Source organism: Nocardia sp. NPDC023852 (assembly GCF_040639505.1).
Taxonomy (GTDB): Bacteria; Actinomycetota; Actinomycetes; order Mycobacteriales; family Mycobacteriaceae; genus Nocardia.
Window position 1 is genome coordinate 242390 of record NZ_JBFAAB010000004.1, and the last position, 115343, is coordinate 357732.

Annotated in this window: 104 protein-coding genes, 2 tRNA genes, 2 pseudogenes and 1 riboswitch (2 of these 109 running past the window's edge); of the genes and pseudogenes, 69 read left to right on the forward strand and 39 right to left on the reverse strand. The window is 67.5% G+C overall.

All coding sequences use genetic code 11. The features are described 5' to 3' along the window. Positions 1–414 carry the 3' end of a DoxX family protein gene (locus AB0H00_RS10530; protein ID WP_357264062.1) on the forward strand. Its footprint begins 456 nt before the window's first position, so the window shows 414 of its 870 coding nt (coding positions 457–870); its start codon lies off the left edge, out of view; the stop codon is at positions 412–414. 13 nt (positions 415–427) lie between these two features. Further along, positions 428–602: pseudogene (locus AB0H00_RS10535) on the forward strand (ATP-binding protein); the annotation flags it as partial. Here AB0H00_RS10535 and AB0H00_RS10540 read toward each other — a convergent pair. The 3 genes from AB0H00_RS10540 to AB0H00_RS10550 all read right to left on the reverse strand — a co-directional run bounded on the left by AB0H00_RS10540 (position 603) and on the right by AB0H00_RS10550 (position 4631). After that, complete coding sequence (locus AB0H00_RS10540; protein ID WP_357264065.1) at positions 603–1445, reverse strand: alpha/beta hydrolase; 843 nt, start codon at positions 1443–1445, stop codon at positions 603–605. A 303-nt stretch (positions 1446–1748) separates the two neighbouring features. Continuing rightward, entirely contained in the window at positions 1749–3590 is a 1842-nt protein-coding gene (gene ilvD / locus AB0H00_RS10545) for a dihydroxy-acid dehydratase (protein ID WP_357264068.1), read from the reverse strand. A gap of 465 nt (positions 3591–4055) precedes the next feature. Beyond that, positions 4056–4631 (reverse strand): PH domain-containing protein, encoded by a 576-nt coding sequence (locus tag AB0H00_RS10550; protein ID WP_357264071.1) that lies wholly within the window; start codon positions 4629–4631, stop codon positions 4056–4058. A 458-nt stretch (positions 4632–5089) separates the two neighbouring features. Here AB0H00_RS10550 and AB0H00_RS10555 point away from each other — a divergent pair, with 458 nt between their 5' ends. From AB0H00_RS10555 to AB0H00_RS10575, 5 genes are all read left to right on the forward strand, one after another. Next, on the forward strand, positions 5090–7009 hold the full coding sequence (locus tag AB0H00_RS10555; RefSeq protein ID WP_357264074.1) for an acetolactate synthase large subunit: 1920 nt from the start codon (positions 5090–5092) through the stop codon (positions 7007–7009). 8 nt (positions 7010–7017) lie between these two features. Beyond that, positions 7018–7521: an acetolactate synthase small subunit gene (ilvN, locus tag AB0H00_RS10560; protein ID WP_357264076.1), complete on the forward strand. Its 504-nt coding sequence runs from the start codon at positions 7018–7020 to the stop codon at positions 7519–7521. A gap of 212 nt (positions 7522–7733) precedes the next feature. Beyond that, a complete protein-coding gene (ilvC, locus tag AB0H00_RS10565; RefSeq protein ID WP_357264383.1) occupies positions 7734–8735 on the forward strand; it encodes a ketol-acid reductoisomerase in 1002 nt (333 codons plus the stop codon). A 109-nt stretch (positions 8736–8844) separates the two neighbouring features. Further along, positions 8845–9051, forward strand: coding sequence for a hypothetical protein (locus AB0H00_RS10570; protein WP_357264079.1), 207 nt, complete (start codon positions 8845–8847; stop codon positions 9049–9051). After that, the gene (locus AB0H00_RS10575; RefSeq protein WP_357264082.1) at positions 9048–9635 is read left to right on the forward strand and encodes a nucleotidyl transferase AbiEii/AbiGii toxin family protein; all 588 of its coding nucleotides are present in this window, start codon (positions 9048–9050) and stop codon (positions 9633–9635) included. Before AB0H00_RS10570 ends, AB0H00_RS10575 begins: the two co-directional genes overlap by 4 nt. A gap of 212 nt (positions 9636–9847) precedes the next feature. Here the strand turns inward: AB0H00_RS10575 and AB0H00_RS10580 are convergent, their stop codons facing one another. Next, positions 9848–10213, reverse strand: a complete 366-nt coding sequence (locus AB0H00_RS10580; RefSeq protein ID WP_357264084.1) for a hypothetical protein — start codon at positions 10211–10213, stop codon at positions 9848–9850. A gap of 363 nt (positions 10214–10576) precedes the next feature. On the opposite strand from AB0H00_RS10580, the gene AB0H00_RS10585 reads away from it, so the two are divergent. The 4 genes from AB0H00_RS10585 (at position 10577) to AB0H00_RS10600 (ending at position 13485) form a co-directional block, all read left to right on the forward strand. Further along, a complete protein-coding gene (locus tag AB0H00_RS10585; protein ID WP_357264087.1) occupies positions 10577–10903 on the forward strand; it encodes a hypothetical protein in 327 nt (108 codons plus the stop codon). Continuing rightward, entirely contained in the window at positions 10881–11417 is a 537-nt protein-coding gene (locus AB0H00_RS10590) for a DUF6879 family protein (protein ID WP_357264090.1), read from the forward strand. Before AB0H00_RS10585 ends, AB0H00_RS10590 begins: the two co-directional genes overlap by 23 nt. Beyond that, on the forward strand, positions 11414–12265 hold the full coding sequence (locus tag AB0H00_RS10595) for a helix-turn-helix transcriptional regulator (RefSeq protein WP_357264093.1): 852 nt from the start codon (positions 11414–11416) through the stop codon (positions 12263–12265). The genes AB0H00_RS10590 and AB0H00_RS10595 overlap by 4 nt, the downstream gene beginning before the upstream one ends. A 170-nt stretch (positions 12266–12435) precedes the next feature. Continuing rightward, positions 12436–13485, forward strand: a complete 1050-nt coding sequence (locus AB0H00_RS10600) for a hotdog domain-containing protein (protein ID WP_357264096.1) — start codon at positions 12436–12438, stop codon at positions 13483–13485. Positions 13486–13567: 82 nt separating this feature from the next. Here AB0H00_RS10600 and AB0H00_RS10605 read toward each other — a convergent pair whose 3' ends face one another. Continuing rightward, positions 13568–14464, reverse strand: a complete 897-nt coding sequence (locus AB0H00_RS10605; RefSeq protein WP_357264099.1) for an HNH endonuclease — start codon at positions 14462–14464, stop codon at positions 13568–13570. Between the two features lie 171 nt (positions 14465–14635). Between AB0H00_RS10605 and AB0H00_RS10610 the strand changes: the two genes are divergently transcribed. Then, entirely contained in the window at positions 14636–15037 is a 402-nt protein-coding gene (locus AB0H00_RS10610) for a hypothetical protein (protein WP_357264102.1), read from the forward strand. A 185-nt stretch (positions 15038–15222) separates the two neighbouring features. Next, complete coding sequence (locus tag AB0H00_RS10615; protein ID WP_357264104.1) at positions 15223–15801, forward strand: hypothetical protein; 579 nt, start codon at positions 15223–15225, stop codon at positions 15799–15801. 39 nt (positions 15802–15840) lie between these two features. On the opposite strand, the gene AB0H00_RS10620 is transcribed toward AB0H00_RS10615, so the two are convergent. After that, the gene (locus AB0H00_RS10620; protein WP_357264107.1) at positions 15841–16026 is read right to left on the reverse strand and encodes a hypothetical protein; all 186 of its coding nucleotides are present in this window, start codon (positions 16024–16026) and stop codon (positions 15841–15843) included. Between the two features lie 14 nt (positions 16027–16040). Here AB0H00_RS10620 and AB0H00_RS10625 point away from each other — a divergent pair, with 14 nt between their 5' ends. Beyond that, complete coding sequence (locus tag AB0H00_RS10625) at positions 16041–16442, forward strand: zinc-binding dehydrogenase (protein ID WP_357264110.1); 402 nt, start codon at positions 16041–16043, stop codon at positions 16440–16442. 225 nt (positions 16443–16667) lie between these two features. Here AB0H00_RS10625 and AB0H00_RS10630 read toward each other — a convergent pair whose 3' ends face one another. Both AB0H00_RS10630 and AB0H00_RS10635 read right to left on the reverse strand, forming a co-directional pair. Further along, on the reverse strand, positions 16668–17684 hold the full coding sequence (locus AB0H00_RS10630) for a Gfo/Idh/MocA family oxidoreductase (RefSeq protein WP_357264113.1): 1017 nt from the start codon (positions 17682–17684) through the stop codon (positions 16668–16670). 60 nt (positions 17685–17744) lie between these two features. Beyond that, positions 17745–18749, reverse strand: coding sequence for a LacI family DNA-binding transcriptional regulator (locus AB0H00_RS10635; protein WP_357264116.1), 1005 nt, complete (start codon positions 18747–18749; stop codon positions 17745–17747). Between the two features lie 253 nt (positions 18750–19002). On the opposite strand from AB0H00_RS10635, the gene AB0H00_RS10640 reads away from it, so the two are divergent. From AB0H00_RS10640 to AB0H00_RS10680, 9 genes are all read left to right on the forward strand, one after another. Then, positions 19003–19899 (forward strand): TIM barrel protein, encoded by an 897-nt coding sequence (locus AB0H00_RS10640; protein WP_357264119.1) that lies wholly within the window; start codon positions 19003–19005, stop codon positions 19897–19899. Between the two features lie 19 nt (positions 19900–19918). Then, positions 19919–20926, forward strand: coding sequence for a sugar ABC transporter substrate-binding protein (locus AB0H00_RS10645; protein WP_357264122.1), 1008 nt, complete (start codon positions 19919–19921; stop codon positions 20924–20926). Between the two features lie 10 nt (positions 20927–20936). Beyond that, positions 20937–21986, forward strand: a complete 1050-nt coding sequence (locus AB0H00_RS10650) for an ABC transporter permease (RefSeq protein WP_357264125.1) — start codon at positions 20937–20939, stop codon at positions 21984–21986. Then, positions 21983–22765, forward strand: coding sequence for an ATP-binding cassette domain-containing protein (locus tag AB0H00_RS10655; protein ID WP_357264128.1), 783 nt, complete (start codon positions 21983–21985; stop codon positions 22763–22765). Before AB0H00_RS10650 ends, AB0H00_RS10655 begins: the two co-directional genes overlap by 4 nt. Before the next feature lie 25 nt (positions 22766–22790). Continuing rightward, positions 22791–23729 (forward strand): 5-dehydro-2-deoxygluconokinase, encoded by a 939-nt coding sequence (gene iolC, locus AB0H00_RS10660; protein ID WP_357264130.1) that lies wholly within the window; start codon positions 22791–22793, stop codon positions 23727–23729. A gap of 37 nt (positions 23730–23766) precedes the next feature. Next, complete coding sequence (locus AB0H00_RS10665; RefSeq protein ID WP_357264133.1) at positions 23767–24654, forward strand: aldolase; 888 nt, start codon at positions 23767–23769, stop codon at positions 24652–24654. A 43-nt stretch (positions 24655–24697) separates the two neighbouring features. After that, entirely contained in the window at positions 24698–25585 is an 888-nt protein-coding gene (gene iolB / locus AB0H00_RS10670; RefSeq protein WP_357264136.1) for a 5-deoxy-glucuronate isomerase, read from the forward strand. Continuing rightward, complete coding sequence (gene iolD / locus AB0H00_RS10675; RefSeq protein ID WP_357264138.1) at positions 25582–27423, forward strand: 3D-(3,5/4)-trihydroxycyclohexane-1,2-dione acylhydrolase (decyclizing); 1842 nt, start codon at positions 25582–25584, stop codon at positions 27421–27423. Before iolB ends, iolD begins: the two co-directional genes overlap by 4 nt. 432 nt (positions 27424–27855) lie before the next feature. Next, positions 27856–28059 carry a cold-shock protein gene (locus tag AB0H00_RS10680; protein WP_054814460.1) on the forward strand — a complete coding sequence of 68 codons (204 nt, stop codon included), beginning with the start codon at positions 27856–27858 and terminating at the stop codon, positions 28057–28059. A 446-nt stretch (positions 28060–28505) separates the two neighbouring features. Here the strand turns inward: AB0H00_RS10680 and AB0H00_RS10685 are convergent, their stop codons facing one another. From AB0H00_RS10685 to AB0H00_RS10695, 3 genes are all read right to left on the reverse strand, one after another. Continuing rightward, positions 28506–29366, reverse strand: coding sequence for a nucleotidyltransferase domain-containing protein (locus AB0H00_RS10685; protein WP_357264141.1), 861 nt, complete (start codon positions 29364–29366; stop codon positions 28506–28508). Between the two features lie 356 nt (positions 29367–29722). Then, a complete protein-coding gene (locus AB0H00_RS10690) occupies positions 29723–31429 on the reverse strand; it encodes an alpha/beta fold hydrolase (protein WP_357264144.1) in 1707 nt (568 codons plus the stop codon). A 72-nt stretch (positions 31430–31501) separates the two neighbouring features. Further along, positions 31502–32056 (reverse strand): TetR/AcrR family transcriptional regulator, encoded by a 555-nt coding sequence (locus AB0H00_RS10695; RefSeq protein ID WP_357264147.1) that lies wholly within the window; start codon positions 32054–32056, stop codon positions 31502–31504. Positions 32057–32203: 147 nt separating this feature from the next. Between AB0H00_RS10695 and serA the strand changes: the two genes are divergently transcribed. Together serA and AB0H00_RS10705 are read left to right on the forward strand one after the other, a co-directional pair. Beyond that, entirely contained in the window at positions 32204–33802 is a 1599-nt protein-coding gene (gene serA, locus AB0H00_RS10700) for a phosphoglycerate dehydrogenase (protein ID WP_357264150.1), read from the forward strand. A gap of 295 nt (positions 33803–34097) precedes the next feature. Further along, positions 34098–35105, forward strand: coding sequence for a 3-isopropylmalate dehydrogenase (locus tag AB0H00_RS10705; RefSeq protein ID WP_357264153.1), 1008 nt, complete (start codon positions 34098–34100; stop codon positions 35103–35105). A gap of 368 nt (positions 35106–35473) precedes the next feature. Here AB0H00_RS10705 and AB0H00_RS10710 read toward each other — a convergent pair whose 3' ends face one another. Next, the gene (locus tag AB0H00_RS10710) at positions 35474–36655 is read right to left on the reverse strand and encodes an MFS transporter (RefSeq protein ID WP_357264156.1); all 1182 of its coding nucleotides are present in this window, start codon (positions 36653–36655) and stop codon (positions 35474–35476) included. A gap of 220 nt (positions 36656–36875) precedes the next feature. On the opposite strand from AB0H00_RS10710, the gene AB0H00_RS10715 reads away from it, so the two are divergent. From AB0H00_RS10715 to AB0H00_RS10730, 4 genes are all read left to right on the forward strand, one after another. Continuing rightward, positions 36876–37676: a fumarylacetoacetate hydrolase family protein gene (locus tag AB0H00_RS10715; protein WP_357264158.1), complete on the forward strand. Its 801-nt coding sequence runs from the start codon at positions 36876–36878 to the stop codon at positions 37674–37676. 13 nt (positions 37677–37689) lie between these two features. Next, the gene (gltX, locus tag AB0H00_RS10720; protein ID WP_357264161.1) at positions 37690–39162 is read left to right on the forward strand and encodes a glutamate--tRNA ligase; all 1473 of its coding nucleotides are present in this window, start codon (positions 37690–37692) and stop codon (positions 39160–39162) included. Between the two features lie 133 nt (positions 39163–39295). Next, positions 39296–39367, forward strand: a tRNA-Gln gene (locus AB0H00_RS10725). A gap of 146 nt (positions 39368–39513) precedes the next feature. Beyond that, a tRNA-Glu gene (locus AB0H00_RS10730) sits at positions 39514–39586 on the forward strand. Positions 39587–40249: 663 nt separating this feature from the next. Here the strand turns inward: AB0H00_RS10730 and AB0H00_RS10735 are convergent. The 3 genes from AB0H00_RS10735 to AB0H00_RS10745 all read right to left on the reverse strand — a co-directional run bounded on the left by AB0H00_RS10735 (position 40250) and on the right by AB0H00_RS10745 (position 41816). After that, positions 40250–40432 (reverse strand): DUF5302 domain-containing protein, encoded by a 183-nt coding sequence (locus AB0H00_RS10735; protein ID WP_357264164.1) that lies wholly within the window; start codon positions 40430–40432, stop codon positions 40250–40252. Positions 40433–40581: 149 nt separating this feature from the next. Continuing rightward, entirely contained in the window at positions 40582–41082 is a 501-nt protein-coding gene (locus AB0H00_RS10740; protein WP_357264166.1) for a PPOX class F420-dependent oxidoreductase, read from the reverse strand. A gap of 32 nt (positions 41083–41114) precedes the next feature. Beyond that, entirely contained in the window at positions 41115–41816 is a 702-nt protein-coding gene (locus AB0H00_RS10745) for an IclR family transcriptional regulator (RefSeq protein WP_357264168.1), read from the reverse strand. A gap of 167 nt (positions 41817–41983) precedes the next feature. On the opposite strand from AB0H00_RS10745, the gene leuC reads away from it, so the two are divergent. The 3 genes from leuC (at position 41984) to AB0H00_RS10760 (ending at position 44872) form a co-directional block, all read left to right on the forward strand. Continuing rightward, a complete protein-coding gene (gene leuC / locus AB0H00_RS10750; RefSeq protein WP_357264171.1) occupies positions 41984–43405 on the forward strand; it encodes a 3-isopropylmalate dehydratase large subunit in 1422 nt (473 codons plus the stop codon). Positions 43406–43444: 39 nt separating this feature from the next. Continuing rightward, complete coding sequence (gene leuD / locus AB0H00_RS10755) at positions 43445–44053, forward strand: 3-isopropylmalate dehydratase small subunit (RefSeq protein WP_357264174.1); 609 nt, start codon at positions 43445–43447, stop codon at positions 44051–44053. 156 nt (positions 44054–44209) lie between these two features. Further along, positions 44210–44872: an HU family DNA-binding protein gene (locus AB0H00_RS10760; RefSeq protein ID WP_357264177.1), complete on the forward strand. Its 663-nt coding sequence runs from the start codon at positions 44210–44212 to the stop codon at positions 44870–44872. A 197-nt stretch (positions 44873–45069) separates the two neighbouring features. Here the strand turns inward: AB0H00_RS10760 and AB0H00_RS10765 are convergent, their stop codons facing one another. The 3 genes from AB0H00_RS10765 to cofC form a co-directional block, all read right to left on the reverse strand. Beyond that, entirely contained in the window at positions 45070–46008 is a 939-nt protein-coding gene (locus AB0H00_RS10765; protein WP_357264386.1) for a bifunctional NUDIX hydrolase/histidine phosphatase family protein, read from the reverse strand. 20 nt (positions 46009–46028) lie between these two features. Then, the gene (locus tag AB0H00_RS10770; RefSeq protein WP_357264180.1) at positions 46029–48188 is read right to left on the reverse strand and encodes an RNA degradosome polyphosphate kinase; all 2160 of its coding nucleotides are present in this window, start codon (positions 48186–48188) and stop codon (positions 46029–46031) included. 69 nt (positions 48189–48257) lie between these two features. Continuing rightward, positions 48258–48941 (reverse strand): 2-phospho-L-lactate guanylyltransferase, encoded by a 684-nt coding sequence (gene cofC / locus AB0H00_RS10775; protein ID WP_357264183.1) that lies wholly within the window; start codon positions 48939–48941, stop codon positions 48258–48260. A 31-nt stretch (positions 48942–48972) separates the two neighbouring features. Here cofC and AB0H00_RS10780 point away from each other — a divergent pair, with 31 nt between their 5' ends. After that, positions 48973–49968: an NAD(P)H-dependent glycerol-3-phosphate dehydrogenase gene (locus AB0H00_RS10780; RefSeq protein ID WP_357264186.1), complete on the forward strand. Its 996-nt coding sequence runs from the start codon at positions 48973–48975 to the stop codon at positions 49966–49968. A gap of 87 nt (positions 49969–50055) precedes the next feature. Further along, complete coding sequence (locus AB0H00_RS10785) at positions 50056–51159, forward strand: D-alanine--D-alanine ligase family protein (RefSeq protein WP_357264189.1); 1104 nt, start codon at positions 50056–50058, stop codon at positions 51157–51159. Positions 51160–51200: 41 nt separating this feature from the next. On the opposite strand, the pseudogene AB0H00_RS10790 reads toward AB0H00_RS10785, so the two are convergent. Further along, positions 51201–51779: pseudogene (locus tag AB0H00_RS10790) on the reverse strand (DUF3515 domain-containing protein); the annotation flags it as partial. A 493-nt stretch (positions 51780–52272) separates the two neighbouring features. On the opposite strand from AB0H00_RS10790, the gene thiL reads away from it, so the two are divergent. Genes thiL through AB0H00_RS10810 form a run of 4 tightly spaced genes read left to right on the forward strand, consistent with a single transcriptional unit; the run spans position 52273 to position 55230 of the window. Next, entirely contained in the window at positions 52273–53310 is a 1038-nt protein-coding gene (gene thiL / locus AB0H00_RS10795) for a thiamine-phosphate kinase (RefSeq protein ID WP_357264191.1), read from the forward strand. Between the two features lie 26 nt (positions 53311–53336). Next, positions 53337–54020: a uracil-DNA glycosylase gene (locus tag AB0H00_RS10800; protein ID WP_357264194.1), complete on the forward strand. Its 684-nt coding sequence runs from the start codon at positions 53337–53339 to the stop codon at positions 54018–54020. 49 nt (positions 54021–54069) lie between these two features. Next, positions 54070–54309 carry a hypothetical protein gene (locus AB0H00_RS10805; RefSeq protein WP_357264197.1) on the forward strand — a complete coding sequence of 80 codons (240 nt, stop codon included), beginning with the start codon at positions 54070–54072 and terminating at the stop codon, positions 54307–54309. Between the two features lie 57 nt (positions 54310–54366). Beyond that, positions 54367–55230, forward strand: a complete 864-nt coding sequence (locus tag AB0H00_RS10810) for an alpha/beta hydrolase (protein ID WP_357264201.1) — start codon at positions 54367–54369, stop codon at positions 55228–55230. 7 nt (positions 55231–55237) lie between these two features. On the opposite strand, the gene AB0H00_RS10815 is transcribed toward AB0H00_RS10810, so the two are convergent. The 3 genes from AB0H00_RS10815 to rpmB form a co-directional block, all read right to left on the reverse strand. Further along, entirely contained in the window at positions 55238–56026 is a 789-nt protein-coding gene (locus tag AB0H00_RS10815; protein WP_357264204.1) for an enoyl-CoA hydratase-related protein, read from the reverse strand. A gap of 10 nt (positions 56027–56036) precedes the next feature. Further along, on the reverse strand, positions 56037–56579 hold the full coding sequence (locus AB0H00_RS10820; RefSeq protein WP_357264207.1) for a GNAT family N-acetyltransferase: 543 nt from the start codon (positions 56577–56579) through the stop codon (positions 56037–56039). Positions 56580–56673: 94 nt separating this feature from the next. Beyond that, positions 56674–56865 carry a 50S ribosomal protein L28 gene (gene rpmB / locus AB0H00_RS10825; protein ID WP_011210730.1) on the reverse strand — a complete coding sequence of 64 codons (192 nt, stop codon included), beginning with the start codon at positions 56863–56865 and terminating at the stop codon, positions 56674–56676. A 331-nt stretch (positions 56866–57196) separates the two neighbouring features. Here rpmB and AB0H00_RS10830 point away from each other — a divergent pair, with 331 nt between their 5' ends. Next, the gene (locus AB0H00_RS10830) at positions 57197–58981 is read left to right on the forward strand and encodes a DAK2 domain-containing protein (RefSeq protein ID WP_357264389.1); all 1785 of its coding nucleotides are present in this window, start codon (positions 57197–57199) and stop codon (positions 58979–58981) included. 2 nt (positions 58982–58983) lie between these two features. After that, on the forward strand, positions 58984–61263 hold the full coding sequence (gene recG, locus AB0H00_RS10835) for an ATP-dependent DNA helicase RecG (RefSeq protein ID WP_357264210.1): 2280 nt from the start codon (positions 58984–58986) through the stop codon (positions 61261–61263). A gap of 138 nt (positions 61264–61401) precedes the next feature. Here recG and AB0H00_RS10840 read toward each other — a convergent pair whose 3' ends face one another. Continuing rightward, positions 61402–62868: a DHA2 family efflux MFS transporter permease subunit gene (locus tag AB0H00_RS10840; protein WP_357264213.1), complete on the reverse strand. Its 1467-nt coding sequence runs from the start codon at positions 62866–62868 to the stop codon at positions 61402–61404. A 175-nt stretch (positions 62869–63043) separates the two neighbouring features. On the opposite strand from AB0H00_RS10840, the gene sigJ reads away from it, so the two are divergent. Then, entirely contained in the window at positions 63044–63958 is a 915-nt protein-coding gene (gene sigJ, locus AB0H00_RS10845; protein ID WP_357264216.1) for an RNA polymerase sigma factor SigJ, read from the forward strand. On the opposite strand, the gene AB0H00_RS10850 is transcribed toward sigJ, so the two are convergent. Both AB0H00_RS10850 and AB0H00_RS10855 read right to left on the reverse strand, forming a co-directional pair. Further along, complete coding sequence (locus AB0H00_RS10850) at positions 63959–65380, reverse strand: short-chain fatty acyl-CoA regulator family protein (RefSeq protein ID WP_357264219.1); 1422 nt, start codon at positions 65378–65380, stop codon at positions 63959–63961. It lies immediately after the preceding gene. A 382-nt stretch (positions 65381–65762) separates the two neighbouring features. Further along, complete coding sequence (locus tag AB0H00_RS10855) at positions 65763–65939, reverse strand: DUF1737 domain-containing protein (protein WP_357264222.1); 177 nt, start codon at positions 65937–65939, stop codon at positions 65763–65765. Positions 65940–66079: 140 nt separating this feature from the next. Between AB0H00_RS10855 and AB0H00_RS10860 the strand changes: the two genes are divergently transcribed. After that, positions 66080–66451 carry a limonene-1,2-epoxide hydrolase family protein gene (locus AB0H00_RS10860; RefSeq protein WP_357264225.1) on the forward strand — a complete coding sequence of 124 codons (372 nt, stop codon included), beginning with the start codon at positions 66080–66082 and terminating at the stop codon, positions 66449–66451. Between the two features lie 485 nt (positions 66452–66936). Here AB0H00_RS10860 and metE read toward each other — a convergent pair whose 3' ends face one another. After that, positions 66937–69237 carry a 5-methyltetrahydropteroyltriglutamate--homocysteine S-methyltransferase gene (metE, locus tag AB0H00_RS10865; RefSeq protein ID WP_357264228.1) on the reverse strand — a complete coding sequence of 767 codons (2301 nt, stop codon included), beginning with the start codon at positions 69235–69237 and terminating at the stop codon, positions 66937–66939. A 141-nt stretch (positions 69238–69378) separates the two neighbouring features. After that, positions 69379–69566: riboswitch (cobalamin riboswitch) on the reverse strand. 398 nt (positions 69567–69964) lie between these two features. Here metE and AB0H00_RS10870 point away from each other — a divergent pair. The 3 genes from AB0H00_RS10870 to coaD are packed head-to-tail and all read left to right on the forward strand — an operon-like array spanning position 69965 to position 74466. Continuing rightward, the gene (locus tag AB0H00_RS10870) at positions 69965–73369 is read left to right on the forward strand and encodes a pyruvate carboxylase (protein WP_357264231.1); all 3405 of its coding nucleotides are present in this window, start codon (positions 69965–69967) and stop codon (positions 73367–73369) included. After that, positions 73366–73971, forward strand: coding sequence for a 16S rRNA (guanine(966)-N(2))-methyltransferase RsmD (gene rsmD / locus AB0H00_RS10875; RefSeq protein ID WP_357264234.1), 606 nt, complete (start codon positions 73366–73368; stop codon positions 73969–73971). The genes AB0H00_RS10870 and rsmD overlap by 4 nt, the downstream gene beginning before the upstream one ends. Positions 73972–73980: 9 nt before the next feature. Then, positions 73981–74466, forward strand: coding sequence for a pantetheine-phosphate adenylyltransferase (gene coaD, locus AB0H00_RS10880; RefSeq protein ID WP_357264236.1), 486 nt, complete (start codon positions 73981–73983; stop codon positions 74464–74466). Positions 74467–74694: 228 nt separating this feature from the next. Here the strand turns inward: coaD and AB0H00_RS10885 are convergent, their stop codons facing one another. Next, positions 74695–75213, reverse strand: a complete 519-nt coding sequence (locus AB0H00_RS10885; protein ID WP_357264239.1) for a GtrA family protein — start codon at positions 75211–75213, stop codon at positions 74695–74697. A gap of 220 nt (positions 75214–75433) precedes the next feature. On the opposite strand from AB0H00_RS10885, the gene AB0H00_RS10890 reads away from it, so the two are divergent. From AB0H00_RS10890 to AB0H00_RS10940, 11 genes are all read left to right on the forward strand, one after another. Continuing rightward, the gene (locus tag AB0H00_RS10890) at positions 75434–76180 is read left to right on the forward strand and encodes a DivIVA domain-containing protein (RefSeq protein WP_357264392.1); all 747 of its coding nucleotides are present in this window, start codon (positions 75434–75436) and stop codon (positions 76178–76180) included. Between the two features lie 98 nt (positions 76181–76278). Continuing rightward, complete coding sequence (locus AB0H00_RS10895; protein ID WP_357264395.1) at positions 76279–76908, forward strand: DUF177 domain-containing protein; 630 nt, start codon at positions 76279–76281, stop codon at positions 76906–76908. A gap of 51 nt (positions 76909–76959) precedes the next feature. Next, positions 76960–77142, forward strand: a complete 183-nt coding sequence (gene rpmF / locus AB0H00_RS10900) for a 50S ribosomal protein L32 (protein WP_014987105.1) — start codon at positions 76960–76962, stop codon at positions 77140–77142. A 22-nt stretch (positions 77143–77164) separates the two neighbouring features. Continuing rightward, the gene (gene rnc / locus AB0H00_RS10905) at positions 77165–77878 is read left to right on the forward strand and encodes a ribonuclease III (protein WP_357264241.1); all 714 of its coding nucleotides are present in this window, start codon (positions 77165–77167) and stop codon (positions 77876–77878) included. 1 nt (position 77879) lies between these two features. Continuing rightward, the gene (gene mutM / locus AB0H00_RS10910) at positions 77880–78740 is read left to right on the forward strand and encodes a bifunctional DNA-formamidopyrimidine glycosylase/DNA-(apurinic or apyrimidinic site) lyase (protein WP_357264244.1); all 861 of its coding nucleotides are present in this window, start codon (positions 77880–77882) and stop codon (positions 78738–78740) included. Between the two features lie 63 nt (positions 78741–78803). Next, positions 78804–79385, forward strand: a complete 582-nt coding sequence (locus tag AB0H00_RS10915) for a dihydrofolate reductase family protein (RefSeq protein ID WP_357264247.1) — start codon at positions 78804–78806, stop codon at positions 79383–79385. 4 nt (positions 79386–79389) lie between these two features. Beyond that, positions 79390–80454: a PHP domain-containing protein gene (locus tag AB0H00_RS10920; protein WP_357264250.1), complete on the forward strand. Its 1065-nt coding sequence runs from the start codon at positions 79390–79392 to the stop codon at positions 80452–80454. Between the two features lie 15 nt (positions 80455–80469). After that, positions 80470–82086 carry a substrate-binding domain-containing protein gene (locus AB0H00_RS10925; protein ID WP_357264253.1) on the forward strand — a complete coding sequence of 539 codons (1617 nt, stop codon included), beginning with the start codon at positions 80470–80472 and terminating at the stop codon, positions 82084–82086. A gap of 252 nt (positions 82087–82338) precedes the next feature. Continuing rightward, positions 82339–83427, forward strand: coding sequence for a winged helix DNA-binding domain-containing protein (locus AB0H00_RS10930; protein ID WP_357264255.1), 1089 nt, complete (start codon positions 82339–82341; stop codon positions 83425–83427). Between the two features lie 343 nt (positions 83428–83770). After that, positions 83771–84937: a glycosyltransferase family 4 protein gene (locus AB0H00_RS10935; protein ID WP_357264398.1), complete on the forward strand. Its 1167-nt coding sequence runs from the start codon at positions 83771–83773 to the stop codon at positions 84935–84937. A 14-nt stretch (positions 84938–84951) separates the two neighbouring features. Next, complete coding sequence (locus AB0H00_RS10940; protein WP_357264401.1) at positions 84952–87063, forward strand: glycogen debranching N-terminal domain-containing protein; 2112 nt, start codon at positions 84952–84954, stop codon at positions 87061–87063. A 514-nt stretch (positions 87064–87577) separates the two neighbouring features. Here the strand turns inward: AB0H00_RS10940 and AB0H00_RS10945 are convergent. The 9 genes from AB0H00_RS10945 to AB0H00_RS10985 form a co-directional block, all read right to left on the reverse strand. Continuing rightward, on the reverse strand, positions 87578–88819 hold the full coding sequence (locus tag AB0H00_RS10945) for a DUF4241 domain-containing protein (protein ID WP_357264258.1): 1242 nt from the start codon (positions 88817–88819) through the stop codon (positions 87578–87580). A gap of 261 nt (positions 88820–89080) precedes the next feature. After that, entirely contained in the window at positions 89081–89536 is a 456-nt protein-coding gene (locus AB0H00_RS10950; RefSeq protein WP_357264261.1) for a DUF350 domain-containing protein, read from the reverse strand. Between the two features lie 46 nt (positions 89537–89582). Then, a complete protein-coding gene (locus AB0H00_RS10955) occupies positions 89583–90749 on the reverse strand; it encodes a glutathionylspermidine synthase family protein (protein ID WP_357264264.1) in 1167 nt (388 codons plus the stop codon). After that, positions 90750–91634 carry a hypothetical protein gene (locus AB0H00_RS10960; RefSeq protein ID WP_357264267.1) on the reverse strand — a complete coding sequence of 295 codons (885 nt, stop codon included), beginning with the start codon at positions 91632–91634 and terminating at the stop codon, positions 90750–90752. Between the two features lie 30 nt (positions 91635–91664). Next, positions 91665–91943, reverse strand: a complete 279-nt coding sequence (locus AB0H00_RS10965) for an acylphosphatase (protein ID WP_357264270.1) — start codon at positions 91941–91943, stop codon at positions 91665–91667. Continuing rightward, positions 91943–92404, reverse strand: coding sequence for an OsmC family protein (locus tag AB0H00_RS10970; RefSeq protein WP_357264273.1), 462 nt, complete (start codon positions 92402–92404; stop codon positions 91943–91945). Before AB0H00_RS10970 ends, AB0H00_RS10965 begins: the two co-directional genes overlap by 1 nt. Positions 92405–92504: 100 nt before the next feature. Further along, a complete protein-coding gene (locus AB0H00_RS10975; RefSeq protein WP_357264404.1) occupies positions 92505–93212 on the reverse strand; it encodes a response regulator in 708 nt (235 codons plus the stop codon). Between the two features lie 25 nt (positions 93213–93237). Further along, positions 93238–95787: a sensor histidine kinase KdpD gene (locus tag AB0H00_RS10980; RefSeq protein WP_357264276.1), complete on the reverse strand. Its 2550-nt coding sequence runs from the start codon at positions 95785–95787 to the stop codon at positions 93238–93240. A gap of 69 nt (positions 95788–95856) precedes the next feature. Next, positions 95857–96021 (reverse strand): hypothetical protein, encoded by a 165-nt coding sequence (locus tag AB0H00_RS10985; RefSeq protein ID WP_357264279.1) that lies wholly within the window; start codon positions 96019–96021, stop codon positions 95857–95859. Between the two features lie 423 nt (positions 96022–96444). Here AB0H00_RS10985 and kdpF point away from each other — a divergent pair, with 423 nt between their 5' ends. From kdpF to AB0H00_RS11010, 5 genes are all read left to right on the forward strand, one after another. Next, positions 96445–96531 carry a K(+)-transporting ATPase subunit F gene (gene kdpF, locus AB0H00_RS10990; RefSeq protein ID WP_357264407.1) on the forward strand — a complete coding sequence of 29 codons (87 nt, stop codon included), beginning with the start codon at positions 96445–96447 and terminating at the stop codon, positions 96529–96531. Then, positions 96532–98202: a potassium-transporting ATPase subunit KdpA gene (kdpA, locus tag AB0H00_RS10995; protein ID WP_357264281.1), complete on the forward strand. Its 1671-nt coding sequence runs from the start codon at positions 96532–96534 to the stop codon at positions 98200–98202. It abuts the gene before it with no gap. A 1-nt stretch (position 98203) separates the two neighbouring features. Further along, positions 98204–100360 (forward strand): potassium-transporting ATPase subunit KdpB, encoded by a 2157-nt coding sequence (kdpB, locus tag AB0H00_RS11000; RefSeq protein ID WP_357264284.1) that lies wholly within the window; start codon positions 98204–98206, stop codon positions 100358–100360. A gap of 1 nt (position 100361) precedes the next feature. After that, complete coding sequence (locus AB0H00_RS11005; RefSeq protein ID WP_357264287.1) at positions 100362–101231, forward strand: potassium-transporting ATPase subunit C; 870 nt, start codon at positions 100362–100364, stop codon at positions 101229–101231. Positions 101232–101408: 177 nt separating this feature from the next. Beyond that, positions 101409–101825, forward strand: coding sequence for a DUF1707 domain-containing protein (locus AB0H00_RS11010; RefSeq protein WP_357264290.1), 417 nt, complete (start codon positions 101409–101411; stop codon positions 101823–101825). A 63-nt stretch (positions 101826–101888) separates the two neighbouring features. On the opposite strand, the gene AB0H00_RS11015 is transcribed toward AB0H00_RS11010, so the two are convergent. Continuing rightward, positions 101889–103268 carry a hypothetical protein gene (locus tag AB0H00_RS11015; RefSeq protein WP_357264293.1) on the reverse strand — a complete coding sequence of 460 codons (1380 nt, stop codon included), beginning with the start codon at positions 103266–103268 and terminating at the stop codon, positions 101889–101891. Positions 103269–103843: 575 nt separating this feature from the next. Here AB0H00_RS11015 and smc point away from each other — a divergent pair. The 3 genes from smc to AB0H00_RS11030 all read left to right on the forward strand — a co-directional run bounded on the left by smc (position 103844) and on the right by AB0H00_RS11030 (position 108377). Beyond that, positions 103844–107464 (forward strand): chromosome segregation protein SMC, encoded by a 3621-nt coding sequence (smc, locus tag AB0H00_RS11020; protein WP_357264296.1) that lies wholly within the window; start codon positions 103844–103846, stop codon positions 107462–107464. Between the two features lie 314 nt (positions 107465–107778). Continuing rightward, positions 107779–108219: an NUDIX domain-containing protein gene (locus AB0H00_RS11025; protein ID WP_357264299.1), complete on the forward strand. Its 441-nt coding sequence runs from the start codon at positions 107779–107781 to the stop codon at positions 108217–108219. Positions 108220–108233: 14 nt separating this feature from the next. After that, positions 108234–108377, forward strand: a complete 144-nt coding sequence (locus AB0H00_RS11030; protein ID WP_357264302.1) for a hypothetical protein — start codon at positions 108234–108236, stop codon at positions 108375–108377. 394 nt (positions 108378–108771) lie between these two features. Here AB0H00_RS11030 and AB0H00_RS11035 read toward each other — a convergent pair whose 3' ends face one another. Then, positions 108772–109689, reverse strand: coding sequence for an NmrA family NAD(P)-binding protein (locus AB0H00_RS11035; RefSeq protein ID WP_357264305.1), 918 nt, complete (start codon positions 109687–109689; stop codon positions 108772–108774). 104 nt (positions 109690–109793) lie between these two features. On the opposite strand from AB0H00_RS11035, the gene AB0H00_RS11040 reads away from it, so the two are divergent. Next, a complete protein-coding gene (locus AB0H00_RS11040) occupies positions 109794–110567 on the forward strand; it encodes a TetR family transcriptional regulator (protein WP_357264308.1) in 774 nt (257 codons plus the stop codon). A gap of 228 nt (positions 110568–110795) precedes the next feature. On the opposite strand, the gene AB0H00_RS11045 is transcribed toward AB0H00_RS11040, so the two are convergent. Continuing rightward, the gene (locus AB0H00_RS11045) at positions 110796–111185 is read right to left on the reverse strand and encodes a DUF2237 domain-containing protein (protein ID WP_019048221.1); all 390 of its coding nucleotides are present in this window, start codon (positions 111183–111185) and stop codon (positions 110796–110798) included. 202 nt (positions 111186–111387) lie between these two features. Here AB0H00_RS11045 and ftsY point away from each other — a divergent pair, with 202 nt between their 5' ends. From ftsY to AB0H00_RS11065, 4 genes are all read left to right on the forward strand, one after another. Beyond that, complete coding sequence (gene ftsY / locus AB0H00_RS11050) at positions 111388–113103, forward strand: signal recognition particle-docking protein FtsY (protein WP_357264311.1); 1716 nt, start codon at positions 111388–111390, stop codon at positions 113101–113103. 354 nt (positions 113104–113457) lie between these two features. Beyond that, positions 113458–114837 (forward strand): ammonium transporter, encoded by a 1380-nt coding sequence (locus AB0H00_RS11055; RefSeq protein ID WP_357264314.1) that lies wholly within the window; start codon positions 113458–113460, stop codon positions 114835–114837. A gap of 5 nt (positions 114838–114842) precedes the next feature. Continuing rightward, entirely contained in the window at positions 114843–115181 is a 339-nt protein-coding gene (locus AB0H00_RS11060) for a P-II family nitrogen regulator (protein ID WP_040780799.1), read from the forward strand. Between the two features lie 121 nt (positions 115182–115302). Then, positions 115303–115343, forward strand: partial view of a [protein-PII] uridylyltransferase gene (locus AB0H00_RS11065; RefSeq protein WP_357264317.1) — the start only. 2398 nt of this gene lie beyond the right edge of the window; 41 of the gene's 2439 nt are visible here — the first part of the coding sequence; its start codon is at positions 115303–115305; its stop codon lies off the right edge, out of view.

Here is a 115343-nt window from a genome sequence, read left to right on the forward strand (position 1 = left end):
GACATGATGGAGTTCAGCGGGTGGGACCGACCGACGGTGTCGACCATCCTGGTCACGGCCGGCGAGGTCGGCGGCGGCGCGCTGCTTGTCCTCGGCCTGGCGACGCCGCTGGCCGCGGGCGCGGTCCTCGCGGTGATCCTGGACGCATGGGGCTCGAAGCAGGGCATGGCCTCCGGATTCCAGTACAAAGCGGGCCCCGGCTCGGTCGAACTGGAGAGCATCCTCGCGGGCATCTCCGCCGTCATCATTCTGACCGGCCCCGGCCGCTGGTCCTTCGACCGCAACCGCGGCTGGGCCACCCGCCCCTCCGCGGGCTCCTTCGTCGTCCTCCTGCTCGCTATAGCCGCCGCGGTAGGCACCTTCTGGTACCTACACGGCGGCAACCCGCTCATCGGCATCAAGCCCTTCGACTGAGTGCTCCCGCCTCGAGGAGAAGGCCGGCGTCGCGATCGCCTCGAACGAGAGCTTCTCATCGTGGCCGAAGACGTTCACCGACCCCAGGCTCTGCGCCGCAATCGTCGATCGCTTGACCTTCGGGCGGCAACATCATCGAGACCGGCACCGACTCCTACCGGCTCACCCATACCCGCAGCCAGAAATAGTCAGCTGCGTGATGGGCGCGACATCGACTGGGCGGTCACTGCGGCGGCGATATGCCGGGCCAGGACATCTGGTGCCTGAGCGTGAGCAAGGTGTCCCTGGCCGGGTATGCGGACGATTTCGGCTTGCGGTAACGCCGCGGCAATAGGCGCGAACGCTGTTCCGTAGGGCGGGGTGTCTTCGTTGAGTTCACCGAGTAGGAGCGTGACCGGCATGGTCAGGTGTCGGTATTTCGCCAGGCGTGGCCGGTAGTCGTTGATGGCCGCCAGTTCCTCGGCAAGAGGAGCGGCCAGTGGGCGCAGAACCGGCCACGCCGGGCTGTTGCGCAGATCGGCTAAGTATTCCGCCGAAAAGCCCGAGACGTCGGTGTTGACGATCTCGACAGCGCGGTCCAGGTCGTTGTGCTCGATGGCATCTCGTAGCGGTGCGACCGCCTCTGGGGCGAACGGGCTTGTGACCGGTTCATAGGTGATGAGTGAGCGGATCCCTTGTCGTTCGGTTGCCGTCTCCAGAGCGATGAGTCCCCCATAGCTCCACCCGAACAGGTCCACCTCGCCCTCGATTTCATCCAGTATCCGGTGCAGGTCATCGATCTCGACGCGTATCGAGTAGCGGTCGCCGAGCGGTCCGCTAGGAATGCGTCCGCGCCGATTGATCGTCACGACGGGATTGGGCAGGTCGATGTGATCGACGACGGCCAGCCACGTCGCCGCGTCGGCCATGACACCGGGCAGCAGAACAAGAGGTTCGCCGTCGCCGTCGCGGATCGCCGCTGTGAGTTCGGTCCCGCCGCGTTCGAACCGGAGTAATCGGATCTGCTGATTGGCGGATACCTTCTCGGGCAAGAGTTTCTCCTCGGTATCGAGTCCGTCGGCGGGTATTGCGCTCGCTCGCAGTCAACATGAGGCCGGGCACGGGCATTCCCACGCCCGCGCGAACTACCACGAGCCATGCCTGGCAGCACATCGGCAAAAGACTGGTTGCCGTCCGATCGACGCACACCGCTAACCGTGCGGACGTGGCTGGAAAGGGGCCTGCCGTGGCTCGAAGTAGCGGTGCCCTTCCCGCACGGCCACTCTTCGTTGGCGGACGGCTTCCTCATACCAGGCATGAGGAGGCCGTCCGTGTCGGCGGAGCTATTTTTCGCGTTACGGTATGCGGCGGACGGCACCCTTGTCGGCCGAGGTCGCCAACGCGGCGTAGGCGCGGAGGGCGGTGGTGACCGGACGATCGCGGTTGACCGGCTGCCAAGGGCGTTCGGAGGTGTCCATTTTCGCGCGGCGCTCGGCGAGGACGGCGTCGTCGACGAGGACCTCGAGCGTCCGTGTGGTGACGTCGATGCGGATCTGGTCGCCGTTCTCCACCAGGCCGATGACGCCGCCGCTCGCCGCCTCGGGGGAGATGTGGCCGATCGACAGGCCCGAGGTGCCGCCGGAGAAACGGCCGTCGGTGATCAGCGCGCACTGCTTGCCGAGCCCCGAGCCCTTCAGGAAAGCGGTGGGGTGCAACATCTCCTGCATGCCGGGGCCGCCCGAGGGACCCTCGTAGCGGACGACGATCACGTCGCCGGGCTGGATCTTCTTGCCGAGGATGACCGACACGGCCTCTTCCTGCGACTCCACGACGACCGCGGGGCCCTGGAAGGAGAACAGCTCCTCATCGATGCCCGCGGTCTTCAGCACCGCGCCGTCGGGAGCGACGTTGCCACGCAAAATGACAAGACCGCCCTCCTTCGTGTAGGCGTGCTCCAGGTCGCGAATGCAGCCGCCTTCGGCATCGGTGTCCAGTGACGACCAGCGATTCTCGGTGGAGAATGGCTCGGTGGTGCGCACACCGCCCGGCGCGGCGTGGAACAGCTCGAGGGCTTCCTCGGAGGCCTTGCCGGAGCGGATGTCCCAGGTGTCGAGCCACTCGTCGAAGCTCTTGGTGTGCACCGTGGTGACGTCGGTTTCCAGCAGACCGGCCCGACGTAGCTCGCCCAGGATGGCGGGGATGCCGCCGGCCCGGTGCACATCCTCCATGTGATAGTCGGAGTTGGGCGACACCTTCGACAGGGTGGGCACCCGGCGGCTGGTCTCCTCGATGGTATGCAGATCGAAGTCGATCTCACCTTCCTGCGCGGCGGCCAGCGTGTGCAGCACGGTGTTGGTCGAGCCGCCCATCGCGACGTCCAGCGCCATCGCGTTTCGGAAAGCCTTGGCATTTGCCACGTTTCGCGGCAGCACCGAGGCATCGTCCGCGCGGTACCAGCGATTGGCGATGTCCACCACGACAGTGCCCGCCTTCTCGAACAATGCCCGGCGGGCGGCGTGCGTCGCCAGCGTGGAGCCGTTGCCGGGCAGTGCGAGGCCCAGCGCCTCGGTGAGGCAGTTCATGGAGTTCGCGGTGAACATGCCCGAACACGAGCCGCAGGTCGGACACGCGGAACGCTCGACCTCGCTCAAACCCTCTTCGGACACCGCCGGATTCGCGCTCGCGGAGATCGCGGTGATCAGGTCGGTCGGCGCCTGCGCGACACCGCCCACGACCACGGCTTTGCCCGCCTCCATCGGCCCGCCGGAGACGAACACCGTCGGAATGTTCAGGCGCATGGCGGCATTCAACATGCCCGGCGTGATCTTGTCACAGTTCGAGATGCACACCAGAGCGTCGGCGGTGTGCGCGTTCACCATGTATTCCACCGAGTCGGCGATGATCTCGCGCGAGGGCAGCGAGTAGAGCATGCCGCCGTGGCCCATGGCGATGCCGTCGTCGACGGCGATGGTGTGGAACTCGCGCGGTACCCCACCGGCGGCGCGCACCGCGTCGGCCACGATCTCGCCGACGTTCTTCAGGTGCACATGGCCGGGCACGAACTGGGTGTAGGAGTTCGCGATCGCGACGATCGGCTTGCCGAAGTCGGAGTCGGTCATACCGGTGGCCCGCCAAAGCGCGCGGGCACCCGCGGCATTGCGGCCGATGGTCGTGGTTCGGGAACGAAGCGGTGGCATTTCGATGGTCCTCGGGTCGCGGGGGCTGTTGTGCGGTGGCCGGACGTCCGTCCGTCCAAGCGCTCTTTGCGGTGGCCGGACGTCCGGCCAAGCGCTTTGTTCGGTGGCCGGAAGACGTGCGTCCAAGCGCTCATTGCGACTGCGCAGAGTTTGCTCGGCGGCGCTCCCACGTTACTCCGCGGGTGGGTGCGTCTCCCTGCCGGTCGCGTCGCCCGTGCGGCAGCCATGCGGTAGGTCTCTCGGTGTCAGCCCGGGTTTCGATGAGTCGCCGATGGGGGTGTGGTCGGCGCTGACGGTGGTGCCGGAGGTGCCGGACCGTCGACGGGCGATGGGTGAGAACGAGGATCGGTGCTCCCGACGAGATCATCCCATCACCTGACCGCAACTCGCTACCGTCGGAAGATGTTCCGCCATGTGACGCTGCTGACGGTCGCGATGCTCCGCGCCCTGGCGGCCCGTACGGCCTTATGGGTTCTTATCGCCGCCCGGGGTCTCGGCGTTCTCGGTTTCGGAAGTCTTCGCGACCCCGTTGGTCCTCGGTTCGTCCTCCGCGACCACGGCCGTGGTCGCAGCGGACTCGGCCGCTTCCTCGGCTGCGGGCTCGACGGTGGAGCCGGCCTCCTCAGGCTCGTCAGCCTCCTCCGGCCCTGCGAACGGATTCGGAATCCGCCCGTTGGACGCCGCCACCAGATCGCGCAACCGGTCGAAGCTCACCGCGGGCAACTTCACTTCGGTGCCGTCGGTCAGATCGGCGAGCACGTATCCACGCTTCGGGATCCGCACACCCTTGACCTGTGCCCAATCCAGATGGCGGGATCCCGACAGCGTCCGTAGGTCCAGTCCCGCGTCCGATATGGAGGTCTGTGTCCGCAGCACCCATACCAGCACGACCACGGGGATCAGCAACAGCCACCAGAGCCCGGCCGGCCAGCCGACGAACGGGAAGAATACGCACATCAGCAGGATGAATACGCCGAGGAAGGCAAGTCGTGGGATGCGGATCACACGAGTGGTCGGGGCGCTACCCGTCTCCGCTCCCACGGCGGGCGTATGGGACGATTCAGTAGGTGGCACGGACTGATGCGGTGATGACACACCACCATCCTCGCATCCTGGTGAACGGACACAAGCAACCGCACTGTCCCACATAATGGGACGCCATAGGTCATCTGTTTGACTCTTGGGTTCACGCCCGCTTAACGTCGTGCGCGTGAACCGAAACGAGTTGCTCGTAATCGGCCGGCGCGTCCAGCGTTGAGCCTGACACTCTGAGTCGAATACGTCAGCTCGCGTTGCGACGCGCCACCCTCGTTCAGCCCTGTGCTGACGGGGGCTTTTTTATGTTCGGATAATTGTTCGACATGGCGAGGCGCAAGACACGCGTTTGCGCTGGCCGGACGGCCGTCCAGGCGCTCTTTACGAGGGCTGGATGTCGTCCGTCCCGCGCCGCGAGGCACAAAATCCGGGGTCATAACGACTACCAGTAAGGAACGAAGACGGTGAGCGCACCTACCGCACGGCCCGGGCCTTCAGCCCGCAGGCCAGCGCCTTCGGCGAATCAGCAGGCATCGCCCGCTGCCAACGCGACGTCCGCGGCCCACCGCCGCCAGGCCCCGCCCGAGCGGGTCACCGGTGCGCAGTCGGTCGTCCGGTCGCTCGAGGAGCTCGGCGTCGACACAGTATTCGGCATTCCAGGCGGTGCGATCCTCCCGCTGTACGACCCGCTGTTCGACTCCAAGGTGCGGCATGTCCTCGTCCGGCATGAGCAGGGCGCCGGCCACGCGGCAACCGGTTACGCGCAGGCCACCGGCAAGGTCGGTGTGTGCATGGCCACCTCCGGTCCCGGCGCGACCAACCTGGTCACCCCGATCGCCGACGCGCAGATGGACTCGGTCCCGATCGTGGCCATCACCGGCCAGGTCGGCCGCAGCCTGATCGGCACGGACGCGTTCCAGGAAGCCGACATCTCCGGCATCACCATGCCGATCACCAAGCACAACTTCCTGATCACCGAGGCCGTCGACATCCCGAGAATCATCGCGGAGGCGTTCTATATCGCCGCGTCCGGCCGCCCCGGCGCCGTGCTCGTCGACATTCCCAAGGATGTGCTGCAGGCGCAGACCACCTTCAGCTGGCCGCCGGAGATGCGGCTCCCCGGCTACCGTCCGGTCACCAAACCACACGGCAAGCAGGTGCGCGAGGCCGCGCGGATGATCATGGGATCCAAGGCGCCGGTGCTGTACGTCGGCGGCGGCGTGATCAAGGCCGACGCCTCGTCCGAGCTGCTGGAGCTGGCCGAACTGACCGGCATCCCGGTGGTCACCACGCTGATGGCGCGCGGCGCCTTTCCGGACAGCCACCGGCTGAACATGGGCATGCCAGGCATGCACGGTACCGTGGGCGCGGTTGGGGCACTGCAGAAGTCGGATCTGCTGATCACCCTCGGCGCCCGCTTCGACGACCGCGTCACCGGCCAGCTGGATTCCTTCGCCCCCGGCGCCAAGGTCATCCACGCCGATATCGACCCGGCCGAGATCGGCAAGAACCGGCACGCCGACGTCCCGATCGTCGGCGACTGCCGCGAGGTGATCGTCGAGCTGATCGAGACGCTGAAGGCCGATCCGGCGTTGGGCGACGCGCCGCTGCTGTCGCTGGACGAGTGGTGGACCTACCTCGATGGCATCCGCGCCGCGTACCCGCTGGGCTGGACCCCGCCCGCCGATGGGTCGCTGTCGCCGGAGTTCGTCATCGAGGCGTTGGGCCGCCTGGCCGGTCCCGACGCGATCTACTGCGCGGGTGTCGGCCAGCACCAGATGTGGGCCGCCCAGTTCATCAAGTACGAGAAGCCGCGCACCTGGCTGAACTCCGGCGGTCTCGGCACCATGGGCTACGCCGTCCCGGCCGCCATGGGCGCCAAGATGGGTATGCCGAATTCCGAGGTGTGGGCGGTCGACGGTGACGGCTGTTTCCAGATGACCAACCAGGAGTTGGCCACCTGCGCGGTCGAGGGCGTCCCGATCAAGGTCGCGCTGATCAACAATGGCAACCTCGGCATGGTCCGGCAGTGGCAGACGCTGTTCTACCAGGAGCGCTACTCCAACACCGACTTGGGCACGCACACCCTGCGCATCCCCGACTTCGTGAAGCTCGCGGAAGCCCTCGGCTGCCATGGCATCCGGGTCGAGCGCGAAGAGGACGTAGAGTCCGCCATCCGGGAGGCCCAGTCCATCACCGACCGCCCCGTGGTGATCGACTTCATCGTCGGCAAGGACGCGCAGGTGTGGCCGATGGTCGCCGCGGGCACCAGCAACGACGAGATCATGGCCGCTCGCGGCATCCGCCCGTTGTTCGACGAGGACGAGGAGGCCGTCGAGCCCGCCGTCATCGACGCGGCGATGGCGCACGAGAAGAACAGGTGAACGGACGGATGAGTACCACCCACACCCTCAGCGTTCTCGTCGAGGACAAGCCGGGCGTGCTGGCGCGCGTCGCTGCCCTGTTCTCCCGGCGCGGCTTCAACATCGAGTCGCTGGCGGTCGGCGGCACCGAGCTGCCCGAGGTCTCGCGCATGACCATCGTCGTCACCGTCGAGGACTTGCCGCTCGAACAGGTCACCAAGCAGCTCAACAAGCTGGTGAACGTCATCAAGATCGTGGAGCAGGACGCCGACAGCTCGGTGGCTCGCGAACTGATCCTGGTGAAGGTGCGCGCCGACGCCAGCGTGCGGACGCAGGTGATCGAGGCCGTCACGCTGTTCCGCGCCAAGGTGATCGACGTGTCCCCGGACGCGCTCACCGTCGAGGCGACCGGCACACGGTCCAAGCTCGACGCGCTGCTGCGCATGCTCGAACCGTACGGCGTGCGAGAGATCGTGCAGTCCGGCGTGGTGGCCGTCGGCCGCGGTCCGAAGTCGATCACGGCGACGCGCTAGGTCGCACGGTCCCCGGACACGAGGACCCGCTACCACGGCGACGCGCTAGTCTGGCTTCGATCTACGGTCGGCGTACGGCGCTCCCCGCGTACGCGCGGGGGATCCGATTGATCCGAAACAGTACAAACCCATCACCTGCGTCAAGCACGGTGTGCCCCCGCTCCCGCGGGGACGATCCTCCAGAAGGGAAACCAACCACAGTGGCAGTCGAGATGTTCTATGACGACGACGCCGACCTGTCGATCATCCAGGGCCGCAAGGTCGCTGTCATCGGCTACGGCAGCCAAGGCCACGCGCACTCGCTGAGCCTGCGCGACTCCGGCGTCGAGGTCCGGGTCGGCCTCGCGGAGGGTTCGAAGTCGCGTCCGAAGGCCGAAGAGGCGGGCCTGACCGTCGGCACTCCGGCCGAGGTCTCCGAGTGGGCAGACGTCATCATGGTGCTCGCGCCCGACACCGCGCAGGCGTCGATCTTCACCAATGACATCGAGCCGAACCTGAAGGACGGCGACGCACTGTTCTTCGGCCACGGCCTCAACATCCACTTCGGACTGATCAAGCCGCCGGCCAACGTCACCATCGGCATGGTCGCGCCGAAGGGCCCCGGCCACCTCGTGCGCCGCCAGTTCGTCGACGGCAAGGGCGTTCCCGCCCTGATCGCCATCGACCAGGACCCGAAGGGCGAGGGCCAAGCGCTTGCGCTGTCCTACGCCAAAGGCATCGGCGGCACGCGCGCGGGCGTCATCAAGACCACCTTCAAGGAAGAGACCGAGACCGACCTGTTCGGTGAGCAGGCCGTGCTCTGCGGTGGTACCGAGGAACTCGTCAAGACCGGTTTCGAGGTCATGGTCGAAGCCGGTTACGCGCCGGAGATGGCCTACTTCGAGGTGCTGCACGAGCTCAAGCTGATCGTCGACCTGATGTACGAGGGCGGCATCGCGCGTATGAACTACTCGGTGTCCGACACCGCCGAGTTCGGTGGCTACCTGTCGGGCCCCCGCGTCATCGACGCCGACACCAAGAAGCGCATGCAGGACATCCTGAAGGACATCCAGGACGGCAGCTTCGTCAAGCGCCTCGTCGCCAATGTCGAGGGCGGTAACAAGGAGCTCGAGGCGCTGCGCAAGCAGAACGCCGAGCACCCGATCGAGGTTACCGGCGCCAAGCTGCGCGGACTGATGAGCTGGGTGGATCGTCCGATCACCGAAACCGCCTGAGGTTTCACCTTCGCGCTTGCGGCGCACACGTCTGGAAGGCCCGTTCCCGAGAAGGAACGGGCCTTCCTGGCCTTCCCGTGGCCACGGTGGAAGGCGGTAGGCTGGGGTCGTGCCGGAAGAAACGCCAGGTCAGCGGTTGCGCCTTGCCTTCGAGATGTATGACTTCGGCGTGCGCATGCAGCGTATGCGAATCCGCAGAGAGCATGCTGACGCAACGGAGGCGGAAATCGAGGAAGCCGTTCATGACTGGCTTCTCTCTCGCCCAGGTGCACCGCTCGGCGACGCGGTGGGGCACCCCTCGTCGCGGTTCGCATGAACCAACTCGAAGCGGCGCTTCGGCGCGCCACGGCGGATCTCGGCCGCCTCGGCTATGGTTGGGCGCTGGTCGGGGGATTCGCCGTTTCAGCGCGATCCGCACCGCGGTTCACTCACGATATCGATCTCGCAGTAGCGGTCGAAGATGATCGCGCCGCTGAGGATTTGGTTCGCCGGCTTATCTCCGAGGGCTATGGCTTCTATGCATCGGTAGAGCACGACAACGGAAGGCTGGCCACCATCCGACTTAAGCGGAACACGGATGGCGTACCGGTCCTGGTCGATCTTTTGTTCGCCAGTTCAGGAATTGAGCCGGAGATCGTGCGCGCAGCCGAGAACCTGGAGATCGTGCCCGGCCTTACGTTGCGGGTTGCGACCACCGGTCACCTGATCGCGCTCAAATTGCTCGCTCGAGACGATATTTCACGCCCCCAGGACCTTGCCGATCTGCGTGGACTGCTGGAGGCAGCCTCGGACGGCGATGTAGAGCAAGCTGAGGCTGCGGTTCTCCTGATCACCGAGCGCGGTTTCAATCGTGACCGCGACCTCCTCGGGGCGCTGCATGAGATGGCATCTGCTCGTTGAGTGGTCGTACGAGAACGTGCGATCGCCCGATCCTGAGCTGCCTGATTCTCAGGCTGTCCACGCACGGTAGCCCGCTCCGGAATCGGAGTGTTCGAGGGCGTCACATGACTACGGCCCGGCACCTGTGAGGTACCGGGCCAGTCATGCCGAATGGCTGCTAGCTACTGCCGAACAGGCCGGTTCTGGTGGAACTGGTCGAACAGGCGCGGCGACTACAGGTCGACCGGGATGGCCTGGCCGCTGGAGCGTTCGCGAGTCCACAGCCGTTCAGGGTGCACGGTAAGCAGGTCGGCGACCTGGCAGATGGTGGCAGGTCGTTTGTCGACGTGCTCCAGGTCGGGGGTGATGACCAGGACGCTCGGCTTCGGCCGACCTCTCGCGGCCGCGGCGGCGTGCAGGCAATCGATGGCATCCAGCAGGCGCCCGATCGGCCGGTCCATGCGGGGGCCGATCACGACGGTGCGCACCAACTGGAAGCCGTGCTTGCAGGCCACGGATCGGATGCGTTGCTCGGCGTAGCTTTGCCGCGCGGGGGTGGCGTGGGCCAGCATGTAGCCGACCGCGATCCGGCGGGTCATCGCTTATCCCGGCCGGTTGTCGCCACGTCGGTGCGGCCGAGGGCGGTACACCAGCCGACGATGCCTCCGAGCAGCACGCCCAGCGTGATCACGAGCAGCAGGTCCAGCACGGCCACGCTCCCTCCGTCGACGGGTGGCGACCCGGGGCCGGGCTTTCGCCGGACCTGTCGCGTCCGCCTCGTGGACGCGACACCGTGCCCGTACACGCAACCGGTCCGGGGTGCCTGTCGGACCGTACGGGGCGACCCCGACCGGAGGCCAGCCGAGTGCGTGAAAGTGCGCGCACCGGTGACATCGGCCTATGCTCCCGCCACGATGAGTGCGATATCCATGCACACAACGCGCTATAAGGGAGCCCTTATCATGCAGGTTCGATTCCTCGGCGGTCCGTCCGGCGGGCAAGGCTCACCGCGGCTATATGCCACCGACCGCGACACTTTCGCCGTCCAGGGGTGGAAGACCGACCGCAGCGATCAGGTCGAGATCCCGCACCGGCTGTTGGTCCACACCGAGCCGGGCACGGCTGTGGCCGGGCTCGTCGACACAGGGCACGGCACGTTCCTGCTTACCGGCGCGCCGGTCATCGACCCGGAAGCACTAGCGACGATGAAGATCCCCGGGCATGAGGCGGCGGTGGAAGTGCCGATCGCGCGAGAGGTGACCCCGGATGATCCGCATCGAGCCGGGTGAACGCTTCGATCAGCTGCTCGGCCGCGCCGAGCAGCTGGCGTTCCATCTCGAAACCGCAGACGACTACGACGCGGAGACCGAGACCGAGTCTTTCGCCGCCTGGCGAGACAACGAAGCCCGCGACCCCGGCGGCGACTGGTTCACCCCTTGGACGCGGCAGGTGCGGGCGATGACCGGGCGTGGCGTCGCAGTGCGCCGAGCCCGCATCGTCACCGTCCCGCACACCACCTACACCCGCTACCTCCTTGCCCTTGGCCGCTACAACGTCGATGCCGGTGAAGATTTGCGCTACCTCACGCGCGCCCGGGCAGACCCGGATGACGCTGTCGCCGAGGACTTCTGGCTGCTGGATACTCACACTGTCGCCTACAGCCTGTTCGACGAGCGCGGCCGCTGGATCGGCGCGGCCACCACCAGCGAGCCGCGCCAGCTGCGCGCCGCGATCGCGATCCGTGACCGCGTGTGGGCGGCGGCAATCCCCTACGAGGACTACCTCCTCGGCAGGTTCCCATGACCGCGACCGGGGTTGATCGTGCCCGCCAAGCTCTCGGCGCCCGACTGCGCGAACTACGCCGCGCCAAGGGCTTGGACGGACGCGCATTCTCCACCGCCGCCGGATGGCACTGGTCGAAAACGTCCCGCGTCGAGCTCGGCAAACAACGCCCCAGTCGCGACGATCTCGAGGTGTGGTGCCGGCTGTGCGACGCCGAACTCGCGCTACCCGACCTCGTCGCGGCCCTCCAGAACGTTGATGCCCAATGGCAGGAATGGCGGCGGATCACCGCCGGAGGGCACGCCCGCCGTCAGCGTCGCGGCGCAGACCTCGAGGGGCGCGCCCGCTCGCTGCGCACCTACAGCATGGTGCTCATCCCCGGCCTGCTGCAGACCGAGCCTTACGCGAAAGCCGTTCTCGCCCAGTGTATTCGGTTCCTCGGCACGCACGACGACCTCGACGAAGCCGTAGCCGCGCGCCTGGCCCGCCAGCGCGTGCTGCGCCGAGGCGACCACCGACTCGTGCAGCTCGTCGACCAGTCCGCCCTCCACACCCACGTCGGCGACACCACCGTCATGACCGACCAACTCCAGCATCTGCTCGACACCGGATTCGGCAACCCCCGCCTCATCCTCGGCGTCGTCCCGGCCGGCACCGGATTCATCTACACCACTACCTCATTCGATCTGCTCGACCGCCGTACCGCCCTCGTCGAAACGATCAGCGCCGAACTCACCATCACCACCCCCTCCGAACTAACGCTCTACGAAAAAGCCTGGACCGGACTCTACGACCACGCCGTCTTCGGCGATCAGGCCCGCGCCCTCATCACCACCGCACAGCAGCAGATCACTACCCGAAGCTCATAACGGCGCCGGATCCGGACGAAGCCGCGAATTCGAAGAATCGCAGAAGGCCGCACAGTGGGTCGCGGTGGGCGCCTGCTCGTTACTCGCTCGTAGTGGCGCGGGGGCCTAAGGTTCTTCGAGACAACGGGGTCAGGTATACGAAGATTCTCTGCCCGAACGGATTGTGAACCTTGCCCAACTCGACGAATCTCGACCCCACCACAACCGTCCCGAGTCCGGCCTCGGCTGGTCGGCGTCCCGAGGCGATCCACCGCTTTCTCGTCAAACCTGCCGACGCCGGCATCGTGGGATCCGTCGACGGTGGCAAACTTCTCGAATGGATCGACAAGGTCGCCTACGCGGCGGCGGCCCAGTGGAGTGGCTGCTACTGCGTCACGGCCTATGTCGGCAACATACATCTCGACCGGCCGATCGCGGTCGGTGAGCTGGTCGAATTGCATGCGAATCTGGTCCACACCGGTCGCACCAGCATGCATATCCTCGTCACCGTCTATTCCACCGATCCCACGCGGGTGAAGCCGGTGCAGTCGGCCCAATGTCTCACGATCTTCGTCGCGGTCGATGACGATCGGCGCACCGTCGAAGTGCCGCAATGGAATCCGACAACAATCCTCGAGCTGCAGCGGCATCGGCAAGCGCAGGCAAGGATTTCGGTGCGCAAACACATCGAGGAGGCGATGGCCGCGCAGCGCTACACAGCCGCCGGCACCGCGCCGAGCGCCACGCTGCGGTTCCTGGCAGCGCCCTCGGACATCAACTGGGGCGGCAAGGTTCATGGTGGCCGGACGATGCGGTGGATCGACGAGGCCGCCTACGTGTGCGGCGCCGATTGGTCCGGACAACGCGTCATCACGTCCTACTTCGGCGGAATCCGCTTCTACCGGCCGATCGTCATCGGCCACGTCGTCGAGGTCACCGCCCGGCTGATCCATACCGGCCCGCGCAGCATGCACATGAGTGTGCACGTGACCTCCACCGACACCTATTCCGACGAACCCGCGCTGGCCGCACATGGTCTCGCCGTGGTTGTCGCGGTGGACAACGACGGAAAAGCGCTGGCCGCGCGGCAATGGACGCCGGCCTCCGAGGAAGATCAAGCGCTCGACGCACACGCCCGGCATCTTGTCGAATTGCGTTCGCTGGTCGAGCCGTTCACCCCGGCGAGTGCCGTGCCAGCCGATGCGGAACCCAGTCATTTCCGGGTACCGGCGGCGAATTAGGGTCAGGTTCGGCGTCTGAACAAGTTTTCGAGGCTGGTCCGGTGTGGAGCAGTAGAATTCCGGTTATCTGATAGCCGGATGATCAGCCGGCTGCTTGGAATTCGGTGAATCGTTCCTCGAGCCGTTCTGCTGAGGGATGGTCCTTCCGCCGTTGCGGTAGGACCAGGTGCTTGCCGTTAATCTCCTGCAGTCCATGCCGCAGCATCGCTCCTTCGCGCCTATCTTGCATCAGCTTTGCGCCAACGCGGATCTCGTATTCGGGAGAGATGCCGATCAGGTTCGTGTCGTAAGCGGAATGGTGGATCTTGCAGAGGCTCAGGCCATTGTCGACATCAGCCGCACCATGCTCCTTGCTGTCCCCGATGATGTGAGCGGCGTCGAGTAGCTGTGCATGGCCAACCTCGCACACCGCACAGCGATGGTCGTACGCAAGGAGAACCCGGCCTCTGAACTCCGGCTGGTGCAGTCGTTGCTTGGTGAGGCGTTGCGCGTATGCTCGCTCGATCGGCTTCAGGTTCAGCGGATCGGCTACGTCTCGGAGGCTTTCGTCCAGCGCGAGGATGAATCGTTGGCGCTTCTCGTCGTCCGCAATCACGTAGACAGGAAACACCGGTACGTACCGAATGGCCGCACCGATGCTGATCCATCTCAGCAGGATGATGGGCAGCTTCAATTCGTAGGCGCGCCGCAGCTTTGTGTTGTCGCCTTGGACGTTGCCGTCCCGATAGGCATAGGCGTAGAGAGACTTACCCACTTCCTTATCGTCGTAAGGACTGTCGGGCTTGGAGAGGATTGACAATGTCGCCGCGAATCGGGTGGGGTTCCAAATCCCTTTGTTGCGGTCGATCAGCCGGTAGGTCTCGGCACCGACTGTGAAGTCGGTTAGCTCATCTCGGGTGAGCGACCCCTTCTCTTCGACCTTGCGCGTCAGCTGATCGAAGATCATCTGACGCAGCTCCAGCTCTGCCCCGCTCTCCACAAAAGGAGTGTGTCATGGTCCCCGGATCTCGGCTGATCTTTCGGTTTCGAGCGGCGAAGCGCGTAGCTGCGGGCTCACGGGTTTACGATTTGGGGGCAGAGCGTGTGTGTCCCCATAGCGCCATGCCCACGAATCACGTTGGCGTACAACAGCAACCCATTGCCTTCCGCTATGACCAACGATCACGGATGGCACTGCTGGGCGTACCCCGAGGAACGAGTCCGCTTCGCAGAGAGCTTCGTCTACTCACACCTCGGCGACAGCCGCCGGGCGGAGCAAGCGCAGTTGGCGGCGCTCGATCTGTACCCGCCGCACAGTCGGCGCGGGCCCGTGCAAATCGAGCTTCAACGTGCTCTGTGCCTGGTACGCAGCGGAGACCCTAGCCAGGGCACCCGATACGCGACAATGACCTTGGACGGCTTGCCGACCGAGCATCGGACTCGGTTCGTCATGGGGCTAGGAGAGCAAGTGCTTGCGGCGGTGCGATCTGATCAGCGCCGCACACCAGCCGTCCGGGAACTCCATGAACTTCTTCGGGACGATGCCCTGTGCGCTCAGCGGGCGATCGAGTGATGACTACAGTCCCACTCTAGCTCGCGCGCTACGGAGCACCTTGGATGTGGGCGGTTCTGTGATGGGCGCACGCAATTGCGAAATCCCATTGGCGAGACACCGCGCTGGATCATAGGGCGCCATAGAGCAGCGTCGAACATCGGCGTCTGGGCTCAATCTTCCTGTGCGGTAGGCAGAATGGGGTCGTGAGCCCAATAGTGCAACAGCTTCTCACGCTTGTCGGGGTGGTCCTCGGTGCGGGCGCGACGTTCACCGCGACCACGTTCACCGAGCGTGCGAAGTGGCGGCGGAGCCACGACACACGTTGGGACGACAAGCGGTTGACCGCGTACATCGAATATGCGAGTGCTCTCAAAAGCTACGTGCAGGTGGCATACCGGCTGGCAGCAGCACGGGGGTACGCAACGAACTCCGAGCCGATCGACCTCGATGTCGGTGGTCGAGCGCTGGCGGAGGCGTCCACCGAACGCACGGTCAAGTGGGAAGTAGTGCTCTTACTGGGGTCTCCGGCAGCTGTCAGCGCTGCACGAAGGTGGCATGAGGCTGCCTGGAAGTTCAGTTCGGCGACTGGAGGAGACGAGGTCGATCAGGACGCCTACGACCGTTACTACAAGGAGCTGGCGCTGCGACGCGATGATTTCTACGCATGCGCGCGTGCCGACCTCGAGGTTCGTAGCGGTGCGCTCCCGGCAAGCTACCGAGATTGGCTTCCCTCTGTCGTCAGCGGCGAGGTGGATCTCCCCGCTGGCGGACAGGAGAGCTGACACGCTGGTGGACACGGCTTTCCTCAGCGTGTGCCTGGGTTACCGGCTGGCGTGTGTGGGGGGTGTCTGCTCGGCGAGGGTGGCGGTGGCACGGTCGAGGAACTCGCAGAACAGTGCGTGCTCGTCGGGGGCGAAGCGGTGGGTGAGGGCACGTTCGAGCACGACGACTTCCTGGTAGGCGCGGTCGAGCAGGTCGCGGCCGGTGGCGGTGAGGGTGGTGATCATGACTTTCGCGTGCAGTGCTGACTTGCGACGAGTTCCCCGCCGCCCTGGGTGAGGAGTCCTTCGACGTGATCCTGGATCCGATCGGCGGTCAGGCCCGCATCGCGAACCTGGCGCGGCTGGCGGCGCACGGACGGATCGTGGTCTACGGCAACATCGCCACCTTCGAACCGGTTACCGTGTCCGCCAACGACCTGCTGATGCGCGGGCAATCCCTGCTCACCTATAACAGCAACCTGGCAAGCCAGACCCGTCCGCAGCGGCTGGCAGACAGCGCTGCCCGCGCCCTGGCCCTGGTCGCCGACGGGTCGGTGCGCATCGACATCACCGCCGAATACGAGTTGTCCGACGTCGAGACCGCGATCGCGGATCTGGCCGGCGGACAGACCCGCGGCAAGAGCATCATCCGCGTCGGCTGAGCCGGGCCTTCCGGTCCGACGGACACGCCGCGGGACGGGAAGGGTGGCGTGGTTGCTCAGCGACGAAAACCGACGTGGAGATCATGGCCGCCTACGATCAGCCCCGCCGGTAGAAGCTGACGGCCGGGCGGCTGCCGGTTTCCCCCGACGTCGCCGAGGGCTTGTACCGCCTCGTCGACGCAGAGCTTGTCGCCGGTAGGTGGGCCGACCGGCGAAGCGGAAACCTCAGCGAATTTCGGCTACCTCGACCGGCCGTGCTTCCCTGCGCGATATCTCGCAAGCCTCGGCGATATAGAACGCCTCGAGGGCGTCGGTGGGGCTACAAGGATTGTCGAGATCGCCGATCGCGACGGAAACAAAGGCGGCCAATTCTTCGGTGTAGGCGCGGCGGAAGCGTTCGATGAAGCCGGGGTAGGCGGGGTGCGGGGAAGGGGTGTGGCCGGGTTCGACCGACGACAACGGTGAACGGTCGTCCAGGCCGACTATGGCGTTTCCCTTGGAGCCCAACGCTTCCAGTCGGACGTCGTATCCCGCCGCGTTGTATCGGGTGAGGGAGACGGTGGCGAGGGCGCCGTCGTCCAGACGCAGCACGACGGCGGCGGTGTCGACGTCGCCCGCGTCGGTGAAGAATGACTCTCCGCGGTTGGCGCCGACCGCGTAGACCTCGGTGACTTCCCGTCCCGTCACCCACCGAATGATGTCGAAATCATGCACCCCGCAGTCCCGGAACAACCCACCCGACCGTGCGATGTATTCGGCGGGCGGTGGCGCCGGATCGAGGGTGGTGGCACGCAGGGTATGCAGCCACCCGAGGTCGCCGGACCTGATGGCCGCACGCGCGGCGCGGTAGCCGGCGTCGAAGCGGCGTTGGAACCCGATCTGGACCGGGACGGCGGAGTGCCGGATGTGGTCGATGACGGTGCGAGTGCCTTCGATGTCGGCGGCTACCGGCTTCTCGCAGAAGACGGGGATGCCCGCGTCGACGGCGCGGATGATGAGGGCGGGGTGGGAGTCGGTGGCGGTGGCGATGACGAGGCCGTCGAGGTCGGCGGCGAAGAGTCTGTCCAGGTCGGGGGCGAATTCGACGCCGAGTGCGGTGGCGGTGGCGCGGGCCCGGTCGGTGTCGGCGTCGGCGACGACGACGGTGGTGACATTCGGGAGGCGCTCGAGGGTTTCGGTGTGCAAGGTTCCGATTCGGCCGGTTCCAGCCAGGCCCAAGGTAATGGCTTTATCGGATGACATCGGCTCTCCTTCGGGTGAAATCTCGAGGTGCGGTCGGTGATCGGCCGCTCGCGAGGCGGTTCAGTGGCCGGGGGCGCTCGTGGTCGAGCGGACGACGAGGGAAGGCTGTAGACGGCGTCGGATCGGGGCGGTACGTCCGTCGCGGAGGCGTTCGGCGAGCGCCTCGACGGCCAGGCGGCCCATTTGGACGCGTGGCTGGTCGATGGTGGTCAAGGCGAGGTGGCGCAGCGCGGCCAACGACGTGTTGTCGTAGCCGATGACCGAAACATCTTCTGGCACGCGCAATCCCGCTTCCTCTAGTGCGGACATCGCTCCGACCGCGTTGAAGTCGTTTCCACAGACCAGTGCGGTGGGAAAGTCGCTGCGAGAGAACAGGTTCAACAATTTACGCACCGCGATCATGCCTGCGGAGTCGGTGTGCTCGCTCGGAATGACCATCGGCTCAAGGCCGTGGCGCGTCATGGCGGCACGGTAGCCCTTGCGGCGCGGCGCGGAGGTGAAGGCGGCACCGCCGTCGAGGTGCACGATGCGCCGATGCCCCAGGGACACCAGGTGATCGACGGCCAGGCCCGCGCCGATCTCGCCGTCGTCGTTGACCGTGTCGATGTCGGCGACCGTGGAGCTGCGGGAGACCAGCACGAGCGGTGCCTGTTGTGCCGCTTCGCGAATCGCGGCGGCGGGCAGAATGGGGGAGAGCAGGATGACGCCGCCGGGCCGGAAGGACAGCAGGCTCTCCAGAGCGGTGCGTTCGCGGGCGGCGCTGCGGCGGCCGGTGTTGAGGATCAGTTCGAGGCCGGAGTCCTGCGCCGCGGCGTCCATGCCCTCGACGACGTCGGCGAAGAAGGCGTTGCGGAGGTCGGAGACCATGACGCCCACGATGTTGGAGGTCCGGCTGGCCAGCGAGCGCGCCAAGATGTGCGGCTGGTATCCGAGGTCTTTCGCGGCTTCCAGCACGGCGCGGCGGCGGTGCTCGCTGACTTTGGGGGATTCGCGCATGACGAGCGAAACGAGGGCACGGGAGACGCCGGCGCGCTCGGCGACGTCTTCCATGGTGGGTCGCGCCATGTCGCCTCCGTTCCCGTTCGGTGAACCGTGCCCGGTCGGACGATACAAGATCGGCGCATCCTGAGCAATAGAGCGCTCTAACAAGACATTTCCCAAAAACTATTTCTCGGAGGCTCTGCATGTATTGCGGTGTATTACCAGGTAGTGGCGATAGAATCGGGCCACGGAGAGTTCTTGACACACTATGGCCCACGTTACATAGTTGGAGCGCTCCAACCGCTTCAACTCGACACTGAAGGTCGGAGAAGTGCCGATGACGGAATCGCTCTACCCGCTGCGTATCGCGGCCGCTCCGATCTCCTGGGGAGTCTGCGAGGTTCCCGGCTGGGGTCACATGCTCGACGCGCGCACCGTCCTGTCGGAAATGGCCGAGCTCGGCCTGTCCGCTACCGAGCTCGGCCCACCTGGCTATTTCCCGCGCGACCCGGCCGAGCTGCGGCGGCTGCTCGAGGCCTACGGGATCACCTCGGTCGGCGGGTTTCTGGCCCTCGTGCTGCACCGGAACCCCCGCGAGGCGATCGCACAGGTGAAGGACACCACCGCACTGCTGGCGGCTACCGGCGCCGAGGTCCTCGTCCTCGCCGCCGCCACAGGACTCTGCGGCTATGATTCGCGCCCACAGCTCGAAGACACCGAATGGCGCACGTTGGTGGACGCCGCCGCCGCGATCCGCGACGTCGCCGCCGAACGTGGCCTGCGCACGGTACTGCACCCACACGTCGGCACGCACGTGGAGAGCGAGACCGAGGTCGAGCGTTTCCTCGCCGACTCCGACCTCGACATCTGCCTGGACACCGGACATTTGCTGATCGGCGGCACCGACCCTGTGCGGCTCGCACGGCGATATGCCGAACGCATCGGGCACATCCACCTCAAGGATGTCCGCAGCGCACTGGCCGACCAGGTGCGCGGCGCGACGCTGGAGTACAGCGAGGCGGTGCGGCGTGGGCTGTATGTTCCACTCGGCGAGGGCGACGTCGACATCGAGGCGCTGGTGCGTAGCGTCCGCGCCGCGGGCTACCGGGGCTGGTATGTGATGGAACAGGACACTGCCCTGCTGCCGACCGGCTCGGCGGACCTGCCGCGCCGCGACACCGAACGGAGTCTGCGTCACCTCGCGGACATCGCGCCTGCCGCGGCACGAATCTAGTTGGAAAGTGATGACAACGATGTCTCTGAGACCACAGAGCGAGGCGACCGCGTGGTGGCGGCGCCAGGGCCGCCTGCTGCCGTGGGTCGCCACGGCCGCCCTGCTGGCCGCGTGCAGCGGACCCGGCACCGACGCGCCTGCGCCGTCACAGGCACCGGTCGCGGCGGGCCGACTGGAGTCGGTAGCGGTGGTGACACACGGCAGCCCGGGCGACGCGTTCTGGAACGTCGTCAAGAACGGGGCGGAGGCCGCGGGCAAGAATCTCGGCGTCCGCGTCGAGTACAACGCCTCGGGTGACCCCGGCCAGCAGGCGAAGCTGATCGACAACGCGGTGGCACAGGGCGTCGATGGCCTCGTCGTTTCCATGGCCAACCCCGAGGCGTTGCGGCCATCCCTCGAAAAGGCCGTCGTCGCGGGCATCCCAGTGGTGACGATCAATTCCGGCGAGGCCGAGAGCGCGAAGTTCGGTGCGTTCGCCCATGTGGGCCAGAGCGAATCGCTCGCGGGCCAGGCCGCGGGCAGACGGCTCGCGGACGCCGGGCGCGGCAAGTTGCTCTGCGTGATCCACGAGGCGGGCAATGTCGGCGCCAGCGAACGCTGCGGCGGCGCGACGAAAGCCTTCGGTAACGCGACCACGCTCCAGGTGGACATCAACAACCCGACCGACGTGCAGTCTCGGATCAAGGGCGCGCTGGAGGCCGACCGCTCCATCGACGCGGTCTTGACGCTGACTTCCCAGATCGCCGCGCGGGCGGTGGACGCGGCACGAGAAGCGAGGTCGGCGGCCACGGTCGCGACCTTCGACCTGAATTCGGATGTGGTGGAAGCGATCCAGGCAGGCAAGCTCCTGTTCGCGGTCGACCAGCAGCAATACGAGCAGGGCTACCTGCCGATCGTGCTGCTGCAGCTCTACCGGTCGAATCTGAACACCGTCGGAGGCGGCGCGCCGGTGCAGACCGGCCCTGGCTTCGTCGACAAGAGCAACGTCGACGCCGTGGCCGCGCTGGTCGCGCAAGGCACGCGGTGAGGTGGACGACATGACCGTTGTGACAAAGACTTCCGACGCGACGCAGGACCAGACCGCGGGCCTCTCGCCGCTGCAGCGCCTGTTCCTTCGACCGGAAATCGGGGCAGCGCTCGGCGCGCTGCTCGTGTTCGTGTTCTTCTCGATCATCACCGATCGGTTTCTCAGCCCGCTCGGCGTGGCGACTTGGCTGGATGATTCGTCCACGCTGGGCATCATGGCGGTGGCCGTGGCCCTGCTCATGATCGGCGGCGAGTTCGACCTGTCGGCGGGCGTGATGACCGCCTCCACCGCGCTCGTCACCGCGTTGCTCGCGGTACACGCCGGGTGGAACGTATGGTTCGCGTTGCTGGCATCGTTGGTGTTCGCCCTCGCCGTCGGCGCGTTCAACGGCTGGGTGGTGATGCGCACGGGCCTGCCGAGCTTCATCGTCACCCTCGGCACGTTCCTCGCGTTGCAAGGCTCGAATCTCGGTGTGACGCGGCTGGTTACCGACACCGTTCAGGTGTCGGGCGTGCGCGCCGCCGACGGCTACCAGTCGGCGGGCTGGGTGTTCGCCTCGACGCTGAACATCGGCGACGCCCGTATCCAGGCCTCGGTGGTGTGGTGGATCGTGCTGACCGTTCTCGCCGCGATCATCTTGGTGCGTACCAGGTTCGGCAACTGGATCTTCGCGGTGGGCGGGGAGCTGCCCAGCGCCCGTGCGGTCGGCGTGCCCGCCGATCGCACGAAGATTCTGCTGTTCATGGGTACCGCGTTCGCGGGCTGGGTGGTCGGCTCCTGCAACATCCTCCGCTTCGCGAGCGTGCAGGCCAACCAGGGCGTCGGGCTCGAGCTGCACTACATCATCGCTGCCGTGGTGGGCGGGTGCCTGCTGACCGGCGGCTTCGGCTCGGCGGTCGGCGCCGCGATCGGCGCGTTGATCTTCGGCATGGCCCGCCAGGGCATCGTGTTCGCCCGCTGGGACAGCGACTGGTTCATGCTGTTCCTCGGTGGGCTGCTGCTGGCCGCGGTGTTGGTCAACAACAGATTCCAGAAGCGGGCCGAAAGGGTACGCCGATGACCCCCCTCATCGAAGCCGTCGACCTCGGCAAGAGCTACGGCGGTGTCGTCGCGTTGCGCGAGGTGTCCACCGTAGTGAACGCGGGCGAGGTGACCTGCGTGCTCGGCGACAACGGCGCGGGCAAATCCACGTTGATCAAGATCCTGGCCGGGGTGCACCAGCACGACCGCGGCGAGCTGCGGGTGGAGGGCGAATCGGTCCGGTTCTCCTCGCCACGTGCGGCATTGGATCGCGGCGTCGCCACGGTGTATCAGGACTTGGCGGTGGTGCCGCTGATGAGCGTCTGGCGCAATTTCGTGCTCGGCTCCGAACCCACCGTCGGATACGGCCCGATCCGGCTGCTGGATCGCAAAAAGGGCGTCGAGATCGCACGAACCGCGCTGGCGGACATGGGTATCGACATTCGCGACCTGGAACAGCCGGTCGGCACGCTTTCGGGCGGCCAACGGCAGTGCATCGCTATCGCGCGCGCCGTGCACTATGGCGCGAAGGTGCTCATTCTCGACGAGCCGACCGCGGCGTTGGGCGTGAAACAGGCCGGGGTGGTGCTGAAGTACGTCGTGCAGGCGCGCGATCGCGGCCTCGGCGTCGTCCTCATCACGCACAACCCGCATCACGCCTACCCGGTCGGCGACCGATTCCTGTTGCTGAAGCGGGGCGCCGTGCTCGGCACGTACGAGAAATCGGAGATCGATGTGCAGGAGCTGACCCGCCAGATGGCGGGCGGTGCGGAATTGGACGCCCTGCAGCACGAGCTGCGGCGCGTGGTGACGCCATGAATCCGGGCGGACAGGAGGCGAGCCGGTGACGGATCTGGAGGCGCTGACCATCGGCCGGGTCGGGGTGGATCTGTATCCGGAGCAGAGCGGCGTCGGGCTGGCGCAGGTGCGGACCTTCGCGAAGTTCCTGGGGGGCACCGCAACCAATGTCGCGGTGGCCGCCGCCCGGCTCGGCAGGCGGTCGGCGGTGCTGACCAAGGTGGGACCCGACGGTTTCGGCGACTTCGTGCGCTCGGCGCTCGACGGTTTCGGCGTCTCGTCTCGTTACGTCACGACGGCGCCGAATCTACTGACGCCGGTGGTGTTCTGCGAGCTCGCGCCGCCCGCCGATCCGCCGCTGCTGTTCTATCGTGCGCCGATCGCGCCGGATCTCACCATCACCGAGGACGAGGTCCCGTGGGAGGTGGTGGATTCGGTACCGCTGCTCTGGGTCACCGGCACCGGCGTGAGCGCCGAGCCGGGAAGCAGTACACAGCGCGCGATCCTGCGGCGGCGCGCGCGCCGCGGGTACACCGTGCTCGATCTCGACTACCGGCCGATGTTCTGGCCCGACGTGGAGACCGCGCGAGCCGAGATCGGCTGGATGCTCGACCATGTGAACGTAGTGGTCGGCAACCGCACCGAGGTCCAAGTGGCGGTGGGTACCGCGGACCCCGACGCGGCGGCGGACCGGTTGCTGGCGCGCGGCGTGCGCCTCGCGGTGATCAAGCGAGGTGCCGACGGGGTGCTCGTGGCCGACGACTCCGAACGATGGACGGTACCGCCGTGCCCCGTGCAGGTGGTGTGCGGGCTCGGCTCCGGCGACGGATTCGGCGGTGCGCTGATCCACGGTCTGCTGTCGGACTGGGACCCGCAGCGGATCGCCACCTACGCCAACGCCGCGGGCGCGCTGGTGGCCTCGCGCCTCGCCTGCGCCGACGCGATGCCGACCGAGGCGGAGATCGAGGAATTGCTATGCGGCTGAGTCGGAGCCGGACCGCCGAACGGAGGAAGCAGTGCACGTGACCGACGATCGCTGGCGTGAGCTGCTGCGCGTCCGCGCGACCGAACCCGCGGCGGTCGAACGGGCGTATGTGGAACGGGTGCGGCGCCCGAACCTGCTGGCGGGCAAGCAGACCCTGTTCCTGGTCGCCGCGGATCACCCGGCCCGCGGCGCCCTCGGTGTCGGCGCGGACGGCACGGCCATGGCCGACCGGCGCACCCTGCTGGAACGGCTGCTGATCGCGTTGGAGAACCCGGATGTAGACGGTGTGCTCGGTTCACCGGACGTGGTGGAGGAGTTGCTGCTGTTGGACGCGCTGGACGACAAGGTCGTGATCGGCTCGATGAACCGTGGCGGATTGGCCGGCGCGGAATGGGAGATCGACGACCGCTTCACCGGTTACGACGCCCAATCTCTTGCACGCTTTCGCCTCGACGGCGGCAAAATGCTGTTGCGCTTGGTCGATTCCGACGCGGGGACGGTGCCGACTCTGCAAGCCTGCGCGCAGGCGGTCTCCGAATTGGCGGCGCACGGGCTGATGGCGATGGTCGAGCCGTTGCCCTACCACCGGGACGATTCCGGCGCGCTGGTGATGAGCAAGGACGCGCCATCGCTGTCCAGGGCGATCACGGTGGCCTCCGGCCTCGGCGTCACCTCTGCCTACACCTGGCTGAAAATCCCCGCACCACAGGATATTTCGGTGCTGGATGCGACGACCCTCCCGGTGGTCGTGCTCGGCGGGGCGCCCTCCGGCGACCCGGCGGCGGATCTCGCATTCTGGTACGGCGCGCTCGGCCACGACGTGGTCCGCGGTCTGGTAGTCGGACGCACCCTGCTGTATCCGCCGGACGGCGACGTCGCTCGAGCTGTGGATACCGCCGCCCGCCTGTTGAAGGAAGCCCGATGAGTCGCCGGGGTGCCGTTGGCACGCGGCGCGGGATCGAGACGCGATGATGTTGCATCGGCCCGAGGGGACGCTGCGCCGCGACGGCGACCCGATCCTGCTGACCCCCGAGGAGGCCGGATGGACCTACACGGGACTGCGGGTGCTGCGGATCGGCGCGGGAACATCGCGGACCGTGCGGACCGGGGAATTCGAGGCGTTCGTCCTCCCGCTGGCCGGGGGATGCACCGTGCGCGTCGACGGTAGGACCTTCACGCTGACGGGACGGAAATCGGTCTTCACCCGTGTGACGGATTTCGCCTACGTTCCGCGCGACGCCGAGGTGGACATCGTGGCGGAAGGTGATCTGGAGGTGGCGTTGCCGATGGCGCGCTGCACCCGTCGATTGACACCGAAATACGGTCCGGCGGAACAGATCGCGGTGGAAGTTCGCGGCGCGGGCGTGGCAACCCGGCAGGTCACCAATTTCGGCGTACCCGGCGTCTGGGAGCACGCCGACAAGCTCAACGCCTGCGAGCTGATCACCCCGGACGGCAACTGGTCGTCCTACCCGCCGCACAAGCACGATGAGGAGAGCGACTGCGAGGTCGTCAACGAGGAGATCTACTACTTCCGCATCGCCGGACGTGACGGGATCACACCCGCACGCGAGGGGTTCGGCCTGCACCGGACCTACACAGTCGACGGAGCGCTGGACGAGGCCGTCGCAGTGCGGGACGGGGACGTGTTTTTGGTCCCGCGCGGCTACCACGGGCCGTGCGTCGCCGCGCCTGGCTACCCGATGTACTACCTCAACGTGCTGGCGGGTCCGGCGCAGGATCGGTCGATGGCGTTCTGCGACGACCCGGCGCACCACTGGGTGCGCGCGCGGTGGGACGCCGAGCCGATCGACCCGCGCTGTCCGGTCACCACTCACGAAGGACGGATCGGATGAAGCTGACCACAGCGCAGGCGCTGGTGGCCTGGCTGGTCGCCCAGCGCTCCGAGACACTCGACGGCCGTGAAGTGCCGCTGTTTCCTGCGGTGTTCGGGATCTTCGGGCACGGCAACGTGCTCGGCCTGGGCACCGCGTTGTACGAGCGGCGCGCGGAGATCCCGGTCTGGCGCGGGCAGACCGAAGAGGGGATGGCACTCGCGGCCGTCGGTTATGCCAAGGCCACGCACCGCCGCCAGGTGGGCGTCGCGACCTCCTCGATTGGTCCAGGCGCGTTGAACATGGTGACGGCAGCGGGTGTCGCGCACGCGAATCGCCTTCCGCTGCTGCTACTTCCGGGCGACACCTTCATCGGTAGGGCACCGGACCCGGTACTGCAACAGGTCGAGCACTTCGGTGACCCGACCGTCACGGTAAACGACGCGTTCCGTGCGGTGAGCCGGTATTTCGACCGCATCACCCGCCCGGAGCAGCTGATTTCCACACTGTCCCAGGCCGTTCGGGTGCTCACTGACACAGCGGAAGCCGGGCCGGTCGTCCTCGCGCTCCCGCAGGACGTCCAGGGCGAGACCTACGATTTCCCCGACGCGCTGTTCGCTCCCGTCGTGCACCGCGTCGCGCGGCCACGCCCCGATCGGCGGGCACTCACCGAAGCCGCCGCCGCGCTGTGCGCCGCGCGGCGTCCGCTGTTGGTTCTCGGCGGTGGCGTTCGGTATTCGGGGGCGGGTCGCACCACCGTGGAATTCGCCGAGCACGTCGGCATTCCGATCGCGGAGACCACCGCGGGACGCACCTTGGTGCCGCACGACCATCCGCTGTACGCGGGTCCGCTCGGTATCACGGGCTCGGCGTCGGCGAACGCGATGGCGGCGGAGGCCGATTTGGTCCTCGCGGTCGGAACCAGGTTGCAGGATTTCACCACGGCGTCTTGGACCGTCTTCGCGCCGGACGTGCGCCTGGTGACGGTCAACGCGGCACGGTTCGATGCCGTCAAGCACGGTGCCGTCGCCGTGGTCGGCGACGCCGAGGCCACCGTGCGGGAGCTGGCCGGGCAGGTGGGACAGTGGCGTGCGGATCCGGCGTGGACCGCGCGCGCCGCGGTTCTGCGCAGCACCTGGGACTCGCATATCGATAAGTTGCGCGCACCGACGCCCGGCACGCCGAGCTACGCCCAGGTCGTCGGGGTGGTGAATGAGCTGAGCGGGCCGAGCGACTACGTCATGACGGCATCCGGTGGTTTGCCCGGTGAGCTCGTCGGTGGCTGGCGCGCGTCGGGCGGAGCGCCCACGATGGACGTCGAGTACGGCTTCTCCTGCATGGGCTACGAGCTCGCCGGCGCGTGGGGTGCGGCCATGGCGCATCGGGACGGCGTGGTGACGACGCTGCTCGGGGATGGCTCCTATCTGATGTTGAACTCGGAATTGTTCTCGGCGGCCTTCGCTGGGCACCCGTTCGTGGCGGTGGTGTGCGACAACGACGGCTACGCCGTGATCGGCCGTCTGCAGGAGGGCCAGGGTGGCGCCGCGTTCAACAATTTCTACGCCGACTGCCGCACCAATCACCAGCAGCCGCCCCGCGTCGACTTCGCCGCCCATGCCGCAGCGCTGGGATGCGCCGTCTTCACCGCATCCGACCTGCACGAATTTCGTGCTGCCTACAGACGGGCGCGGGCGGCGGCGGCCGGCACGTCCGGGCCGGCCGTGGTCGTGGTGCGTACCCAGCCGTCCGCGTGGACCGAGGCGGGCGCCTGGTGGGAGGTCGGGGTGCCGGAGTACCTGTCGGGTCGGGCCGCTTATGACGAGTCGAAGCCGAACCAAGTGCGGTATCTGCGGCCGTGAACAGCGAACTCGACACTGGTGCGTGGCCCGCCCCGACCTGTGGGCTGAAGCGTTGGAATCCGCATGCGGTAAGCTGTATCACATTGGGGCTCAAGGAAACTGGTAGCAGAAGCGTATCGGTGTCGAACCGCGTCGAAGAAGGAGTTCATGATGCCCGGCGCGGTAGCCCATGTGATCGGGGTGCGCTCGTCGAGGACGACGGCGAGCACACCCGGCGAGAAGTGCGGGTGCCCAGTGACTGTTCCGGTGGTTTTGTCCGGATCGGGACCCGACCGAGCGTGGGAGGTGACAGACGCAGCCCGCTGCTGAGCGTTGGATAGCTCACAGTTTTTTGGGCTGAAGGTGGAGTAATTCGTCGGATCATGGCATCGTTGATCTACGAGACCAGGGCATATCGATTTCAACACCTGGCTCGTCTACAGAAAGTATGAAATGGCTCAAGGCATTGTGAAGTGGTTCAACAGCGAGAAGGGCTTCGGCTTCATTGCGCAGGACGGCGGAGGACCCGACGTCTTTGTGCACTACTCGGCTGTTAGCGGCGCGGGTTTCCGGTCCCTCGATGAGGGGCAGCGTGTGGAGTTCGAGATCGGCCAGGGACAGAAGGGGCCGCAAGCCCAGGATGTCCGCGTTCTCTGATCGCGACTTAGCTTTCTCAAGGCCCCGAACAATGTTGCGGGGCCTTTCCCCTGTTCAGGGTACTTTTTTGGCTTTCGATCGCCGCCTCCGGATCCGCGTATGGAGTAGCGAACACCCGCTGGTGCAGGCCTCGCGCATAAGCGGGATGTCGGGGCCTTGGTTCGGTCCCGCGACAGTCCGTCGCGAGGGATCGCCAAGTTGTACGCGCAATGTCGGCGCCGTTCGCGCCGTTAGTGATTTCGGTTTGCAATTGGTTGCGCACGGTGTTGGATAGACTGGTTGTGTATTGCGACCGGCATTTGTCGACGAGGAGAGTGCCGGAGGCGTGACGGCGGACGTTCGGGATGCCCGATCAACGCGACGGTCGAGGTGATCGGCGGACGCTGCTTGTGCTTCGTGACGTGATATTCGGCAACCGTCGCCACTTCCGGGAACTGCTCGCCGGATCAGAGGAAGGCATCGCCTCCAATATCCTGTCCGATCGGCTCGATCGGCTGGGGCTGGTCTGCCAGCGCCTCGGCGCGGAAGAACTCCGCCGTGATCGCTCTGGCTCGCGCGGAATCCCGGCTGCCCGACTTGGGGAACGCGTCGGCGGCGCGGTCGAATTCGGCCGCGATGAACGCGGCGATCGGTGCGGGCGCCGTCCCGCCACCCATCTCGCGGGTGCGCGACTTCAGCTCGGTCAGCTCGGCCACCGCCGCCACGAGGTCGGCGGGTAGATCGCACTGCCGCATCAGCGTCGGCAGATGCATCGGCGCGACCGTCGCACCAGGATGCTCGCGTAACCACCGCAGAGCCATCGCCGGACGCAACGAATAGAACACCTTCTTCAGCGACCGCGCGCGGTCGAACAATGCCCACTGCTTGGCGCCCAAATGCAGATAATGCCGCGCCACCTTGTTCCGGTCGGCGACGTCCTCTGCCACCGCGCGCAGCCGGCCGCGGAACTGGGCGTCACCGCGGTACACGATCGGCGACATCAGCCACTCGATGAGCACCGCATTACCCTGCACCAGCAGGCGCAGTGCCTTGGCCAGGTCCCAGCCGTTCACGTCGAGCAGGCCGGCGAGCGGCGTCTCCAGCACATCGCGGGCGCGCCACGGGGAAAGATAGGTCTCCAGCCGGGCGACGTACACGAACCGGCAGTCGTAGTCCGAGTCCGGAGAGGGGAATCCCCAAGCGCGACTGCCGCTTTCGATCGCGAGTCGAATCGACACGTGGTTTTCCCGCTCGACCTGATCCAGTTCGCGATCGATGGACCCGACCACCGTCGGGTCCATCGAAGCCGGTATCGCGCGCAGGGACATGGACGCGATGGTAGATGTTCGAACGAACGCGACGCAGCTCCTTTTTCCCTGTGGCTCAGGGCTACCACACGGCGTTGCCGAGTACGGCGACAATGGCGAGCGCGCCGCCGAGTCGCACGGCCGCCGCGATGCCGAGTCCGCGTCGAAGCCGCCGGCCAGCGACCCCCGTCGGTCACCGTCGACGCCTTCTGGCCGCTCGTCGTTCGGACCCGGCCGCCGAATAGGTGCACCGACATGGTGCCGCTATTCCCTCTTTGGTATTCGATGCGCAGTGGTGAATTGTTCTATGCGGAGCCTCTTCCCGAGGCCGGTCGGCTCCCTCCCTTTTCGGGATCGGGCTCCTTCGATGGGCGAGGTCAGCCGCGCGCCGCGACGGCGGATACGCGGGCGAGTTCGGCCGCGAGCCGCGCTGGGTGGGTCAATTGCGGGTAGTGGCCGGCGCCCTCGATCGAGATCGAGTCCCGAGCTGTCGCGACAGTGACCGGATCGGCGGAACCGGCGATGATCCGCACTGGTACCTCGATCTTGTCGAGCAGCGCACGCAATTCGCCGCGCCTGCCAGGCGCGCTTGCGCGGCGCAGTGCCGCGATGGTGCGGACGGCGACACCGGGCCTGCGCAGGCCCCACGCGGCGCTCGCGAGAGCATCGCTCTCCGGCACGCCGAGCTGTTTCGCCAAGGCGGCGGCCGAGGTCCGACGCAGCGCCGCTGCCGCCAGCGGCGAGCGCAGCAGCATGCCGGACCGCGGCTGCAGGAACGCGGGCGAGACCAGCACCACACCGGAGATCCGCTCCGGATGCGCGGCCGCATACCGCAGCACCGGGCCGCAACCGAGTGAATGACCCACCAGCACAGGGCGAGTGCGCACCGAGGGCGATCCCGGCAGCACCGCATCGATGTCGCCGGGCGCCGACCGCCCGAGCCCGGGCAGGTCGAGCACCAGGCTAGGCGCGTCGAGTTCGGCACGGACCTCGTTCCAGGACTCGCCGTCCAGTGGAAGGCCGTGCACCAGCACGTGGGCCGGATCTTCGCGTTCACCGGAAACCCAGACCCGGTCGGTGAATCCAGCGGACGGATCGGCCTCTACCGCCCCGAATCGGCTGGCTACGAGATGGTCGGCCCACGCGAGTACGGTCGCCTCCGTCGGCGGCATGGTGAGCCCGAGCCGCCGCGCGACCGCATCCGCGGCGGACGTGTCGTAGCGGTCGTCGGCGATGAACGTCAGCGACTCCGGATCGGCGCCGGTCAGCGCGCGCGGGAGTCTCGCGACCACGCCCACCGGAATCGAGAAGCGCGGCGCACGGACGCCCAGATGGGTGGCCAGCAGGCGAATCAGTTTCGGCAACACGGGAGTTCGGGGATCGAGCACGGTGTACGACCGGCCCGCGGTGTCCGGCAGAGTGGGCAGACCGATCAGGAAGTCGGTGAAGTAACCCAGATCGACGATCGGAACGAAGGTGTCCCGACCGCCGGGAATCGCCGCGAGCCTGCCGTGCCATAGTTCCTCGACCATGCTCGCGAGTCCGACGTATTGGCCGGGGCCGAGCACGGAGCTCGGGTTCGCGATGGTCAGCGCGACCCCGAGTTCGGCGGCACGCCGCCGCAGGAGCGGATCCGATTCGCACTTGGACGCGCCGTACGCGCCCCGCTCGTAGTGCTGTTCGTCGGATTCCTCGACGGTGATCCGGTATCCGGTGATGTGCACCACGCGCCGTAGGCCAGGTAGTGCGGCGGCCCAGTCGAGGACCCGCAGCGCCCCGGTGACGTTGACCGCGTACGCATCCTCGGGTGCGAGTCCGAAGGCGAAGCGGGCCGCGCAGTTGTAGACGTCCCGGATGCCAGAGGGATCGAACCCGGCGGGTAGGCCGAGGTCGGGTGCGGTGACGTCGCACGCCACCATTTCGAGCTCGTCCAGGTCCACGCCGCGTCTCCGCAGCCATCCCATGAGTCGCTCCTCGCTGCCCTGCCGCAGTGCGGCCGTGACGGAGTGGCCTTGCTCGAGCAGGTGGGCGACCGCGGCGCGGCCGAGGAACCCGGCGGCGCCGAACACAATGCTGTCGGACATGACATTCTCCTGACTAGACCGGTCTACATATTCATTGGACAAAGAAAACTGCTGGTAAGTCGCGTCATGACGTCAGATCAGGGCCCGGATGGTGCGTTCTACCCGTTCCAGCGGCTCGCGGCTGCGTTGTGCGCGGGCCAAGAGCAACGCGCCCTCGACCATGGCCAGCAGCGCGGCCGCCAGATCGTCGGCATCGGCACGGCCGTCGGCGCGGAGCCGAATCCGCAGCGCCTGCTCCCATGCCGCGTAGGCGGCCGCGCACTGGACTTGGATGGGGTCGTTCGCCGCCGCGATGTCCAGAGCGACCGTGGCGACCGGGCAACCCTGCTGCCACCCGGAGGACTCCAGGCGGTCGCCGAATACCGCGAGCAGCCTGGTCGCGGCGTCGGCGGTGTCGCCGGGCTCGATCGTGTCGATCAGCGCCGCGATCTCCTTGCCGGACTGGGCGATCGCCTCTGCTACGAGCTCGTCCTTGCCGCCGGGGAAATGGAAGTAGAGCGAGCCGCGCGGTGCGCCGCTGGCTGCCAGGATCTGGTTGAGCCCCGCGCCGTAGTAGCCGTGCCGCTCCACCAGCGCGCGCGTCGCGTCGACCAGCTTGCCCCGGGTCTCGGTTCCCTTTGCGCCCATCATGCAACTGTAGACCGGTCTTCATATTTTCGCGACCCGTAAGACTGACGACGGCCGCCCACCAGGTGGTAGAAGGGATCCGAATCGCGCGGACTAAGCTGGTCGGCGGTAAATGCCGACCCCCCTTTTCCTCAGGAGTACCCCACAGTGAGCCAAGCAGGCCGTCCCGTAGTTCTGATCGCCGACAAGCTCGCCCAGTCGACCGTCGACGCGCTCGGTGACGGTGTCGAGGTGCGGTGGGTCGACGGCCCCGACCGCCCGGCCTTGCTCGCCGCGGTGCCCGAAGCCGACGCACTGCTCGTGCGCTCGGCGACCACGGTCGACGCCGAGGTCTTGGAGGCCGGAAAGAACTTGAAGATCGTCGCACGCGCGGGCGTCGGCTTGGACAACGTCGACGTGCCTGCCGCGACCGCGCGCGGCGTCATGGTCGTCAACGCGCCGACCTCGAACATCCACACCGCCGCCGAGCACGCGGTCACCCTGCTGCTGGCCGCCGCGCGTCAGATCCCGGCCGCGGACGCCACCCTGCGTGAGCACACCTGGCAACGCAGCAAGTTCAACGGTGTCGAGATCTTCGACAAGACGGTCGGTGTCGTCGGCCTCGGCCGCATCGGCCAGTTGTTCGCCGCGCGCCTCGCCGCCTTCGAGACCAAGATCGTCGCCTACGACCCGTACGTGTCCCCCGCGCGCGCCGCGCAGCTCGGCATCGAGCTGCTGAGCCTCGACGAGCTGCTCGAGCGCGCCGATCTGATCTCGATCCATCTGCCGAAGACCCCGGAGACCAAGGGCATCATCGGCAAGGAGGCCATCGCCAAGACCAAGCCGGGCGTGATCATCGTCAACGCCGCCCGCGGTGGTCTGGTCGACGAGGCCGCGTTGGCGGAGGCGATCAAGTCCGGTCACGTACGCGCCGCTGGCCTGGACGTGTTCGAAACCGAGCCGAGCACCGACAGCCCGCTGTTCGACCTGCCGCAGGTCGTCGTGACCCCGCACCTGGGCGCCTCCACCTCAGAGGCACAGGACCGCGCGGGTACCGACGTCGCCAAGTCGGTGCTGCTCGCCCTGGCCGGTGAGTTCGTGCCCGGCGCGGTAAACGTCACCGGCGGCACTGTCGGCGAGGAGGTCTCGCCGTGGCTGGACATCGTGCGCAAGCAGGGCGCCCTGCTCGGTGCGCTGTCCAACGAGCTGCCGGTCAGCGTCGAGGTCCAGGTGCGCGGCGAACTGGCCACGCAGGACGTCGCGGTGCTGCAGCTGTCCGCGCTGCGCGGCGTCTTCTCCGCGCTGGTCGAGGACCAGGTCACCTTCGTCAACGCGCCTGCCCTCGCCAAGGACCGCGGTATCACCGCCGAGGTCACCACGGCGGCGGAGAGCCCGAGCCACCGCAGCGTCGTCGACCTGCGTGCCGTGTTCGGTGACGGCCGCACCCTCAACGTCGCGGGCACGCTGACCGAGCCGCAGCAGGTGCAGAAGATCGTCAACATCAATGGCCGCAACTACGACATGCGCGCCGAGGGCCTGAACCTGGCCGTGCTGAACTACGAGGACAAGCCGGGTGCGCTGGGCAAGATCGGCACCAAGCTCGGCGAGGCCGATGTCGACATCCTCGCCGCGCAGCTGAGCCAGGACGTCGACAAGGAAGGCGCGACCTTGGTTCTGCGGGTGGCCCGCGAGGTACCCGCCGATGTACAGGCCGCGATCGCCGAGTCGGTCGGCGCAGCCAAGGTCGTCCTGGTCGATCTGTTCTGATCGCGTCGGGATCTGGCATCCCGATACCGGAGAATCGATGCCGCGCCCGAAGTTGTTCGTGGTGCGGCATCGATCTGCCGAAGCGCGATCGGCGCGGGGCCGTGCCGATCTGCTCGCGAGAGGCGTGCGCGATGGGTTCGCCGCAGCGCCTGGTGCTCGACCGACCGACCGCACCAAGTACCGTGACGGTGCTGCGGTCACCCGGTCGGAAAGTCGGTGCCTCACCCCGACGGCCTTACCCGTGCCGCGCGCTATGGCGGCCGTGGTCGGCAAAATCGAACGGAGCATTGTTGTCATGAAGCTTGCTGTCATCCCGGGCGACGGTATCGGGCCCGAGGTCATCGCCGAGGCGCTCAAGGTGCTCGACGTGGTCGTGCCCGGTGTCGAGAAGACCGAATACGACCTCGGTGCGCGGCGCTACCACGCGACCGGCGAGATCCTGCCTGACTCGGTGCTGCCGGAGCTCAAGCAGCACGACGCGATCCTGCTCGGCGCGATCGGTGATCCGTCGGTACCCAGCGGCGTGCTCGAGCGCGGCCTGCTGCTGCGCACCCGGTTCGCGCTGGACCATCACGTGAATCTGCGACCTTCCAAGCTGTTCCCCGGTGTGACCAGCCCACTGGCCGGCAGCCCCGAGATCGACTTCGTCGTGGTGCGCGAAGGCACCGAGGGGCCCTACACCGGTACGGGCGGCGCGATCCGAGTCGACACCCCGCACGAGGTGGCGACCGAAGTCAGCACCAACACCCGCTTCGGCATCGAGCGCGTGGTGCGCTACGCCTTCGCCAAGGCGCAGGCTCGGCGCAAGCACCTCACGCTCGTGCACAAGAACAATGTGCTCACCTTCGCCGGTTCGCTCTGGCAGCGCACCGTGGACGAGGTCGCGGCCGAGTTTCCTGATGTCACAACGGCTTACCAGCACATCGATGCCGCGACCATCCACATGGTGAACGACCCGGGCCGGTTCGACGTGATCGTCACCGACAACCTGTTCGGCGACATCATCACCGACCTCGCCGCCGCGGTGAGTGGCGGCATCGGCCTGGCCGCGAGCGGCAATATCGATGCCTCCGGGACGAACCCGAGCATGTTCGAGCCGGTGCACGGCAGTGCCCCCGACATCGCGGGCCAGTCGAAGGCCGACCCGACTGCGGCGATCCTCTCGGTCTCTTTGCTGCTCAATCATTTCGGCGACACCGCGGCGGCAGCCCGCATCGAGTCGGCCGTCGCCGAGGACCTCGAGTCCCGCTCCGGCGCCGACTCGACCGTGCAGATCGGCGACCGCATCGCCGCCACCGTCTGACCCACCACCCGACGAAGGTCCCGTTCCCGATCCGGGAGCGGGACCTCCATTCGGTCGCCGTGCGGCCCAATGATTTCGGTCGACGGGCTCGGTTGCCTCTTTCGGTACAGATTCATCAGCTGGTCTGCCGCACGACCCATGACCACTCGGCTCACCGGGCCCTAAGCTCGTCATAGTCCGTGCGTGGAACCAAGAGTGGGCGCGGCTTGTTCTTCGATGTTGCGGCGAAGCGGCTCGCGATGTCGACACCGCTGACAATCGGCAGCGAGCCTCGCTGAGGAAGGTCAGGCGGCGGCGAACGCGACGTTCGGAACGAGCGGCGAAGCGGGTCGGAGGGCTGGAGGGCGTGAATTCCGCGGGGGTTCCAGCTAATCGGGGTCGTCGGGTACCAGGGGAATCGCCGTTATTGCCGCGGCGGCCGCGAGCAGGAACGCGGCGGGGAAGCCGCTTGCCGTGATGAGGGCGCCGAATACCGGAGGGATGGCCGCCATCGCGAGGTTCTGGCCGGTGTTCTGGATGCCGAGGCCGCGGCCGCTCCAATACGGCCCCGCGATTTCGGCGACCGCGGTGAACGCCAATCCGTTGTCGGACACGGTGATTACCGACGCGGCGATCAGCAGCGGGATGGCGGCCCACCACCAGTGCGTCCACGCGGTCAAGGCCAAGGCGGCCATCGAGATGACGGCGGCGACGGCGATAGTGCGCAGCGGGCCCATCCGGCTGCCGACGCGATCCGACCACGCCCCTGCTCCGATCCGACCCAGCGCGCCCAGGAGTTGGGTGGCGGTCACCAGCACGCCGGCCGCGGCCAGCGACCAGCCGACGTCGCGGTGCAGCCACAGCAGCGCGAACGTCCAGACGGTGCCCTGCGGGACAACCAGCAGCACCGAGACCAGATGGATTCGCCATAGTGTCGCGTCGTCGCGATAAGGGTTGGCGCGCAAGGCCGAATCGGCGGCGGCGCCTTCTGGACGAGGCGGGTCGACGATGCCGATCCGACAGCCGACGGCGGCCACGCCCGCCATGATCGCGGGTACCAGAATGGCCGCGGGCACGCCGTACGTCCCGGCCACAGCCGGAATCGCCAGGGCGCCTATTCCGACGCCGAGCGGCTGCGCGGTCTGCCGGATGCCCATGGCCAATCCGCGCCGCTGCGGCGGGAACCAGCCGACGATCACCCGGCCGCTGGCGCCATTGGTACTCGCCGCCCCGATGCCGCCGAGGAATAGCAGCGCGCCAAGGGCGATGTCATCGGTCGTGGTCGCGGCCGCGCAACCCGCCGCCAGCATCAGCAGCGGACCGCCGACCAGCACCTTGCGCTCGCCGACCCGGTCGACCACGTATCCCCACGCGATGAGGGTGCACACCAGCGCGACGGTCGGCATGGCAACCAGCAGACCGGCCGTGGCCAGTGGCATGCCGCGGTCGGTCAGCGCGGGCAGCAGGAAGGGGACGCCATGGATGAAGACCGCGCTGGAGGCCTGTGCGAAAACCCCGAGGCCGAGCATGGACCACCGGCGAACCTCGTGGACCTGCGTGACGGTAGCCATCGACATCACCTCGAATCTCAATATATGGGACAACGTTCTCACCTATTGAAAAGGTGTGCTTACCGTACACCGCTGACCGAGCCGTTCGCCGAACAGCGGCTGTCGCACTGCTCACAGCTGATCCGGGCAGCTGCGAGCCGGGCCGGGCCGTTCCGTGGTTCCGTACCACTCGGTCGGGCGCGTACGAGCAGGTGGAAGCAAGGTCGATAGACTGCCGGGCATGCGTCTAGGTCGAGTTGCCAGTCCCGATGGGGTCGCCTTCGTGAGCATCGAAGGCGATGGAAGCGACATCGCAGGAGGGGGTAAGGCAGGATCCGAGATCGCCAAGGAGATCGCGGAACACCCGTTCGGCACGCCGACGTTCACCGGCCGGAGCTGGCCGCTGGCCGATGTGCGATTGCTCGCGCCGATTCTGGCGAGCAAGGTGGTCTGCGTCGGCAAGAACTATGCCGCGCACGCGGCCGAGATGGGCGGCCCAGCGCCCGCCGACCCGGTGATCTTCCTCAAGCCGAACACTTCGATCATTGGTCCGAACGCCCCGATCATCCTGCCGCCCAGCTCCGCTCAGGTCGATTACGAGGGTGAGCTGGCCATCGTCATCGGCCGCCCGTGCAAGGACGTGCCCGCCTCTCGCGCGCTGGACGTCGTGCTCGGTTACACCGCCGCCAACGACGTGACCGCCCGCGACCAGCAGCGACACGACGGCCAGTGGACCAGAGGTAAGGGCTACGACACGTTCTGCCCGCTCGGGCCGTGGATCGAAACCTCTTTGGATCCTTCGGATCTGGAGATCGTCACCGAACTCGACGGTGAGGTCCGGCAGCGCAGCCGGACTTCTCTTCTGCTGCACGATATTCCGAAGCTCATCGAGTGGATCACCACCGTGATGACGCTGCTGCCCGGTGATGTCATTCTCACCGGCACCCCCGAGGGCGTCGGCCCGCTTCAGAACGGGCAGCAGGTGTCCGTGACTGTGGAGGGCATCGGAACCCTCACCAATCCCGTTGCCGCCAAACGCTGATCGAAAGAGAGCCATGACTGAAGTACGGGTCCGATTCTGCCCGTCACCGACGGGAACACCACACGTCGGCCTGATCCGGACGGCGCTGTTCAACTGGGCGTATGCCCGCCATCACGGCGGCACATTCGTCTTCCGTATCGAAGATACCGATGCCGCACGCGATTCCGAGGAGTCCTACCGGGCGATCATCGACGCGTTGCGCTGGCTCGGCCTCACCTGGGACGAAGGGCCTGAGGTCGGCGGGCCCTACGAACCGTACCGCCAGTCGCAGCGAAGGGACCTGCATCTGGACGTGGTTCGGCGTTTGCTGGAGGCAGGGGAGGCCTACGAATCCTTCTCCACGCCTGAGGAAGTCGAGGCCCGCCACCGTGCCGCTGGACGCGATCCGAAGCTGGGCTACGACAACTACGACCGCGACCTCACTCCCCAGCAGATCACGGCACATCATGAGGCCGGGCGCCCCGCCGTGATCCGGCTCCGGATGCCCGACGAGGATCTGTCCTGGCATGATCTCGTGCGCGGCGAGACCACCTTCAAGGCGGGGACCGTGCCGGATTTCGCGCTCACCCGCGGCAATGGCGATCCGCTGTACACGCTGGTCAACCCCGTCGACGACGCGCTGATGCGGATCACCCACGTCCTGCGCGGCGAGGACCTGCTCTCCTCGACCCCGCGTCAGCTCGCGCTCTACGCCGCATTGCGCCGGATCGGGGTTACCGACTTCACTCCCGAGTTCGGCCATCTGCCCTTCGTCATGGGTCAGGGCAACAAGAAGTTGTCCAAGCGTGATCCCGAGTCGAATCTGTTCGCTCACCGAGACCGAGGATTCATCCCGGAGGGTTTGCTGAATTACCTCGCGCTACTCGGTTGGGGCCTCGCGGAGGATCGTGATGTGTTCACCATGACGGAGATGGTCGAGGCTTTCGACATATCGAAAGTAAATTCGAATCCGGCCAGATTCGACCAGAAGAAGGCGGACGCGATCAACGCCGAGCACATCCGATTGCTGGAGCACGGTGATTTCGCGCACCGGCTTCGGGATTACCTCACCGAACACGGCCACATCGGTGCGGAAATCGATGAGAAGGTGTTCACCGCGGCGGCCGAACTCGTGCAGACCAGGATCGTGGTGTTGTCGGACGCTTGGGAACTGTTGCGTTTCTTGTTCGCGCCGTCGGATCAGTTCACGATCGACCCCGTCGCGGGCGCTAAGAATCTCGGCGCCGACGCGACCGCGGTATTGCAGGCTGCTATTGCCGCAGTGGAGCCGCTGACGGAATGGACGGCACCGGCGCTCGAAGACGCGCTGAAAACGGCGCTGATCGATGATTTGGGGCTGAAACCGCGTAAGGCCTTCGCGCCGGTGCGGGTCGCGGTCACCGGCTCACATATCAGCCCGCCGCTGTACGAGTCGTTGGAACTGCTCGGCCGTGCGGTCACCGTGGACCGGCTGCGCGCGGCGCTGGCGTGGACCGCGCAGGCCTGAGCGCGCGAACCGGGCGGAAAATGCGGTCTTGACCAGGCGATTTGTAATATACCGGTAGCCGTTTGGTACTCTTCTTCTCGGCCCGGAACACGGTCTCGAGTCACCCAGATGCGAGACCGAGTGACCTGGTCATTGGGGTATGGTGTAATTGGCAACACAGCTGATTCTGGTTCAGCCATTCTAGGTTCGAGTCCTGGTACCCCAGCGGAGAGTGTTGTTCGACTTCGGTTCGCGGCCGAAATGAGTACAGCATCCGGCGATTTGGTCGCCGAGCTTCGGCCGGTTATGCTAGCCAAGCCTCCTGATCGAAAGATCACCACGGTGCTCCTCGCGGAAGCGGGAAGCAGTCCTGGCCCCGTCGTCTAGAGGCCTAGGACGCCGCCCTCTCAAGGCGGTAGCGCGGGTTCGAATCCCGTCGGGGCTACACAAGTGAAAGGTCCATGCCCGTAGGGCATGGACCTTTCTCGTTTCGCGATGTTTGTGAGCTGCACCCGCCCCGCCCCGCCTGCGGGCTGCGTCCCTCGCACTCCCAGCGGCGGGTCTGGGCAGGTCAGGACGACATCGAGCTGAACTGGCGGCGTTGTCGGCAGGAAACCAAGACTGCGTTGGCTGTCTCGTCCGGTCGAGTCAGGGGACGGTTCGCATGGGGCTGAGTGCCCGTCGGGCAGTGGCGGACTGCGTTGGCTGAGCGGCCAGCAGGCAGCTGAGGATCGGATTGGCCGGGGTGCTCAGTCCGGCAGCCGCAGACCGCGTTGGTCGGGTTCAGTCGGCCGGCGATGGGGGACCGAGTGGTCTGGCCGGGCCGCTGGTCAAGGGGTCCTCGGCCAGTCCGAGATGATTTGCCAGAAATTTGCCGCAGAGGTGTGGCGGATATATGCCCTCGGTTTCGCGCTGTAACTGCACTGGTCGCGCGGTGAAGCCGCGTTCGTCGAGATGTTCGATGTCCAGTCACTGGCCGGAACGTTCTGGCCAGATCAGTCAGGCTGATTCGCCTGGTCGAGCCGTCGGGTCGGGTCGACGGCTGGGTGTGGCGGATAACGGAAGGCCCTCCTGCGGTTCGGCTGGAGGGCCTTGCTCGTCTCGCGGATCAACCGCTCTTGCGGCGGAATTCCCGCTTGTGGCTGGCCGCGGTGTGCGCCGCGGAAGCCTTGGACCGGCCGTCCAGGTGGTCGGCCGCACGGGCGTTCTGCTGATTCTTGCGCTCGAGCGCCTCGCGGAACTTGCGCTTCACCTCGTCGGCGCTGTCATGGGAACTATCCGAATCCGCCATCGCCTGCTCCTCGTCATCGCGGCCGTGCACCGCATCCCCTCGGGCCGTGGTGCCCGGCCGATTCGTGTCGAACGCCTCGACGCTATCGGGTTCGAGGCGGTTGTGTCAGTTGGAATTCGGGCGCGTCGCTCGCCCGGGTCGTGCTCGGCTCAGTCGAGCCACTGTGCGGTGGTGCCGCCGAGCGGTAGCTGTGGAAGGCCCAGTTTGCGGTGATCCCAGCTGCGTACGTGCTCGGGAACGACGCGGACGGCGACCCGCTTGTGCAGCATGGACTCCACCATCGGGCGCGTCTCTTCGCTGTAGGGCCCGGTGTAGCGTTCCCAGACGCTCACACCGACCGCGAACAGTTTTCCGGCGTCCTCGACGATTTCGGCACGACCCTCGATCGACACACCGCGCAGCTGGTCGTAGGTCTGGCCCGCCTCGACCATGCAGGTGACCCGGGGATCGCGGCGCAGGTTCACCGCCTTCTGCGACTTGGCCTTGGTCTCGAACCAGATCTCGCCGTCGATGAGCGCGTACCACATGGCGGTCAGGTGCGGCGTTCCCTTTCTGCTGATGGTTGCCAGTGTCGCGATCCGGCTGCGCTCCAGGAACTCGGTGATCTCGGTGTCGGACATCACGATCTGTGCCCGTTGGTTGACTCCCATTGGCCAACCATAGAGAGTTCGACCGAAACGTGTTACAGGCGCTTGTGCAATGCCTCGGCCGCGGCGACCAGGTCCGCCGCCCAGCGGGCGCCCGGCCTGCGGCCCATCCGGTCGATCGGGCCCGATACCGATACGGCGGCGACGATGGTGCCGGCGGCATCGCGCACCGGTGCGGAGACGCTGGCCACACCCGCCGCGCGCTCGCCTGCGCTCTGCGCCCAACCGCGCTTGCGGACCTCGGCCAGCGCCCGCTCTCCGAACACCGCGTCGGGCAGAATAATGCGCTGCAGCTCTGGATCGGACCAGGCGAGCAGCACCTTGGCGGCCGAGCCCGCGGTGAGCGGAAGGCGCGCCCCGATCGGGACGGTATCGCGCAGTCCGACGGGGGGTTCCAGCGCCGCGACACAGATGCGCGCGTTGCCGTCGCGGCTGTAGAGCTGAACGCTCTCCCCGGTGATCTCGCGCAGCCGGGGCAGAATGGCCGACGCGGCATCGAGCAGCGGGTCGTTGGCGCCGGTCGCGAGTTCGGCGAGGGCCGGTCCGGGGCGCCACATCCCGTTGTTGTCGCGGGCGAGCAGGCGGTGCACCTCCAGGCCTACGGCAAGACGATGCGCGGTAGCGCGAGGCAATCCGGTGCGTGCGCACAGCTCGTTGAGACCGCAGGGATGCTCGGCTACGGCGTACAGGACCGCCACTGCTTTGTCGAGGACGCCGACACCGCTATGCTGTCTCATAGAACGATACTAGCGTCCCGGATGTTGAGAAATCCATCGGCGAAAACGCACCTTCGCGGATTCCGGTCTCCATGGTCCGACCAGGCGCAGCTATCTCAACAGGTGCAACCGTCGCCGCGCCACAGCCCGGATCGCGGAACGGCTGCTCGTCCGAAAGGTGATCGACTATGGCCGAACCGCGCACGCTGGCCGAGAAAGTATGGGACCAGCATGTCGTCGCTCGCGGTGCAGGTGAGGGCGCCTCGCGCGAACCCGACCTGATCTATATCGACCTGCACCTCGTCCACGAGGTGACCAGTCCGCAGGCCTTCGACGGGCTGCGCGCCGCGGGCCGGCCGGTGCGGCGACCGGATCTCACCATCGCGACCGAGGACCACAACGTTCCGACGATCGATATCGACAAGCCGATCGCCGACCCGATTTCGCGGACCCAGGTGGAGACGCTGCGGCGCAATTGCGCGGAATTCGGTGTCCGGCTGCATCCGATGGGCGACTTGGACCAGGGAATCGTTCACGTGGTCGGGCCGCAGCTCGGCTTGACCCAGCCGGGGACAACGGTGGTGTGCGGCGACAGCCACACCTCGACACACGGCGCGTTCGGCGCCCTGGCGATGGGTATCGGCACGTCCGAAGTCGAGCATGTGCTTGCCACCCAGACCCTCTCGCTGCGCCCGTTCAAGACTATGGCGATCACCGTGGACGGCGCGCTGCCTGCGGGCGTGACGAGCAAGGATCTGATCCTGGCGGTCATCGCGAAGATCGGCACCGGCGGCGGCCAAGGGTACGTCCTGGAGTATCGGGGCGAGGCCATCCGCGCCATGTCGATGGAGGCCCGAATGACGATCTGCAACATGTCCATCGAGGCGGGTGCGCGGGCGGGCATGATCGCACCGGACGCCACGACCTATGAATTCTTGAAAGGGCGGCCGCACGCCCCGCGGGGGGCCGACTGGGATGCGGCGGTGGTCGCCTGGGAGGCGCTGAAGACCGACCAGGGCGCGGTTTTCGACGCCGAGGTGCACATCGACGCCGCCGAGCTGTCCCCGTTCGTCACCTGGGGCACCAACCCGGGGCAGGGCGCCCCGCTCGGTGCGGCGGTGCCCGACCCCGCGGAAATCGCTGACGAGGCGGCCCGCGAATCGGCAGAGAAGGCACTGCGGTACATGGATTTGGAGCCGGGAACTCCGCTTCGGCAAGTCTCGATCGACACCGTATTCGTCGGTTCGTGCACCAACGGGCGCATTGAGGATTTGCGCGCGGTGGCCGGGATTTTGAAGGGGCGCCATGTCGCCGACGGAGTGCGAATGCTGGTTGTACCGGGCTCGATGCGGGTTCGCGCGCAGGCGGAAAAAGAAGGATTAGGGGAGATTTTCACCGCGGCTGGCGCCGAATGGCGGCAGGCGGGGTGCTCAATGTGTCTGGGAATGAATCCGGACCAACTCGCGCCCGGCCAGCGTTGCGCCTCCACATCGAACCGGAACTTCGAAGGTAGGCAGGGCAAAGGCGGCCGCACCCACCTGGTTTCCCCCCTCGTAGCGGCCGCGACGGCGCTCCGTGGAACTCTGTCGTCGCCTGCGGATCTGGACTGACCGGCCCCGCTACACCCAATCGAACCCAGGAGATTCGTTATGGAAGCCTTCACTGTGCACCAGGGCATCGGGGTGCCGCTGCGCCGCTCCAATGTCGATACCGATCAGATCATCCCCGCCGTCTATCTGAAGCGGGTAACCCGCACCGGATTCGAGGACGGGTTGTTTGCCGCATGGCGAACGGATCCGACATTCATTCTGAACATCGAGCCCTACAACAGGGGTAGTGTGCTGGTCGCGGGTCCGGATTTCGGTACAGGATCCTCGCGTGAGCACGCCGTTTGGGCGCTGTCGGACTACGGCTTTCGGGTGGTCATCTCGTCGCGGTTCGCCGACATCTTCCGTGGCAATGCGGGTAAAGGCGGTCTGGTGGCGGCTCAGATGTCACAGAACGATGTCGAAATGCTCTGGAAGTTGCTGGAGGAACAGCCGGGCATGGAATTGGTTGTGGACCTCCGAGCCCGCACCGTGGCGGCCGGAACCGTCGTGTTGCCGTTCGATATTGATGACTACACCCGGTGGCGTCTGCTCGAAGGATTGGACGACATCGGACTGACTCTGCGCCGGAGTGACACCATCGCCGAGTTCGAAAGGGCAAGGCCGGCATGGAAACCCACCACCCTGCCGGCACATATTTCGCAGACGTAATCACCCCCGCGTGTTAGCTGTGCGGCCTGAGTAGCGGTAGCTGGACGTGTGCTAAACCACATGAATTTTGGCGTGGCACATAGACTCTTGCCCAAAGTGGGTTTACCGTGGTACCTAGTCGGTCCGACGACGGGCCATTAGTCTGCGGAGGATTCAATGAACAAGGCGGAACTGATCGACGTTCTGACCGAAAAGTTGGGTACGGACAGGCGCACGGCCACCGCGGCAGTCGAGCATGTGGTCGACACCATCGTGCGCGCGGTGCACAAGGGTCAGAGCGTCACTATCACCGGATTCGGTGTGTTCGAACAGCGTAAGCGTGCGGCTCGCGTCGCACGGAACCCGCGCACCGGCGAAACCGTGAAGGTGAAGCCCACTTCGGTGCCCGCGTTCCGTCCCGGCGCGCAATTCAAGGCGGTCATCGCGGGTAAGCAGAAGCTGGCGGCGAGCGGTCCCGCCGTCAAGCGCGGCGTGAACGCACCGGTGGCCGCAAAGAAGGCCGCCGCGAAGAAGACGGCGGCCAAGAAGGCCGCCGCAAAGAAGGCGACCGCGACCAAGGCGCCTGCCAAGACGACAGCCCGTAAGGCCGCCGCCAAGGCTCCGGCAAAGACCACCGCCCGCAAGGCGACTGCGACCAAGACCGCCGCCAAGAAGGCGCCCGCGAAGAAGGCGCCCGCGGCCAAGAAGGCTCCCGCCAAGAAGACAGCTACGAAGGCTACTGCGGCCAAGAAGACCACCGCCGCGAAGAAGACCGTCGCCAAGAAGGCGCCTGCGAAGAAGACCGCGGCCAAGAAGGCTCCGGCTCGCCGCGCCCGCTGATATATCACCCCACCGTCGTATCGGCGCCGAACGGGCCCGCCTCGGAAGGCTGGGCCATTCGCCTCACCGATTGAAATGGCCCCGGGACGCACCCCCCGGGGCCATTTTCCGCGGTGCAGTGGCCGCGGCAGTGCAGTGGCTGCGGCGGTGCCGCGATGTGGTTCCGACACGACAAGGCGCCGCGGTGCTGTGAGCCGTCAGGAATTCACGACACCGGTCGAGAGCGACCGATCCAGATGGTCCGCGGCCACCAACCGCCCCTCGGCAAACGACAACACCCACACACTGCCCTTACGGTTGCGCGCCGACGGCAGCACGACGCCGTCGCGGTCGGCCCACCACTGCAGCAGGTCCGGGATCACCTTTCCCTGGCTGCAGATGACGCGAACGGCATTGTCGGTCACGAGAGCTCGGGTGCGCTCGCGGGCCGCGTCGGGCGCCGCAGCGTAACCGGCCTCGGAAAGCAATGGCTCCAGGGTGATTTCGACGCCGAGTTTCTCGGCCAGCGGCGCCACCGTCTGCACACAGCGAAGCGGATCGGCGGAGAAGATCTCGGATGCCCCGAAGGCCAGCAGGTTCGGCACCAGAGCCCGCCCCTGAGCCTCGCCCTGTCGATCCAGGGGGCGCTGCTCGTCCGGCCCGTTGAAGCGGTCTCTCCGGCCCGCTTTCGCATGCCGCACGAGCAGCAGCGTGCTCGTGCGGGCGGGCAGGCGGGCGAAGGCGCGCAGCACCTGCCGATCCATCGGATACGACAACTGGTCCATCACCCGGTCCAGCGGGTGCCAGCTGAGTTCGTCCACCTCGGAATTGGCGGCGAACTCGCCGTCTACGACCTCGGCCGCCCAATAGTCGACCCTCTTCAATTTGCGATGGCCCGGGATCGGGTAAGTCACGTGCCCGAGGTAGCGGCCGAGCCTGCAATCCAGCCCGGTCTCCTCGGCGACCTCGCGGACCGCGGCGAGCACTGGGGTCTCTCCGGGATCCAGCTTGCCCTTCGGCAGCGACCAGTCCTGGTATTTGGGGCGGTGGACGATCGCGATCTCGACCGCTCCGTTCACTGTCCTGCGCCACGGTACCGCGCCCGCGGCGTAGATATTGGCGGTGACGCGGGGATCCCAGAACGGGCCCCCGTCCATCTCGTACCCGGTGCTATCGCTCACTGCTGTTCGGGCCTCCGCAGCCGCATGAGGAACTCCTGATGGTCTCGTATCTTGTCGCCGTCGGTGGTCTGCTCGGGCCAGGCCTGCCAGGCACCGTCCGCCTGGAGTACCCAGCAGCGTGTCGTCGCAGACAGCGCCGAGTCGAATACCTCGCCGAGCTGCTCGGTCAACCGCGGATCCTTCACCTGCGCCATCACCTCGACCCGGCGGTCCAGGTTGCGATGCATCATGTCGGCACTGCCGATCCAGTACTCGTCCTGCGCCTGGAAGTGCAGGATGCGCGAGTGCTCCAAGAACCGACCCAGGATCGAGCGGACCTCGATGTTCTCGCTCATCCCAGGAACACCGGGGCGCAGCCCGCAGATGCCGCGCACCACGATGCGTACCGGTACGCCTGCCTGGGAGGCTCGATACAGCGCGTCGATGACCTCCTCGTCTACGATCGCGTTGGCCTTCAACCTGATTCGGGCTTCGCGCCCCTGGGATGCCAACTCGGTCTCGCGCTGGATCCGCTCGATGATGCCCGCGCGCACGCCGTGCGGAGCGACAAGTAGGTTGCGGTAGTTCTCTTTTCGCGAGTAACCGGTCAGTGAATTGAACAGGTCGGTCAGATCGGCACCGATTTCCGGTGCGGCAGTGAGCAATCCGACGTCCTCGTATAAGCGCGCGGTCTTCGGATTGTAGTTTCCGGTCCCGATGTGGCAGTAGCGGCGGATGGTCGCGCCCTCGCGGCGCACCACCAGGCAGGTTTTGCAGTGGGTCTTGAGTCCGATGAGGCCGTAGACCACATGCACGCCCGCCTGCTCCAACGCGCGGGCCCACTTGATGTTGGCCTGCTCATCGAAGCGCGCCTTGATCTCGACCAGCGCGACCACCTGCTTGCCCGCTTCCGCGGCGTCGATGAGCGCGTTGACGATCGGCGAGTCGCCGGAGGTGCGGTAGAGCGTCTGCTTGATCGCGAGCACCTGCGGGTCGGCGGCGGCCTGTTCGATGAATCGCTGCACGCTGGTGGAGAACGAGTCGTAGGGGTGGTGCACGAGCACGTCGCCCTCGCGCAGCGCCGCGAACACGTTGCGCGGCGTCTCCCGCTCGCCGAACGCGGGCGGCGTCGCGGGGACATAGGGGGTGTCCTTCAGATTCGGTCGGTCGACGCCGTACACCTGCCAGAGGCAGGACAGGTCGAGCAGGCCGGGCACCTGGATCACGTCGCCGGGATGGACGTCCAGCTCGCGCAGTAGGAGATCGAGCATGTGCTCGGTCATATCGTCGGAGACCTCGAGCCGCACCGGCGAACCGAACCTGCGCCGGGCCAGTTCGCGTTCCAGTGCCTGCAGCAAGTCCTCGTCGCGGTCCTCGTCGACCTCGAAGTCGGCATTACGGGTGATCCGGAAAGAGTGGTGCTCGGCCACCTCCATGCCCGGGAACAGTAGCTCCAGATGCGCCGCGATGAGCGCTTCCATCGGCAGGAAAGCCGCGATGGGGGAGGCGGATTCGGTGCGGCGCACGCGGACGAAGCGATCGACGTTGTCGGGAACCTTGACGCGGGCGAAGTGCTCGCCGCCGTTGGAGTAATCCTTCACCGTCACCGCGAGGTTGAGGCTCAGCCCGCTGATGTAGGGGAACGGATGTGCTGGATCCACCGCGAGCGGGGTAAGAACCGGGAACACCTGATCCTGAAAGTAGCCCGAGAGGCGCTGGCGCTCATCGTCGTCCAAGTCGGACCAGTCGATGATCGCGATGCCCTCGCCGGTCAGCGCGGGCAGCACGTCGTCGAGGAAGACACGGGCATGTCGCACCGCGATTTCCTGGGCGCGCGCCGCGATCAACTCCAATTGCTCCCCCGGCGAACGGCCGTCGGCCGACCGCACGAGCAGGCCGGTCTCGGCGCGCCGTTTCAAGCCCGCCACCCGCACCATGTAGAACTCGTCGAGATTCGACGCGAAGATAGCGAGGAACTTCGCCCGCTCCAGCAGGGGAAGCGACGCGTCCTCGGCGAGGGCGAGCACCCGGGCGTTGAAGTCGAGCCAGCTCAGTTCGCGATTGAGGTAGCGATCACGGGGCAACCGCTGCGCCGCCGAGTCGGCGGACAGTGGTGTAGCCGCCGGAAGAGGTGGGGGAAGCAACGGTTGCTGCTTGACAATTTCCGTATCGCTCACATCACGATCATCCCCTACCGACGGGGCCGTGTGCAGTACTCCGTCGGGATTGCCGTCCATGGCGACCGTCTAGCATACATGCGGAACGTGCTTGGGAACGCGACCTGGCCAGCCGATGTCGTGCAGCACGGCGCGCGTCGCGTTCCCGGCCCCGAGCGCCACCGCGCGGTCCAAGTCGTCGGCGGTGTCGACGTCCAGGCGCAGGCCCGGCCAGTCTCCGGTCAGATCGACCGCACCCGCGGCGACATGGCGGAGTGCCGAGCCGGGACCGAAACGCGGCTCGAGCGCGGCGGCCGGGTCGCGGACCAGGAGCGCGGCTGTGCCGCTGCCCGCGTGGTCGACCACGATCGACCGCACGCCCCGCGGGGCGGTGGCGAGCATGTCGGACAACTCCTCCGGGCGCAGCGCGGGGAGGTCCGCCTGGAGGGCGAGCAGATCGATCGGGCCGTGCGCCCCGCGCAACGCGGCGGCAGTGCTGGCCAAGGCGGTGTTGAGCCCGTCGGAGTCGGCGCCGAGCGGCTCGGGATGGACGTCGGCGCCCAGCGCGCGAGCCAGGTCGGCCACGGCGGGATCCGGAGTGACCACCGTGACCGACACGACATCGGGGACCGCCGCGGTGGCGGTCACGGTGTCGGCGAGCATCGCCAGCACCAGCCGCGCGCGGTGCTCCGGGCGCAGCCGATCGGCCAGTCGGCTCTTGGCCCGATCGAGGCTCTTGACCGCGATCACGGCATGCACGGCGTGCGGGCGCATGCGACCAATCCTTCCATGGCATATTGGGCTGATGACGAGGGCGGCTGTACTTGGCGCGGGATCGTGGGGGACGGCATTCGCGAAGGTGTTGGCGGATGCGGGAACCGACGTCACGATCTGGGCCCGGCGACCCGAGGTGGCCGCGACGCTGGCCTCCGAACATCGCAATCCCGATTACCTGTCGGATATTCCGCTGCCGCCGATCGCGGCCACCCATGACCCCGCGGTGGCGCTGGACGGCGCGGACATCGTGGTGCTCGCGGTGCCGTCGCAATCCTTGCGTGTGAATCTCGCGGAGTGGAAGCACCTCATCGGGCCGGATGCGTCGCTGCTGAGCCTGGCGAAGGGAATCGAGACCGGAACGCTGTTGCGGATGAGTCAGGTGATCGAGGAGGTCACCGGCGCCGACCAGAGCCGGGTCGCGGTGCTGTCCGGGCCGAATCTGGCGCGGGAGATCGCGGTTGGCCAGCCGGCCGCGACTGTGATCGGCTGCACCGACACCGACCGCGCGGTCGCGCTGCAGCACGCCAGCGCGACCGGATACTTCCGGCCGTACACCAACACCGACGTGATCGGTTGCGAAATCGGCGGCGCGTGCAAGAACGTCATCGCACTCGCCTGCGGCATCGCCTCGGGAATGGGATTGGGCGACAATTCGATCGCCAGCCTGATCACCCGTGGTCTGGCCGAGATCATCCGGCTCGGGGTGGCCCTCGGCGCGGAGCCGGTGACCTTGGCGGGTCTTGCCGGGGTCGGCGACCTGGTAGCCACCTGCACATCGCCGCTGTCGCGCAACCGGTCCTTCGGCCACGTGCTCGGTGCGGGCGGTTCCATGGACGCCGCGCAGTCGGCGACTCATGGCCAGGTCGCGGAGGGTGTGAAGTCCTGCACATCCATCCGGGCGCTCGCCGAGCGGCACGGGGTGGAGATGCCACTGACGACCGGGGTGCACCAGGTGTGTCACGAAGGTCTCTCCGTGCGTGAAGCTGTCGGCAACCTGCTCGGTCGGCGGATCAAACCGGAGTGATCCGAACCGGCCCGCACGCGGGCGACATCGCCGTGGCCGGGACAGTCAGCGGTTAGGCGGGTCCTGGAAACGGGTACGGTTCGGGGCATGACGAACCGGATCAGGGTGGCCGTGGTGTTCGGCGGCCGCAGCAACGAGCACGCCGTGTCCTGCGTGTCCGCCGGGAGCGTGCTGCGGAACCTGGATCCGGAGAAGTACGAGGTGGTGCCGATCGGCATCACCACGGAGGGTCGGTGGGTACTAGGCGGTTCCGACGTCTCCGCGCTCGGCATCAACGACGGTGCCCTGCCGTCGGTGGACGCCACCGGCACGGCGCTGACTCTGGCCGCCGACCCGAGCCGCTCGGGGGCGCTGATCGCGCTCGATGATCCGAGCGCCGCGGTCGGCTCGGTCGACGTGGTGTTCCCGATCTTGCACGGACCGTTCGGTGAGGACGGGACCTTGCAGGGGATGCTCGAGCTCGCCGGGATCCCGTACGTCGGTCCCGGTGTGCTGGCCAGCGCGGCGGGCATGGACAAGGAATTCACGAAGAAACTGTTGGCGGCCGAGGGACTCCCGATCGGCACGCAGGTGGTGCTGCGGCCCGGCACTGCGACGGTCGCCGAGGCGGATCGGGCGCGCCTGGGACTCCCGGTGTTCGTCAAGCCCGCGCGCGGTGGGTCGTCGATCGGCATCACCAAAGTGACCGACTGGAGTGAGCTGGACACGGCGATCGCGGTGGCGCGTGCGCACGACCCCAAGGTGATCGTGGAGGCGGGCATCGTCGGACGCGAAGTGGAGTGCGGTGTGTTGGAGTTCCCGGACGGGCGGCTCTCGGCGAGTGTGGTCGCGGAGATCCGGATGCCGGAAGAGGACACCACCGCTGACAGCCCCGAGTTCTACGACTTCGATACGAAATACCTCGATGACGTCTGCGAATTCGACGTTCCGGCCAAGCTGGACGACGACGTGTCCGATCGGATCAGGGAACTCGCCGTGCGCGCCTTCCAGGCGCTCGACTGTCAGGGCCTCGCACGCGTCGACTTCTTCGTCACCGAGCAGGGACCGGTGATCAACGAGATCAACACCATGCCGGGCTTCACCGCGATCTCCATGTATCCGCGTATGTGGGAAGCCACCGGCATCGACTACGCCGTGCTGGTTTCCACCCTCGTCGAAACCGCCCTCACCCGGGGCACCGGCCTGCGCTAGTCGAGATCACCGGGATGCCGGCCCGCACAGAAGCCGTCCGGTCAGTTGGGGAGCGGACCTGGGTCGATCGGCTGAGCGGGAAGGGTGGCGGTGATGGTGTCGGAGACCTCTTGCAACGGGGTCGGGCCGGATCCGTCGGGCACGGTCAGCGCGAGATAGGTTTCCCGGTCGACAGCGAACCAGGTGCTCGCCTTCGCGGCCTGGTCGCGGACCTCGAACCACTGGACGCCGTTCACGATCTGTAGGGGTGCGGCGCGGTGGAACTCCAACGGGCGGTCCAGGCCGCAGCGCAGGACGATCGGGTCGCCGCCATCGGCGCGCTGCCACGCTCGAGTGGCGGGCGGGGCGGGCTCGACGAGCGTCGACTTCGTGAATTCACCCAGCTCCGCGGGCAAGGCGGGCAGCAGTGCGGTGCAGGCGGGACCAGCGGCGGCGGGAGCGGGAACGGGACCGAGCACCAACGGTTCACGGTCGACCGGCGCGCGGCGCGCCAGCACGGCGGCCACGAGCACGGCGACGACCAGGATGACGGGAAGGGCAACGGCGGTGGCGATCAAGGCCGGGGAGTACTGGCGTGTCGGGGCGTCCGCGGGCGAGGCGTCTTCGGCCGCAGCGGGTTCCGTCGCGTCGTCGGCAGGTTCGACGGTCGCTGTGTCGGCGCTCCGGGCTGGGACTTCTTCCCCAACCGCCGGTGTCTCCGTGTCGGCCGCACCGGCTTCGGTGGCCGGCCCGGTGGCTCGAGCGGGGAAGTCCGCACCGTTGCCGCCCGACGCTTCGACGTCGGGAGCGGTGTCGGGGTCCGAGCCCGCGTCGTCGGTGGTGTTCCTCGCCGAAGGGTTTGTCGACTCGGAATCCCGAGCGTCGGGGTCGGAGCTTGTGGCCGCTGGTTGCTTGTCCTCGGCCGAGTCCCGGTTCGGCGAATCCGCCGCCATGCCCACCGATCCTTCCTGCTCGCGCTGAACGGTGCCGGACGTCGGCGCCGCGGGAGCGCGGCGGCACGGTGGACCGGCCCGGTGATACCCAACTGCCCTGGAAAGGGTACCGTCGGGCCGATTCCAGCAAGCGGCGTGCCTGAAAGGATCGGTCATCAGCGAGAGCACGGGCCCGAGGACGGTGCGTGAACTGGGGGAGTTCGCGCTGATCGACCGTATCAATGCGGGCCGGGTGCAGGCGCGCGGCGTGCTGCTCGGTCCTGGCGACGACGCGGCGCTGGTGGCCGCGCCGGATGGCCGGTTCGTGGTCACCACCGACATGCTCGTGCAGGATCGGCATTTCCGGTTGGACTGGTCGAGCCCCGAGGACATCGGTCGCAAAGCTATCGCCCAGAACGCCGCCGATGTCGTCGCTATGGGAGCGGTGCCGACCGCGTTCGTCGTCGCGCTCGGCTGCCCGGCCGACACCCCGCTCGAGGTGGTCGACGGTCTCGCGGATGGCATGTGGGCCGAGGCCGTCAGGGTGGGCGGATCGATCGCGGGGGGCGACCTGGTTCGCAGCCGCGATCTGGTCATCTCCGTCACCGCTTTCGGTGACCTTCGTGGCGGGGCGCCGATCACGAGAGCCGGTGCACGCGTGGGTGACACGGTCGCCGTCGCAGGCCGTCTCGGCTGGTCGGCCGCGGGCCTCGCCGCGCTCACCGCCGGTATGACCGCCGTCGACTTAGCCGAAGCACTTGCCGCCCATCGCATTCCGCGGCCGCCGTACGCGGCGGTGCTGGATGTGCTGCACGGCGCCGCTGATGTGGATGCGCAGGCGGAAGTGGGCAGTTCGGAGCGACATCCGGATAATACGGAGCGGACCTGTTCGCCGGCAGCCGGGCTGCACGCGCTGACTGATGTATCCGACGGGTTGCTCGCCGATGTGGGGCATGTCGCGGCGGCCTCCGGCGTCGCCATCGATCTGGATTCGGCGGCCCTGCGTGACCGGGCGCTCGAACAGATCGCCGCGCGACTGGATGCCGATGTGGCGCAATGGATCCTGACCGGCGGCGAGGATCATGCCTTCGTCGGCGTGTGGGCGCCGGGGTGTGTGCCGCCCGCTGGATGGGTCACGATCGGGCGGGTTGTCGCCGGTCGCGGGGTCACCGTCGACGGCGTGGTGCACGCGGGTGACGGTGGGTGGGAATCGTTCCATGGGGCGGACTCGCCGTTCTAGGGCGGACCACGATAAGTTGTGCGGTCATGGGCGAGAAACCACTGTCGGAAGTCATGGATTCGGGATGGGCGAAGGCACTGGAGCCGGTCACGGATCGGATCGGTGCGATGGGGGATTTCCTGCGTGCCGAGAACGCCGCGGGCCGTGGCTACCTACCGTCCGGTGAGAATGTCCTGCGCGCCTTCCAGCGTCCGTTCGACGCGGTGCGAGTGCTCGTCGTCGGCCAGGACCCCTACCCGACGCCCGGCCACCCGATGGGACTCAGTTTCTCTGTGGCGCCCGATGTTTCGCCGATTCCGCGCAGCCTGGCCAACATCTTCGCGGAGTACAGCAAAGACCTCGGGCACCCGACGCCGTCGTGCGGCGACCTGAGCCCGTGGTCGGACCAGGGTGTGTTGATGCTGAACCGAGTGCTCACAGTGTCGCCCGGTAAGCCTGCCTCGCATCGAGGCAAGGGCTGGGAGGCGGTCACCGAACAGGCGATTCGCGCCCTCGTCGCCAGGGACGAGCCGCTCGTGGCGATCCTGTGGGGCAAAGACGCGTCGACGCTGAAGCCGCAGTTGGCCGAGGCTGAGATCCCCTACATCGAGTCCGCGCATCCGTCGCCGTTGTCCGCGTCGCGTGGTTTCTTCGGTTCCCGCCCCTTCTCGCGAGTCAATGAATTGCTCGACGAACTGGGGGCCGAACCGGTTGACTGGCGCCTGCCTTGAGGTGCCTGTATGTGATCGACCAAAAAGATATCGAGTGAGGAGCTTTTCCATGCACAACACCACCGTCCGCAGCGCGCTGCGCGGCACCACCGCGACCCTGGCCGTCTGCGCCGCGCTCACTAGCGGAGCCGCCGTCGCCGGCGCGTCCCCGCTGCGGCTCGAGCCCGCCACGGAAACCACCTCGGCGCCGGTCGCCGAGGAGTTCACCTCCACCGGCTCCTCCACCATCTCCGCGTCGGTGAACGCCAAGGTCGCGTGCCTGTTCTTGGTGGGCAACCTCGCCTGCTGAGGTCTTGATCGAGAGGTTCCCGCGAAGCCGGTACCGGCTTTGTGCGATCCTCAGATCGTGAGTAATGCGAACAATCTTCTCGAACCGTCCCGGCTTCGGCTGCGCGGTTGGGGAGGAATCGAGCTGGCCGCCGATCAGTTCGGCCCGGTCGACGGCCCGCTCGTCGTTTTTCTGCACGGGGGCGGTCAGACGCGCCACTCGTGGAAGCAGACCGGCGCGCGTCTCGGCGCGTCGGGAATGCGTGTGGTCACGCTGGACGCGCGCGGGCACGGCGACAGTCAGTGGGCGCCCGACCGCGACTATCGACGCGACACCATGGTGCACGACCTGCTCCTCGTGCTCGAGCAGCTCGGCGCGCCCGCCGTCGTGGTCGGCGCCAGCATGGGCGGGGTCACCGGTCTGCTCGCCACCGCCGTGCCAGGCGGGGAGTCGATCACCGCGCTGGTGCTCGTCGATATCGTGACCCGGCCGGAGCCGGAGGGCGTCGCCAGGGTGATCGACTTCCTCGGCAAGCACCGCGACGGTTTCGACACCCTCGATCAGGCGGCCGACGCGGTCGCCGAGTACATGCCGCATCGTCCCCGGCCGAAGAACACCGACGGCCTGCTGCGGAATCTGCGCGAGCGCGACGGTCGCTGGTACTGGCACTGGGATCCGGGCATGCTCGGCGATCGGGTCGCGGACGCGACGGCGGCGACCGAGCAGATGGAGGGCGCGGCGCGGATGCTGACCATTCCGGTGCTGCTGGTGCGGGGCATGCGCTCGGACGTGGTGAGTGCCGAAGGAGCCGAGGCATTCCAGCGGCTGGTTCCACATGCGCAGCTGGTGGAGATCGGCGGCGCCGCGCACACCGCTGCCGGCGACGACAACGATTCGTTTACCGACGCGGTGGCGAAATTCGTGCTGGAGTCGCGGGAGTGACCCGGCGTCAGGCGAGTCCGGTGTAATCGGGCTTGCGCTTCTCTGCGAACGCGTTCACTCCCTCGCGTCCGGCAGGGGTGTTCGCGGCCGCGGCGATCGACTCACGTTCGCGGTCGAGCTGGTCGCTCAGTGTCGTCGAATCCGACTGCCGCAGCAGCGACTTGATGCTCGCGTAGGTGGAATGCGGGCCGGCGGCGAAGGTACGCGCGAGTCGCAGCGTCTCATCCGCGACTTTCTCGTCGGCTACGAGCTTGCTGAGAATGCCGAGTCGTAGCGCCTCGTCCGCGTCCAGAACGGCGTCGGTGAGCAGGATGTCGCGGGCCCGGCCCGCGCCGACGAGGCGTGGCAGGGTCCAGGACATGCCGCCGTCGGGGCTCAGTGCGATGCCGGGGTAGGCGGGCCGCAGCTTGGTGCCCGGGCCGCCTACCGCGATGTCGACGAGACAGACCAGGCTCATCCCGGCACCCGCCGCCCAGCCCTGGACCGCGGCCAGCACCGGAACCGTGGTCGCGTCCAATGCACGCACGAACTCGTGCAAGTCGGTAGCCAGACCGTGGATATGCGCCGAACGGTCCTGCGCGGCAGCGAACCCGCGAACGTCGCCGCCCGCGCAGAAGTTCGAACCGGTACCCCGAAGCAGCACCGCGCCCACCTCGGCACCGAGCGCGCGCAGCGCGGCGGTGCCCGCGTTGATTCCGGCGAAGTCCATGGACGTGCCATGGGCGGCGGTGGCTACGGTGATCAGCAGAACGCCGTCGACGGTCGTCACGTAGTCGGCATGCTGAGTGGATGACATGATCTGCACCCTAGCGCGTGTCCTGCGGAGCCTCGGTGGGTGCGGAGTCGCCGTGCGGCATCGGATCGCGCACCATGCGCACCTCGATCGCGGAGGAAAGCGGCTCCGCCCTGCGCGCGCCGTCGAGCGCGAAACCGTGTCTGCGGTAGAAGGCCTGCGCGCGTGGGTTCTGCTCGAACACCCAGAGCGAGCACGGCGTTGCCGGATCGAGCGCGACGCGGATCAGATCGTCCGCGACGCCAGTGCCGTACCACGCTGAGCGCACATAGAGCGCGTGGAGTTCGAGCGGGGTCACGGCCTGTGCGGCGCGGGGCGGACCCGCACTGGCGAATCCGATCACGGCGTCATCGACGACCGCGACATGCGTGTGGCCGGGATACCGGACCCGGTTGCGCTCCCACTGCTCGGCTCGGCGCTCGACGTCGAACGCGTCCAGCACGTGCGCGGGCACCAGGTCTCGATGAGCCTCGCGCCAGCACGCGATGTGGCACTCGGCGAGACTGCGCGTCTGCTCGGCAGCCAAGGGAAGGATGTGCCACGCAGGCTCGGTCATCGTGCTCGCTGCGCAAGCGCGGTCATGACTACGCCCCGGATCACCCGATGAGGGTGCCGGGGCGTGTGTCGGTAGTACTGGTCAGCGGGGCGGATCAGCCGCGGACGACCTTGCCCGCCTTCAGGCAGGAGGTGCACACGTTCATGCGGCGGGTGTTGCCCGGCGCGACCTGAGCGCGAACGGTCTGGATGTTCGGGTTCCAGCGACGGTTGGTGCGCCGGTGCGAGTGCGAGACCGACTTCCCGAAGCCGGGGCCCTTGGCGCAGACGTCGCAGACGGCAGCCATAGTCGCGAACTCCTTCATGTCATGGTGGGGACCGCCGCATTTGCACTGCGGCATGTCCGGAAACAATGTCGTGATGTGCCTTGCCGACGAATGTCGGCCAGCGCGGACCGGCGACGGCCGCGCGAGGCAACCCTGCAAGGGTAGCTGTGCGGGTCTCGATCCACCAAACCGGTCCCGGGAAAGGGGGGCCGGAATGTTTGCTGGGCATCCGCCAGTGTAGTGGCCCGGTATCTCGCGCTCACTGTCGGTCTCGCCCGCTAACCTGGCGGACGGTGAAGGTGTCCAGGTGGCGGACGGGAAAGAGGTGACAGTGCCCGGACTGCGGGACGTGATGGACGGCACGGCATTGCTGCGCTGGGGCCGAGCCTGCCTCGAGGGTCTGGAGCATCGGCGCGAAGAGATCAACGCACTGAATGTATTCCCCATCCCGGACGCCGACACCGGGACCAACCTGCTGGCCACTATGCGCGCCGCGGTCGCGGCCGCCGAGGTGGCCGTGTTCGCCGAAAGCGCGGAACCCGGTGCGGCGTCGGCCCATACCGTCGCCGCGGCCATGGCACATGGTGCGACGATCGGTGCCCGCGGCAACTCCGGCATCATCCTCTCCCAGGTGCTGCGCGGCATCGCCGACGCCGTGCGCGGGGAATCCCTGACGGCGGTCACCCTGCGTGCCGCGCTCGACGGAGCCTCGGCACTGGTGCGCGCGGGATTGAGTGTGCCGATCGAGGGCACCATCCTCACCGTGTTGGACTGCGCATCCGCGTGTGCTGCGGCCTGCTCGGATACCTCTCTCGCGGCCGTGGCGCTGGCGGCGGCCGACGGTGCTGCGAAAGCGCTCGGGGACACGCCTTCCCAGCTCGGTGTGCTGCGCGACGCCGGGGTGGTCGACGCAGGCGCTCGCGGTCTGGTCGTGCTGCTGGACAGCTTGGTCACGGTGACTCTCGGCGAGGTGCCTGCGCGACCGGAGTACGGCCGGCGCCCGGCGGTCGCGGTTCCACCGGCGCCTGAGTTCGAGGTCGAGTCCGGTGCCGAGTCGCGTTATGAGGTGATGTACCTGCTTGCCGACACCGACGAGTCGAGGGTCGCGACGCTGCGGGTGCGCCTTGGTGAGCTCGGCGATTCGGTGGTGGTCGTCGGTGACGGCGACCGCTTCTGGTCCGCCCATGTGCACTGCGCCGACGCGGGCGCCGCGGTGGAGGCGGGGATCGCGGCGGGCACGCTCAGCAGAATTCGCATCGAGCGATTCGCGTTCTCCGAAAACCTCGACCACAGGCCCGAGCACAGCGAGATCCCGCGGCAGAAGCGTGCCCGTTCAGCCGACGCGGCACAGATCGACGCCGCAATGTCCACCATCGCCGCGGCATCCGATTCCCCACGGGCCGTACCCGGTTCCGCCGATGTAGTGGCGGGCAGCCTCGCCGCGCGCGATGTCGCGACCACGGCGAGCCCCGAGGTTCCGGCCGACCGGAGGGTTCTCGCGGTCGCTTCCGGAGAGGGCGCCGTGACGCTGTTCGAAGACGCGGGGGCTGTGGCGCTCGGCGGCCACGAGCCGGTCACCGCGCGAGCGCTGGTCGCCGCGATCCGGCGGATGCCGAACCGGGAGGTCCTGGTACTGCCGAACGGCGCGCTGCCCGCGCATGAGCTCGTCGCGGTGGGCGTCGCGGCGCGCGACGCCCACCGGGACGTGCTCCTGCTGCCGAGCGCGTCCATGGTCCAGGGGCTCGCCGCGCTGGCCGTGCACGACCGGGGCCGGATCGCGGTCGACGACGCCTTCGCGATGTCGGAGGCCGCCGCCACCACGCGCTGGGGATCGCTGCGCGCCGCCACGCAGCGCGCGCTCACCATGGTCGGCACCTGTGCGCGGGGCGACGGGCTCGGTCTGGTCGGCCATGACGTGGTGGTGATCGATCGCGACGTGCGCACAGCCGGACTGACGTTGCTCGATCGGATGCTCGCCTTCGGCGGCGAGCTGGTCACCCTGCTGATGGGGGCGACGGCGCCGGACGGGCTCGGCGACGAACTTGCCGCGCACATCGCACAGAGCTTTCCCGGTGTCGAGGTCATCGTGTATCCCGGTGGGCAGCGCGGCGACCTGGTGCAGATCGGAGTGGAGTAGGCATGGCGACACTGAGCGATCGGCTCGACCACATCCTCGGCGTGAAGGCGGCCGCCTCGCTGGCGGATGCCTTCGACATGCATACCGTCGAGGATCTGCTGCGCCACTACCCGGTGCGCTACGCGACCCAAGGTCAGCCGCTCACGGAGGAAGATCCCGAGGACGGTTCGCACATCACCGTCATCGGGCGGATCACGAAAGCCGAACTGCGTCCGATGCGCAACCGCCGCGGTTCGCTGTTGAAGGTGGTCCTCGACACCGGTTCAGGGCGCGGCGTCGACGTCACGTTCTTCAACGGCGACAAGGTGAAATACGTTGTTCGCGAAGGTCTGCGGGCGATGATGTCGGGCACCGTGAACTACTGGCGCCCTGGCCACTGGAACCTCAGTCATCCCGGCTACCTGATCCTGCCCGAGATCGAGGACGATGAATCGGTCGGCGCGCTGACGAAGGTGCGCGGCGGCGGTGACCTGCGTGGGCTCGCGCAGAGCGCGAAAGGTGCCGGCGGGGTGGACACTTCGTTCATGGAACGGGAATTCATCCCGGTCTACCCGGCGACCGCGAAGGTGCAGAGCTGGGACGTGCTCGCCTGTGTGCGCCAAGTGCTCGACCAGCTCGACCCGATCGATGACCCGCTGCCGGAGCCGGTCCGAGCCGGACGCGCGCTGCTGCAGGTATCCGACGCGCTGCGCTTGATCCACCTGCCCGACCACAAATCCGACATCGAGCAGGCCAGGGAGCGGCTCCGTTTCGACGAGGCGCTGGCACTGCAACTGGTGCTGGCCGAGCGGCGGCACGAGGTGTCCGGCCGGACGGCCCGGGCGTGCATGCCGCATACCGACGGCATCGCCGCCGCGTTCGACCGGCAATTGCCGTTCGAGCTCACCGCCGGACAGAAGCAGGTGGTCGGCGAGATCTCGGCCGATCTGGCCCGCACGCAGCCGATGCACCGGCTACTGCAGGGCGAGGTCGGCTCCGGCAAGACGATCGTCGCCCTGCACGCCATGCTGCAGGTGGTCGACGCGGGGTCGCAGTGTGCTCTGCTCGCGCCGACGGAAGTGCTTGCCGCACAGCACTATCGGTCGGTGCGCGGCATGCTCGGCGAGCTGGGCGCCGCGGGCGAACTCGGCGCGGCCGAGCACGCGACCCGCATCGTGCTGGTCACCGGGTCGATGTCGGCCGCGGCCAAGAAAGCAGCGTTGTTGGAGGCGGTGACCGGCGAGGCGGGCATCGTGATCGGCACGCACGCGCTGATTCAGGACAGCGTCGAATTCTTCGATCTGGGCATGGTGGTGGTCGACGAGCAGCACCGCTTCGGCGTGGAGCAGCGAGACGCGTTGCGCGCCAAAGCGAAGGCTGGTAGCAGTCCGCATCTGCTCGTGATGACCGCGACGCCGATTCCGCGCACCATCGCGATGACGACACTCGGTGATCTGGAGACCTCCACCCTGACCGAATTGCCCAGGGGACGTTCGCCGATCACCTCGAAGGTCGTGCCGCGCAGGCAGCATCCGAACTGGGTTGATCGCGCCTGGGAACGGATCCTGGAGGAGGTCGGTGCCGGTCGCCAGGCCTATGTGGTGTGCTCGCGGATCGGCGACGACGAGGAGGGCTCCGGCAAGTCCCGCAATGGGCGATCGAAGTCCGGCGGCGGCGAGAAGGAAGGGCCGACCACCCAGGCGGTGCTCGACGTGTTCGAGACGCTGCGCAGCGGCCCGCTGTCCGGCGTTCGGGTCGGTCTGTTGCACGGCAGGCTGCCCGCTGACGAAAAAGATCAGGTGATGCGCGCGTTCAACGAGGGATCGGTGGATGTGCTCGTCTGCACCACGGTGGTCGAGGTCGGTGTCGACGTGCCGAACGCGACGGTGATGGTGATCGTCGACGCGGACCGGTTCGGCGTCAGCCAGCTGCACCAGCTGCGCGGCCGCATCGGTCGGGGCGAGCACCCGGGCCTGTGCCTGCTGGTCACCGACGCCGCACCCGGCGGTTCGGCGATGGCGCGGCTGAACGCGGTGGCCGCCACCACCGATGGCTTCGAACTCTCGGTGCTCGACTTGCGAACCCGCCGCGAGGGCGACGTGCTGGGTGCCGCACAGTCCGGCACTGCCCGCTCGCTGCGCCTGCTGTCGCTGCTCGATGATCTCGAGGTCATCACCGCCGCCCAGGAATTCGCTCGCGAGGTGGTGGAATCCGATCCCGGTTTGCAGCGGCACCCTGGTCTGGCGGGCATGATGCACGCCGCCGTCGACTCCGAACGCCTGGAGTACCTGGCCAAGTCCTGACGGTCGGTAGGCGGTTCGGTGTCGGCTGGGAGCCCGGCGGCGTCTGGGACGATCCGGCCCCGCGAGCATCGCCGGAAGCGAACACCACGACACTGAGGGAAGGGTGCTTCGTTCCCGGCCACACCTGTCCGTGATCGCCTAGACGGCAAGGGTTTCCGATGCTGGTCCGGCTGACCGGTTCTTGTCTCCGCGCGCATTCACCGTGCGCAACCCGAGGAGCGCGGCAACCACTCCGATGACACCGCCGACGAACAGTGCCCGCCCGAACCCGGCGTTCATCGCCTCGACCGCTGCATGCCCCGCCGCGAGCTGGGCATTGGTGTGCGAGGTTGCGACGGCGGTGAGCACCGCTAGTCCCAGTGCGCCGCCGAGCTGCTGTCCGGTGTTCAGCAGCGCGGCGGCGAGACCGGCCTGATCGGCGGGTACGCCCGCGTTCGCCGCCGTGGTGTTCGCGACGAACACCGCGCCGGCTCCGACCGACATCACCAGCATCCCGGGCAGCAGATCAGTGAGGTAGGACCCGTCGGTCGACATCTGTGACAGCAGAAGCACACCGAGCCCGCACAGTAAGGAACCGACCACGGTGAACACTCGGGTGCCGGTTCTGGCGAAGAACTTCGTCGCCACTCCGGCCGCGGCGCCGATGGTGAGGCTCACGGGAAGATAGGCGAGGCCCGCCTCGAATTCCCGATAGCCCAGTACCGTCTGCATGTAGAGCGTGACGAAGAAGAACATGGACATCATTCCCGCGGCGATGACCAGATGTGTCAGATTTGCCGCGGCCAGCCCGCGGATGCCGAAGATCGACAGCGGAACCAGCGGGTCGGCGGTGACGCGCTCGTTCACCACGAACCCGACCAGCAGCGTGGCGGCGATCGCGAGCAGGCCGAGTGTGCGCGCGTCGCCCCACCCGAACTCGGGTGCCTGCACCAAGCCGTAGACAAGCGTCATCAGTCCCGACGTCGCCAAAACCGTGCCGAGCACATCGAAGCCGCGTCGAACTTCGTTGCGCTGATCGTTCGGAATCAGCAGCGGAACAGCCGCGAGCACGAGCACGCAGACCGGGGTGTTGACGTAGAACACCCAGCGCCAGCCCGGTCCTTCGGTGATCACACCACCGAGGAACACGCCCGCCGCCGACGCGAGACCGGCGGCCCCGCCCCAGATCCCGACCGCGGTGTGCCGATCGGAGCCCTCCCGAAAGCTGGTGGTCAGAATCGACAACGCAGCGGGCAGCATCAGCGCCGCCCCGATTCCCTGCGCGAGCCGGGCTCCGATCAGCAGCCCGCTGTCGTCGGCCAGCCCACCGAACGCGGACGACAGGCCGATGACGACCGTCCCGGCAATCAAGATTCTGCGCCGCCCTAGCAGGTCCGCCAGCCTCCCACCGAGCAGTAGCAGCCCGCCGTAGGTCAGTAGGTACCCGCTGGTGACCCATTGCAGCGTCGGCACCGACATGCCGAGCTCGCGCTGGATGGTCGGCAGTGCGACGTTGACGATAGAGCCGTCGACGAAGTCGAGAAAGGCGACCGTGCACAGCAGCGCCAGCGTGAGCTTGCCGCGGCGGGTCGCCAGGAATGATGGTGTGTCGGTGAGTGCGGTCACTCTGATGTCCTCTCTCGGTCCGGACGCGTGTCATCCGTTGCGAACCGAGAGCGCTCGTCGCGGGGCGAACGTGACATCGCGGCGCAGTGCCGAGAGGTAGATCACAATTCGGCCATCGGCGTCACGTATTGCGGTGCCGTCTCGCTCCTACTGCGTGAGACCGAAGGAGGGTCCGATGACCGAGACAGTCGACGAGCACGCGACGCGGGTGTTCGCCGACCACAGGGAGCTGCTGTTCTCGGTGGTCTACAACATGCTCGGCAGCGTCGCCGACACCGAGGATGTGCTCCAGGAGACCTGGCTGTCCTGGGTCGCGCGCCACCGGGGCGACACCGACGAGATCGAACACCCCAGGGCATATCTGGTGCGCATCGCGGTGAACCAGGCCCTCGCCCGGCGCGCGGTGATCAACCGCAGGCGCGAAACCTACGTCGGGACATGGCTACCCGAGCCGCTGGTCACCGACTTGCCGGTCGGGGACGGCGGCGAGGATGCCGCGGCGCCCGCGCTGCGCGCCGAGTCGGTGTCCATGGCCATGCTCGTCGTGCTGGAGACGCTCACCCCGCTCGAGCGTGCGGTGTTCGTGTTGCACGAGGTCTTCGGCTATCCGCACACCGACATCGCGGAGATCCTCGGCCGCAGCGTCACCGCGACCCGCCAGCTCGCGCACCGGGCCAGGGAGCATGTGCACGCTCGGCGGCCGCGCTGCCGGGTCGACCCGGGGGTGCAGCGGCGGGTGACCGAGGAGTTCCTCGTCGCCCAGATGGACGGTGATCTGGCGGGGTTGCTGGCACTGCTCGCGCCGGACGTGACGTTCTGGTCCGACGCCGACGGCAAGCAGCGCGCGGCGCTGCGGCCAGTCCAGGGCCGCGACAAGGTCGCGCGCCTGATCACGAGCCAGGTGGTGCGGAGCCACGTGCCCGACTTCGGCGTCGGCTACCGGTTCGTCAACGGCGACCCGTCCGCGCTGATCCTCTCGGCGGGCGCGCTGTTCGCCGTCCTCGTGCTCGATATCGATCCGTCGACCGAGCGGATCAAGGGGATCTACGCGATCGCCAATCCGGACAAACTCACCAGGATCGATACCTGATCAGCGGCCGACGCGCGGATAGGGCAGATCGGTGCTGGTGTTCTCGGTGACCGCGAGCGGGCTACCGATGTGTGGGAAGGCGCGCTGTGGACAGGCGGGGCGTTCACAGACCTTGCAGCCGGCGCCGATCGGCACCGCCTCGGCCGGGTCGTCCAGCTGCAGTCCCGCCGAATAGACCAGCCGCTCGGCGAATTCGATATCGCAGCCGAGACCGATCGCGAAGTTCTTCGTCGCGGTGCCGAACCCGTGCGGCGCCGTCACGGCGGTGCGGGCGATCCATAGATAGCGCCGTCCATCGGGCATCTCGGCCACCTGGGTGAGGATGCGGTCGGGGTGCGCGAACGCCTCGTGCACCACCCACAGCGGGCAGCTGCCGCCCACGCGAGAGAAGTGGAACGCCGTGGCGGACTGGCGCTTCGAGATGTTCCCTGCGCGGTCGGTGCGGACGAAGAAGAACGGGACACCACGCTGCCCTTGCCGCTGCAGGGTGCTGAGGCGATGACAGATGGTCTCGAAGCCGACCTCGAAACGCAGTCCGAGCAGGTCGATGTCGTAGTGCAGTTCCTCTGCCGACCGGAGGAACCGCCCGTAGGGCAGCACGAGAGCGCCGGCGAAGTAGTTCGCCAGCCCCACGCGGGCCAGCGTGCGGGATTCGCCGTTGAGTGAGGGGGTTTCGGCGAGTACCCCGTCCAGCTCGGCCCTGTACAGCAGGAAGGCGAGGGTGGTGGCGATCTGGAAGGCGCGCTGGCCGGGACGCAATCGCCTCGCCAGGGTCAGCGTGCGGGTCTCCGGGTCGTAATGCCGCTTCGGGATGGTTCGGTCCGCGCCGTCACCGCGGACGAGGACCGTGACCCCGGCACGCTCTTCGGCGATCCGGGCGAGCTGGCGGTCGAGCGAGCCGATGGTGAGGCCGGAGTTCTCGAAAAGCTGCTCGGCGGCGATGTCGAGCTGCGGAATGTGGTTGTGGTGGTCATAGAAGAAGTCGCGCACATCCTCGTAGGGCATGGGCATGCCAGGTGCGCCCGCGGGCGCGGATACGCGTGCCGAGAGGAGATCGAGTTGGTCGGTGGCGGCGCGTAGCCGCCGGTGCATCGCCACGACGATTCTGGCGACCTCCGGCTGGCGGGTCGCCAGTTCCTCCACCTCGGTCAGTGGCGATGTGTGTCCACCGGCGGCGTCCACCAGGACTTCGTGCAAGTCGGACACGAGTCGCGCATCCGAATCGGCGGCGAAGAACTGGACGTCGAGGTCGAAGGTGGAGTTGAGTTTCAGCAGCACGGGAATGGTGAGGGGTCGTTGGTCACGCTCGAGCTGATTGAGGTAGCTGGGCGAGAGGTCCAACGATTTCGCCAGGGCTGCCTGGGTCATCCTCCGCTCTTCGCGCAACCGCCGAAGCCGGGCGCCCGCATACATCTTGCGCACGTGCACGATGGTAGCGGCGAGAATTCGCAATCATCGCAATATATGGAGTTTTCCCGCATGAATATGCCTCTGCAAGGTGTTTTTCGTCCAGTCCGAGCTGCGTAGTGTGCGAAGAGAGTGTTTCACATTGCGCCGGAGTGGAGGATGGGGCCGCGCCCCCACCGAGGAGTTTTCACTCTCGGAATATCCCGCGGCGAAGATCGTCGAGTTCCGCATTCTCGCCGCCGGGTGCTCGACGAGGCCGAGTAGGAGCGCTTCCTCGACGCGGCCCAGAGGACACCGGAACTGGCTGCCGGAGAACTGGATCGGTTGAGCTTCACCGTGCCGGACGAGGTGCTCTCCGGCCGCCGCGCACGGCGAGGGGGTGCTTTCGATGACCGCGCTACTCGTCGTCCAAGATCACGGCTTGGGCGGCGATTACGTACGTGCCGTCGAAGGTGACCGCGGGGGAGCCGTGCAGCCGGTAACCCTGCTCGAGGAGGGCGCTGACCCGCTCGCAGAATCGCGCATCGTCGGCGCCGGTGATCAATCGGTAGCGCAAGGGCTGGTCGTCGGTCATTTCATCAGCGTAGGACGGACCCCAGCTGTGCATGTACATCGGAAACCGGCGATCGCACCTTCCCAACCGAACGATTGCTTGGTTCAATCGAGGGGCGGGGGACCTGGTCCCCTTCGGCAGCAGGAAAGTGGGTCGAGCGAATGCCAAGTCCAGATGAACTCGTACGTGCGATGTGCCGCAGCTGGTCGGAGCCCGATCCTGACCGGATCAGCGCGTATTTCGCCGAAGACGCCGTCTACCACAATATTCCGATGGAACCGATCGTTGGGCGCGGCGCCATCCGCGACTTCATCGCGGGCTTTCTCACCACCTTCGACGCCATCGACTTCGACATCCACCATCAGGTGGCATCCGGTGCCGTGGTCATGAACGAACGCACCGACACACTGCGTGGCGCGGGTCGTGTCACGCCGCTGCCGGTCATGGGCTTCTTCGAGGTCACCGACGGCGCGATCAGCACCTGGCGCGACTACTTCGACATGGCCGCCATCAACCGTGCCTTCGGCGGGTAGGGCAGATCTGGGTCGATGGAGTGGGAACCGAATGGGGGATGTGCGCGTCGAAGTAGGTAAGTGGGGAAAGAGAAGTCGTTGATGACCTGCGAGGAGGGGTTGCGCATGGAGCGCTGTTCCGGATGCCATACGGCATGGCGTCGGGGGATGCGGGTGAGGGCGCGGGTTCTGCCGGTGACGCGGAGGGAAGAGCCGTGTGAGCGGTATACCTCGCGGCGGCGGCAGAGCCCGAAGCCGGAGCCGGAAATCGAGTAGGCGCCAGCGGATCGGCTCGGCCCGGCCCCGCCCGGAGTGTCGGGCGGCGAGGGCGTTCGCAGCCGAGCAGCCAGCGGCGTTGGTACGCGACCCCGACTCGAGTGGTGCCGCGGTGCCCCGTGCCGCTGATCCGCAGCGCGTTGGCGGCAGCCAAGTCCACCACCAGGCCGAGGGCTACCGGCGCCCCCTCTGAAATCCGAAGGGGCGCCGATTCGATCAGCCGGACACGCTCAGCGCACGGCAGCCGCGGCGGCGACCATATTGCGCAGCGAGGCCTCCACTTCGGCGGGCCCTCGGGTCTTCAACCCGCAGTCCGGATTCACCCAGAGTCGTTCGCCGGGAACCGCTTTCAGCGCGGCGTGCAGCGACGTCGTGATCTCGTCCACGCTGGGCACCCGCGGTGAGTGGATGTCGTACACACCCGGTCCGACGCCGAGGTCGAAGCCCGCGGCGTTGAGGTCGTCGAGCACCTCCATGTGCGAGCGTGCCGCCTCGATCGACGTGACGTCGGCGTCCAGTCCGGCGATCGCCTCGATCACCTCGCCGAACTCCGAATAGCACAGGTGGGTGTGGATCTGCGTGGCATCCGACACACCGGAGGTCGCGAGCCGAAACGACTGCACCGACCACTCCAGGTACGCGGGCTGATCAGCTCTGCGCAGCGGAAGCAGTTCGCGCAGCGCCGGTTCGTCGACCTGGACGATCCGGATGCCCGCCCGCTGCAGATCCACCGTCTCGTCCCGGATGGCCAGCGCCACCTGACGCGCGGAATCGCCCAGCGGCTGGTCGTCGCGCACGAACGACCACGCGAGGATGGTCACCGGACCGGTCAGCATGCCCTTGACCGGCTTGTCGGTGAGCGACTGCGCGTAACCGATCCACTCGACGGTCATCGGCCCCCGCCGCGTCACGTCGCCGAACAGGATCGGCGGGCGCACACAGCGGGTGCCATAGGACTGCACCCAGCCGTGTTCGGTGGCCGCGAACCCGTCGAGTTGCTCGGCGAAGTACTGCACCATGTCGTTGCGCTCCGGTTCACCATGCACCAGTACATCCAGCCCGAGCCTCTCCTGCAGCGCGACGACATCCGCGATCTCGGCGCGCATCCGGCGCGCGTACTCGGCTTGGTCGATCTCGTCCTTGCGCAGCGCGGCCCGCGCCAACCGGATCGCGGAGGTCTGCGGGTACGAACCAATCGTCGTGGTCGGTAGTGCGGGCAGCCGCAAACGATCCCGCTGCAGTTCGCGCCGCTGCTCGGCGGGCGCGCGCCGGACGGCGTCCGGTCCGAGCGCGGCCAGCCGGGCCCGTACCCGCGGATCGTTCAGCCGGGGATCCGACCGCCGAGATTCGAGTGCCGAACGAGTCGTCGCCAATTCGGCGCCGATCGCCTCGGCGCCCTCGCTCAGCCCGGTCGCGAGCAGACGCACCTCGGCCACCTTCTCCGCGCCGAAGGCCAGCCACGACCGCAGCCGCTCGTCCAGCCGCGTCTCCGTGGCCAGCGTGTACGGCACGTGCAGCAGCGAGCACGAGCTCGAAACCGCCACGTGCGCTGCGGATCCCAGCAAAGTTCCGAGGGTCGCCAGGCCGTGGTCGAGATCGGTGCGCCAAACATTGCGACCGTCCACGACGCCCGCCACTACCAGCTTGCGCGCCAGAGCCGGCACCGCCGCCACCTCCGAAACCTCGGTGCCGGAGGTGAAGTCGATCGCGACACCCTCGATATCGGTGTCCGCCAGTACGGTGAGCGCGGCATCCGGGTGCCCGAAATAGGTCGCGACGAGGATCGCGGGACGATCGGTCGCGGCGGACAGATCCTCGTAGGTCACGCGCACCAGAGTGATCTCGTCCGCGGTGAGATCGGTGACAAGCGCCGGTTCGTCGATTTGCACCCACTCCGCACCCGCGGCGGCCAGCCGCCGCAGCAGCTCGCGATACAGCGGAAGCAGCTCGATCAGCCGATCCAGTGGCGCACTGCCCGTCGCTTTCGCCAGCCTCGAGAAGGTGACCGGGCCGATCACCACCGGTCGCGCGGGCACGCCCAGCGCGAGCGCCTCCCGCAGTTCCTCCAGCAGCTTCTCGGGGTGCAGCGAGAACTGGGTTTCCGGGCTGATTTCCGGCACCAGGTAGTGATAGTTGGTATCGAACCACTTGGTCATCTCCAGTGGCTCGACCGTGTCGGTGCCGCGCGCGGCGGCGAAGTATCGATCCAGGGGATCGGCGATCCCGGTGACCCGGGGTGGCAACGCGCCGAGCAGGACAGCTGTATCGAGCATCTGGTCGTAGTAGGAGAAGGTGCCGATCGGGATCGAGTCGAGGCCGGCGGCCAGCAATTCGGTGAGCTGGGCGTGCCGGAGGTCGCGCGCGACGGCGTGCAACTCCTCGGCGCCGATCCTGCCCGCCCAGTAGGCTTCGGTCGCCCGCTTGAGCTCGCGCCGCGGCCCCACCCGAGGTAGCCCGAGAACCGTCGCGGTGAACGGCTTCTGATGTGAAACAGTCACGATGTTTCTCCATTGCTGAGGTCGAAAAGCCATCGCCATATGGGTAGCCGGAGAACCAGTGACATGCCGGAGATGTACCCGGCTGAGGGAGCCCGACACGTCCGCGCTGGTGGTCCGCACGCCCAAATCCACGAGGCGGTGGCCGCCGGGTACGGCGTACCCGGCACGGCTGGCAGGTCTTCGGACTCGCGGGCACCGGCCGGGCGGTCCCGGCCGGTGCCGGGTCTCGCCTGATGGCCGACCTACTGGCCGTCGCTTCCCAAGTCGCGGAACCTTCCGGTCGGTGGACTCAGTGCGTGGTGACGGCGGTCGTTCCTGCATACCGCTGCGGGACAGTCCCGGATTCCCACCGGGTTCCCTCTCACCCCCCGTGGCGTCTCCGCACGGGTGGGCTCGACCCATTGCGCGACGTCGGGGCTCCGTCTCGTCGTGCGCCGGTGAACCAGCTGCACTCCCAGCATAGGACGGGCGGCGTAGCGGCTGCTCGACCGGCTCGGGAACCCACGTGGATCCCCGCCGATCGAACGAAATCAGGTGTTCAATGTGCAGGCGCTGCATAGAGCAGGTTTCCGGCTGTTCAGGGCGGAGCCGGAAAAGTTTCGGTCGCCAGTCGCGGGAGTCGGTAAGTGATCAGTTTCGGGCCAGGAACGTGTCGCCCTGGTGAACGCCACTTCGCAACGATGCCTCTCGTCATTGCGAAGATTCCTGCGAAAGGCACTTCCGTGTCGGTGCGATGGGCGGTGCCGGGTACCTTAAGCCAATGTTCTCGAAAGTCTTGGTTGCAAACCGTGGCGAGATCGCCATCCGGGCCTTCCGCGCGGCTTACGAACTCGGCATCGGGACGGTGGCCGTGTTCCCCTACGAGGACCGCAATTCGGTTCACCGGCTGAAGGCGGCGGAGTCGTATCAGATCGGCGAGGCGGGCCACCCGGTGCGGGCCTACCTTTCCATCGACGCGATCATCGAGGCGGCCAAGTCGGCGGGCGCGGACGCGGTCTACCCGGGGTACGGCTTCCTTTCGGAGAACCCGGACCTGGCGGCAGCCTGCGCCCGCGAGGGCATCACCTTCATCGGCCCCTCCGCCGAGGTGCTCGAACTCGCGGGTCACAAGGCGCGCGCGATCGAAGCCGCCAAGGCGGCCGGTCTGCCGGTGCTGCGCTCCAGCGCACCGTCGGCGGACGTGGATGAGCTGGTCGCCGCGTCCCGGCAGCTCGAGTACCCGATCTTCGTCAAGGCCGTCGCGGGCGGCGGCGGTCGTGGCATGCGGCGGGTCGCCGATGCCACGCACCTGCGCGAATCGATCGAGGCGGCCTCGCGCGAGGCCGAGTCGGCGTTCGGTGATCCCACCGTGTTCCTGGAGCAGGCGGTGGTGAACCCGCGCCACATCGAAGTGCAGATCCTGGCCGACCAGCACGGCAACGTGATGCACCTGTTCGAGCGGGATTGCTCGGTGCAGCGCCGCCACCAGAAGGTGATCGAACTCGCGCCCGCCCCGAACCTGGATCCCGCACTGCGCGCACGTATCTGCGCCGACGCGGTGGCCTTCGCGCGACAGATCGGCTACAGCTGTGCGGGCACCGTCGAATTCCTGCTCGACGAGCGCGGCAACCACGTCTTCATCGAGATGAACCCGCGAATCCAGGTCGAGCACACGGTGACCGAGGAGATCACCGATGTCGACCTGGTGCAGTCGCAGCTGCGGATCGCGGCGGGTGAGACACTCGAGCAACTGGGCCTGAGCCAGGACTCGGTCACGATCCGCGGCGCCGCGCTGCAGTGCCGGATCACCACCGAGGACCCGGCCAACGGATTCCGCCCCGACACCGGGCGCATCACCGCCTACCGGACGCCAGGCGGCGCGGGCATCCGCCTCGACGGCGGTGCGAACCTGGGCGCGGAGATCGGCGCCTACTTCGACTCGATGCTGGTCAAACTCACCTGCCGCGGCCGCGACTTCGGCGCAGCGGTGGCGCGGGCCCGTCGCGCGCTTGCCGAGTTCCGCATCCGCGGCGTGTCCACCAATATCCCGTTTTTGCTCGCGGTACTCGACGATCCCGACTTCAAGGGTGGGCGGGTCACCACCTCGTTCATCGACGAGCGTCCGCAGCTGCTCACCCTGCGCGGCTCCGCCGACCGTGGCACCAAGATCCTCACCTACCTGGCCGACATCACCGTGAACAAGCCGCACGGCGAGCGGCCGACCACGGTGTACCCGCACGACAAGCTGCCACCGATCGATCTGAGCGTGCCGCCGCCGGACGGTTCCCGGCAGCGGCTGCTGCGGCTCGGGCCCGACGGTTTCGCGCAGGCGCTGCGTGAGCAGAAGGCGGTCGGCGTCACCGACACCACCTTCCGCGACGCACACCAGTCTCTGCTGGCGACCAGGGTCCGCACCAACGGCCTGCTCGGCGTGGCCGGTCACGTCGCGCGGCTCACGCCCGAGCTGCTGTCCATCGAGGCATGGGGCGGCGCGACCTACGACGTGGCGCTGCGGTTCCTCTACGAGGACCCGTGGGAGCGGTTGGCCGCACTGCGCGAGGCGGTGCCGAACATCTGCCTGCAGATGTTGCTGCGTGGGCGCAACACCGTCGGTTACACGCCGTACCCGCAGCAGGTGACCCGCGCGTTCGTCCAGGAAGCAACCGTCACCGGTATCGATATCTTCCGCATCTTCGACGCCCTCAACAACGTCGACCAGATGCGGCCGGCGATCGACGCGGTGCGCGAAACCGGGACAGCTGTCGCCGAAGTCGCGATGAGCTACACCGGCGACCTGGCGAACCCACAGGAGACGCTCTACACGCTCGACTACTACCTCAAACTTGCCGAACAGATCGTCGACGCGGGCGCGCATGTGCTCGCCATCAAGGACATGGCCGGCCTGTTGCGCGCCCCGGCCGCCACCACACTTGTCACCGCTCTGCGCAGCAATTTCGATCTGCCGGTGCATGTGCACACCCACGACACTCCCGGTGGTCAGCTGGCCACCTATCTGGCTGCGTGGCACGCCGGCGCCGACGCGGTGGACGGCGCCAGCGCCGCGATGGCCGGAACCACCAGCCAACCCGCGCTGTCCGCGATCGTTGCGGCCGCGGCGCACAGTGCGTACGACACCGGCCTGAATCTGCAGAACGTCTGCGATCTGGAGCCGTACTGGGAAGCACTGCGAAAGGTGTACGCGCCCTTCGAATCCGGGCTGCCCGCGCCCACCGGCCGGGTGTATACCCACGAGATCCCGGGCGGCCAGCTGTCGAATCTGCGTCAGCAGGCCATCGCGCTCGGCCTCGGCGACCGATTCGAGGAGGTGGAGGCGAAATACGCTGCGGCGGACCGGCTTCTGGGCCGTCTGGTGAAGGTCACACCGTCGTCCAAGGTCGTCGGCGACTTGGCGCTGGCGCTGGTCGGTACCGGTGTCGACATCGAGAACTTCGCCGCCGACCCGGGGCGCTACGACATCCCCGATTCCGTCATCGGCTTCCTGCGTGGCGAACTCGGCACACCTGCGGGTGGCTGGCCCGAGCCGTTCCGCAGCAAGGCGCTGGCCGGGCGCGGATCGGCGAAACCGGAGACCGCGCTGACACCCGAGGACGAGGCGGGGCTCGCTGGTACCTCGGAGGAACGGCGCGGGACGCTCAACCGGCTGCTCTTCCCGGCGCCCACGGCCGAATTCCTCGCGCACCGGGAGAAGTACGGTGACACCTCCGGACTGTCGGCGAACCAGTTCCTCTACGGTTTGCGCCGCGGCGAGGAACATCGGGTGCAGTTGGAAAAGGGCGTCACCCTGCTCATCGGTTTGGAGGCCATCTCGGAGCCGGACGAGCGCGGCATGCGCACCGTGATGTGCATCCTCAACGGGCAGCTGCGTCCGGTCGCAGTGCGGGACCGGTCCATCGCCAGCGACATCCCGGCAGCGGAGAAAGCCGACAAGGGCAACGCGGGCCACATCGCCGCTCCCTTCGCCGGAGTCGTGACCCTTGCTGTCTCCGAAGGCGATCCGGTCGCCGCAGGTGACACCATCGGCACCATCGAAGCCATGAAAATGGAAGCCGCCATCACCGCACCCCGCTCGGGTGTCGTCGGTCGCGTCGCGATCGGTCCCGTCCAGCAGGTCGAGGGCGGCGATCTACTCATCGAGCTGGCCGTGCGCGAGTCTTCCGCCGAATGACGCGGATCGTCGCCGGGGCGGCAGGCGGGCGCCGCCTTCGGGTACCGCCGTCGGGCACCCGTCCGACCTCCGACCGGGTGCGGGAGGCGCTGTTCAGCGCCTTGGACGCCCGGCTGGATTTCGCGGGAGCGCGTGTGCTCGACCTGTACGCGGGCTCTGGTGCGCTCGGCTTGGAGGCGCTCTCGCGCGGCGCCGAGCACGCGCTGCTCGTCGAGTCCGACCGCAAGGCGGCCGCCGTCGTGCGCGGGAATATCGCCGACCTCGGACTGCCCGGTGCGCAGCTGCGGGTCGCGGCGGTGGCGAGCGCGCTGGAAACGGGCGGGGCGGGTGCCTTCGACCTGGTCTTCTCCGATCCGCCCTACGCGGTGGAGAACGCGGCGGTGCTGGCTGACTTGCGCGCGCTGGCCGAGCGCGGTTGGCTGCGTCCCGGCGCCCTCGTCGTGCTGGAGAGGTCGGTGCGTTCACCCGAAATCGACTGGCCCGCAGGCTTCATCCCGGCCAAGTCGCGTCGGTACGGCGAAACCCGCATCGATCTCGCGCAGTTCGAGCCGGCCGCCGCAACGGGTCCGGCCACCGCCGCCGCACCGCCGCGCTCCTGCTAGCGTCGGGCCATGGCAGGAGCACTGTGCCCCGGGTCTTTCGACCCCGTGACCTACGGACACCTCGACGTCTTCAATCGGGCCGCCGCCCAGTTCGACGAGGTCGTCATCACCGTCATGATCAACAAGAACAAGCAGGGCATGTTCAGCGTCGAGGAGCGCATGCAGATGCTGCGGGAGTCGACCGCGCACCTGGTCAACGTGCGGGTGGAGTCCTGGTACGGCCTGCTCGTCGACTTCGCGCGGGAGCAGGGCATCACCGCCATAGTGAAGGGCCTGCGCGACGCGGGCGATTTCGGCTACGAGCTGCAGATGGCGCAGATGAACAAGAAGCTCTCCGGCGTGGACACCTTCTTCATCGCCACCAACCCATCCTTCAGCTTCCTGTCCAGCTCGCTGGTCAAAGAGGTCGCGACCTTCGGCGGCGACGTCACCGACATGCTGCCCCCTTCGGTTCACAAGCGCCTACTCGAGCGCCTCGCCGAGCGCGCTAGCTGACAGCGCTCCCATCCGCGGACCGGAGCGCTCCACAACGACTGCTCGTCGCACAACTATTGCTCGCCTCTCAACTCTTTGATCTCATCCGCGACAAGTGATCTCAGAAGCACATGGGTAACTCGTCGGGCACGCCCAGAACTGGAGTGGCACCAAACGCAGGACCTGAGCGCAAATCCCGCGCCACCTCACTAGTACGGCCTAAAGACCCGGAGAGGCGGATCAGCACAGCTAGAAGACCAAGCCGCGCAGGGCCAGGAAGCGCATGCCGCCCACCGCGGCGGTGATGGCCAAGATCGCGACGGCCTGGGCGGTGTCCCCGAGGTCCGGCGCCCACACGCCGAGGGCGGCCAGTGCCGCGGTCGTGATGGCGAGGCCGAGCAGCGCCAGTCCGCCGCCCTCCCATTGGGCGGTGAACCAGCCGACCCGGCCAGCGGCGTGGAAGGTGAGTTGGCGGTGCAGTTCGTTGGCGATCATGGTGCTGACGAGCGAGCCGATGACGTTGGCCAACAGCGGCCCAGTGCTGTGCATGGCGAAGAACAGCAGGACGTAGGCGACGTTGCTGGACCCGCCGACCAGTGCGAAGCGGATCAGCTGGGCGAAGGCACGATCGCCGCGCAGATAGTGCGTCAACTGCTCGAACGTGGCCGCGACCGGTTTCGTCGGCAGCGCGGGGTACCGGCCGCCGGACGGCACGAAGAAGCTGGTGGTGCTCACTCCTGCCGGTCGCGGCAGTTCCAGAACAGTCATCGTCTTTCCGATCGAACACGAGCTTTCAGAGGGACAACAGCGACGGTCATCGCTTCGCTACGAATGTAACACGAAGCGGAGAGGTAGTCTCCACTTGTTTCTGTGGCGTGGAAGACACCGTCACGACACACCGGAGGATGACTCGGCACAGGCCGTGACGAGGGGCACACTGGGCCTCGGCGGAGAGTTTTCGCCGTGAGTCCGCAGGAGGGTAGTGAGCATGTATCGCGTATTCGAAGCACTCGACGAGCTGGTCGCCATCGTCGAAGAGGCGCGCGGCATCCCGCCGACCCGCAGCTGCATTGTGCCGAGAGGTGACGTGCTCGAACTGCTCGACGACGTCCGTGATGCGCTGCCCGGCGAACTCGATGACGCCCAGGACGTGCTCGACCATCGGGACAAGATCGTCTCCGATGCCAGGGCCTCGGCCGAGACTACGGTGAGCGGCGCCAACCAGCAGGCGGAGCACGCCATCGGCTCGGCCCGTGCGGAGGCCGACCGCATCCTCGCCGATGCCAAGGCGCACGCCGACCGGATGGTCGCCGAGGCGAGCGCGCACGCCGACCACCTGGTCGCCACCGCGCAGCTGGAGGCCGATCGTGTGGTGGCCGACGGTAACGCCGAATACGAGGAGGCGACCGGTCGGGCACGCGTCGAATCGGAGCGAATGATCGAGGCGGGCAAGGCCACCTACGAGCGCGCGGTCGCCGACGGCCTCGCCGAGCAGGAGCGGCTGGTCTCGCAGACGGAGGTGGTGCGCGCCGCGCACGCGGAATCGGCCAAGGTGATCGACGCCGCGCATGCGGAAGCCGACCGGCTGCGTGAGGAGTGCGACCACTACGTGGACGGCCGACTGGCCGACTTCGAGGAGACGCTCAGCAGTGCGCTGCGTACGGTCGGGCGGGGGCGCCACCAGCTGCGTACCGGTGCGGGTGCGCCGGACTACGTGACCGAACATCGCAGGTGAGCGGCATGGTGCGTGACCTGTCCGGTTTGAGCGATGGACGCGTGCTCGCGTATTGTTGAGTGGTTGCCCATTTCCCCTCGATCGTGAGTGAGTTCGTGATGCCCGCCGGTTCCGGTTCCACGTCGCGTTCCCGTTCGGCTCAGCGCCGTACACCGGACGCGGCTTTCGTGCTGGACACCCGCAGCCTCGGCCGAAGGCCGGGGACCATGCGGGAACTGTGCCGCACCCTCACCACGAAGGAGCGAATCGGGCTCGATCTGATCGCCGTCCCAGCGGGCGCACAGGTGGAGCTCGACCTGCAGTTGCAGGCCGTATCCGAAGGTGTGCTGGTCACCGGAACGGTATCCGCGCCGACCGAGGGCGAGTGCTCACGCTGTCTGGAGCCGTTCACCGGCGACGTAAGCCTGTACATCACCGAGTTGTTCGCCTACCCGGACAGCACCACCGAGCAGACCACCGAGGACGACGAGGTCTACCGGATGGTCGACGACACCATCGACCTGGAACCGGTTGTGGTCGACGCGGTCGGCCTGGAGCTGCCGCTGCAGCCCGTCTGCACGCCGGACTGTGCCGGATTGTGCCCGGAATGCGGTGTACGGATGGCGATTGCGGGATCCGACCACGGGCATGAGATACTTGACCCTCGCTGGGCCGGACTGGCTGAGTTCGCCACCGGATCGCCCGGCAGCGGCAGCCCCGACAAGGGTGCGGCCGACCCAGACCACTGAGCAAGACCGATCAGCCCAATGGCGAGCAAATAGGACAGAGGAGAAGTAGTCGTGGCCGTTCCCAAGCGCCGGATGTCCCGTTCCAACACCAGGTCGCGGCGCAGCCAGTGGAAGGCCACCGCGCCGACCCTGATCACCTGCCCGAACCGCGCCTGTGGCGAGAAGACCTTGCCGCACATCGCCTGCCCATCATGCGGCACCTACAAGGGCCGCCAGGTCACCGCGGCGGTCTGATCGTTCGATCTGTCGTATCGACGTGACCGACGAACCCGGCTCGTCCGGTGAACATGCGAGCCTGCTCGCGGCGCTAGGCGTCGACGTGCGGCCGGATCTGCTGCGCCTCGCGCTGACACATCGGTCGTACGCCTACGAGAACGGTGGTCTGCCGACCAACGAGCGCCTCGAGTTCCTCGGCGATTCCGTGCTCGGTCTGAGCATCACCGAGCGGCTGTATCACGAGCATCCCTCGAAGTCCGAGGGTGAGCTGGCCAAGCTGCGCGCGAGCGTGGTGAACATGCGCGCGCTCGCGGAGGTCGCCCGTGGTCTCGGAGCGGGCGGTCTCGGTGTGCACCTGTTGCTCGGCAAGGGCGAGGAACTCACCGGCGGCCGTGACAAGGAGAGCATCCTCGCCGACGGCATGGAGTCGCTGCTCGGTGCCGTGCATCTGCAGCACGGCATCGAGGTGGCCCGCACCGTGGTGCTGCGACTGTTCGCCGAATTACTCGAGCGAGGGCCCCGCATGGGCGCCGGCCTGGACTGGAAGACCAGCCTGCAGGAATTGACCGCCGAGCGCGGTCTCGGCGTGCCCAGCTACGAGATCACCTCGACCGGGCCCGACCACGACAAGGAATTCACCGCGACCACGGTGGTCGGCGGCTCGGCCTACGGGCAGGGCGTCGGCCGGTCCAAGAAGGAAGCCGAGCAGAAGGCCGCGGGTGCCGCCTACGAGGCGCTGACCGCCGAAGCCTGACGTGCCGGAACTTCCCGAGGTCGAGGTGGTTCGGCGTGGCCTTGCCGAGCATGTGGTGGGTCGTGTCGTCGAATCGGTGGCGATCACCCATCCCCGGTCGGTGCGCCGCCATCTCGAAGGTGCCGCCGACCTCGCCGCGCGGCTGACCGGCCTGAAGGTCGAGTCGGCCGAACGGCGTGGCAAATTCCTGTGGCTGACCTTCGACGACCCCGAGGCCGCCTTGGTGGTGCATCTAGGGATGAGCGGCCAGATGCTGGTCCAGCCCGCCGACGCGCCGCTGGAGAAGCACGCGCACATCCGCGCCACCCTCAGCGACGGCACCCAGCTGCGTTTCGTCGACCAGCGCACCTTCGGCGGCTGGGCACTCGCGCCGCTGGTCGAGGTGGACGGCACTCTGGTGCCCGAACCGGTTGCCCACATCGCCCGCGATCCGCTGGACCCGTGTTTCGACGTCGAATCCGCGGTCGCGGCTGTCCGTGGCAAGCAGAGTGAGATCAAGCGCGTACTGCTCGACCAGAGTGTGGTCTCGGGCATCGGCAATATCTACGCCGACGAGTCGCTGTGGTGCGCCGAGATCCATGGCGGCCGTCCCGCTTCGGGGCTGTCCCGGCCCGCCGTGCGCGGCCTGCTCGCCGCGGTGCGCGAGGTGATGAGTGCGGCGCTCGCCGCGGGCGGCACCTCCTTCGACGCGCTCTACGTGAACGTCAACGGCCAATCCGGCTACTTCGAGCGCTCGCTTGCCGTCTACGGCCGCGAGAACGAGCCGTGCCGCCGCTGCGGCGCGCCGATCACGCGGGAGCGGTTCATGAACCGCTCGTCCTACTACTGTCCACGCTGCCAGCCGAAGCCTCGCCGCCGCTAGCGTGAGCGAGCTACCGTTTCTTCGAGGGCGGTTCGGATGTCGGCCGACCGTGAGGAAGGAAGCATGCGAAAGCTCACCTATTACGTCGCCTCGACCATTGATGGATTCATCGCCACCGAGGAGGGCTCGGTCGACTTCTTCCCGGTCGGCGGGGACCACGGTCCAGCGATCACCGCGCAATACCCGGAAACCCTCCCGACCAAGGTGCGGGAGGCGATCGGGGTCGACCAGCACAATCGCTATTTCGATACGGTGCTGATGGGCCGCAAGACGCATGATTTCGGGGTGCGCACCGGCACCTCGAGCCCCTACGCCCATCTGAAGCAGTACGTGGTTTCCACTACCCTGCCCGAGAGCCCCGATCCGGCGGTGGAGCTGATCGCCGAGGACCCGGTCGGGAAGGTCCGCGAGCTCAAGCGGGAGACCGGGCTCGGCATCTGGCTGTGTGGCGGTGGTGAACTGGCGCAGGTATTGCTCCCGGAGATCGATCAGATCTTCCTCAAGCTGTATCCGATCGTGCTCGGCCATGGGCGAGCGCTGTTCGGCAACGGGCCGCGGCTGCCGGAGGCGGCCACGTTCCGGGTGATCACCAGCAGGGTGTTCGAGGACGGGGTGGCCTTCATGAAGTACAGCAGGATCCGCTAGCCCGGTGGACGGTCACGTTCCGAGTGGGGAGCCGAGCCCGGGCGCGGCGCCGGGACCGGTCGAGGCATTGCGGGAAATCGGCTTCTGGTTGGAACGTTCCCGTGCGGAGACCCATCGGGTCAAGGCGTACCGGCGCGCCGCCGACATCGTCGCCGAGCTGACGGGCGACGAGCGTGCGGCGCACCGGAGGGCGCGTAGCTGGCGCGAGATCGCGGGCATCGGGCCCAAGACCGCCGCCGTCATCGAGCAGGCGTACGACGGTTCGGTGCCACGGTATCTGGCCGAGCTGAGGCGCGCGGCGCAGCCGATCGGCGTGCCCGGCAAGCCGATGCGCGCACAGCTGCGCGGCGATCTGCACACCCACTCGAACTGGTCCGACGGCGGAAGTCCGATCGAGGAGATGATGCGCGTCGCGGCCGCCCTCGGGCACGAATACTGTGCTTTGACCGATCATTCCCCGCGGCTGACCGTCGCCAACGGACTGTCCGCCGACCGGCTGCGCAAGCAGCTGGACGTGGTCGCCGAACTCAACGAGCGGATGGCGCCGTTTCGGATCCTCACCGGCATCGAAGTGGACATCCTCGGAAACGGCGCCCTCGACCAGGCGGCTGATCTGCTGGCGGAGCTGGATGTCGTGGTGGCGAGCGTGCATTCGCACCTGCGCGAAGACAGCGCGACGATGACCGCGCGAATGGTGCACGCGGTCGCCGACCCCAACGTCGACGTGCTCGGTCACTGCACCGGCCGCCTGGTGGAAGGCAGCCGCGGCACCCGGCCGGAGTCGACGTTCGACGCCGAAGTGGTGTTCGAGGCGTGCCGTGCCTACGGCACCGCTGTCGAGATCAACAGCAGACCCGAACGACGCGATCCGCCTGCACGATTGCTGCGGTTGGCTGTCGAGATGGGCTGCCACTTCGCCATCGACACCGACGCGCACGCCCCCGGCCAGCTCGACTGGCAAGGCTACGGCTGTGAGCGCGCGGTCGCGAACGGCGTTGCGCCCGAACGGGTGATCAACACCTGGCCGCTGGAGAACCTGCTGGCCTGGACACACAGCCCCGGGGCATGACCGTTGGGTTAACGGTTGCCGAACAGTTGGGTCGCGGGTGTGCTGGATGTCGATCGCCCTCGAGAATGGGGGCTGTACGGATACCTCGGGGAGTGGGATCAACTGGTGGGCGACCTTCCGCTCGAAATCGTTCTGGCACTGATCGGCATCGCCGTGCCGATCGCCGCCTTTCTGTGGGAGTTCGTCTTCGCGGGCCGCAGGCGGCTCGGGTATCGGGTGCAGATGGATACGCCGGTCACCGGTGAGATCGCCTCAGTTTTCCCCGGCGTGCTCCCACAGTTGCGTCCCTCGCTCGACGGCGCGAGCCCGGACCTGAAGGACATCTCCGTCGTCCTGGTGCGCATCGAGAACAGCGGCGTCACAACGATCGACTCCCAGGACTACAAGGCGCCGGAAGCCGCCAGGGTCGGACTGCACCTACGGTTCCCACAGCGCAGGGTGATCGGTATGGCGGTGACCGAGCTGAGTGATCCGGCCCTCGCCGACAACCTGGACACGGACTCCGGCATCGCGGTGCGCGAGGACATCGGCGGGCACGTCGGCGTGATCGATCTGCCCAAAGTACCGCTGGGCCCTGCCGAGCACTACAAGATCCTGGCCATCCTGCAACGCTCCGAAGGATCGGGGGACTATGCGCCACCGGTGCTGCGCGGGGGAGTCAAGGGTGGTCGGGTCATCGAAACTCGCAGCCGCACCGGCATTTCCCGCATGATGTTGGTGCTCACGGTGTTTCTGGTGACGGTGATCGTCGTCCAGCTCGTGGTGGCCGCGCTGGAGCCGTCGCCGACGCCGTTGGAGTGTGCCTCGGGGAAACTGGCTGTGGTCGGGTCCTCGGCGTTCGGCCCGGTGGTCCGAGAGGCCGCCGACCAGTACCAGAAGCGATGCACCGGTGCGGAATTCACGTTCGCGTTCGAGGGGACCGAGCGCGGTCTGGACCGGCTCGCCGAGGAAGGCGCGGGCAACCCGGGACTGCTCGCGATCAGCGACGGGTCGAAGGGGAGTGGGTATCCGACGCTGGTGTACCGTCCGCTCGCACTGTCGCTGTTCACCATGATCATCCATCCCGGCGTCGGCGTCCGCAGTCTCACCGTGGCCCAGATTCAGGATCTCTACCTGGGTAGGATCGGTAACTGGCGTGAGGTGGGCGGCCCGGACCTGCCGGTCGTGCTGGTCGATCGTATTCCGGGGTCGGGTTCGCGAAATACTTTCGAACGCAGGCTGCTCGACGGCAGGCAGCCCGATCGCCCGCACGTGAGCTGCACGGCGCTCAAGGGCACGGTCACTACGGAGGCCGCGCACTGCGACGTGCGAGTGACCGCGGATATGCGCAAGGCGGTGGTCGAAATCCCGGGCGCCATCGGCTATTCGGAATTCTCCGAGGCGATCGACGCGGGCCTGACCACCGTCGCGATCGACGCCGTCGGCGCGGGTCGGGACGCCGTCGTGCGGCGCACTTACCCGTTCTGGGGCGTCGAATACGCCTACAGCAACGGTGAACTGCCCGGTGACTCGCTCGCCGCGAGCTTCCTGCACTTCCTGATCGATCAGGTCGGCAAGGATGTGCTGCGGGCGCACGGCAACGCGCCGTGCGCCGATCTGCCCGACCCGGGACGCTGTCTGCCCGACTCGTGAATGTCACATCCACGCGTGCTCGGCTACCTGGAGCGGTCACGAAGTTCGGTGCGCATGGCGTCGCCGACGGGTTTCGGCCCAGGCCGGGAAAGCTCTGCGACAAGGGCACCCATGCCGGTCTTGTCGTAGGCGCCGCGATGATCGACCTCTGCAGCCGAAGCGGATTCGGCCCGGCGTGGACCGAGCCCGCGCGGTCGGCCCGTGACCGGTCCGGCCCACCGATCTGTCGGTGGTCTCCGGGAAGATGGGCGCATGACGGAACTATCGCTGCGCGAGCTGAATCGGACGCTGCTGGTCCGCCAGAAACTGGTGGAGCGGGTCGCGCTGACTCCGTTCGAACTCGTCCGGCACCTGGTCGCCGTGCAGGGTCAGGAGCCCAACTGGCCCTACGTCGGCCTGTGGACCAGGCTCGCTCAATTCCGGCACGACGACTTGGCCGCGCTCCTGCGCGACCGTAAGCTGGTTCGCTCCACCATGCTCCGCCGCACCGTGCATCTGGCGGACGGTGCGGACTTCCGGTGGTTGCGTCCGACGGTGCAGCCGGTTGTCGACGCCGCACTGAAGGCGCCCTACTACCGCGACGAGATCGACGGCGTCGACTTGGACGAGCTCGGGGCGGCCGGACGGGAGCTGCTGGCCGGACAGCGTCTCAGCCGCGGCGATCTGGGCAAGTTGCTCGCCGTGCGTTTCCCGGACCGGCATACCCGCAGGCTGGCCGAAACTGTGGAGCTACTTGTCCCGATGGTGCACGGCCCGGAGACTGGCGCCTGGGGGCGATGGCGTAATCGGTCGGTGACGGTCGGTCTGGCGGAGGAATGGCTCGCCGCGCCGATGGCTGCCGCGCCGCGGCCGGAGACTCTGGTGCTGCGCTACCTGGCCGCGTTCGGCCCCGCCACGGTCGCCGACATGCAGGCGTGGGCGGGTATCACCCGGCTGGCCGAGGTCGTCGACGAGATACGTACGCGGCTGCGGGTGTTCACCGACGATCAGCATCGTGTGCTGTTCGACCTACCCGACGCACCCTTGGCGGAGCCGGATCTACCGGTGCCCGTGCGCTTCTTGCCCGCCTTCGACAACGCGCTGCTCGGCCACAAGGACCGCCGCCGGATCATCAGCGAGGAAGACCGCCGACGCATCGCCAAGGAAGCCTCCGCGGGCGTGCCGATGTATCTGGTCGATGGTTTCGTGCACGGTCGTTGGTCGATCGATGATGCCACCCTGCGTGTCATCCCGTGGCATCCGCTGTCCGCGTCCGACGAGGCGGCGCTGCGCGCCGAAGCGGAGGATTTGCTGTCGTTCGTCGCCGCGGGCCGGGGCGGCACGGTCGTCATCGAGGACTGAGCGTGGCGATCCGGTGGACCAGTCAATCGGACGAAATGCAAGTAGCTGGAGGTATGCTGGCGGACGAATCTTTCGCAGGAAATGTGGTTTGAACGAAAACGTTTGAGGTACCTCCCTGTCGGCCCCCCTGATCGCGTCAGTGGTCGTGACCAGGCCAACCATGCCCCATGGACGGCGGTGTAGCTCCGGTTTCACCCCCGCCGCGGCGGCCACTTAGTTCAGTTCGGCGCCCGGTACTCCGAGTGCTGGGTGGATGCGAGTGCTACTGGTTGTCCCTGGAAGGAGGGTCATGAGCGCGTTTTCCGCGCCGGTTTCGGCGAAGAAGGCACCGTCCGATTTGCAGATGGCAGCGCCCGAGCTGCTCTCGATAGATCATGTCGGCACCCCGTTCCGCATTGCGATGGTAGTTCCTCCGTACTTCGACGTACCGCCCAAGGCGTACGGCGGTGTGGAGGCCGTGGTCGCCGATCTGGTCGACGCATTGGTGGACCGCGGCCACGACATCACTCTGTTCGGCGCGGGAGAGCCGGGCACCAAGGCCAAGTTCGTGCCGGTCTGGGATCGGGCGCAGCCCGAGCGCCTCGGCGACCCGTTCCCAGAGGTCGTGCACGCGCTGCGGGTGCGCCGGGCGATCGAAAAGCTCGCGGCGACATCGGGTGTGGACCTGGTGCACGACCATACCTTCGCGGGGCCGCTCAACGCCCCCGCGTTCCAGCGCCTCGGCTTGCCGACGGTGCTGACGGTGCACGGGCCGGTGGAAGACGACTCGTACCGGTACTACCGGGAACTGGGCGACGAGGTCGCGCTGGTGGCGATCAGCGACCGGCAGCGTGAGCTCGCACCGGACCTGAACTGGGCTGGACGCGTGCACAATGCGCTGCAGGTCGACGAGTGGCCGTTCCGCGTCGAAAAGGACGAGTACGCCCTGTTTCTCGGCCGGTTCAATACCTGCAAGGCTCCGCATCTGGCGCTGGAGGCCGCGCATGCGGCTGGCATCCCCCTGGTGCTGGCAGGCAAATGCAGCGAACGGGCCGAGCAGGCCTACTTCGAGGAGAAGGTCCGCCCGCTGCTTACCGAAAACGACCACGTATTCGGCCTCGCCGACGCGGCCGCCAAGCGTAAGCTGCTGGCCAATGCGCGTTGCCTGTTGTTCCCGATTCGCTGGGAGGAACCGTTCGGCATGGTGATGATCGAATCCATGGTCTGTGGCACGCCGGTGGTCGCGTTGCGCGGTGGCGCGGTCTCCGAGGTGGTCGTCGACGGCGTGACCGGCCGCATCTGTGACGACCCCGCCGAGCTACCCGCGGCCATCGCGGAGGTTCGGAGGATGGACCCGGTTGCCTGCCGGCTCCACGTGAAGGCGAAGTTCGGCGCCGACACCCTCGGTCGGGGCTACGAGCAGGTGTACCGCAAGCTGCTGTGGTCCAGGAAACGGTTCGGAGCCATGCCGTTCGAGCCAGCGGCCCCGGTCGCCACGTCGGTCAGGATCCCGGCGAGCGGATTCTCGTGACGGGAACCGCACCACTGAGCCCGGCCCCCCTGAATTCCGGTGAGCCCACCGGATTCGGGGGGTGCGGCTCTGTCACCTTGGTAGAAGGCGGGACCTTCTGCCTGTCGAACCGGCTCGGCGATGTCGAGCTGGGCAAGCCGCACGGCCTGTTCTTCCGAGACGCACGCGTGCTGTCCCGGTGGGAGCTGCTGGTGAACGGCAAACCCGCCGAGCCGCTGTCGGTGCTGAGTCCTGAGGCGTTCGCCGCTAGGTTCGTGCTGCGCAGGCCGCCACAGGCGGGCCTGGCCGACAGCACGTTGCTGGTGGTGCGCGAGCGGATCGTGGCCGACGGCATGCATGAGTTGCTGACGTTGGAGAACATGGGCCGTGAGCCGACAGCGGTCTTGCTGGAGTTGCACGTCGACGCCGATTTCATCGACCTGTTCGCGGTCAAGGAAGGCCGTGCCGGGCACGCACGGGCCGATGTGACGGTGGCCGACGGCGAGCTGGTGCTGCACGACCATACCGACCGGATGCGGGGCATCTCCGTCTCCGCGACCGTCGAACCCGAGGTGATGCCCGGCACACTGGTGTGGCGAGTGATCGTCCCGGTCGGTGAGTGCTGGCAGACCGAGATCATCGCCCAGCCGACGTTGGGCAACCAGCGTTTTCAAGCGGTCGCCCCTGGCGAGCACTTCGGCGTCAGCGCGCCGGGACGCAAGATCGAGGCTTGGCGGGATACCGCCACCGACATCGTCGCATCGGATCCGGTCCTCACCCGGGTGCTGCGTCGTACCGAAAGCGACTTGGGTGCATTACAGATCCACGACGACTCCGGCGACGGCCGACCGTTCGTCGCCGCGGGTGCGCCGTGGTTCATGACTTTGTTCGGCCGTGACAGTCTGCTCACCGCGTGGATGGCGCTGCCGCTGGAGGTCGACCTGGCGCTCGGCACGCTGCAGCAGCTGGCGGAACTGCAAGGGCACGAGGTCAATCCGCTCACCGAGGAGGAGCCGGGGCGCATCATGCACGAGATGCGCCGCGGTCCGTCGGGCGGTCAGGTACTCGGCGGCAATATCTACTACGGAACCGCCGACGCGACACCGCTGTTCGTGATGCTGATGGCCGAATGCCATCGGTGGGGCGCGGATCCCGAGTCGATCAGGGAGCTGCTGCCCGCCGCCGACGCAGCGCTGCACTGGATCACCGACTACGGCGACCGCGACGGCGATGGTTTCGTCGAATATCGCCGTGCGACCGACCGTGGGCTGATCAACCAGGGTTGGAAGGACAGCTACGACGGCATCAACCATGCCACCGGGCATATCGCCGAGGGGCCGATCGCGCTCTGCGAGGTGCAGGGATACGTGCACGCGGCGCTGGTCGCAAGGGCGTATCTGGCCGAGGCGTTCGACGACGCCCGGCTGGCCGGGCAGCTGCGGGAGCGCGCCGCGGAGCTGCGCGGCAAGTTCGCCGAGCAGTTCTGGCTGCCCGACCGGGGCTGGTACGCCGTCGCGCTGGACGGTGGCAAGCGTCAGGTCGACTCGCTGACCAGCAATGTGGCGCACTGCCTCTGGTCGGGGATCGCCAGTGACGAGCACGCCGCCGAACTGGTGATGCGGTTGTCGGGCCCCGAGATGGACACCGGCTTCGGGTTGCGCACCTTGGCGTCGAATATGGGCGCCTATAACCCGATGAGCTACCACTGCGGCTCCGTCTGGCCGCACGATACGGCGATCGCGGTGGCCGGCTTGCTGCGCTACCAGCACCTGCCCGGCGCAGTCGAGCTGGCGACCCAGCTGGCCTCCGGATTGCTGGACGCGGCATCGGTTTTCGACGGGCGACTGCCCGAGCTGTTCTGTGGCTTTCCGCGGTCGAGGTTCGCCAGTCCCGTTCCGTATCCGACGTCCTGCTCGCCGCAGGCGTGGGCGAGTGCCGCACCGTTGCTGCTGGTGCGCGCGTTCCTCGGCCTCGACCCGGACGTGCCGACCCGCACCCTCACCGTGCGTCCGCAGCTGCCGCTGACGTGGGGCAGGGTCTCGCTCCGGGCGTTGCGCCTCGGCGCGATCACCGTCGACCTGGAAGCGGAGGGCGGCCAGATCACCGCGGCACGGCTGCCCGACGACTGGCGGTTGGTCACCCGATGACGTAGGCAGGTTGCGGACCGAGGCGAACGTGTATGCGCCCAGGATAAAGACATTGGCAAGTCTCTCGTACTGACACCCACACGGGCTTGGAGGTGCACGATGCAGACATCGCTGAATACGCGGGACTTGTGGAGGACTCGGTACCGGGATTGCACCGCGGAACCCACCACGGATCTCGACATGGACCGCGCACTGTTCATCCGGAGTGTTCACGCGGGCCACGGTCCGGAATGCCGCCAATACCTCGCGGCGGCGGCCTACTGCCTCGAGCACATGGACGACACTTGACAGTTCGGTTTCGATCGTGAGAAGAACCGAGAATCATGGTGCCTGCACCGTGGCGCTGCGTGCTCACAGCCGCCGACAAGCCGTAAACTCCGCTCTGCGAGTGAACGGAGTGAACATGATGATCGTGTCGACACGTGCTCGCGCCACCTTTACGCGTGGCCGGTGTGCCGCGGTGCCAACGAGTTTATTCGCGGCAATCCTCCGCACTCGGTTCCGGCAGGTGGGCCTACTCACTCTCCCGTAACGGGGGATGGAGCTGGAAGTCGATGACAACGCAGCTCACTTGCCCGCTTTCGGTGCGGCCTATCCAGACAGGAAAGGTTCCGTCGGGCCGGCCAGCAGGGAAAGCGATGAGGTTCGGCTCCGGCTCCGCGCCGATCAGTTCCACCGTGAAACGGTCGTAGAGGCGTTCGATCAGCTCGTCGTCGAACTCGTCTTCGTCCACTGTCCGGGTCTCGTCGAGGAAAACCGCCATGCCGGTCTCCACACCGACCCCGTAGAATTCGCCGTCGCCGAGCAGCCCAGGGTCCTCGTCGGGCCGGATACCCATTTCCCACTCACTTGGTGGGGTGTCCAGGAGGGTCACCCGGGCCGCGGCGACACGCGGCCCGCACAGAGTATCCGCGTACCGCATCACCGACACCGTGACCGGGTACTCGCCTGGTGGTACGCCGATAGTCGGCGAAGCCTCGTCGATCGAGCCAGGGTCCACGGCAACCAGCCGCCCGGACGGGACTCGCAGCAGTCCCGCATCGATGAGCTCGACAACGGCCGGACCATGCGGAGTGTCGCGTCTACCCGGAGTGAACAGCTGCTCGATTCCAGTGGCGCGCAGCGGTCCCTGCCGTTCGCCCGTAGATATCTCGTTCAGGGTTACCGTCGGGGCGGGCTCGTGGCCCTGCTGGGCGAGGAACCGCATGAAGACCTGCCAATCTCCGAATTCCGGTGCGGGGCAGAGGAAGTCTTCGATGGGAGCCGAAAACAGCTGCACTGTGCTATTTTCCGGCTCATCGATCGGCTGGCCGAGATCTCGAGCCCCACGCCGCTCGACCAAGGCTTGCTCCGACCCGTCGAACTCGGACCTGATCTCGACCAGTCCGTCGGTCGAGACTTTCGTGGTTTCATAGACGTCCCATTCATGGGAGAAGTACTGCTGCTCGCTGGAAAACTGCCATCGGTTGATAAACCAAACCCGCAACACCCCCTCGGAGTGGCTCTCGAGGTAGATGATCTGCGTGCGATAGGACCTGTCGTCGAACAGATGCACATTCCACCACTCCTTCCCCTCGTACTGGTAGTAATCGACCATCGCCAGCGGCCGCTCCCGCGCGGCCAGCAACACCGCGTACCTATCCCCGTCAGCATGTCTGCGCGCCGCAAGCGCACGCGATATCGGTTGCGGATGAGTCGGCCCGAGCGTGGAACCCCACGGGTCGCCATATGACACATCAAGACTGTCGAAAATCACGAACCCACTATCCCCACTCAGGACAACAACTGAACCCCGAACCGTACTGCCGTGCGCCCTGAGTGATGTCCCCCACCGAGGGGGACACCACCCGACGGAAAACTTGGCGGAGTTCGGCGAGTTTCTGGCCGGGTTGGTGGGTGCCTGGGTTGCGGTGAAGGAGGCGGCGGCTGCGCTCGTGCTGCGCCGCGCGCGGCAAGCTGTTCGGCCGGCGCGGCTCCGGTGCTCGGTCGGGCATCCGCGGCTGTGGTAGTGGTGGTTCTAGAGGATGGCGAAGGCGACAACCAATCCGAGGGCGAAGTGCGCGGCGGCCACGACGAGAACCTCGGTGGTGTAAGTGTCGGAGTGCAGCGCGGCGCCGATGTCGATGCCGAGCGCTCGCTCGATGACGCGGACCGAGATGACCTGCGCGACAATTCCGACCAGGCCGAATACGAGCGAGGCGATCAGCCCTTCGGAGAGCTTGCCGCCGCCGCCGACGGCGAAGATGGCCAGCACGACGATGAACGCCATACTGATCATGCCCGCCGCCGTGACGATGATGGCGTTCGGCTTGCCCGCCACCACCAGTTTGCGCAGCTTGCCCGGCGTGGTCAGATCGATGGCGTAGAAGCCGACGAGCATCAGCACCAAGCCGACCAGGGCGTAGAGAATGATCGCTCCCACGCCCTCGCCGAGCGAGCTCCAGTACCCCGATTCGAGGGCGACTGCGGTCATCTTGGTCCTTCCGGGTGAGTGGCGATGCGGCTGAGGTCGATTCGGGCTATTCGGAAACGATGCGGTGCGGAACGAATGCGGAGCCGTCGTCGGTGATCAGGCCCGCGGTCTCACGGATGCCCAGGCCCGCCGCGGTATCGCCGACGATCCAGGCGCCGAGCACGGGGCGCATGTCGTCGAATTCCGGGAGCGGGTCGAGCAATTGGTAGACGTAGCCTTCTTCGCCGTATACCCCGCCGGTGGCGGTTTCCAAGCCCGCACCGACGATGGTCATGTTGGCTCCTTCGCGTCCGAGCTTCGGTTTGCGGATGTACTCGGTCAGCTCGTTGGGTTGATCGAGATAGGCCGGCAACAGGTTCGGGTGCCCCGGGTACATCTCCCACAGCACGGCGAGGATCGCCTTGTTGCTCAGCAGGGTCTTCCACAGCGGTTCGACCCACATGGTCTGTGGCAGGCTGTCGACAACCCGCTTGCCGAAGTCGTCGTCGAGCGCCCACTCCCAGGGGTAGAGCTTGAAGATCGCCTCGATCGGCGCCTCGGCCAGGTCGACGAAACGTTCCAGTTCCGAATCGAATCCGACCTCCTCGATCGGAAGCGCGATGGTGTCGAACCCGGCCTCGGCGGCGGTCTCCTGCAGGTACGCCGTGGTGACGTTGTCCTCACCTGTCGCGTCCGCGCCGGACCAGGTGAAGTGCAGCTGGGGCATGGGTAGCACGTCGCGCAGCGCGCTCCAGCGCTCGACCAGCTTCTCGTGCAACGAGTTCCACTGGTCGCCACCCGGGTAGCGGTCGGTGAGCCAGTGCCACTGCACGATCGCCGCCTCCAGCAGTGAGGTCGGCGTATCCGCGTTGTACTCCAGCAGTTTCGCGGGCCTGCGGGCGTCGTAGCGCAGATCGAAACGCCCGTACACGTACGGGTCGGAGCGCTTCCAGGATTCGGCGATCGGGCCCCAACTCCACTCGGGTAGACCGAAATCGGCGAACCGTTCGGTGAGCACGATGTGCTCCACCGCGTTCAGGCACATCGAGTGCAGCAGTTCGACATCGGCCTCCAAGGCGAGGATCTCCGGCATGTCGAACGCGTAGTGGACGGACTCGTCCCAGTACGGCCTCGGCTGGCCGCTCGCGTCCCGTCCCGGTGAACCGTAGACCAGGCCCTGGCCCTCGATGGTCTGCTGCCAGCCCGGGCGGGGCGTATCGCGCACGCGCCGCATCTACGACCCCCCGCCGGTGCTCTTGCTGCCGAGCCCGCCGCGCTGCACCGTGGTTCCACTCTTGGTCTTGATCTCGGCGCTGCGCGGTTTGACCGTGGTACCGCCGGTAGGCGGCTTGCCGACGGTGCCCGTTCCGCCGTAGTAGTAGCGGTACTGCGGTCCGCCGCCAAGGATGATCACGCCCGGGCCGCCACCGCTATTGCTGACGAAGCCGGGTCGGCCGTCGCCGCAGTGGTCGTCGTCGACCAGGATCTCCTGGCCGTTCTCCGTCTTCACGCAGTGCGCCGTGACCCGGTCGGGTGCGGTGAGCGCACGATAGGCCAGGTAACCGCCGCCGACCAGACCGGCGACGCCGACAATGGCGACACCACCGATCATGACCCGCTTGCGCTTGCGCTTCTTGCTCTCCTCAGCCGCGACGGCGGCCTGCTGTGCTTGCTCGGCGTGCTTGCGCGCCTTGTCTCTGGCCCTCGCTTCGGCCACCGTGGGTGGGCGCGGCTTGGTGATCCCCGCTTCTTGTCGCTGCACACTGCCGCGGCGGGGTGGACCAGGAGTGCCGGGAGCCGCGCCCAAACCGGCGAGCCCTTCCGTACCGCTCGCGGCTCCGGGCGGCACCGAGCCCGGCGTAGACCAGTCGACGTCCGGCGGGGCGCCGGTCCCGCTCGGCGCGACCGCATCGGGCGTCATGCCCGGAACACTCGACGTGGAAGCCGACTGATCCTGCGCCTCGACGGAATCGGCCGGCGCGGACTCCGGGGCCGATCGCGCACCGGCCGCGGGTTCGGAATCGGCTGCGGCGGGCGTGGCCGGATGCTCCGAAGCGGACGACCGCTCGGGTTCGGGGTTGTCGGGACGCGTGCCGTCACCCGGATGCTGCGTGTTCACCGCTGCGCCCCCTCGTCGCCCGAACTACCACTAGCGCTCCTCGAAACCGGTCACATCACCCCGCGCGGGCTCCCAGCTTTCCACAACCAAGGTCACCCGACCAGGTGGAGTCCCCGAACGCAAGAGCTCGAGCAACCTTTCGCAAGCCTGTCGCGGTCCTTCCGCGACCACGTGCACGCGGCCGTCCCTGGCGTTGGTCGCGTGCCCGACCAGCCCGAGCTCCAACGCGCGTGCCCGGGTCCACCAGCGGAAACCCACTCCCTGGACCCAGCCGTGCACCCAGGCGCTCAACCGAATGGCGTCGTCCATCAGGCCTCGACGTCGAACGACAAGGTCACCTTCGACCCGGCTCGCAGCGTCCGACCAACGGTGCACACCTTGTCGATCGCGCGCTGCACGGTGACGAGCAACCGCTCGCGGGCCTCGTCGTCGAGATCACTGAGGTCGAGCTCGAACACCTCTTCCAACTGCGGGTAGACCTCGTTCTCCCGATCGGCGTCGCCGGACACCCGGATGGTCGCGTCGAAGTTGTCGCCGAGCTTGCGCGACAGCGGGAAGTCCGCACTCAGGCCCGAGCAGGCGGCCAAGGCGATTTTCAGCAGCTCACCTGGTGTGAACACACCGGCGACGCCCTGCGACCCGACCCGGACCTCGGCGCCGCGGGAGCTGCGGCCGGTGTAGGCCCTGGTCCCGGTGCGCTCGACCCACAACGTGGTCGGGCCCAGGTCGACCGGCGCAGAGGTGGCGGGTGTAGCGGTCTGTTCAGCCATGGTTCGATCCTGCCATTCTCGTCGGAATCAGCTCGCTCGCCTGGCAACGCCGATGTCGCGTGCGCCATTCCTGGCGTTCACCGGCCGGTGGCTGGGACCACTACTCTTGGAACCGGTAACCCATCCCGGCCTCGGTGATCAGGTGCCTCGGGTGGGAGGGATCCACTTCCAGCTTGCGCCGCAGCTGCGCCAGATATACCCGCAGATAGTGCGTCTCCGTGGCGTAGGACGGACCCCACACCTCACGCAGCAGCTCGCGTCGACCGACCAGCTTGCCGCGGTTGCGCACCAGCATCTCGAGCATGCCCCACTCGGTCGGGGTCAGGTGCACGATCTCGCCGTGCCTGGTGACCTTCTTGGCGGCCAAGTCGACGGTGAACGACGCGGTCACCACGACCGGGTCCGACGCGTCGGTATCGGTGGCGCCCCGGCGAACCGCGGCGCGCAGCCGGGCAAGCAACTCATCCATCCCGAACGGCTTGGTGACGTAGTCGTCGGCGCCCGCGTCGAGCGCCTCGACCTTGTCGGCCGAGTCCGTCCGCGCGGACAGCACGATCACCGGCGCCGACGTCCAGCCGCGCAGCCCGGCGAGCACCTCGATGCCGTCCATGTCCGGTAGGCCGAGGTCGAGAATCACCACGTCCGGATGCTTGTCGGCGGCCGCACGCAGGGCGGCGCCACCGGTCGCCGCGGTGATCACCTCGTAGCCGCGAACCGACAGGTTGATCCGCAGCGCGCGCACGATCTGCGGTTCGTCGTCGACCACGAGCACTTTGGTCGCCACCGCCTCGGGCGTTTTCGTCACCACCGCCTCCTGTGCCGTCGGGGACACCTCACTCACCTGCGCTTGTCGTCTCACGCGAGACATCCGCGCCCGCGTTGTCGGGGGTCGACACCTCGTCCCCGGGCAGCTCGACCAGCATGGTCAATCCTCCCCCCGGCGTCGGATCGGCGTGCACTGTCCCGCTCATCGCCTCGACGAACCCGCGTACCACCGACAGTCCGAGCCCGACACCCGTGGTGTTGTCCCGGTCGCCGAGGCGCTGGAACGGCTCGAACAGCTGCTCCTCCGCACCGTGTGGGACGCCGGGGCCGGTGTCGACGACCGCGATCGTGACGCGGTCTCCGGTGCGCTCGGCGGTGATCCGGACCGGGGTCTCGCGCGGCGCGTGACGCAGCGCGTTGTCGATCAGGTTGGCCAGCACCCGTTCCAGCAGGCCGCTATCAGCCCGCACCGAGACGTCGCCGACCTCGATCTCGACCCGGTCCATTGCCGCGCGCCGCAGCCCGCGCGCGCCCATTCCGACGCTCACCAGCGCGCGGTGCACCACCTCGTCCAGGTACACCCGCCGCAGCTGCGGCGTCACCACGCCGACCGCGAGCCGCGATGAGTCGAGCAGGTTGCCGACCAGCGCGGTGAGCTGATCCACCGACTCCTCGATTGTCTCCAGCAGCTCGGCGGTGTCCTCCGCGGAGAATTCGATGTCGTCGCTGCGCAAGCTGGAGACGGCGGCTTTGGCCCCGGCCAGGGGCGTGCGCAAGTCGTGGCTGACCGCCGAGAGCAGCGCTCGACGCAGCCGGTCGGCCTCCAGCAGCGCCGCCGCGGCACTGGCCTCCTCGGCGAGGCGGGACTGCCGCACCAGTCCGACGGCCTGATTAGCCACCGCGTTGAGGACTGTACGGTCGGCAGCAGCCAGCGGCCGGCCCGCGAGCAGCAGCCAGTGGTGCGCGTCGCCCGCCTCGACCACGGTGCTCGCGTCGGCGGCCAGGCGTGGCGGGTCGACGCCGATCTCGGCCAGCACCCGGTCGCCCGCCACCAGGCTGACCGCGCGTTGAGCGAAGGTCTCCCTGATCTGCTCCAGCAGCTTGGGCAGATCGGCGCCGTGCAGGATGGCGCCGGAGAACATGGTCAGCAGCTCGGCCTGCCGAGAGGCCTTGCGCGCCTGTCTTGTCCGCTTCGCGGCCACGTCGACCAGTGCCGCGACCGCGACGGCGACGATGAGCAGTACAACCACGGTGACGAAGCTGTCCGGCTCGGCAATGGTCAGGCTGTGGCGCGGCGGCGCGAAGAACCAGTTCAACAGCAGGCCGGATAGCAGCGCCGAAACCGACGCGGGCACGATGCCGCCCAGCAGAGCCACCGCGACGACGCCGACAACGAACACCGCGCTGATACCGCCGAGATCCAGCACGTCGTCCAGGTAAGCGACGCTGACCGCGCAGACCAGCGCAGGCACGAGGACCGCGGCGAGCCAGGCGGGCACGGGCCTGCGTGTACGCAGTGCGGAGCGGCGCAGAAAACCAGGGTGGGCTTCCTCGTGCGTCACCATGTGCACGTCGATTTTCTCCGAGCGCTGCACCACAGCGGACCCGATGCCCTCGTCGAAGATCCGTGCCCAGCGCGAGCGACGCGAGGTGCCCAGCACCAGTTGAGTGGCGTTCGCCTCGCGCGCGAATTCCAGCAGGGCCGAGGGCACGTCGTCGCCGGTAACGGTGTGCAGGGAGGCGTCCAAGCTGGCCGCGAGCTCGCGCAGCCGGGCAAGGCGCTCGGTGGAGACCCCGGCCAGCCCGTCGCCGCGCACGACGTGCACGACCACCAGGTCTGCGCTGGATTTCGTGGCGATCCGGCTGGCCCTGCGCACGATGGTCTCCGATTCCGGGCCGCCGGTCACCGCGACCACGACCCGCTCGCGCGCCTCCCACAGCTCGGTGATCTTGTGATCGGCGCGGTACTTGGCCAGCGCGGCGTCGACTTGGTCGGCCAGCCACAGCAGCGCCAATTCGCGCAACGCCGTGAGGTTGCCCGGCCGGAAATAGTTGCGCATCGCCGTGTCGATCTTCTCGGCGGCATACACATTGCCGTGGGACAGTCGGCGCCGCAACGCTTCCGGTGTGATATCGACCAGCTCTACCTGGTCCGCGCCGCGCACCACAGCGTCTGGTACAGTTTCGCGCTGCTGGATGCCGGTGATCTGCTCGACGACGTCGTTGAGGCTCTCCAGGTGCTGCACGTTGACCGTGGAGATCACGTCGATGCCGGCGTCGAGTAAGTCCGCCACGTCCTGCCAGCGCTTCTCGTGCGTGCTGCCCGGTGCGTTCGTGTGCGCCAGCTCGTCGACCAGCACCACCGCGGGCGCGCGTCGCAGCACAGCCCCGACGTCGAGTTCGGGGAGCGTGGTGCCGCGGTACTCGATCAGCTTCGGCGGAATGCGCTCGATGCCCTCGAGCAGCCGCGCGGTCTTCTCCCTGCCGTGCGTCTCGACGATCGCGGCCACCACGTCGCGGCCGCGCTCCAACCGCCGGTGCGCCTCGCCGAGCATGGCGTACGTCTTGCCGACTCCCGGCGCGGCACCCAGGTAGATGCGCAGCTGGCCGCGTTTCACGCCTTCATCATCGCGCGCCGCGGGTCAGGGGCCGAGCAACCCTCCGAACCGGCGTGCTGCGCCCGGCGCTCAGACATCGAACGCACCCGGCTCGTTCGTGGCCACCGCTGGGCACGGTCGGCCCGCGACGACCACGACCTGCGGGCGGCGCGGCTGTGCGCGGCTGCCCAGCACCCGGATGACCAGTGCACAGCACACGAACCCGACGAGAACGGCGATGGTGACTGCTGACATGACAACCCTTCTTCCGATGAGACACCGCCGGTTGTGCTGGAGTCGTCCGCCTGACCGGCTCTCCACTTCTACCGCCGTGGTACCCACCGACCCTGATCTTTACGGTCTGTTGACGGTCGAGCGCTCTTCTTTGACAGGTTCCTTTCGGCGTTCCGGCCGACCGGCCCTGGGGGACACGGTCGTGCAGGTGTGCACTCGTGGGTACAGCTATGCCGTTAACGAACCGCAAATGCGGAATCCCTGGGCGCTAAGGAGTTGTAAGGAATCGCCTCGTACCGTCGCCTGGGCGCTTGACTCGCTCTGGCGCGCTCCACTCCGGCGCGCGGATGGAGGTTGGCGAGTCATGTCTGTCGTGCTGTTCACGGCGCTCACCGTGGCGGCGTTCGCGCTGCTCGGACTGGTCCAGCGCGGGGTGGAGAAACTGTGATCGCGAATCTCGTCGGTCTGATTCTCGCCGTTGGTGTCGCCGTCTACCTGGTCGCGGCGCTGCTGTTTCCCGAGAGGTTCTAGGTGAGCACGACAACCGCGGGGATCGCCTTCGTGGCGTCCCTGGTCCTGGCGCTCGCGCTGGTCCACGTGCCGCTCGGCGACTACATGTACCGGGTGTACTCCGGCCGCAAGCATTCTCGCGTGGAACGCCTCGTCTACCGGGCGACCGGCGCCCAGCCCGATGTCGAGCAGACCTGGTCGGTGTACGCCCGCAGTGTGCTGGCTTTCTCGGCGGTCGGCGTCCTTTTCCTGTTCTTCTTCCAGCTGGTCCAAGGCAGACTTCCGCTGCACCTGAACGGTCCCGGTACCGAGATGACGCCCGCGCTGGCCTGGAACACCGCGGTCAGCTTCGTGACGAACACGAACTGGCAGAACTACTCCGGTGAATCGACCCAGGGACACCTGGTGCAGATGGCCGGGCTCGCGGTGCAGAACTTCGTCTCCGCCGCGGTCGGGATGGCGGTGGCGGTGGCGCTGGTGCGCGGGTTCGCGGGCAGGCACACCGGCGACCTCGGCAACTTCTGGGTGGACCTGGTGCGCGGCACCCTGCGCATCCTGCTGCCACTCGCGTTCGTCTTCGCGATCGTGCTGGTCGCGGGCGGCGCGATCCAGAACTTCCACGTGCACGACCAGGTCGCGCGGACGCTGAACGGCACCCAGCAGATCGTTACCGGCGGTCCGGTGGCCAGCCAGGAGGCGATCAAAGAGCTGGGCACCAACGGAGGTGGCTTCTACAACGCCAACTCGGCGCACCCGTTCGAGAATCCGCGTACCTGGACCAATTGGGTGGAGATCTTCCTGCTGCTGGTGATCAGCTTCTCGCTGCCGCGCACGTTCGGAAGGCTGGTCGGCAGCCGTAAGCAGGGCTACGCGATCGTCGCGGTGATGGGCACGATCGCGCTGATCAGCGTGACGCTGACCAACCTGGTTCAGCTCCAGCACCACGGGACCGTGCCGACCGCGATCGGCGCGTCGATGGAAGGTGTGGAACAGCGCTTCGGGGTGGCGAACTCGGCCACCTTCGCGTCCGCGACGACGCTGACCTCGACCGGCGCCGTCGACTCGTCCCACGACTCCTACACCAGCCTCGGCGGCCTGCTGGCGATGTTCGACATGCAGCTCGGCGAGGTCGCGCCGGGCGGGACGGGCTCCGGGCTCTACGGCATGCTGATCCTCGCGGTGATCACGGTCTTCGTCGCGGGTCTGATGGTCGGCCGCACACCGGAATATCTCGGTAAGAAGATCACGCCGAAAGAGATCAAGCTCGCCGCCTCGTATTTCCTGATCAGCCCGTTGATCGTGCTCGTGGGCACGGCGCTGGCGATGGCATTGCCGGGGCCACGGGCGGGCATGCTGAACTCCGGGCCACACGGCCTGTCGGAGGTGTTGTATGCCTTCACCTCAGCGGCCAACAACAACGGTTCGGCGTTCGTGGGCCTGACCGGAAACACCGACTGGTACAACACGTCGCTCGGCCTCGCCATGCTGTTCGGCCGCTTCGTGCCGATCATCTTCGTGCTCGCACTGGCAGGTTCGCTGGCCCAGCAGGGCACCACCCCCGAGTCGATCGGCACCCTGCCGACGCATCGGCCGCAGTTCGTCGGCATGGTCGTCGGTGTGACGGTGATCCTGGTCGCGCTCACCTTCCTGCCCGCACTCGCGCTGGGGCCGCTCGCCGAAGGAATCCACTGAAATGACCAGTCCCGCAATCGAAAAGAACATCTCCGCGGAGTCCGAGCCCGAAAGACAACGGCGGGACAAGGGCGTCCCGAAGGGTGTGCTCGACCCCACGATGCTGGTGACCTCGCTGCCGGACGCGGTGCGCAAACTCGATCCGCGCACCCTGTGGCGCAACCCGGTGATGCTGATCGTCGAACTGGGCGCGGTCTGGTCGACCGTCCTCGCTTTGACCGATCCGAGCTTTTTCGCCTGGGCCATCGTCGTGTGGTTGTGGCTCACCGTGATTTTCGCGAACCTGGCCGAGGCGGTCGCCGAGGGCCGCGGCAAGGCTCAGGCGGACGCGCTGCGCAAGGCCAAGACCGACACGGTCGCGCGGCGGCTGCCCGACTGGTCGCCGGGTGCCCGGGCGGACGAAGAGTCGGTCGCCGCGCCGGATCTACGCCGCGGCGATCACGTGGTCGTCGAGGCAGGGGAGGTCATTCCTGGCGACGGCGACGTGGTGGAGGGCATCGCATCCGTGGACGAGTCGGCGATCACGGGCGAATCCGCGCCCGTGATCCGGGAGTCCGGTGGCGACCGTTCGGCGGTGACCGGCGGAACCACCGTGCTGTCGGACCGGATCGTCGTGCGCATCACCCAGGAGCCGGGTCAAAGCTTCATCGACAAGATGATCGCGTTGGTGGAGGGCGCGAGCAGGCAGAAGACGCCGAACGAGATCGCGCTGAACATCCTGCTCGCGGCGCTGACGATCATTTTCGTCTTCGCGGTCGTCACGTTGCAGCCGATGGCGATGTTCAGCAAGGCGAACAACCCTGGGGTGGCGGACACGTCGGCGCTGGACGTGCACGGCGTCACCGGCATTGTGCTGGTCTCGCTGCTGGTGTGCTTGATCCCGACGACGATCGGCGCGCTGCTGTCGGCCATCGGCATCGCGGGCATGGACCGGCTGGTGCAGCGCAACGTCCTGGCCATGTCGGGCCGTGCGGTCGAGGCCGCGGGCGACGTGAACACGCTGCTGCTGGACAAGACCGGCACCATCACCCTCGGCAACCGCCAGGCGTCGGAGTTCGTCCCGGTGCCCGGCGTGAGCAAGGACGAATTGGCCGACGCCGCACAGCTTTCCAGTCTGGCCGACGAGACACCCGAAGGCCGTTCCATCGTGGTGTACGCCAAGCAGGCATACGGGCTGCGGGAGCGGACGCCGGGCGAACTGACGCACGCGCAGTGGGTGGAATTCACCGCCCAGACCCGGATGTCCGGGGTCGACGTCGACGGGCGCCTGCTGCGCAAGGGTGCGGCGAGTGCGGTCACCGAATGGGTACGTGCGCACGGTGGTTCGGTGCCCGACGAACTCGGAGCGACGGTCGACGGCATTTCCGCCGCGGGTGGAACTCCGCTGGTTGTCGGACAGATCGCGGACGGAGCGGCCAGGGTGCTCGGCGTGATCCACCTCAAAGATGTGGTGAAGCAGGGCATGCGGCAGCGGTTCGACGAGATGCGCAGGATGGGCATCCGCACGGTGATGATCACTGGCGACAACCCGTTGACCGCCAAGGCGATCGCCGACGAGGCCGGGGTGGACGACTTCCTCGCCGAGGCGACGCCGGAGGACAAGCTGGCGCTGATCAAGCAGGAACAGGACGGCGGGCGGCTGGTCGCGATGACCGGCGACGGCACCAACGACGCCCCTGCGCTGGCCCAGGCCGACGTGGGTGTCGCGATGAACACCGGCACCTCGGCGGCCAAGGAAGCCGGCAACATGGTGGACCTGGACTCCGATCCGACCAAGCTCATCGAGATCGTGGAGATCGGCAAGCAGTTGCTCATCACCCGCGGCGCCCTCACCACCTTCTCCATCGCCAACGACGTCGCTAAATACTTCGCGATCATTCCCGCGCTGTTCGTCCCGCTGTTCCCCGGCCTGGATCGGCTCAATGTCATGCGCTTGGCCAGCCCGCAGTCGGCGATCCTGTCAGCGGTGATCTTCAACGCGATCGTCATCGTCGCGCTGATCCCGCTGGCGCTGCGCGGCGTGCGCTACCGGCCCTCGAACGCGTCGGCACTGTTGAGCCGCAACCTGACCGTCTACGGCCTGGGCGGCATCATCGCGCCGTTCATCGGCATCGAACTCATCGACCTCGTCGTCCAACTCCTCCCCGGGATGTCCTGACATGCGCCTTTCAACCTTGATCCGGCAGCATCTCGCCGCGCTGCGCGCGGTGCTAGCGCTCACCGTGATCACCGGAATCGTCTATCCGCTGGCGGTTTTCGCTGTTGCGCAGGTTCCGGGACTGCACGACAAGGCGGATGGTTCGCTGCTCGCGGAGAACGGAAGAGTGGTGGGCTCCAGCTTGATCGGACAGTCGTTCACCGATTCCGGCGGCGCGGCGCTGGTGCAGTACTTCCAGAGCCGCCCGTCCACGGCGGGGGACGGCTACGACCCGATGTCCACGGCCGCGAGCAATCTGGGTCCGGAGGACATTGTCGACACCGCCTCACGCACCAGTCTGCTCACCACGGTGTGTACCCGCAGCAAGGAGGTCGGCGAGCGGGAACGGGTCGATGGCAGCCGCCCGTACTGCACGAAAAGCGGTGTGGGCGCCGTGCTCTCGCTGATCGGGTCGCGCGACGCCTACGGTGACGTGCCGCATCCGGCGCAAGTCGTCAGCGTCAACGAGGCGTGCCCGGCGCGGCCGTTCCTGGCCGACTACCGCGGGGTCCGGGTCGAATGCGCCGAGCCGGGCAGGGACTACTCCATCGGCCGCATCGTTCCGATCCAGGGCGATGCCCCGGCCGACCCGCCCGTGCCTGCCGACGCCGTTACCGCGAGCGGCAGCGGGCTGGACCCGAACATCTCCACGGCGTACGCGGCGATCCAGGTGTCCCGGATCGCGCAGGCACGCGAGATTTCCGAGGAGCAGGTTCGTGCGGTGGTGGACGCGCATACCAGCGGTCGAACCATGGGTTTCCTCGGTGAGCCGCGGGTTGATGTTTTGCGACTGAATCTGGATCTGGACCGCAGCTACCCGTATCGCGGCTGACCAGCGCACGAACGCGGTCGTCAGCTACGGTTGCCGACCGCGTTCGCGTTGCTGTCGGTGGCCAACGGCGATCCAGTCGGCCGGTTGACGAAGGGCGCGCAGGTTGACGTTCCACATTAGAGGGTTATGCTGGAATGATATTCCACTATGGAGTGTGAAAACGTCGATAGGAACGGCATGGACATCGCGACCGGTACCCGCGCCTCGAACGCCGAACGGGACAAGGTGGTGCGGCTGCTCGGCAGGCACCTGTCGGACGGACGAATCGATCTCGCCGAATATGACCAGCGCGTCGGCCAGGTGTATGCCACCACCACCCGCGACGACCTGAACCTGGTGCTGTCCGATCTGCCCGAGCTCGCCAAGGAGGTCGCCGAACCGGCCGACATGTGGACCCGCCTCCCGCTCTGGCAGCGGATCGAGGGCACGACCTGGCTCGGTGTGAGCCTGCTCGTGCTGGCTATCTGGGCAGCGATCTCGCTCTCTGTCGGCGAGTTCACCTATTTCTGGCCGGTGTGGGTGATCGGCCCGTGGGGTGCGGTCCTCGCGTTCCGTATGGTGGCCGGCTTCGAGGGTGGCCGCCGTACGAGCTGAAATCCTTTCGGCGCTGTCGGTCGAATCGTCCGGGGCAGCGCCGATTCGCGTCTCGGGTCGCGCCTACCACCTGCGCCGGGAGGTCGGCTCATGCGCTGGGGGCGGCTGGTCGCGCCCGCCGCGGCGTCCGGGGGCGGGTTGGTCGTGCGACGGTTCGGCATGGTGGTCGGACGGCGCGAACCGAGCACGGGGCCGGGATGTGTGCTCATTCGGAGTCGACGGCGTCGCACGGCGTCGCGCGGGCTCGAAATCCAGGGGCGGGTAGGGATCTCGTTGCCGCCCGGGTTGGCGATCTGTGGGCGGCCGGCGGTGTGTCGCGGCCTCGTAGGCGGGCGATGGGTATTGCCTGGATCGGCGTGCTCGCTCATCGCGAGTGTCCGGTTGGTCGTCGGGTGTGGCGAATTCGTCGTAGTCGGTGCGGTCGTCGCGTCGACGATCTGGCTGCGCGGTGGTGGGCCACTCGTGGCCTCGTGGTCGTCGGTCGGGGCTGGAAGCAGGCGCGGGCAGGCCGGGCCGGAGCACGGGAAGTTCCCGGGTCACCTCGGCGGCGCTGACGCCCTTCTCGCGGTACATCGCCGGAATGTCGTGGGCGCGCAGCCAAGCACCCGGATCGTGGCGGGCACCCGGCTCCAGCCTTGGAATGGCCTGTTCGAGCAGGTCCAGAAGATCGCCGGTCGTGGCGCCGAGCGCGGTGCGGATCGCGGGGAACGCGTCCGGGTGGAACGTCCACTTCCATTCGGGTTGCGGGTGCGCGCCACCGCGCTCACGTCGGTGGAAGACGAGATCGCCGGAGCGGACGATTCTGGCACGCATGCTCCATCCGCTGGATTCGACTACCAGCTCCCCGGTTTCGGTGCGCTCGACGTGGTCGATCTCGTCGTCGACGAGATCGACGTCCGGCTCGGTGCGGCGCACCCATTTCGTCAGGGCACTCCACTTGGCGAGCAATGGCGGCGCGGGCTCGTCGGCATCCGCTGTGTCGGCCCAGCCGCTCCGCAACGTGCGTGGAATCCACGCGGTGAGGTTGGCGCGCGTGGAGGTATCGAGCCGGTCGTCGTCCTCGAGTGACAGCACGGAATCCGGTCGCGCAGGCCGGCCGGTTCGCTCGGCGCGGTCGCTTCGTGCGTTGTCGTCGTCCAGCTCCCCGGACCGGCCGGAGAAATTCCCATGAATGGGAGCCTCGTCGTCGTCCCATGCGCTGGCGGCGCGTCGCCAGTCCGCGTCCTCTTGCCGGTTCCGCGCATTCAGTGCGATCTCGAACCACGCCGCGACCAGTCCGGCCACCCCGAACCCGCCCGCGACGGCCACCTCCACCCACACATCGCTCAGCACCGCACTTTTGCTGCGCTCACACGCGTAGAGGAACACCAGGCAGCCGAGCACCAGCGCCGTGATGCGGGCAAGGCGGAACGCTGTGCTGGTCCCTGGTGAGGGGGCAGGCATGCTGTTGCGCTCCCGAACATTTCGCTGGTGAATCAGAGGGATCGTATGTGCCCGGACGGCGCGGCGTCAGTGCATGGTCGAGACCTCTCGGACAGCAGGTTTGTCCTGCGATCCGCCGCAATGAGCTGGCAACCGTTCGCGCCGGCCGATTCGGTGCCGCAGACGACGACGCGGACCGATTCGGCAAACCGATCGGACTACGACGCGAATGCTCGCCGCGCAACAAATGGTTTCGCAACGCGACAACTGATCTCAGGAAGCACATGGGTAACTCGCCGGGTACGCCCAGAACCCGGGCGATACCCGATGCAGGACCTGAACGCAACTCCCGTGACACCCCACTGGTACGGCCCGAGCACCCGGGAAGGCGGGGGAGCAACTCGCCGGGTACGCCAGAAGTCAGGCGGCACTCGACGCAGGACCTGAACGCAACTTCCGTGATACCTGACTGGTACGGCCTGCGGACCCGCAGAGGCGGCTCAGCCCCGCGTCGGGAGTGCCCGGCACTCGACGGATACCATGACTGGTCGCCGGATTCTCTGATCACCAGGCAGAACACGGAAAGGTCGTCGACTTTGCACCTGAAGAGTCTGACGTTGAAGGGCTTCAAATCTTTCGCGTCCGCGACGACGCTGCGGTTGGAGCCCGGCATCACGTGCGTGGTCGGTCCGAACGGATCGGGCAAATCGAACGTCGTCGACGCGCTCACCTGGGTCATGGGTGAGCAGGGTGCGAAGGCGCTGCGCGGCGGCAAGATGCAGGACGTGATCTTCGCGGGCACGACGGGTCGCGCACCACTCGGCCGCGCCGAGGTAACACTGACCATCGACAACTCCGACGGCGCGCTGCCGATCGATTACGCCGAGGTGTCCATCACCCGACGCATGTTCCGCGACGGCGCGGGCGAATACGAGATCAACGGCAGCTCTTGCCGGCTGATGGACGTGCAGGAACTGCTCAGCGACTCCGGCATCGGCCGTGAGATGCATGTGATCGTGGGACAGGGACAACTGTCGGCAATCCTGGAATCGCGCCCGGAGGACCGCCGCGCCTTCGTTGAAGAGGCTGCCGGGGTGCTCAAACACCGCAAGCGCAAGGAAAAGGCGGTGCGCAAGCTCGAGGCAATGCAGGCCAACCTGGCCCGCCTCACCGACCTCACCACCGAGCTGCGCCGCCAGCTCAAACCGCTGGGCAGGCAAGCCGAGGTGGCCCGAAGAGCACAGACCGTGCAGGCCGACCTGCGCGATTCCCGCCTGCGCCTCGCCGCCGACGACCTGGTCACCCGCCGCCAGGAGCTGGCAAGCCGGCAGAGCAAAGAGGCCTACGCCCGCGAGCAGCAGATCACCGTGCAGTCCGAGCTGGACGCCGCCAACGCCGCGCTGGCCCAGCAGGAGTTTCAGCTGTCCCGCCTGACCCCGAGCGCCGAGGCCGCCGCACAGATCTGGTTCCAGCTCTCCGCGCTGGCCGAGCGGGTCAACGCGACGATCCGGATCGCGGGCGACCGTGCGCGTCATCTCGACACCGAAACGCCGGTCGGCACCGGCCGCGACCCCGAACAGTTGGAGGCAGAGGCCGAACGCGTCGAAGCCGAGGAAGCCGAACTGCGTGAGGCCGTCGAGATCGCCGCCGAAACCCTCGATGCGGCCAGGGAGCAGCTGGCCGAACGGGAACAGGCCGCGAAGGCCGCCGAGCAGGCGCATCTGGCCGCCGTGCGGGCGATCGCCGATCGGCGTGAGGGGCTGGCCCGGCTGTCCGGCCGGGTCGACACGCTGCGCACCAAGGCCCAGTCGGTGGACGCGGAGATCGCCAGGTTCTCGGTCGCCATCGCCGACGCCAGGCACCGCGGCGAGGCCGCGCAGGCCGAATTCGATGCCGTGCAGGTCGAACTCGGCGAACTGGACGCAGGTGAGGCGGGGCTGGACGCGCAACACGAGCACGCGGTGCAGGCGCTGACGCTGGCCGATCAGCGTGTCACCGAGCTGCGTGAGCAGGATCGTGACGCGAGCAAGCGGGTGGCGTCGCTGACCGCGCGGATCGAGGCGCTCGGCATGAACCTGGCACGCCGCGATGGCGTGGCCTGGCTGGTGGAGAACCGCGCGCAGGGGCTGCTCGGCCCGCTGTCGGCGCTACTGCGCGTGCACGGCGGTTTCGAGGCGGCGGTCGCCGCCGCGCTCGGCCCGCTCGCCGATGCCGTCGCGGCTGACACCGGTGAATCCGCCCATGCCGCGATCCGCGCGCTCAAGGGCGGTGACGGAGGGCGTGCCGCGGTGGTATTCGGAGTAGACGGCGAGCACCGGCCCCAGCTCGGCGCGTTACCCGGTTCCGCCCGGTGGTTGACCGACGTGGTGGACTGCCCGGACAGCGTGCGCGGCGCGATCACGGCGCTGACCGCGGGAATCGCCGTCGCTGACGACCTGGCCGCGGCTCAGGCGGTCGTGGCCGCGGCGCCCGGCGTCCGTGTGGTCACCCGCGACGGCGATCTCGCCGGAAACGGTTGGCTGCTGGGCGGTTCCGATCGTGCGCCGAGCCAGCTGGAGATACAGGCCGATATCGACGCGGCAAAGGCGGACTTGGTCGCCTCGCAGCGCCGCGCCGAGGAACTGGAGGCGGCGCTGTCCGGCGCCCTCGCCGAGCAGGCCGACCGCAAGGACGCCGTCGACCATGCGTTGCTGGCGCTGCACGAATCCGACCAGGCGCTGATCGCGATCTACGACCGGCTCGGCAGGCTCGGCCAGACCGCACGCACCGCGCACGCCGACAGCGAGCGTCTGCTGGTACAGCGCGCCGAAACCGAGGCGAGCCGGGAGGAAGCGCTCACCGCGCTCGCCGAGCTCGAGGATCGCCTGCGGCACGCGGAACTCGAACAGTCCGAGGTCGACGCCGACGGCATCGGCGCGGCGGGCACCGAATCCGCGGGCCGCGAGCGCGAGGAGGCGGCGGCCGCACTCGCGGAGGCGCGTTCGATGGAGGTCGAGGCCCGGCTCACCGTGCGCACTGCCGAGGAACGCGCGGAATCGGTGCGCGGCAAGGCGGATTCGCTGCGCAGGGCCGCTCGCGCCGAACGGGAGACCCGTGCTCGCGCCGAGCGCGCCCAGGCAGCGCGCAAGAGGGCGGCCGAGGTGGCCGCCGCTGTGGCGGAATCCGGTGCGAAGATCGCCGCCGAACTGGAAAAGGTGGTCGGCGAGGCGGGTACCCGACGCGACGAGCTGGTGCGCAGGCGCGCCGAATGCGCCGCCCAGGTCGAGCAGGTCAAGGAGCGTGCGCGCGCGCTGACCGCGCAGCTGACCCAGCTCACCGACGCGGTGCACCGCGACGAGGTGGCCAAAGCCCAGGCGGCGCTGCGCATCGAACAGGTGGAGGCGACCATCGCCGAGCAGTTCGGCATAGCGCTGACCGACCTGATCGCCGAGTACGGTCCGGACGTGCCGCTGCCGCCGTCGGAGCTGGAGATGCAGGAGTACGAACAGGCCAAAGCGCGCGGCGAGCAGGTCAGCGTCCCCGCCCCGATGCCCTACGATCGGCAGACTCAGGAGCGGCGCGCCAAGCGCGCGGAGAAGGACCTCGCCACCCTCGGCAAGGTGAATCCCCTTGCGTTGGAAGAGTTCGCGGCCCTGGAGGAACGCTACAACTTCCTGGCCACCCAGCTGGAGGACGTCAAGAGCGCCCGCAAGGACCTGATGGACGTGGTCGCCGACGTCGACGCCCGCATCCTGCAGGTGTTCACCGAGGCCTACGCCGACGTCGAGCGCGAGTTCGTCGGGGTGTTCGCGAAACTGTTCCCCGGTGGCGAGGGCAGGTTGCTGCTGACCGACCCCTCCGACATGCTCACCACCGGCATCGAGGTGGAGGCCAGGCCGCCGGGCAAGAAGGTCAAGCGGCTTTCCCTGCTGTCCGGCGGCGAGAAGTCGCTCACCGCGGTCGCTCTGCTGGTGGCCATCTTCCGCGCGAGGCCCTCGCCGTTCTACGTGATGGACGAGGTGGAGGCCGCGCTGGACGACACCAACCTGCGCCGCCTGATCGGTCTGTTCGAGCAGTTACGCGAGAAGAGTCAGCTGATCGTCATCACCCACCAGAAGCCGACGATGGAGATCGCCGACGCTCTCTACGGCGTCAGCATGCGCGGCGACGGCATCACCCAGGTGATCTCCCAGCGGATGCGTGGGCAGAACCTTGCGCCCGTCGGCGCGGCGGGCTGAACTGACGCGCGGCCGGCGGTGAACGTGACGGCGCCGGAGTCCGGACCTGTGCTGCGTCCTTGTTGATGGCAGCTTCGCGCGCATCGCGTTTTGTCAGCGGTAGCACGCGCCTTGTCGGCCGCTTCACGCTGGTTTAGCCCGTGGGTTAGTTGAGGCCCGTGGGTTCCCGCCACCTGCGGGCCTCACGCACATGCTCTGCGCGCCGTATACATCAGAGACAGGCTGATTCTGCACCAGATTCTTGTTCGACCATATCGAAGCGTTCCGCAAAGTCTCCGACCGATACCGCGACCTGTGAAGGATGAATGAGAACAATGGTCGATGCCGCGTTGATTGCCCGTCTCACCGCTGAAGCCGAAATAGACGGAATACAGCAACTCGTTGTGGGCGCTGTAGTGGAACACAAGGGTACGGTGCTTTTGCTCCAGCGTCCCAAGGATGACTTCATGGGTGGAATATTCGAGCTGCCCAGCGGAAAGGTTGAACCTGGCGAGACTCTGGATGCGGCCCTTATTCGCGAAGTCGCAGAGGAAACCGGCCTGAACGTAACGGGCCTCGGTGAGTTCCTCGGCAGCTTCGATTACCAGGGTGGCAGCGGAAGGAAGAGCCGTCAATTCAATTTCACTGTGGTGGTGAGCGTGCCGGAATCAGTGCAATTGACCGAGCATGACGCTTACACGTGGACGGGTATCACGGAGGAACTGCCCGTCACCGATGCGGTGAAAGACGTGCTGAACACATACCACGCGATATAGATGAGCCACATCGGATGAAACCCGAGGAACTACCGGGACGCGGCAATCGTGCCACGGTCAGGGTCGCCAACCGCCCGATTCTGATGCTGGTCGAAGACAACCCTGTCGCGGACGCCGCCTGTGACAGCGATCCCGGTGAACTCGACTGGCCGAGTTGAACCGCGAGTACCTGCGTCTGATGGAGCAGCGACCAGGACCGGTAGCCGAGGTCGGAGGGGAACACGGGCCGGACAGCGAGTGCTGTCCGGCCCGGATCATTTCGTGGGTCGCGCCACGGCATTTGGGGGGTGTTCGCGACACGTTGTGGTAGCCCGGTGACGGAGCGCAGGCGCGCCGCTTGGCGCACGACCGCTCACACCTGCCGGTGCCCGCTGGCATGATCCGAATCGCTGGCCCTTCGGCTGTCAGAGTGTTCGCGTCGTGGAGCGTTAGGCATGAGCCAACTGAGGTCGGATGCACGCCGTGCTCGGTGAGCAATCGCTCAGCGTCAAGGCATGAGGCGTCTCGCAGACCAGCCCAGACGCGAGCCCGCGCATTACCGTCCGGCGCGGATCACCGTGACGTGCGCACTGTGTCGCTGTCCAGCAGCGCTGTGATCTGTGCCGCACCGGTTTCGTCCAGCCAGGTGTCGAACGTCCGCAAGCCGGGGTGGATCTCGCGGATCTGCTCGACGTCGGCGATCCAGCCGCCGGCGTGGCGGAGTAGGCGCCAGGTGTTGCCGATCTCTCCGCCGAGCGCGTCCGCGTCGGCCTCGCTGATCTCCTGATAGCGGACCTGGTGTCCGGTGGTCCTGCTGATCGCCGCGGCGGCCGCGGGCGGTGTGATCGCATCGCCCGCGAGTTCGAGGACGCGGCCGTCGAAGCCTTCCGGGTCGGCGAACGCGCGGGCGGCGATATCGCCGATATCCGCAAGGGCGATCACCTTCATCGGCTCGTCGGCGGGGAAGAGGTGCCGGTGCACCCCGTCGATGATCCCGTCGACCGGTGACGTGCGCAGCAAATAGTTCTCCATGAAGCGCACCGGGCGCAGCAGCGTATAGCGGGCTCCGCTGGCGGCTATCGCATCTTCGATGCGCTTCTTGCCGGTCGCACCCCATGAGGTGTCGTCGCCTATCGACGCGATGCCGGTGAACACGATCTGTTCGACACCCGCACGGCGCGCCGCGTCTACGAGTGCCTCGCCGCGCGCGGCTTCCAGTTCGACGTCCCAGCCTCGGGGGCCGAACGCGGCGGGTGGAACCACGAAGAGTCCGGAGGCGCCGTCCAGCGCGGTGGGCAGGGTGTCGGGCGAGTCGAAGTCACCGACAACGAGTTCTGCGCCCGCTGCGGCCAATTCCTGTGCGGCGGGTGCCTGCGCATCGCGAACCAGCGCGCGCACCGCCCTGCCGTCCGCCAACAGCCTTCGGGCGGTGGCTCCGCCCTGTTTGCCGGTGGCTCCGGTGACCAGGATGAGGTTCTGCTGAGGGGACATGCTTCGCCTTCTGTTGGAATAGAATCGGGTCGGATAACCCGGTTCGGACAATACGGGTGGTCCGACCCGGTTGACCAGGTCGTACAGTGGAAGGCCGTAACGAAATGACCGCATCCGTCGACGCGGGCACGGTGTCGCGCGCCGATGCCCGGCGCAACCGCGCACTCGTGCTCGCCGCCGCGCAGCGTGCCTTCGCCGAGCGGGGTGTCTCGGTGTCACTCGCCGAGGTCGCCCGCCGTGCCGGCGTCGGTGCCGGCACGGTCTACCGACACTTCCCGACTAAATCCGATCTGCTGGAAGCGGTGATGCAGCAGCGCATCGACCGGTTGGCGAAACTGGCCGCCGATCACCTCGGCGCGCGGGACGCGGGAGCCGCCTTCTTCGCCTTTTGTCGTGCCGTGATCGCCACAACGCCGGGCAACCAGGCGTTATGCGACATTGTCCAGTCCGACGACGGCTGGCCGCGCACGCTCTTGGCTGGTGCCGGCGTGCGATTCCATCGCGCGGTGGCCGCGCTGCTGGCATCCGCCAAGCAGCAGGGCGCGGTCCGCGCCGACATCGAACTCGACGACGTGCTCGCCATCTTCACCGGATGTGTTGCGATCCAACAGCTCCGGAAGACCGAGGGCGGCGTGGACCGTACCGCCGCGATCGTGCTGGACGCTTTGCGGGCCCAGCCGGGCGGCCTGAGCGTAACGAAACAAGGCGACGAAACCCATAACGAATCGGCTGATCGTAACGGAAGCGGCGGCGCCGATGAGCACTGCCCGATATGTCACGTGCTGGTGCCGCAGACCGGGATCGGCCGCCGCGCCAGGTACTGCTCGGCGGCGTGCCGTCAGAAGGCGCATCGGCGGCGCGTCGCCACCGCGGGATAGTGCCCAGATGGCGCATATGTGTCAGATGTGCCATATCGGTCGCCGACCCCGCCGTAGACCGACGCCGCCCGCGGGCCGAGGGAAGGGGATCGGCCCCGCAGCCGTCGCGCCGCCGAGCTGGGCACCGCGGTTGCTTCGCCTCCTCGCGGGTGAGGGGGTACGCCTGGCGCACCTATGGGACGCCCGCCTTGTGCGGAAGCCGCGGTCGACCTGATGCTGCCGGGCTCCTCAGAGCAGGTCGCTGACGTCGTCCGGCACGTCGACGGCGTACTTGCGCAAGATGTCCATCGAGATCACTTCCAGAGCGTTCTCGTGCGTGGCGGCCAGCACGACAGGCGCGGCGACGCCGTCCTCGTGCGCGTGCAGCCACCGCACAGCGACGACACACCACCGGTCGCCTGGTTGCAAGCCCGGAAAGTTGTTCTCCGGCCGCGGCGTGCTGAGATCGTTGCCGATGGACGCCTGATGCTCCAGAAACTCTGCCGTGACGACGGTGCACACGGTATGGCTGCCGAGATCCTCCGGACCGGTGCTGCAGCAGCCGTCCCGATAGAAGCCGGTGAGAGGATCGGTGCCGCACTCTTCCAGCGGCCCCCCAAGCACGTTTCGATCAGTCACGTCGCCGATCCTATTGTCACTTCGCGAGAAGTTCCGCAGGACAAGAAATCTCGGGGGCTGTGTCGGTGTTCGAGCGGTCGCGCTGTTGGCCCGGCGTGTCCGGCGTTTGCCGAGCTCACGCCCTCGCCGTCGGGACCGCCGCTGGTACTTCCGTCGGGCACGGCGGCCGAGCCGGCGATGTCCTTCTGCAAGGATGGTCCGTGTGAGTCCCCAAGCTTGGATCCTGATTGCCGCGGTCGCCGCCCTGCTGTTCGTGGTGCTTGTCGCCGGTTTCGTCCGGTACAAGCGCGGCCGCGTGTCGCTGACCCGGCCGACGCAGGACAAGGAGGTAACCGACCGGTCCGGTGGTTACACGGCGTCCGGCGGATTCAGCTTCAGCCGCGGCGGCACGGCGACCACGACCGAGCCGGCGCCGGTCGAACGCACCGACACCGACGGGCAGCCGCACGTCGGTGACGACGCAGCGATCCCGCGCGACGCGCCCAGACGCGGCATTACCAATGTGCCACTTCCGGAAGCGGACGTCGCCGAGGCGTCCACTGCCCCGGGCGGCACCTCCGACGGGTCCGCGACGGCACCCCCAGCGCCCGATACCGCAGCGGAGGCTCCCACCACCGGTACGGCCGCGCCCACCACGACCGACAGCGCGGACACGGCCCCAGCCGAGAAGGCCGCGCTGGACGAATCGACGGCGACCACGACGGAGAGCGCGACTGTCGAGTCGGGCACGACCGCCGAGCCGAGTGTGGCCGCGGAGCCGAGTGTGGCCGCGGAGCCGAGTGTGGCCGCGGAGCCGAGTGTGGCCGCGGAGCCGAGTGTGGCCGCCGAGCCCAGTGTGGCTGCCGAGCCCAGTGTGGCTGCCGAGCCGGCTACCGACGCGGTCGAGGCCGGCGCGGTCCCTGCCGAATCGGGCACGAGCACCGCAGCCGACGCCACGGTGCTGCCCGCACCGGACACCCCCGCGGGCGCGGAGACCGTCGCTCCGCTCGAGGAGATCGAGCCCACCGAGGGGCGTCTGGTCCGCCTGCGCGGACGCCTGTCCCGGTCGCAGAACGCGGTCGGCAAGAGCCTGCTCGGCCTGCTCGGCGGCGGCGACCTCGACGACGACTCCTGGGAGGAGGTCGAGGACACGCTCGTGCTGGCCGACCTCGGTACCGCCAGCACTGCCGCCGTCGTCGCCCGTCTGCGCGAGGAGATGGCGGCCCGCAGCGTGCGCACCACCGACCAGGCGCGTGCGGTGCTGCGCGACGTGCTGATCGAGCAGCTGCGCCCGGAACTGGACCGGTCGGTGCGTGCGCTGCCGCATGCCGATCACCCCTCGATCCTGCTGGTCGTAGGCGTAAATGGCACCGGAAAGACCACCACCACCGGCAAACTCGCGCGGGTGCTGGTCGCCGACGGTCGCCGCGTGCTGCTCGGCGCGGCCGACACCTTCCGTGCCGCGGCCGCCGACCAACTACAGACCTGGGGTGAGCGGGTCGGCGCGGAGACCGTTCGCGGACGCGAGGGCGCCGATCCGGCCGCCGTCGCGTTCGACGCGGTGGCCGCGGGTATCGAGGGCGGCGTCGACGTGGTACTCATCGATACCGCGGGCAGGCTGCATACCAAGACCGGTCTGATGGACGAGCTGGGCAAGGTCAAGCGTGTCGTGCAGAAGAAGGCCGACGTCGACGAGGTGCTGCTGGTGCTGGACGCCACCGTGGGCCAGAACGGCCTCACCCAGGCGCGGGTGTTCGCCGAGGTGGTCGACATCAGCGGAGTCGTGCTCACCAAGCTGGATGGTACGGCCAAGGGTGGCATCGTCTTCCAGGTGCAGCACGAGCTGGGTGTGCCGGTGAAGCTGGTCGGCCTCGGCGAGGGCGCCGACGACCTGGCTCCGTTCGAGCCCGGCGCCTTCGTAGATGCGCTGCTGGGCTGATCAGCGATCCCACCGGCCAAGCCCGTGGCGGCCCTCCGCGCGAGGTTGAGCCGCGGGCTTCCTGTTTTGGCACATGCGGGGATGATCACGTCCGGCTCGATCTCGATCGAGCCGACAACCGAATGTTCGCCAGCTCCTGCTTGTCGGCAACGAAATGTTCGACCTCACCGACGCGCGTCTCACGCCGTGCGGAAGCCTCCGGTGTACGCCGTGAAATCTGGTAGCAACACAGCTGCGCCATCCGTTCACGTAGGCGAAACACGGCAGCTCTACGGATGAAACACCGAATGAGGACCCTTCTGTGCAGGTCCATTCGCCGGAATCGGCAGGGCCCGAGATGAGGAGGACATTAAGGTGGCATTTCCCCTTACCGGTGCACCGGACACCGGTGACACCGCATGGATGCTGGCGAGTTCGGCACTCGTGCTGTTGATGACGCCGGGCTTGGCGTTCTTCTACGGCGGCATGGTTCGGTCGAAGAACGTGCTCAACATGATCATGATGAGCGTCAGCGCCATGGGCTTGGTCGGTGTGCTGTGGTCGCTGTACGGATACTCGACGGCATTCGGTGACAACAAGTTCGGCGTGATCGGCGATCCCTCGCAATTCTTCGGCCTCAAAGGCTTGATCGGAGGCAACTCGGTTGCCGAGGTCAAGGACGCGGCGGGCGTCGTCACCACGGAGGCAGTGAACATTCCGCTGGCAGGCACTATTCCGGCGACCGTCTTCGTCGCGTTCCAGCTGATGTTCGCCATCATCACGGTTGCCCTCATCTCGGGCGCGGTTGCCGACCGCCTGAAGTTCAGCGCGTGGCTGCTGTTTGCGGGCATCTGGTCCACGGTCGTCTACTTCCCGGTCGCGCACTGGGTGTTCGACTTCGATGTCAAGGACGCCGACGGCACTATCGTGCACGAGGGCGGCTGGATCGCCAACAAGCTGCTCGCGGTCGACTTCGCCGGTGGTACGGCCGTGCACATCAACGCCGGTGCGGCCGGACTGGCGCTGGTGCTGGTGCTCGGCAAGCGCAAGGGCTGGCCGACCACGCCGTTCCGTCCGCACAACCTGCCGTTCGTCATGCTCGGCGCCGGCCTGCTGTGGTTCGGCTGGTTCGGCTTCAACGCCGGTTCCGCGGTGACCTCCGGTGGCCTTGCCGGCTCGACCTTCGTTACCACCACCATCGCCACCTGTGCCGCGATGCTGGCCTGGCTGCTGGTGGAGAAGATCCGCGACGGCAAGCCCACCTCGCTCGGCGCGGCTTCGGGCGTCGTGGCCGGTCTGGTCGCCATCACTCCGTCCTGCTCCTCGGTGAACGTGGTCGGCGCGCTCGCCATCGGTGCCGTCGCGGGTGTGCTGTGCGCCCTGGCGGTCGGTCTGAAGTTCAAGTTCGGCTTCGACGACTCGCTCGACGTTGTCGGTGTGCACCTGGTCGGCGGCATCGTCGGCACTGTGATGGTCGGTCTCGTCGCGGCGCCCGAGGCGGGTGCGGCCAAGACCGGTCTGTTCTACGGCGGCGGAACCGATCAGCTGTGGCGGCAGGCGGTGGGTGCCGGTGTGGTACTTGCCTTCTCCTTCATCGCGACCCTGATCATTGCCTATATCGTGAAGTTCACCATTGGGCTGCGCGTGAGCGAAGAAGCAGAGTCGGTGGGCTTGGACGAGTCCGAGCACGCGGAAACCGCCTACGACTTCGCCGCTCTGGGTAGCACGGCACGTTCGGCCGTCAAGGAGGCATGACGAACATGAAACTGATCACCGCAATCGTCAAACCGTTTACGCTCGAGGACGTCAAAACCGGACTCGAGCAGGCGGGTGTGTTGGGCATGACCGTCAGCGAGGTCCAGGGGTACGGACGGCAGAAGGGGCACACCGAGGTTTACCGCGGTGCCGAATACTCGGTTGATTTCGTGCCGAAGGTCCGCGTCGAGGTCGTCGTGGACGACGCGTCCGTCGACAAGGTCGTCGAGGTGATCGTGGAAGCCTCCCGCACCGGCAAGATCGGTGACGGCAAGGTCTGGGTCACCCCGGTGGAGTCGATCATCAGGGTCCGGACCGGCGAACGCGGTACCGACGCGCTGTAACCGATATCGAGTCGAGCGGCGGGCCCCGCTCCCACCGGAGCTCCCGGTCGGGGCGGGGCCGTGCGCGTGAAATGGGCGGTGGGTTGTGGATAGTCAGTACGAGCATGACGGTGAGCCGAAAGTGACCGAAGAAGTCAACGGCAAGGTATCCAATGCCGCGGC

Excerpts from the sequence above, each read along its gene's own strand:
- ilvD (WP_357264068.1), bottom strand. The coding sequence starts at position 3,590 with ATGCCACCGCTTCGTTCCCGAACCACGACCATCGGCCGCAATGCCGCG.
- ilvN (WP_357264076.1), top strand. The coding sequence starts at position 7,018 with ATGAGTACCACCCACACCCTCAGCGTTCTCGTCGAGGACAAGCCGGGC.
- ilvC (WP_357264383.1), top strand. The coding sequence starts at position 7,734 with ATGTTCTATGACGACGACGCCGACCTGTCGATCATCCAGGGCCGCAAG.
- AB0H00_RS10575 (WP_357264082.1), top strand. The coding sequence starts at position 9,048 with ATGAACCAACTCGAAGCGGCGCTTCGGCGCGCCACGGCGGATCTCGGC.
- AB0H00_RS10580 (WP_357264084.1), bottom strand. The coding sequence starts at position 10,213 with ATGACCCGCCGGATCGCGGTCGGCTACATGCTGGCCCACGCCACCCCC.
- AB0H00_RS10585 (WP_357264087.1), top strand. The coding sequence starts at position 10,577 with ATGCAGGTTCGATTCCTCGGCGGTCCGTCCGGCGGGCAAGGCTCACCG.
- AB0H00_RS10590 (WP_357264090.1), top strand. The coding sequence starts at position 10,881 with ATGATCCGCATCGAGCCGGGTGAACGCTTCGATCAGCTGCTCGGCCGC.
- AB0H00_RS10595 (WP_357264093.1), top strand. The coding sequence starts at position 11,414 with ATGACCGCGACCGGGGTTGATCGTGCCCGCCAAGCTCTCGGCGCCCGA.
- AB0H00_RS10610 (WP_357264102.1), top strand. The coding sequence starts at position 14,636 with ATGACCAACGATCACGGATGGCACTGCTGGGCGTACCCCGAGGAACGA.
- AB0H00_RS10620 (WP_357264107.1), bottom strand. The coding sequence starts at position 16,026 with ATGATCACCACCCTCACCGCCACCGGCCGCGACCTGCTCGACCGCGCC.
- AB0H00_RS10630 (WP_357264113.1), bottom strand. The coding sequence starts at position 17,684 with ATGTCATCCGATAAAGCCATTACCTTGGGCCTGGCTGGAACCGGCCGA.
- AB0H00_RS10635 (WP_357264116.1), bottom strand. The coding sequence starts at position 18,749 with ATGGCGCGACCCACCATGGAAGACGTCGCCGAGCGCGCCGGCGTCTCC.
- AB0H00_RS10640 (WP_357264119.1), top strand. The coding sequence starts at position 19,003 with ATGACGGAATCGCTCTACCCGCTGCGTATCGCGGCCGCTCCGATCTCC.
- AB0H00_RS10645 (WP_357264122.1), top strand. The coding sequence starts at position 19,919 with ATGTCTCTGAGACCACAGAGCGAGGCGACCGCGTGGTGGCGGCGCCAG.
- AB0H00_RS10650 (WP_357264125.1), top strand. The coding sequence starts at position 20,937 with ATGACCGTTGTGACAAAGACTTCCGACGCGACGCAGGACCAGACCGCG.
- AB0H00_RS10655 (WP_357264128.1), top strand. The coding sequence starts at position 21,983 with ATGACCCCCCTCATCGAAGCCGTCGACCTCGGCAAGAGCTACGGCGGT.
- iolB (WP_357264136.1), top strand. The coding sequence starts at position 24,698 with ATGATGTTGCATCGGCCCGAGGGGACGCTGCGCCGCGACGGCGACCCG.
- iolD (WP_357264138.1), top strand. The coding sequence starts at position 25,582 with ATGAAGCTGACCACAGCGCAGGCGCTGGTGGCCTGGCTGGTCGCCCAG.
- AB0H00_RS10680 (WP_054814460.1), top strand. The coding sequence starts at position 27,856 with ATGGCTCAAGGCATTGTGAAGTGGTTCAACAGCGAGAAGGGCTTCGGC.
- AB0H00_RS10685 (WP_357264141.1), bottom strand. The coding sequence starts at position 29,366 with ATGTCCCTGCGCGCGATACCGGCTTCGATGGACCCGACGGTGGTCGGG.
- AB0H00_RS10690 (WP_357264144.1), bottom strand. The coding sequence starts at position 31,429 with ATGTCCGACAGCATTGTGTTCGGCGCCGCCGGGTTCCTCGGCCGCGCC.
- AB0H00_RS10695 (WP_357264147.1), bottom strand. The coding sequence starts at position 32,056 with ATGGGCGCAAAGGGAACCGAGACCCGGGGCAAGCTGGTCGACGCGACG.
- AB0H00_RS10705 (WP_357264153.1), top strand. The coding sequence starts at position 34,098 with ATGAAGCTTGCTGTCATCCCGGGCGACGGTATCGGGCCCGAGGTCATC.
- AB0H00_RS10710 (WP_357264156.1), bottom strand. The coding sequence starts at position 36,655 with ATGGCTACCGTCACGCAGGTCCACGAGGTTCGCCGGTGGTCCATGCTC.
- AB0H00_RS10715 (WP_357264158.1), top strand. The coding sequence starts at position 36,876 with ATGCGTCTAGGTCGAGTTGCCAGTCCCGATGGGGTCGCCTTCGTGAGC.
- gltX (WP_357264161.1), top strand. The coding sequence starts at position 37,690 with ATGACTGAAGTACGGGTCCGATTCTGCCCGTCACCGACGGGAACACCA.
- AB0H00_RS10735 (WP_357264164.1), bottom strand. The coding sequence starts at position 40,432 with ATGGCGGATTCGGATAGTTCCCATGACAGCGCCGACGAGGTGAAGCGC.
- AB0H00_RS10740 (WP_357264166.1), bottom strand. The coding sequence starts at position 41,082 with ATGGGAGTCAACCAACGGGCACAGATCGTGATGTCCGACACCGAGATC.
- AB0H00_RS10745 (WP_357264168.1), bottom strand. The coding sequence starts at position 41,816 with ATGAGACAGCATAGCGGTGTCGGCGTCCTCGACAAAGCAGTGGCGGTC.
- leuC (WP_357264171.1), top strand. The coding sequence starts at position 41,984 with ATGGCCGAACCGCGCACGCTGGCCGAGAAAGTATGGGACCAGCATGTC.
- leuD (WP_357264174.1), top strand. The coding sequence starts at position 43,445 with ATGGAAGCCTTCACTGTGCACCAGGGCATCGGGGTGCCGCTGCGCCGC.
- AB0H00_RS10760 (WP_357264177.1), top strand. The coding sequence starts at position 44,210 with ATGAACAAGGCGGAACTGATCGACGTTCTGACCGAAAAGTTGGGTACG.
- AB0H00_RS10765 (WP_357264386.1), bottom strand. The coding sequence starts at position 46,008 with ATGGACGGGGGCCCGTTCTGGGATCCCCGCGTCACCGCCAATATCTAC.
- cofC (WP_357264183.1), bottom strand. The coding sequence starts at position 48,941 with ATGCGCCCGCACGCCGTGCATGCCGTGATCGCGGTCAAGAGCCTCGAT.
- AB0H00_RS10780 (WP_357264186.1), top strand. The coding sequence starts at position 48,973 with ATGACGAGGGCGGCTGTACTTGGCGCGGGATCGTGGGGGACGGCATTC.
- AB0H00_RS10785 (WP_357264189.1), top strand. The coding sequence starts at position 50,056 with ATGACGAACCGGATCAGGGTGGCCGTGGTGTTCGGCGGCCGCAGCAAC.
- AB0H00_RS10800 (WP_357264194.1), top strand. The coding sequence starts at position 53,337 with ATGGGCGAGAAACCACTGTCGGAAGTCATGGATTCGGGATGGGCGAAG.
- AB0H00_RS10805 (WP_357264197.1), top strand. The coding sequence starts at position 54,070 with ATGCACAACACCACCGTCCGCAGCGCGCTGCGCGGCACCACCGCGACC.
- AB0H00_RS10815 (WP_357264204.1), bottom strand. The coding sequence starts at position 56,026 with ATGTCATCCACTCAGCATGCCGACTACGTGACGACCGTCGACGGCGTT.
- AB0H00_RS10820 (WP_357264207.1), bottom strand. The coding sequence starts at position 56,579 with ATGACCGAGCCTGCGTGGCACATCCTTCCCTTGGCTGCCGAGCAGACG.
- rpmB (WP_011210730.1), bottom strand. The coding sequence starts at position 56,865 with ATGGCTGCCGTCTGCGACGTCTGCGCCAAGGGCCCCGGCTTCGGGAAG.
- AB0H00_RS10830 (WP_357264389.1), top strand. The coding sequence starts at position 57,197 with ATGGACGGCACGGCATTGCTGCGCTGGGGCCGAGCCTGCCTCGAGGGT.
- recG (WP_357264210.1), top strand. The coding sequence starts at position 58,984 with ATGGCGACACTGAGCGATCGGCTCGACCACATCCTCGGCGTGAAGGCG.
- sigJ (WP_357264216.1), top strand. The coding sequence starts at position 63,044 with ATGACCGAGACAGTCGACGAGCACGCGACGCGGGTGTTCGCCGACCAC.
- AB0H00_RS10855 (WP_357264222.1), bottom strand. The coding sequence starts at position 65,939 with ATGACCGACGACCAGCCCTTGCGCTACCGATTGATCACCGGCGCCGAC.
- AB0H00_RS10860 (WP_357264225.1), top strand. The coding sequence starts at position 66,080 with ATGCCAAGTCCAGATGAACTCGTACGTGCGATGTGCCGCAGCTGGTCG.
- metE (WP_357264228.1), bottom strand. The coding sequence starts at position 69,237 with ATGGCTTTTCGACCTCAGCAATGGAGAAACATCGTGACTGTTTCACAT.
- AB0H00_RS10870 (WP_357264231.1), top strand. The coding sequence starts at position 69,965 with ATGTTCTCGAAAGTCTTGGTTGCAAACCGTGGCGAGATCGCCATCCGG.
- rsmD (WP_357264234.1), top strand. The coding sequence starts at position 73,366 with ATGACGCGGATCGTCGCCGGGGCGGCAGGCGGGCGCCGCCTTCGGGTA.
- coaD (WP_357264236.1), top strand. The coding sequence starts at position 73,981 with ATGGCAGGAGCACTGTGCCCCGGGTCTTTCGACCCCGTGACCTACGGA.
- AB0H00_RS10885 (WP_357264239.1), bottom strand. The coding sequence starts at position 75,213 with ATGACTGTTCTGGAACTGCCGCGACCGGCAGGAGTGAGCACCACCAGC.
- AB0H00_RS10890 (WP_357264392.1), top strand. The coding sequence starts at position 75,434 with ATGTATCGCGTATTCGAAGCACTCGACGAGCTGGTCGCCATCGTCGAA.
- AB0H00_RS10895 (WP_357264395.1), top strand. The coding sequence starts at position 76,279 with ATGCCCGCCGGTTCCGGTTCCACGTCGCGTTCCCGTTCGGCTCAGCGC.
- AB0H00_RS10915 (WP_357264247.1), top strand. The coding sequence starts at position 78,804 with ATGCGAAAGCTCACCTATTACGTCGCCTCGACCATTGATGGATTCATC.
- AB0H00_RS10930 (WP_357264255.1), top strand. The coding sequence starts at position 82,339 with ATGACGGAACTATCGCTGCGCGAGCTGAATCGGACGCTGCTGGTCCGC.
- AB0H00_RS10935 (WP_357264398.1), top strand. The coding sequence starts at position 83,771 with ATGGCAGCGCCCGAGCTGCTCTCGATAGATCATGTCGGCACCCCGTTC.
- AB0H00_RS10950 (WP_357264261.1), bottom strand. The coding sequence starts at position 89,536 with ATGACCGCAGTCGCCCTCGAATCGGGGTACTGGAGCTCGCTCGGCGAG.
- AB0H00_RS10955 (WP_357264264.1), bottom strand. The coding sequence starts at position 90,749 with ATGCGGCGCGTGCGCGATACGCCCCGCCCGGGCTGGCAGCAGACCATC.
- AB0H00_RS10965 (WP_357264270.1), bottom strand. The coding sequence starts at position 91,943 with ATGGACGACGCCATTCGGTTGAGCGCCTGGGTGCACGGCTGGGTCCAG.
- AB0H00_RS10970 (WP_357264273.1), bottom strand. The coding sequence starts at position 92,404 with ATGGCTGAACAGACCGCTACACCCGCCACCTCTGCGCCGGTCGACCTG.
- AB0H00_RS10985 (WP_357264279.1), bottom strand. The coding sequence starts at position 96,021 with ATGTCAGCAGTCACCATCGCCGTTCTCGTCGGGTTCGTGTGCTGTGCA.
- kdpB (WP_357264284.1), top strand. The coding sequence starts at position 98,204 with ATGACCAGTCCCGCAATCGAAAAGAACATCTCCGCGGAGTCCGAGCCC.
- AB0H00_RS11005 (WP_357264287.1), top strand. The coding sequence starts at position 100,362 with ATGCGCCTTTCAACCTTGATCCGGCAGCATCTCGCCGCGCTGCGCGCG.
- AB0H00_RS11010 (WP_357264290.1), top strand. The coding sequence starts at position 101,409 with ATGGACATCGCGACCGGTACCCGCGCCTCGAACGCCGAACGGGACAAG.
- AB0H00_RS11015 (WP_357264293.1), bottom strand. The coding sequence starts at position 103,268 with ATGCCTGCCCCCTCACCAGGGACCAGCACAGCGTTCCGCCTTGCCCGC.
- AB0H00_RS11025 (WP_357264299.1), top strand. The coding sequence starts at position 107,779 with ATGGTCGATGCCGCGTTGATTGCCCGTCTCACCGCTGAAGCCGAAATA.
- AB0H00_RS11030 (WP_357264302.1), top strand. The coding sequence starts at position 108,234 with ATGAAACCCGAGGAACTACCGGGACGCGGCAATCGTGCCACGGTCAGG.
- AB0H00_RS11035 (WP_357264305.1), bottom strand. The coding sequence starts at position 109,689 with ATGTCCCCTCAGCAGAACCTCATCCTGGTCACCGGAGCCACCGGCAAA.
- AB0H00_RS11040 (WP_357264308.1), top strand. The coding sequence starts at position 109,794 with ATGACCGCATCCGTCGACGCGGGCACGGTGTCGCGCGCCGATGCCCGG.
- AB0H00_RS11060 (WP_040780799.1), top strand. The coding sequence starts at position 114,843 with ATGAAACTGATCACCGCAATCGTCAAACCGTTTACGCTCGAGGACGTC.